We start from the raw sequence: 115,343 nt of genomic DNA, 5'->3' as shown, positions 1-115,343 counted from the left end.
TACCAACCCCAAAGGAGAAAGTAAATTACTCCCGCAATGTAGTTTACCGCTTACGGGTAAACGCTGCGTAAAAAAAATAGTAACAGAAATAGCTGTTTTAGAAGTAACTAATAATGGATTTAAATTATTAGAAAGAGCACCGGGGGTAAGTGTAGAAGAAATAGTTGGTAAAACTGCCGGAAAATTAACAGTTGAAGGCGAGATAAAAGAAATGGTATTCTAGATAGAGGTACTATTACTTGCAGATTATAAATTGAAAATGAACTTTATGATCAAAGCCGGAACTGGTGATAAAGACTTTATAATAAATTTATTGGTGGAAGGGTTTGAAGAAAATAAAAGTGTAAATTATATTATTGCGCAGGGTACCAAAAAGAAACAACAGATAAAAGCGCTGATGGACTACTCTTTTGAAATCTGTAATAGATTTGGAGAAATATTTTTAAATGAAGACAAATCTGCTTGCGCACTCATTTTATACCCCGATAAAAAGAAAACTAATTTACAATCAATAGTGCTGGATATAAAATTAATACTGCAATGTATTGGTCTTTTCAATGTTAGAAGGGCTTTACAAAGAGAAAAGAAAATAAATGCATTGCATCCTGATAAAAATATTTTTTACCTGTGGTATATAGCAGTTAATAAAAATGACCAGGGAAAGGGTACAGGCTCTGCCTTTTTAAAACAAATCTGTGATCATGCTGAATTTCTCAACAAAAATATTTACTTAGAAACTTCAACCGAACGAAATATCAGCTGGTACCAAAAAATGGGTTTTGAATTATACAAAGAATTAGACTTTACTTATACTTTAAGTTGTTTTAGAAAAAATAAAAAATAAAAATCCCCCCGAAATTAAACAGGGGGACGTGCTGGCATGCAATCCTAGTTTGTGTTGGTATTATACTCTTGGTGCTGCGGCTAAAATTTCTTCATTAGCGCCGCTGGCATATTTTTCAAAGTTTTTTACAAATTCTGCAGCAAGTTCTCTTGCTTTTTTATCAAATGCTTCTGGTGTAGGCCATGTATTTCTTGCACTTAATATTTCTGAAGGAACATTAGGACAGGTTTTTGGAATAGACAATTTAAACCATGGCGTGGTATCGTATTCCACAGTATCTAATTGTCCTTCTAATGCAGCAGTGATCATGGCTCTTGTATAACTTAATTTCATACGTTTGCCAATACCATAAGGGCCACCGCTCCAGCCGGTATTTACAAGCCATACTTTCACATTATGCTCCTTCATTTTTTTGCCCAGCATTTCGGCATATTGTGCCGGATGCAATGGTAAAAACGGTGCACCAAAACAAGCACTGAAAGTTGACTTAGGTTCTGTAACACCAGCTTCGGTACCGGCTACCTTTGCCGTATAACCGCTGATGAACTGGTACATTGCCTGCCCCGGAGATAATTTACTGATAGGTGGTAAAACTCCATACGCATCGCAGGTTAAAAAGAAAATGTTTTTTGGTATTTTTCCAACGGATGGTTCTAAAGCGTTACTGATAAAATCTAAAGGATAACTAACTCTTGTATTCTCGGTTATTTTTTTACTGCTGAAATCAATTTTATTGGTGCCATCAATAAAAGTTACATTCTCTACCAATGCACCTGGCCTGATAGCGTTATAAATTTCCGGTTCTTTCTCTTCACTCAGATCAATGGTTTTTGCATAGCAGCCGCCTTCAAAATTAAATACACCATCATTGGTCCATCCATGTTCATCATCACCAATTAATAAACGATTAGGGTCGGCACTTAACGTAGTCTTACCAGTGCCACTTAATCCAAAAAATACAGCAGTATCACCGCTTTTGCCCATATTGGCACTGCAGTGCATACTTAATACATTGGCTTTATGTGGCAATACAAAGTTCAGCATGGTAAAAATGCCTTTCTTCATTTCGCCGGTATAGCCGGTACCACCAATTAAAATAGTTTTGTGTGTAAAGCTGAGGATGGCAAAATTTTCTGCTCTTGTACCATCTACATCGGGGTTGGCTTTAAAACCAGGGGCCTGTATAATATGCCATTGTGGTGCAAAGTTTTCTAATACACTTTCTTCAGGGCGGATGAACATATTGTAGCAAAATAAGTTTGCCGAAGGTTGTTCATTGATCACCCTTAAACTTAGTTTGTATTTCTCATCGGCACAGGCATAACAATCACGTACCCATATTTCTTTATCGCCTAAGTATTGCAGCATTTTAGTTTTCAACTGCAGAAAATATTTTTCTTCTATGGCGATATTAAAATCGTTCCAATGCACAGTATTTTCTGTAATGGCATCCTTTACCGTGAATTTGTCTTTAGGACTGCGGCCGGTAAATTTGCCGGTATTGATGACTAAAGCGCCGGTATCATTTAAAACACCTTCGCCTCTTTGTATGGTTTGCTGCGTTAGTTCTTCAGGTGATAATTGGTAGTGTACGTCTCCGGATAATTTTAAACCCAAATTGACCAAAGCCTTTTTGGGTAGGGCAATCATTGTTGGTACTGACATGGCAAGAATTTTTTTTGGTTTAGTTTTATGCAATCGTTCCCGGCAAAGGTATAGCATGTGGCTTTCTGGCACCTGTGGGCGGAATGAATGAGATTGAAATCATTACACGCAAACGATTGCGTAAATTCAAATATTGTGTATTTTGTTAAAAATCCTCAAATATTGTGGCAAAATAGTTGAACGCATTGAATATTTTTTAATCCAGCCTCAAAAAAGACAATTTAACAATTACAGCTTTTGCATATGCAAAAGAGCCGTTGGCCACAGATTGCACAGATTACACAGAAAGAAGGCAATAATAAACGGGCGAACTACAGGAAAATCCATATTTGAACAAAAAATCTGTGAAATCTGTGCAATCTGGGGCCGGTCTTTCTGTGGGAATAACCAAAAATGTATATTGCACTATAAACTAAAAGCGCATGAAATATCTTCCTCTTAATGCAGAAATTTTTATTGATAACCGTAAAAGATTTGTTGGTAAAATGGAAAAGAATGCCATTGCCATTTTTAACAGCAATGACGAATTGCCTGTGAACGGCGATGCTATTTATAAATTTAAACAAAACAGCGACCTGCTTTGGCTTACAGGTATTGAGCAGGAAGATACAATGCTGGTATTGTACCCGGATAATCCTGATCCTAAATACAGGGAAGTACTGGTACTGGTGCGTCCGAATGAACTGAAAGAAAAATGGGATGGCCACCGGTTAAGAGCGAATGAAGCCACGGCTATATCGGGCATAACAACAATTATATGGCTGGACACATTAGATGGTGTATTGCAACCATGGATACATTGGGCAGATACCATTTATTTAAACAGCAACGAAAACGACCGTAAAGCAAACCTGGTTCCAGTAAGAGATTACCGCTATGCAGAAATGATGAAGCAGCGTTATCCTTTGCATAATTATAAACGCAGTGCAAAAATTTTAAAAGAGGTAAGAGGAATAAAATCTGCATTGGAAGTGGAAGTATTGCAGAAAGCAATCGATATTACTGATACTACTTTCCGCCACTTGCTGCAGTTTATTAAACCGGGTGTGATGGAATATGAAATTGAAGCAGAGATCTACCACCAGTTTATGAAACAACGCAGTGCAGGGCCGGCATACGGCAGCATTATTGCCAGTGGCGACAGGGCACGTACTTTACATTATGTAGAGAACAGCCGTGAATGTAAAGATGGTGAATTGATATTGATGGATTTTGGTGCTGAGTATGGTAATTATTGTGCAGACCTTACAAGAACTATTCCTGTAAATGGTAAGTTTGGGCGCAGGCAAAAAACGGTGTATAATGCCTGTTTGCATTTACATCACTATGCTGCCAGTATTTTAAAACCCGGCATCAGCATTATTGATTATACAGAAAAAGTTGGTGAAGAAGCTACACAACAATTTTTAAAAATTGGATTGATACGCAAGAGTGATGTAAAAAATGAAGATCCGGAAAACAGAGCTTACAGAAAATATTTATACCATGGCATCTCTCATCATTTAGGTATTGATGTGCATGATCTGGGAACGAGAACTGAACCAATTAAAGCAGGTATGGTGTTTACCATTGAACCGGGTATTTATATTGAAGAAGAACAAATGGGAGTGAGGATTGAAAATAATTTCTGGATCACCAGGAATGGTAATAAAGATTTGATGAAAAATATTCCGATAACGGTAGAAGAAATTGAAGCGTTGATGAAGAAATAAGATCTATCGCTTTGTAAAATTAAAACCCTTGCACTTTTAAAAGTGCAAGGGTTTTTTGTAATATCTTTAAACGAGTAGAAAACTCGTTGTACATCAGAGTTTATTGCCTTCAATACGTTTTAAAAATATATCTCTGTAAGTTTCTCCAATAGGTATCACTTCTGATCCGATGAAGATCCTGTTCTTTTCAATGGTATCTATTTTATTCAATGCTACTATATATGATTTGTGTACCCTCATAAATTGTGTACCTGAAAGATGCTGCTCCAGGGCTTTTAAATTCTGCAGGGTGATCAGTTTTTCTTTTGTTGTTTGAATGCTGATGTAATCTTTCAGGCCTTCTATAAAAAGAATTTCATTAAGATTAACCTTGATCATTTTACTATCCGACTTTATAAAAATAAAATCATTATCAATACCAGTGCTTTTTAATGGAGCAGCAATACCAGTTGCAAGTGCTTTGTCAACCGCCTTTAAAAATCTTTCCTGTGTAATTGGTTTCAATAAGTAATCGGTGATATTATATTCATAACCATCTAAAGCATAATCAGTATAAGCAGTAGTGAAAATTACTTTGTAATTATTGCCGATGATCTTTAATACCTGTATGCCGGATAGTTCTGGCATTTGCACATCTAAAAAAATAATATCCACTTCATTTTTCTGAATAAATTGTATGGCTGCAAAAGCATCCGTGGTAGCAAAGCTTAGGGATAAGTTTTCTGTCTCAGCCACATATTGACTTAGTAATTCCACTGCCAGTGGCTCATCATCTAAAATTACACAGTTCATTTTTTATCCAGGTTTAACTGCAAGTTACACTGATAAATATTTTCATCCTGCTGTATGGTTAAAATATGTTCAGGATATAATAGTGCCAGCCTCTTTCTTACATTGTTTAATCCAATGCCTGATGAATTGTCTTTACTATTCTTGTTGATATAGTTGGTAGTAAGTAAACTTAAATTATTATTTGATACAGTTATTTTTATCTGCAACGGTTTTTCAATATTATTTAATACACCATGCTTAAACATGTTTTCAATAAACGGTATAAGCAACAAAGGAGCAATAGTCTGATTGGTAAGATTTCCTTCAAAATTATATTGCACACTTTCTTTATTACTCAGCCTGATAATCTGCAATTCTATAAAACTGTTGATGTATTCTATCTCCCTTTGCAAGCTAACCTGTTCGGCATCGCTGTCTTTGTACATGTACCGCATCAGGTGCGAAAGTTTTTCAATGCTGGGTAATGCTTTATCTGATTTGCTGCTTACCAATGCATAAATATTATTGAGGGTATTAAAAATAAAATGAGGGTTCACCTGGTTTTTTAAAAAAGCAAGCTCTGCAGATTTTTTTTCTTCCAGTAGTAAATATTTTTCTTTTTGAGATTTTATATTGTCGTCTATTATCCAAAATAACACACTCATAACAATCAACAAGCCGCCAAAATAAATGTTATCATAAATGTAATAACCAATTGTAGTATCGTCTGAATAATTCTTTATGCCAAACCATTTTAAGAATAATACTTCCTGGAATAAATACCTGACCCCGATAAAAGCCAATAGTAATACAATCCAGGCTATCCATGCTTTAGCTATTTGATTGGTTTTATAAAATACCGGCAGAATAAAAAAGTAGTTAAAATAAAATGTGCAGGGGAATAAAATATACTGGCTTATAGATAATGGATCAAAATAGTAGCTGGCACCACGCCAACTATCGGGTGTAAAAAAGGCACCGATAACATTATGCCACGCAAAAATGTAAAACCAGAAAACTGCATGCAACAATATTTTAACCCATTTTTTCATACCATAAAAGTAACCGGAAATGCACAAATCAGGATAGTATATCTGCCAACTGCCTTTTTTATCCGACCAACTCCAAACCCCTGATTGAACGGAAATAAGGCAGGGTTGGTATAAAAGCGCCCAAAAGCGGAAAAAGATAGTGCAATTTTACGTCATCATTAAATTATAGCCATGAACAAATTATTGATCACTCTGTTATTTAGCTTTTTCAGTAGCACCGTTTTTTGCCAGCAAAAAATAATTACCGGTAAAATAACTAACACTAAAAATGCCCCTGTACCGTTTGCAAATATTGCTTTGGTTAATACTGCAGATAATAAAACGGTAAAAGGCTCTGTTACTGATAGTCTTGGGAATTTTAGTATTATCGTAAAAACAAGCGGGGTATATAAACTTCAGATCACCAACAGTGGATTTGACCAGTATACTTCTGCTGCGGTTGTCATTGATTCTGCAACAAGCACCATCAATATTCCTGTTATTACTTTGCATGAAAAATTTGAGACTAATAAAGCCGTGGTGGTACAGGCAAAGAAAAAGTTTATAGAAATACAGGCAGATAAAACTGTTTTAAATGTAGAGAACAGTATTGTTGCTGTTGGTAATTCGGCGTTTGAATTAATAAAAAAAGCGCCGGCAGTAACTGTTGATAAAGATGATAACTTAAAACTTAAAGGTAGTGTTGCTACAATTTATGTTGATGGCAAACCATTTTACTTATCCGGTGAACAATTGACACAGTATTTAAAAAACCTGCAGGCCGATGCTATCAGTAAAATTGAAATTATTGGTAACCCCAGCAGTAAATATGATGCAGCTGGCTTAACAGGTATTATAAATATTAAACTGAAAAAAAATAAACAGTATGGTACCAATGGCAGTTATACTTTAGGCTCTGGCTATGGCAGATATCCCAAGGTAAATTCTTCTGTATCACTAAATCACCGTAATAAAAACATCAATATTTTCAGTGACGGTTTTATTGGTTATAGCAACAGCTTCAACAAACTTACCTATAATAGTATTGTTGAAAATAATGGAATACTTACCTGCCAGGACAGAGATAATTACTGGCATCCAAAAACAGTGTGGAACTCATTTAAGATTGGTGCAGATTTTAACGTCAGTAAAAAAACTATTATCGGCTTTTTAATTAAAGGCAATGGCGAACATGAAAAAACGGTTACGGATAATAATACCATTTTCAGCAACCAGAACAGGCAATTACTGAACAGTATTGTTACCGTAAAGAATTATGATGAAAAGACAAACAGCATCAGTTATAATGTAAATCTCAAAACAACTATTGACAGCCTGGGTAGCGAATTGAGTTTTGATGCAGACTATGTTACTTTTAAAAGAACAGCCGAAGATTATAACTACAATAATTTTAAAGATGCTAATAACAACAGTTACCGTAATCCCTATACATTCAGAAATGCAAGCCCGGCAGATATTTTTATAAAAACCGCCAAAGCAGATTTTACAAAAGTGTACAATACTGCTTTTAAAATTGAAGCAGGCGCTAAAGCCAGTGATGTAGAAAATAAAAATTATTTGCAGGTAGATTCCTTAAACAGCAGTAATGCGTGGATTAAAGATAATAACCGTACCAATACTTTTATTTATACTGAGAGAATTTTTGCAGGCTATTTCAATTTTACTAAAGACTGGAAAAAGATCAGTCTGCAAATGGGCGTAAGGGTAGAAAATACGGATTACACCGGCAATAGCATAACGCTTAACCAGGTAAAGGATAGTAGCTACACCAATTTATTTCCCAGTGCATTTTTAACCTACAAACAAAATGAAAAAAATACCTGGAACATAAGTTATTCCCGACGTATTAACCGGCCATCTTATCAGTCACTCAATCCGTTTATTAATTTTGTTGATCCTTATACACAATTTGAAGGCAATCCCAATTTAAAACCCAGCTTTACACAATCCTTTGAAATAAAACACAGCTACAACGATTTTTTACACAGCACTTTAAGTTACAGCTATACCAAAGCGCAAAGTACCAACGTTATTTTGCAGGATAAGGCAACAGGCCGGGTAAGAAATATTACCGCTAATGTAGGTAACTCATCATACATAGGATTGAATATAAGTGCAAGTGTGCAGCCATATAAATGGTGGAACATTGATAATAATATAAGTTTCAGCGGTGGCAATTCTAAATCTACCTATCCTGAATTTGAGTTTAATCAAAACTTTTTTGGAGTAGATATCGGAACAGAAAACGCTTTTACGTTACCTGAAAAAATAAAGATTCAAACCAGTGCGTATTACAGTGCACCTTACAGGGATGGTATCACCCGGGTACGTGCCAGTTACATTGTAAGCGCAGGGGTGCAAAAATCATTATGGAATAATAAAGCTTCCATTAAAATAAATTTCAACAATATCATTGGCCCTTCTGCATACAGGGCAAGGTATTTAAGCGACAATTTAAATATTAAATGGATCAACCAATGGGAGGGCAAAAGAGTAAGCCTCAGTTTCAATTACAAATTTGGGAACACTAATGTAAAAGCAAGCCGCCAAAGAAATTCTGCTTCGCAGGACGAAAAGAACAGGGTGAATTTGTAAGTGACAGGTTTATCTTCCTTGGCCGGTGAAGACACCGGCCATTGCTTGTGATTATGAGTCTTTTCCTCTCCGCCCACAACCACACCCGTGGTCGGTGTCTTCACCGACCATAGGGCTAAATTTTGATGTTTTACTATACCATAATGTATTAAATTTGCGTCAACGCATCAACTTAACCCATTCATTACGGTGTAGTAAATTAATATGCAACGACACATTCCCAATGTTTTTACGCTGCTCAACTTATTTCTCGGCTGCATTGCCATTGTTTTTGCTTTGCAAACAGAAACCATTTCTATTTTTGTAGATAATGACCTGAGCACACATTACAATATTCCCGAAAAATTATCTATCGCTTCCTATTTCATTTTTGCTGCGGCAGTAGTAGATTTTTTAGATGGCTTTGTTGCCCGCCTTTTAGGAGCTACTTCCGAAATGGGCAAACAACTGGATTCCTTAAGTGATGTGGTAAGTTTTGGCGTAGCGCCTTCGGTAATATTATACCAGCTTTTACGCATTAGTTTTATTAAAGAAGAAAATGGGTTGGAGACTTCCATTTTATGGTTATTGCCTGCCTTTGTTGTGGCTTGCGCCGGTGCTTATCGTTTGGCAAGATTTAATATCGATAGTTCACAATCCTATGGCTTTAAAGGAGTGCCTATTCCTGCAGCGGGCCTGCTTATTGCCTCTTTTCCATTAATATTACACTATGTTAATAGCATTGTTGATGTAAGCGAATGGCTGACCAATAAATGGGTGCTGTATGCAGTAATTGTGCTGGTAAGCGGGTTAATGGTTTCTACATTACCTTTAATGGCATTGAAGTTTAAAGATTTTACCTTTAAAAATAATATTCCCAAAGTAGTTTTGCTGGTAATTGCCATTGCGGCGGCCATTCTTTTACACTGGCTTGCCGTACCTGTGGTGTTCATTGCCTACATTATTTTATCTTTGCTTTACAAACACAAATAATTATGACTTATACAGTACAGGTTAAAGTAATGCCACTGAAAGATTTATTAGATCCGCAAGGAAAGGCTGTAATGGGAGGCTTACAGAATTTGGGTATTAAAAATGTTGGCGATGTAAGAATTGGTAAGCACATTGACCTGCAGGTAGAAGCCGGTAGCAAAGAAGATGCATTGGTAGTGGCAGAAGAAGCTGCAAAAAAATTACTGGCCAACCCGGTGATGGAATATTTTGAATTAACAGCGATATAATAATTTTAGATTTGCGATTTTAGATTTCGGATTTAATACAGCTCGTAAATCTGCAATTGCAAATCTAAAATCTACAATCCCACATGCTTTACATCATCCCCACTCCCATAGGCAACCTGGCTGATTTTACTTTCAGGGCAGTGGAAGTTTTAAAATCTGTTGATCTTATTTTAGCAGAAGATACCCGAACGTCTTCAGTTTTACTGAATCATTACATGATTCAAAAACCAATATCTCCTTATCATCAGCACAACGAACATAAAATAGTTACCCATTTAGCCGAACAGATGGCAGCAGGCAAAACCATTGCCTTGCTTACTGATGCAGGTACACCCGGCATCAGCGATCCTGCATTTTTATTAGTAAGAGCATGTGTGAAAAATAATATCCGGGTAGAATGTTTGCCCGGCGCAACTGCATTTGTACCTGCATTGGTGAACAGTGGATTGCCAATGAATAGTTTTTGCTTCGAAGGTTTTCTGCCTTTAAAAAAAGGAAGGCAAACCATGATGAAAAAATTAGCCGGAGAAGAAAGAACGATGGTATTTTACGAAAGCCCGATGCGTTTGGTAAAAACATTGCATGAATTTATACAATACTTTGGTGCAGACAGGCAATGTTGCGTTAGCCGTGAACTCACTAAAAAGTTTGAAGAAAATAAAAGAGGAACCTTACAGGAAGTGCATGACCACTTTAATGAAAAAGCGGTGAAGGGAGAGATTGTAATTGTAGTGCAGGGCAAAGAATAAAAGTATTACCATGAAAATTAAATGGCTGGTCTTTTTTTGTTTTTTTTTTACTGCTGATTGCCTTGCCCAGGAAACCAGTATCTGGGGCAATACCTACCGGGTGATCAATGCAAAACCTTTTGCCGGTAAAAATTTCACTGTACAAATAGCCGCTAAAGTAATTGCGTTAAAGAAAAACGCCGGGGCCGGCATGTGGGTATCGGTTACTAAAGAAAATAAGAAGAGCGGATTTTATAAGAATATGTCGAACAACCCGATAGTGGCCAATGAATGGAAAGTATATAGTCTTTCGGGTAAAATTGATAAAACGGCCGAATCACTTACCATAGGATTCGGGTACAGCAATCCCGGTATTTTTTACTTTGATGATTTTAAATTGCTGGTAGAAAATGCTGCCGGAACAATGGAAGAAATACCATTGGCAAATGCCGGTTTTGAAGAAGACAGCATCCAGGCAAAATATTCGTGGATGTATAAGATGGGCAAAAGCCAGTACAAAATTTCCCTTGAAAAAACTGATGTTTTTTCGGGTAAGCAATCCTGCAAAGTGGATGGCAGTGCATTAATTTCATTACAACCCTATGGTGAAAATGATTCAGCCGGAAGATATGCAACTGTAAACGGCATTAAAATTTATTATGAAGAATATGGTACCGGCGAACCATTGCTTTTATTGCATGGTAATTCAATGGCAATAAATTCTTTTCGTTTGCAAATTCCCGAACTATCAAAATATTTTCATGTATATGCAATAGATACCCGTGGGCATGGCAAATCAGGCGATGATGGAAAAACATATACGTACGATTTATTTGCAGATGATATGAATGCTTTGCTGGAGCATTTACATTTAGATAGTGTGAACGTTTTAGGCTGGAGTGATGGTGGTAATACCGGTTTGATAATGGCTATGAAATATCCAAAAAAAGTAAAGAAGTTAATTACAATGGGGGCAGTAATATTTATCGATAATACGGTGGTAGATAAAGCACTATTTAAGTCATTGCATAAAGAAAGAAAAGAACTTGAAAGTGATTCTTCTTCTGATGCGCCGGGAAGAATACGCCGGATAGATCTTTTACTTACCGAACCCAAACATACCTTTGAACAACTACAGGCAATCAGTTGCCCGGTATTGGTAATTGCAGGAGAAAAAGATGTAGTTAAGGAAGCACATACCAGGGGCATTGCTGCTCATATCCCCAATGCCATATTAATGATTGTGCCAAAAGCCACTCATCAATTACCTTGGGAAGACGCACCACTTTTTAACAAAGCAGTTGTAGCGTTTTTAAAGAAATGAAGCTACCTGCCCGGGCTAAATAGTCTAAATACGCCATCTGTAAACAATATCCCATTTAACACATTTCAATTTTTTTCCTGCCTGTTTTTTCCGACATTTACCCTTTATATAATCGCATGAGGAAAATATTTTTAGTACTGTTAACTATAACAGCATCAACTGCATTTTCGCAGGACGTTTCTTTTGGAAGAAAGATGGTAGATACACTCACTTCGCCCTACTTCTGGGGCAGGGGTTATACCAATGACGGTATGAAAAAAGCCGCAGATTTTTTAGCCAATGAATTTAAAACTTACGGGCTGGAGCCGATGGCTAAAAATTATTTGCAGCCATTCAGTTATCCGGTAAATACTTTTCCCGGAAAAATGGAAGTGAATGTAAATGGCAAAGACTTAATACCCGGAAAAGATTTTATTGTAAGTCCGGAAACAAGAGGGGTGAAAGCAGAAGGCGATCTTGATGTTTTGGATACCATTCAATATATCAACCGCAAAGAAATGGTAGTGATAAAAATGCAGGATAAATTAACCTGGGATATTGCGCCGGAAGTGGCTGGTTACTCCTTAATATTAGTAGATAAAAAGGCATTGAGTAAAAAGCCTTTTTCATTCAAAGTAAATATAGATAATAAGCTGGTGAAGAATTTTAAAACAGCCAATGTTTGTGGCATGGTTAAAGGCACCCTAAAACCTGATTCTGTTATTTTCATTACAGCGCATTACGATCACTTAGGTGGCATGGGTGCCGATACTTATTTTCCCGGTGCCAATGATAATGCCAGCGGTGTTTCTTTATTGCTTAACCTGGCACATTATTATGCACAGCATCCGCAAAAATATTCTATCGCATTTATTTGTTTTGCAGGAGAAGAAGCCGGGCTTATCGGTTCTAAATATTTTACTGAAAACCCTTTGGTACCCTTAAAGAATATTCGCTTTCTGATCAATACCGATCTTGCCGGTACAGGTGAAGAAGGTATCACTGTGGTGAATGCTACTGAATTTCCAAAAGAGTTTGCGATGATGAATGCGGTAAACGATGAAAAGAAATTATTGGTAAAAATTAATTCCCGTGGCAAAGCTGCTAACAGTGATCATTATTTTTTTACAGAGAAAGGGGTACCTTCTTTTTTCTTTTATACATTAGGTGGTATCAAAGCTTATCATGATGTTTTTGATAAAGCGGTAACATTACCTTTAAATGAACATGAACATTTGTTTAAATTAATTGTTGGATTTAATGAAAAACTAATGGGCAATTAAGTACAATGAATTTTCAATTCGTTTTAACACAAAACAATTTTCTATTTAAGTTTAAATATAATTATATGCCGAGATTTTCTTTATTGTTGATTGGTTTACTTCCTGTGATCGCATTCGCCCAGCCCGACCGTTGGCAGCAACGTGTGAAATATAATATGAGCATTGATATGGATGTAAATACCAATCAATTTAAAGGCAAGCAAAAACTGGAGTACACTAACAATTCTCCTGATGTATTAAACAAGCTGTTCTATCATTTATACTTTAATGCTTTTCAGCCCAACAGCAGTATGGATGCAAGAAGCCTTGAGCTGAGTAAAAATATTATTAACGGCAGGGCAGATTGGGATGGCAGGGTAAGAGACAGAATTGGCAAATTAAAAGATAATGAGATCGGCTTTCAGAAAATAATCAGTCTTAAAATAAATGGTGTACCACAACCATTTAAATATCATGAAACTATTTTAGAAGTGAACCTGGTAAAACCTATGGCCCCAAAAAGCAAAATAGTTATTGACATGGATTTTGAAGCACAGGTGCCATTACAGGTAAGAAGAAGCGGAAGGGATAACCCGGCTACAGGCGTTCGCTACAGCATGAGCCAATGGTATCCCAAATTATGTGAGTACGATTATGAAGGCTGGCATCCTACGCCTTATGTGGCCAGGGAATTTTATGGTGTATGGGGCGATTATGATGTGACTATCAACATTGATAAAAATTATAAAATTGGTGGTACCGGTGTTTTGCTGAATGCCAATGAAATTGGCTGGGGATACGATGCTGCAAACACACCGGATTTAAAGCCAACTACCAAAGAAAAACGTACCTGGCATTTTGTGGGCAATAATGTGCATGATTTTATGTGGGCTGCCGATCCTGAATATAAACACATCGTAAGAAAAATGCCCAACGGTGGTCCAACATTGAACGTGATCTATAATTATGTAGAAAACAGTCCTAAGAATGATTCGGCATGGAACGAAGTTGCAGATGCAGCAGTAGTGGCATTACCTTATATGGACAGTAAATTTGGCAAGTATCCTTATCCGCAATATTCATTTATACAAGGTGGCGACGGAGGAATGGAATACCCGATGGCAACATTAATAAACGGTCCGGGGTTAGGTACGGTTTTTCATGAGTGGATGCACAGCTGGTACCAGATGATGCTGGGCACTAACGAAAGTATGTATGCCTGGATGGACGAAGGCTTTACCAGTTATGCCGAAGACCTGGTATCAAAATTTTATAGCGGTAAATCTTCATTAGCCGGACTTAAAGAAACGCTGCAAAGAAATCCGGGTAATAAAAATTTACAGGAGCTGATCCCTATACTTCCCGAAGATCACAGCAGTGCTTATGCCAGCTATTATTCATTGGTAAAAAGCGGATACGAAGAACCTCTTACCACACATGCTGACCATTTTAATACCAACTTTGCTTACAGTGCAGCAGCGTATTCTAAAGGTGAAGTTTTTATGGAACAGCTGGGGTATATTATTGGTGCAGCAGCAAGAGACAAAGTATTGTTAGAATATTATAATCAATGGCGTTTCAAACATCCTAACAGCAACGACTTTGTGCAGGTGGCAGAAAAAGTAAGTGGTATTAAATTAGACTGGTACAAAGAATATTTCTGCAGTACTACTAAAACCATCAACTACGCTATTGATAGTTTATGGGAAGAAGGTGGTGTGTCAAAGATACGCTTGCGCCGCATCGGGCAGATGCCGATGCCCATTGATCTGCAATTGACTTTTAAAGATGGTACAACAGAGATGCATTATATCCCACTCAATTTAATGTTTGGAGAAAAGCCTAACGAAGACCCTAAACAAAAAAGAGAAGTGCATGAAGAATGGCGCTGGACACATCCAACTTATATTGTTGAATTTAAACATCGCCTTACTGATATTACCGCGGTGGAAATAGATCCATCCAAACGAATGGCAGATGTGGAACGAAAAAATAATTTATTGGAATTAAAATGGTAACTACCGCACACGGTCAGATGTATTCACATGGTCTGACGCCCTCGTCTGACCATGTGAATATGCACTAACACAAATTACAAATGGAAATAACAATACAAAGAGTAACCATTAACGATGTGGCCACACTCTCTACGATTGCAAAGCAAACTTTTTACGATACTTTCACTGGTACTTGTACTGAAGCAGATATGCAAAGTTTTTTAGAAGAATATTTTAATGAAACACAACTGGCCAAAGAACTGAGCAACCCTGATGATTATTGTTATTTTGCTATGGCAGATGGTAAAGCCGTTGGCTACATACGTTTTATGGAAGATTACAACAGCCTGCCAGTAATGAAGCAATGGAAGGCCCTGGAATTAAAACGTATTTATGTGCTGAAAGAATATCACGGCATGGGTATTGCACAAAAGCTGATTGATTTTATGATGGATTATGTAGCGAAAGAAAATTATAAAGCTATCTGGCTGGGTGTATGGGAGCATAATCTGCGGGCACAAAAATTCTACGAAAAATATGGGTTTGTGAATTCAGGATATACGCATGATTTTCCTATTGGCAATACGCCGCAAACAGATGTGTGGCTGTGGAAGTTCCTATAACCAATAAACCCCGGAAAGTACCGGGGCTTATTGTCTGTGCTTGATTTTGATAACACTTACATGCTACCTTCCAAAAAATTTATTCACGGCTTCCACACGATTGGTAACGTGCAGTTTTTCGTAAATGTGATACACATGTTTACGCACTGTTTCGGTGCTGATAAAAACGGCATCAGAAATTTCTTTATACAATAATCCTTTCGATAACATCTCCAGGATCTCTTTTTCTCTTTTTGATAAAATGTCCAACGCAGATTCTGTTGGTGATTTATCCGATTTTTTATTTTGAAATGCTGCTACCACTTTCCTCGCTATCTGGCTGCTCATGGGTGAACCGCCTTCCATTAATTCCTGTATACCTTCTAATAATTTACCGGGAGGAGTTTTCTTTAAAATATAACCACTTGCACCTGCACTTAAAGCTTCAAAAATCTGTTCATCATCTTCGTAAATCGTACACATCATAAACAATATTTCAGGATGTGTAGCTTTCAGTTCTCTCACCACTTCAATACCGCTGATGCCACCGAGGCCAATATCCATCAATACTACTTTGGGATTTAAAAGGGGAAGGGTGATCAGTGCTTCTTCTCCACTTACGCAGGATCCTGCTAATTCGCAATAATCAGACATTTCGATGATCTGCTCCAGCGCAGACCTGATGTCGTTATTATCTTCTACTATGGCAACTGGTATCTTCATAATTGTATCACAAAGGTCATTCAATAAAAGTATATGAACAATACCACAAAGTGGTAATTCTTTTATTTTAAGCCCACATACAACATATATTTTTCTTTAAAAAACTCCCTCGGAAAAAGCTTTTCAATTTCCCATACCATTGGTTTACAGCCGCTTTCAAAAATTTCCTGGGTTAAATCGCCACCTTTCAGGCAGATAAGGCCATTGGGGGTATTTACGCCATATTGGGTATTTTTATTTTTCTGCAGTAATGGTTTACTCCAATGCCATAGGTCTTTTAAAGGTGCTACCGCACGGCTTATCACCACATCAAATTTCCTGTTTTTAATATCTTCTGCCCGGGTATGTTGTGTGGTTACATTTTGCAAACCAATAGCAGCGGCAATTTCTGCCACCACTTTTAATTTTTTATTGATGCTGTCTACCAAATGAAAATGTGTGCCAGGATAAAATATCGCTAATGGAATACCGGGAAAACCACCACCGCAACCAAGGTCCATTACCTGCATACCCTTTGTAAATTCAAATTGCGTGGCAATAGCTAAAGAATGTAACACATGGTGCTCGTAAAAATTATCCATATCCTTCCTGCTGATAACATTGATCTTTTCATTCCAGTCGGTATACAACTCTTTTAGTGCAGCAAACTGTTTGGTTTGTGCCTCACTAAAATCATCGAAATATTGTTGAATCATTTCCATAAAAGACAATTTCAAAAATTATATAGAAGATAATAGACAATTTATTTTTACAATCGTACTGAGTTAAAAAAAATGTTCAATAATCAATGCTCAATGTTCAATGTTCAATACTCAATATTAAAATCCAGTTGTATTGTAATTGAACGTTGTTTGTTGAATATTGAGCGTTGAACATTTTTTAGTTTTATTTATCGACGAGCCTGAAGCAATTACCATACTCTCTTCGGTTTCCTTATCAACGTAAACGAAAAAATAATATAATAAAAGAACATCCAGATATCAAAAAACAAGAACCATGGGTAGAGATCTTGTTCATTTAATTTTTTCATGCAGAGATAATATACAATGGCCTGCATAATAAAACGAACAGCAAAAACTATTAATGCATATTGCCACCCATAGAACAAAATACTTGCCACTAATAAAGGGTAAAATAAAAATTGTGTTAGTGAATATAAACCCAGTAAAAATTTATGCAGCGGTTTATAATACTTTGCTGTAGAGTAATGACGTGTTTTTTGTTTTGCCCATTGACCGAATGTTTTAGCCGGTTCACTTAAAGTAAAAGTATCCGCATCAATATTGATTTTGGTATTGCTGGGGGTAGCAGCGGTTTTAATAAAAAGATCATCATCGCCGCTGGCAATATTATTGTGTGCTGTAAAACCCTTGTGCCTGAAAAAAATAGTTTTTTTATAACTCAGGTTTCTGCCCACACCCATATAAGGCTTGCCTGCCAGTGCATACGAAAAGTATTGCATGGCGGTATGAAAAGTTTCCCAGCGGATGAGCTTATTTAATACGCCACTTTTTTTGTGGTAAGCGCCATAACCCAAAACAATTTCGGTATCCTCATCATATGTTTCCTGCATCTTGTCTATCCAGTATTCGCTGGCAGGCACACAATCGGCATCGGTTAATAATACCACTTCGTATTTAGCCGCTTTAATGCCCATGCTTAAAGGAAATTTTTTTCCGGGAATAAACCTGGCTTCCTGTTTTAATTCAACAACGTGCAGTTGTTTAAAGGTTTTCTGATATTCTTCCAGTAAATATTTGCTGTCGTCAAATGAATTGTCATTTACTACAATTACCTCATGTGTGGTGCGGTATTGTTGTACCAGCGAACCCGGCAGATTTTTCGCTAAATTTGCCGCTTCATCCCTGGAGCAGATGATAACAGAAACCGGTTGGGTTTGCGATGCTGTTTTAGTGTTTGGCTTATAAAAAGCCAGCCGGAAGAAGAAAAAGCAGTAATAGAAAAGCTGTATCAGGGTGATGAGGCAAAAGCCGTAAAAAAGCAATTGCCACCAATGGGTAAAATTCATGTGGCAAAAATAAGGAATTAGTAATTTGTAATAGGGGATTAGTGTACAGGCTATCCTCAAGATATAAACAGTAAACAACAGCATATAATGGCAGCATTACAATTTGAATTACAACATACCGATACGCAAACCAAAGCCAGGGCTGGTAAGATCACTACCGACCATGGCGACATTGTAACGCCGATTTTTATGCCCGTAGGCACTGTAGGCAGCGTAAAAGCAGTTACACAACAGCAATTGCATGAAGATGTAAAGGCGCAGATCATCCTGGGTAATACCTATCATTTATACTTGCGCCCGGGATTGGAAATTCTGGAAGCTGCAGGAGGACTGCATAAATTTAATGGCTGGGACAAACCTATTTTAACTGATAGTGGTGGTTACCAGGTTTTTTCTTTGGCCAACAACAGAAAATTAACTGAAGAAGGGGCTTTGTTTCAAAGCCATATTGATGGCAGCAAACATTTATTTACACCGGAGAGTGTAATGGATATTCAGCGTATTATTGGTGGTGATATCATTATGGCATTTGATGAATGTCCACCTTATCCCAGCGATTATAAATATGCCAAAGATTCGATGGACTTAACGCATCGCTGGCTGGACAGGTGTTTTAAACGTTTTAACAGCACAGCAGATAAATACGGCTACACACAAAATTTATTTCCTATTGTGCAGGGTAGCACGTACAAAGATCTGAGAACAGCCTCTGCTGAATTTATTGCTTCGCAAAATGCCACGGGCAATGCCATTGGCGGATTGAGTGTAGGCGAGCCAACAGAAATGATGTACGAATACACCGAACTCTGCTGTGATATTTTACCCAAAGACAAACCCCGTTATTTAATGGGCGTAGGTACTCCCTGGAATATTTTAGAAGGCATTGCTTTAGGTATTGATATGTTTGATTGTGTAATGCCTACCCGTAACGGGCGCAATGCCATGTTGTTTACTTCTCATGGTATCATCAACATTGATAATAAAAAATGGGAAAAAGATTTTTCCGTTATTGATGATGGCATTGATTGCCCGGTAAGTAATTTTTACAGCAAAGCTTATCTGCGTCATTTAATGAAAGCCAAAGAATTTTTAGGCTTAACCATTGCCAGCGTACATAACCTGGCTTTTTATTTATGGCTGGTTACAGAAGCCCGTAAGCATATCATTGCCGGCGATTTTAAAAGCTGGAAAGAAGAGATGGTGGTGCGATTGCAGACAAGATTGTAATTGGTACGCTGAAATTTTATTTCAGCCTGCTACTATCGAAATGAAATTTCAATATACTGTAGCGAAATATTTCGGTCGGTGAAGACACCGGCCGAGGTGTGTAGTACGCTGAAATTTTATTTCGGCTTCCTACGATCGAAATGAAATTTCAATGTACCAGCCCAACCATTGTCCCTCATGCACCGTCTTACCTAAACAACCACACAATATTGTTAAAAATATGTTTTCCCCATCGTTCCGGCAGTAAATGCCGCCAAATAAGCAGCCCCTTGGCACAATAATTGAAAACCTAAAGAAGTTATTTATCTTTAAATACCCAATCAAACTAAAACAATGATGAAACATTACATTTTTTATTTGCTTTTAACGTTTTCCATACCTTTTATGGCAGTAAGCCAGAATGGTACTGTACAAAACGCAGCTATTCCCAAAGACGCCGCCGTAAACGTTACGATGACAGATTTTAAGAACAATGTACTCAACAACGAGATCGTGGTTTTTAAAAGCAAGCTCAATAGCAAAGAATACCAGGGCTTAACAGACGACAACGGAAAATTTACCGTACGCCTGCCATCAGGCGATACTTACGAGATTTTTATTTTAGGCTTTAAAGATTCTGCCAGTTATAATTTTTTAGAAATTCCTGCATTGAAGGGTAATGCATATTACAAAGATCCTTTTGTGGTGGACATACAACATATGCCGGCAAAAAGTTTTGTACTGGAAGATTGTAATTTTGAAACCGGTAAAGCCAACCTGGAAGAAAGTTCTTATTCGGTGCTGGATGAACTGGTGGCATATTTAGTAAGAAAAGATGACGAAAAAATTGAAGTGGGAGGACATACAGATAATGTAGGCACCGCTGCAAAAAATTTAGTGTTATCGCAAGACAGGGCCAATACTGTGAGGGCTTATTTATTAACTAAAGGTATTGATCCATCAAGAGTAACAGCTAAAGGTTACGGTGCAACAAAACCAGTTGCCTCTAATGCTACTGCAGATGGCAGGGCGCAAAACAGAAGGACAGAAGTGACGATCCTGCAATAAAATATTTCAAAACAGGACTTACCCAAAGGGGAAAAGTTACAAGCTACAAGGGATAAGCAAGATGCAACGAACAGCATGCTTATCCCTTGTAGCTTTTTCTCTTGAAGTTTTTAAAATCCAATGCTGTTTCCTCCATCCACCGGTAGCACCACACCGGTAATATATTTTGCTGCATCAGTGGCTAAGAACAACGCCGCTTCGCCAATATCAGTTGCTTCACCCATAATACCCATGGGGGTTCTGCCAAATACTTTTGCTTTACGTTCCGGATCGCTGTTCAAAGCTTTATCCGTCATAGCACTGTAAATAAATCCCGGCGCAATAGCATTTACCCTGATACCCTTGGGAGAAAGTTCTACTGCCATTGCTCTTGTCATACCATCAATGGCAGTTTTACTGGCGCTGTAAGCGATTACTTTTGGTAAACCATATTGTGCCGCCATTGAACTGATATTAATGATGTTGCCGGATTTTTTTACCAGCATATGTTTTACCACTTCACGGCTCATGGCAAACACCGAACATACATTAGTAGTGATCACACTTTGAAATTCCTCATCCGTTACTTCGGTAAATTCTTTTTTCATATTGATACCAGCATTGTTTACCAGTATATCAATCTGTCCAAATTCTGCAATGATATTTTCTATCAAAGCCGGAATAGAAACCAAAGCAGTTAAATCGCAGCTTTTATAAAAACAGTTTTCTCCTAATTGTGATTGCGCTGTTTTTAATTTTTCTTCATCTCTGCCCACAATAATAGTTTGGATACCGTGTTGCGAAAATTTCTGAGCAATGGCAAATCCTAATCCGGAACCACCACCTGTTACAATAGCTACTTTTTTGTTTTGCATATTTATCTGAATTCTTATTTTATAAAAATATTTTGCGCCTCACTAAGCACACAAAGAGAGGCTTAGTGGATTTAGTGTTTTTGTGGGATAATTAATTTCCCGGTGCAAATGGAAAACGTAAACTTTGATAGTACGCCAACGTTTTATCCGGCTGCTCATAATTTGCAGGTATCGGCATTTTGCTGAATGTTTGAAAATACAACAAACAGGCATTACGCCACCACACCGCTTCTTTTACTTGTATATTCAGCAACTGTTTTACCTGTATAAATCTTTCTGCATCTACAAATTTTTCCAGGCTATTCCATTGTTGTTGTATGTTTTTTATAGCATCAACACCGGCATAATATTTATAGCACAACTCATTCCACAAAGTTCTTCCGCTATGCATGATATGATTCCAGGATACATGATGAAACCATAATAAATATTCATCAGCGCATTTATTACTATCGTTCCACAAGTTACTTACTTCGTTTTTATATTCCCCCAGGGCATTAGTACCGGTAATGGTCCTGTTAAAACCAATGCCTGCGGAATCAGCTTTGTGATAATACACCGGGTTCCAGTCGGGCCTGCCCAATGTATTGCCCCAGGGCATCGGCCCGTAGTGGTGGCCGTTATACATAATGTGTGCTAGTCCCAGTGGCGTCATGTAATTCACCAATGTTTCATGCGATTGCAGCATCATTTTTTCTGCAACAGCAACAAATGTTTTATTAGTGCTGAAACTCTGTTGCAACCATTCTGTGGCAATCTGTTCACTGCTTAAATTATAATCCCAGGCTAATCTTCCCAATGCATACCAGTTAGCTTGTGCAAAAGGATGACTGCACCAGTTAATATCACTACCAATATTGCTTACACCTGCAATGGCGCTCATTGAAAAATTATTGATGCTGCCATCAATTACTTTTGCCACCGTTGAACCTTTTCCTTTTTCATAGGTATCAGCATTCAGTGTTTCTTTAAACATCGGTGCTTCAAATACCAGGTGTGTTCCTTGTCCCAAATATTCCTGTGTTAATTGAAACTCCATGGCCAATGGTGTTTTAGGCATGGCTCCAAATAAAGGAGAGAAAGGTTCCCTGGGTTGAAAATCTATCGGGCCATTTTTCACCTGCAATATCACATTACTTTTAAACTGCCCGTCTAATGGCGTAAACTCTTCATAAGCCTGTTTAAACCTGTCGTTGCTTTGCTGACTGTACACAAATGCACGCCACATCACTATGCCCTTGTAAGGCGCCAATGCATCAGCAAACATATTGGCCCCATCAGCATGCGTACGGTTGTAATCCTGTGGCCCCGGTTGTCCTTCACTGTTAGCTTTAATTAAAAAACCACCAAAGTCGGGGATGAGAGAATAAATTTCCTTTACTTTTTGTTTCCACCATTCCTGCACAGCGGCATCTAATGGGTCTGCAGTTTTTAATCCGCCAATTTCTATCGGCGCACTAAACCTGGCGGTAAGAAAAACTTTTATGCCATAAGGACGAAATACATTGGCTAATGCCGCTACTTTATCTAAGTATTGTTTGGTAAGAATAGTAGCATTGGCATTTACATTGTTAAGAACAGTGCCGTTAATGCCGATGGAGGCATTCGCTCTTGCATAATCGATATAACGTTGGTCGATATAATCCGGTAATTTATGCCAGTCCCAGATAGATGCACCGGCATAACCTCGTTCTACGGTTCTGTTTAAATTATCCCAGTGGTTTAATAAGCGGTATTTTATTTTTGGGGTAGAAAAAATATTAAGCGTAGAGATATCTTGTTGTGTTTGTAATAAACGCAAAAAATGAAATACACCATATAGTAAACCTCTGTCGGTATTAGCAGCGATCACTATCTTATGCACCCCATGCATTGTTGTAGAAATAAGAAAACCTTCTTCACCAAGATTTTTCAGCTGAGTTTTTTCAATTACTGTAAAACCAAGGTTAAGATTACCGGCTTTACCAATAACTAAAGTAGTTTTATTATAAACAGAATCTGTGGCTGTATAGTTAACAGCAAGCAATCCACGCAATCCTTTTTCTAATTCATTTTTTACAGTCGTAATTATTGTGGAATTGCCAACAATTGCCGGAGCAATTATCTGCTGTTTATATTTATTCAGTAAAGCAATGTTGGAAATTTTATCATACCGTAACCAAAGCCTGTACCCATCATCTGCAGATACAGTAATGCTTATCAATAATAATAAGCATACAAACAGTTGTTTCTTTATAAGCATCAGCAAAATTATTTTTGAACCTTATCTTTTTTTAAAGATGATTCTCTTATAATCAATTCCGATTTAAGTACAATGGAGTTAGTATTATTAGTACCATTGGCACCTTGTAATTGTTTTATTAAATGTGTAGCGGCAACTTCTCCTATATCCATACCAGGGTAATTTACAGTAGTAAGTTTAGGTTCAATAATAATACTGATCGTATCATTATTAAAACCCACCACTGCAATATCTTCCGGTACCCGGATACCTTTTTCTTTAAATACCTGGATGCATAAAGAGGCAGTGAGATCATTGGTAGTAAAAATGCCGTCGGGTAAAGGCTGCATTGCTGCTACCTGGTTAGCAAAAGCAATGCAGGATTCTTTTTTTAGGTCATTAACAAACAAGAGGCTTTCATCAAATGGAATATGGTTGTCTTTTAAAGCGGCTAAATATCCTTTATAGCGTTGTGCGTATACATTTCTTTTGAGGCTGGAAGTGGTATGAATAATTCTTTTACAACCCTGGTCAATAAGGTGCTGTGTGGCTTCGTAACCGGCTTTAAAATTATCAATGATCACTTTAGTGCCTTTGCTGTCTTCTTCCACACGGTCAAAAAATACTACCGGAATATTTCTTTCAAAAAATGGTTCGTAATGATCCATGTTCTCTGTATCAAATGCCAGTGCCGCAATCAATCCATCTACCCTTTTGTGAAAAAAGTTATTGGCATTGGCTACTTCTTTTCCTGCTAATTCGGAGGAGTGGCCAATAATAAGATCATAATTAGCAATAGTGGTTACTTTTTCAATACCAGCTAATACGGAAGTAATAAAGTTACTGTTCAGTTCATGTACTATTACACCAATGGTATGGCTTTTTTGCCGGCGCAGGTTGCTGGCAAAATTATTGGAACGGTAGCCCAGCTCCTCAGCCTTTTCCACGATCCTTTTTTTAGTATTCTTATTAATTGCAGGATGATCCTTGAGCGCCCTGCTGATGGTGGCCGCAGAAAGGTTTAATTCCCGTGCCAGGTCGTAAATGGTAATTTCTTTGTACATACAGCAGCTAATTTCAACAATCCAATGTCTATTATTTGAAATATTTTTTTTGCAATCGATTGCAATTTAAAATAAAATATTTACATTAGCATTTTAAAAGTAAGAATTCTATTAGATTATTTCGAAAATGTTTTTTCGGATACTATTGAAAACCTTACTGAGAAAGACTTTTAGAACGATTGGCTATAATGAAGATTGCTTGGCAACGGAATTATCCATAGACGATTTTAATTTTTTTTTGAATGGCAATATTTAGAATTTGCTATTTTTTTGCAACTTTTATGCAATCGATTGCATAAAAGTTCAAATAAAGAATACCTGCTTTGTTACTAATAAAATTGTAGGCTGCTAATATGAATAAGAAATCTGCTTTGCTTAATCAAGCCATTGAAAATGCAATAGGCGCTGCACCAGCACGCCATTGCAATACTTCAGCATTTTCTGCAACGTTTTTTTTTACTCATCACTGTCTTCCCCGCTTTTATTGTTCCAATACCATTTTACCATTAAACATTGTATCACCATTTTATAATAAACCATATGATTAACATTCTTGCATAAATTAATTATTACGCCAAAACAACAATTATGAAAAAAAGGAATCTTCAAAAAAACAACATGACATTTTCTGTTGCGCCAAAACAGAAAATATTGTCATTTCTTATCCGGCCATTTATTTTACTGCTGCTGTTTGCATTACCTGCTATGGTAACTGCCCAGCAAAAACCTGTAACCGGCCATGTTAGTAACGAAAGCGGCTTGCCGCTGGCAGCTTCAGTTATCATTAAGGGCACTACCAGGGGTACCACCACTGATGCCAACGGGAACTATGCACTACAGGCAGCTCCCGGTGATAAAATAGTTATTTCTGCTGCCGAATATGTGTCGCAGGAATTTACTGTGGGTAAAGGCAACAGTGTGGATGCCGTTTTAGTAAGGGCAGATAAAGCCCTTAGCGAAGTGGTGGTGGTAGGGTATGGTACCCAAAAGAAAAAAGATGTTACAGGATCTGTGGTGTCTGTAGGTGAAAAAGCTTTACGTGAAGTACCTGTGGCAAATTTACAACAAGCTTTACAGGGCAGGGCCGCAGGTTTGGAAGTGCAGAAAACAGGAACAAGGCCGGGCGCAGGAGCGGTTATTCGTATACGTGGTGAAAGAACAATTAACGGTTCTAATGATCCACTTATTATCCTGGATGGTATTCCATACGAAGGAGGTAATCTAAATGATATTAATCCTGATGAAGTAGCTTCCGTTGACGTTTTAAAAGATGCATCTGCCACTGCTATTTATGGTTCCAGGGGCTCAAATGGTGTTATATTAATTACTACCAAAAAAGGTAAACCAGGCGAAGCTAAATTATCTTACAATGGTTATGCTGGTAGTGTTTCAGTTAGAAACAAATACAATGTGTTTAATGCGCAGGAGTATATCGCTTTAAGAGACCTTACTAACGTAAATCCTTACATGCCGGAAGAAACAGCAGCGAGGGCTAAAGGACAATCTACCAACTGGCAGGACCTGATGTATAAAAACGGTTACGTAACTGATCAGAATATTTCTGTTTCCGGAGGTTCTACCAGTGGAAGTACCTATTCTTTAGGTGGTGGATATTACAAGGAAACTACAGTTTTGCCGGGCCAGGATTTTGAACGCTTTTCTTTACGTGCCAGTATTGACACTAAAGTGGGTAAAAAATTAAAGATCGGGTTAAATACGTTGAACAGCCTTAACAATACCAATGGTTCGCAGTTTAATAACCCAATGTTTCCTATCATCACATTAAGCCCGTTAATGCCGGCTTATGATTCTTTAGGGAACCTGGTATTGTCACCAACTGGTAATACAACAGACCGTGTAAGTCAATACAATCCTCTCTTCCTTAAAAATAATGATGGGCAATGGGTAGATAAAGTTCGCCGCCTGCGTACTTTTAACAGCCTGTACGCCGAGTACCAGATCATAAAGGGATTGAAATACCGTGTTAATGTAGGTTTAGATTACCGCCTGCAGGAAAATGACCAGTTCAGAAGCTCAGACAAAGCTTTGGCTCCAAGTTATTTCAGGCCAAAACAAGGCAACACGGCAAGTGTGAATAACGCTGAAGGGTATGGCTATACGTTAGAGAACATAGTTACTTATGATAAAACAATCGGTAAACACAGGTTTACAGTAACAGGTTTATACAGTTTCCAGGAAGACCATAGCCATAATACTTCTGTAAGTAAAGATTCAATAGACGAAGATTTTATCCGCTTTTATAATTTAGGTCAGGCCAATGCATCTAATAATGTTAAACCTACAGTAAGTGGTTCAGAAGTTTCTTATGCATTGGAATCTTATATGCTCAGGGTTAACTATGCTTTTAACGACAAATATTTATTAACGCTTACTGAGCGTATTGACGGTTCATCCCGCCTTGCTCCGGGAAATAAATACCATGACTATCCGGCGGCTTCATTTGGCTGGAATATTAGTAGTGAAAAGTTTATGGAGCAATTCAAATTCCTGGATAATTTAAAATTAAGGGTTGGTGTGGGACAAACATCAAATCAGTCAGTTAGTCCTTATACTTCTTTGGGCCTGGTGTCGCCGTATAACTACAACGGATACTCGTCTCCGTCAGCACCGGGTGGAACTATCCGTTATAACTACGGACCATCAACAATTGTAACCGGTTATAATTTAGTAACCTTACCTAACCCCAATTTAGATTGGGAATATACCAAAACTGTAAACATAGGTTTGGATTTCAGTTTCCTTAAAAACCGTATCACCGGTTCATTAGAGTGGTATAAATCTAATACCAACAAAATTTTATATGGTATCTCTTTACCTGTTACTTCCGGTGTTTCTGGTAGCTATACTACCAATATTGGAGAAATGGAAAACAAAGGGCTTGAGTTTACGCTTAGCACAGTTAATGTAAGGCTTAATAATGGCTTTACCTGGTCTACAGATCTGAATCTTTTTGGTAACAGGAACAAGTTGTTGAAATTAACTGATGGATTTAAAAATAATATTGGCAGCCAGTTATTTATTGGCCAGCCTTTAAGTGCACTTTATGACTATAATAAATTAGGTGTTTGGCAGTTGAGCGAAGCAGCTGAAGCAGCAAAATTTGGTAATCAGCCAGGTGATATTAAACTGGAAGATGTTAACGGTGATGGAAAGATCGATCCGAATAATGACCGCAAAATTATCGGAAGCGGACAGGCAAAAATACAGGGTGGTATTACCAACCGTTTTGCCTATAAAAATTTCGATTTCTCATTTATTATGTATGCCCGTTTTGGCGGATTACTGGTAAGCCAGATACACCAGCCTTTTGCAGCTTATACCAATGTATCTGATGGATTAAGAAATACCATTAAAACCAATTACTGGACACCAACTAACCCTACTAATGATTTTCCAATTGCCAATTTCACTTCCCGTGCAAGGCCAATTACAACAGACTGGACAACATTGGGTTATTATGATGCCAGCTTTATTAAAGTACGTAGCATAAACCTGGGGTATACTTTTTCTTCAAAACTTGTCAGCAGAATGAAAATTCAATCTTTCAGGGCGTATGTGGCAGTACAAAACCCATTTGTGTTGTATTCACCTTACATGCGTGAAGTAGGTGGTGTAGATCCGGAAGCAACAGGTACGGGTAACCAGGGTATTCAAAATCCCGGAAATTTATCTGGAAGGGCATTAACCGTTGGTTTAAATACTCCTCCAACAATGTCAGTTAATGTAGGGTTTAATGTAACATTCTAATTAAAAAAAATTATTGATATGAAAAAAATATTTTCTCAAATAACAGTGGCTATAATTACTTGTAGCTTACTGCTTTTGGCCAGCGGTTGCCAGAAAAAGCTGATTGAAAAGCCTTATACGGTATTTACCATTGAGTACCTTAAAACCGCTGCAGGATTACAAAGCTCGGCAGTAGCTTTATATTCGGGTATGCGTTATATTTATGGCCCTAATGGCGGCCTGAATACTACCAACTCCGGCACAGATGAATGGTCACTTGGCGACCAGGGGGCAAGCAGTGGTCTTGATTGCGGTGCCTATAATTTAAACGCCAGCAATGGAGATATTTTAACACCGTGGAACAGGAGCTTTAATAATATTAACCTTGCTAACGGAATACTCGGGTTTGCTCCTGATGTATCTATGGATGCAGCAGCTAAAGCAAAAATTGTTGCCGAAGCTCATTTTTTCAGGGCACTGTATTATTTCGGGTTAGTGCAACAGTTTGGTGCTGTTCCATTAGACCTTGGCAGCGGCGATATGGTATTTAATCAATTGCCTTTCCAGGGATTCAACAGGCTGGTGCCTGATCTGTTAAAAAAGGATTACCAGTTAATTATTGATGACTTTACTTATGCCACTCAGAATCTACCTGCTAAAAGACCAGCGGGTGGCGGCTTCTATATTTATAAAGCAGCAGCCTATCACTTCCTGGCTAAAGCATATTTATTCAGAGGTTATAGTAGTGTTAAGCAACCTACCGATTTTAAAAGTTCATGGGATGCTTCTAAATATGTGATCGATAACCAGGTGGCATTAGGTACTTCGCTTTTACCAGACTATGCAGATGTACATAAAGAAGGAAATGATTACAATGCAGAAATTTTGTATTCAGTAGAAAGAATACAAGCTGATCCTTTTGATAATGAGACTAATGATGTAGCTAACGAATTTTCCGGCAAGGCTAATATGTCGTGCAACTGGTTTAATTCCAATTATCAGAATAACGTATCTATTAATGGAGCATTTCCTTGCGACAGGGTATTACAATACATGAGGCCATTGCGCCAGCTTTGCCCTAATCCATGGTTGTATGATTCTGCATTTGCAGACAAAATAAATGACAGCCGCTACGACAATTCATTCAGAACTGTGTGGTTGGCTACAAATAATAACGCTGCCTCTTCAGGGGTTAGCACAGGAGATACTGCTTATTTTTTAGCGCCTAATAAAGTATATGCCGATTCATTAAGGGCATTAGGAACTAAAAAATACCTTATCCTTGATCCAACACAATTCTATTTGGTATCACGCCCTACATACCAGTTATATCCGGCGCTTAAAAAGTATGATGATACCAAAAGAGCAGGTATCAATGATGCTTCAGGAAGGCCGTATGTAGTAGCTAAATTATCGGAAGTATACCTTGAAGCTGCAGAAGCTGCCATACTTGATGGCCGCCCTGCAGAGGCATTACCTTTGATACTGGAATTGCGTAAAAGAGCAGCGTACAGGCCATCGTTAAGTGCAAATCCAACTTTACTGGCGCAAAGGCAAGCGGTGATGATGAATAAAAATTCTGGAACACCAAACCTGCCTGTTTTAACACCTTATACTGCTGCAGACATGACGGTGGATTTTATAATGACAGAAAGATCCCGTGAATTATGTGGCGAAAGTTTACGCTGGGCTGATTTAGCCTGCAGAAATTTATTGGTGGAATATGTAAAAAACAGGAATAGAAACCTTGTAGCAGCACCAAAGGTTAAACCAACACATGTGCTAAGGCCAATACCGCAAAGCCAATTGGATGCCAGCATAATTTCAAATCCGGCTTCTTATCAAAACCCCGGGTATTAAAAATTAAAATTCTAAATTGTTAACTTTAAAATAAGTACAATGAAAAAAATAATAAGCAAAGCAATACTGCCTTCACTATTAATGATCATCACATTTAGTGCCTGTACAAAAATGAAAGATACCGGCACCTTAAATACCGGTGGCTATACTGATGGTACTGCTGCATTAAAAGATGCATCAAACGGAAATTATATTGGTGTTGCCATCGATTTTCCGGCAATGGTTACCAATTCCGCCTATTCGGATGTTGTTAAAAGAGATTTTAACCAGGTAACCTTTGGTAACCTGATGAAACACTCCTCTATAGTTAAAGACAATGGTTCTATGGATTTTACTAACACTGATGCCCTGGTAGCTGCGGTTGGTACCCTGGATATTTTTGGGCATACACTCGGTTGGCATTCTCAGCAAAATGCTACTTATCTTAAAAGCTATTCAGGATTGGTAGTACCTGCTGCAGCGGAATTAGCTACTAACCCCGGTTTTGAAGTTGGAGGCATGAGTGGTTGGTCTATTTTTAATACTAACGGTGCTACTATTGCAGCAAGTTCTGCCGCCGGTGATGCAAGAACCGGAACCACTTGTATGAAAGTAATTAATCCTACTGCTCAAACGGGTAATCAATGGAAAGTACAGGTATCAAGTTCAGCATTTGCAACAACTCCCGGTAAGCAGTATGCGATTTCTTATTGGGTAAAAGCGGCATCTCCAGGCGGATCTATCCGTTTATCAACAGGGCCAACTAATTCCCAGTACCAGGGCGACCAGACTATTGGAACAACTTACCAGAATATAATCTGGACTATTACAGCAAATATCGCTTCCACTACATTCTTATTTGATATGGGACAGGTAGCCAATACTTATTATATTGATGATATCAGTGTAAAAGAAGTAATACCCGTACCTGGTGGTGCAGCCATTGCTAATAAATTGGATACCGCATTAGGTAACTACATTACTACTATGGTTACCCGCTATAAAACAAAAGTAAAAGCCTGGGATGTGGTAAACGAATTGCTGGATGATAATGGTAACCTGCGTAACAATGCCAACAGCCCGGCACCTACCGGAGCCAATGACTGGTTGGTGTGGTCTAATTACCTGGGAAGAGATTATGCCCTGAAAGCATTTAACTATGCAAAAGCTGCTGATCCTGCTGCTTTATTATTTATCAATGATTATAACCTTGAATCAAGGCCTGCAAAATTAGATTCGTTAATTGCAATGGTAGCAGAGCTAAAAGGAAAGGGTGCTAAAATTGATGGTATCGGAACACAGATGCATATTTCACGAAATACCAGTTATGATGGCATTGATAAAATGTTTCAGAAACTGGCAGCAACAGGTTTAAAAGTACATGTATCAGAATTGGATGTGAAAATTAACCCGGCTGTAGTGCCCGGATATGTGCAAACACCTTTAGAAGAAAACTACCAGGCACAGGTTTATAATTATGTGGTGGCTTCTTATTTAAAAAATGTACCCAAAGCACAACAATATGGTATTACTGTATGGGGTGTAAGCGACAATACAAGCTGGCTATACAATAATGGCAAGGAATTTCCGCTGATGTACCGTGCTGACTTTTCGAAGAAAGTAGCTTATTCAGGAGTGTTGAATGCGTTGAATGGTAAATGATAACAATGAGATATAAAAATATCCTATCGCTGGTTTTGTTATTCTGTGCATCGGTTATTCATGCACAGAATAACAATTCGGGTGTACAACTAAAAAAAGCAGATGGCTTTCCTCAATTACTCATTAACGGAAAGCCGTTTTTGATTTTGGGGGGAGAGTTAGGTAATTCAAGCGCATCCAATACCGGTTATTTAAAACCTGGTTGGAAGTATTTGCAGCAAATGTATTTGAATACTGTGCTGGTGCCTGTGTATTGGGAATTGCTGGAGCCGGAAGAAAATAAATTTGACTTTACATTGATAGATGGTATGATTGCTGATGCAAGGCAACACAACATGAAAATTGTTTTTCTGTGGTTTGGTACCTGGAAGAACAGCATGAGTTGTTATGCACCATTATGGATGAAAAAAAATGCTAAACGTTTTCCCAGAACGCAGGATACTTCCGGAAGAAGCCAGGAAATATTTTCTGTTTTTGGCAAGGAAACATTGGAAGCCGATAAAAAAGCTTTTGCAACTTTAATGCGTCACACAAAAGAAATTGATGCCAATGAGAAAACAGTGATCATGGTGCAGGTGGAAAATGAAATTGGAATGTTACCAACCCCAAGGGAGTTTTCTAAAACTGCCGACAGTTATTTTAATGCAAAACTTCCAACAGAGTTAATATCCTATCTCCAAAAAAATAAGAATAACCTGGTTCCCGAATTAAGGGAGAAATGGGAAAAGCAAAATTTTAAAACAAACGATACCTGGACAACTACTTTTGGCGAAGGCGTATTAACGGATGAAATCTTCCAGGCATGGTATTATGCAAAATATACCAATGAGGTAACCCTGGCAGGTAAAAAAGAATACGACTTGCCGATGTATGTGAATGCAGCATTGCCAAGGCCGGGTAAATTACCGGGACAGTACCCAAGTGCCGGCCCTCTGCCACAGGTAATGGATATCTGGCAGGCTGGTGCACCTGCATTGAATATGTTATCCCCGGATTTTTATAATCCCAATACTAAATACTGGTGCGATCTGTATGTAAGAAATAACAACACTTTGTTTGTACCGGAAATGCAATTTGATAAAACCTGTGCAGCAAAAGCCTTTTTTATTATCGGTCATTATAAAGCAATTGGTTTTTCTCCTTTCTCTATAGAATCAGAGAACAGTGCATACATTCCGTTAGCAAAAACCTACGATATTATGCAACAGTTAACGCCATTTATAGCAAATAAGCAATGGCTTAACATGGATGGTTTTTTACTGGATAAACAAAACAGGAGCACTACCATAAAAATGGGACAGTACAACCTGGTGGTATCACATGAGGCCACATTGTCCTGGTCTTCAGAAGCAAAAGATTCGGTATGGAGTACAACAGGCGGAATTATTTTACAAACGGCACCCGATGAATTTTTAATTGCAGGTACTGGAGTAGTGGTGACGTTTGAAAACACTGATAAAAACATGGTGAGTAATATTGCAGCTGTGGATGAAGTGAGTTATGAAAACGGAAAAGAAATAAAAGGCAGAAGAATGAATGGCGACCAGGACCACCAGGGAAGGCATATTCGTTTTTCGGTAGGAGATTGGGGAATTCAGAAAGTGCAATTGTATAATTCACCTGCAAAAATTGACAATTAATTGCTGAAGTAAATAATTTGCTGAAACAGGTAATAAAAAATCTTTTCTCATTTTAGCAATTGGTCAGGAGGGATGTTTTGCATCCTTCCTTTTTTAATTTTTTAAAAGAAATGGATTTATTTATTACTTATATTTTTGTGTTTGATAAATTATAAAATACAATTTAAAGATCAAACCAATGACTAATAATTTAATGCATCAAACCATGCGCTGGTACGGCCCCAACGATCCGGTGAGCCTGTCAGATATTTTACAGGCCGGCTGTAAAGGCGTGGTAACTGCTTTGCACCAGGTGCCTGTTGGGGACGTATGGACAATTGATGAAATTCAAAAAAGAAAAAAACTAATTGAAGATGCCGGCATGAGCTGGACGGTAATTGAAAGCCTTCCGGTTAGTGATGATATAAAAAAACAGAGCGGTGATTATTTAAAGCATATTGAAAATTATAAGATCAGTTTAAAAAATGTAGCTGCCTGTGGTTTAAAAGTAGTCACGTATAATTTTATGCCGGTACTGGATTGGTTACGTACCGATGTAGCCTGGCAATTACCTAATGGCGCCACGGCATTGTATTTTGAACGCCTGGCATTTGTAGCATTCGACCTGTTTTTATTAAAACGGCCTGGTGCAGAAAATGATTATACTGCTGAAGAAATAGAAAGAGCAAAAGAAAAATTTGCTTCAATGACGGAAGCTGAAAAAGAAAAAGTTTTTCGTAATGGCATGCTGGGTTTGCCCGGTAGCGATGACGCTTTTACACCGGGGCAGGTTTTAGCAGCATTAAAAACTTATGCAGGTATCGATGCAAAAAAATTAAAGGAACATTTATTTTATTTTTTACGTCAGGTAATTCCTGTAGCCGAAGAAGTTGGTGTATCAATGGCTATTCATCCTGATGATCCGCCATATTCAGTTTTAGGTTTGCCAAGAATTATGAGTACTGAACAGGATGCCGCTGATTTGATTACTGCAGTGCCTTCTAAAGCAAATGGTTTTTGTTTTTGTACAGGCTCATTTGGCGCAAGGCCGGATAATGACCTGGTGAAAATGATTCAACGCTTTGGTGATCATATTCACTTTTTACATTTAAGGAATACCAAACGTGATGGCAATGGAAATTTTTACGAAGCCAATCATTTGGAAGGTGATGCAGATATGTATGCCATAATCAAAGAAGTATTGCTGCTGATGCAACGCAGAAACATTTCTTTGCCTATGCGTCCTGATCATGGCCACCAGATGCTGGACGATCTGAAAAAGAAAACTTATCCCGGTTACTCTGCAATAGGCAGGTTGAAAGGGTTAGCTGAATTGCGTGGTGTGGAATATGCCTTAAGCAGAACAATTTAAAAAGAAATCGATCAATGAAAAGATTGCAAAAACTTATTTTGATAATTGTACTGATGCTTTTAGTACATTCAACACGATCGCAATCTTTTACCAATCCCATATTATCCGGCTTTTACCCGGATCCAAGTATTTGCAGGGTGGAGAATGATTATTATATTGTCAACTCTTCATTTGCGTATTATCCCGGGCTTCCCATTTTTCACAGCACCGATTTATTAAACTGGCAACAGATCGGTTATGCACTAAACAGGCCCGAACAATTAAATCTTGATGGCGCTGGTATTTCAAGAGGATTATTTGCACCCACCATTCGTTATCACGATGGATTATTTTATATTTTATGTACACTGATTGATAAGGGCGGCAATTTTATTGTAACTGCAAAAGATCCTAAAGGCCCATGGAGTAATCCCACCTGGTTACCTGAAGTAAAAGGCATTGATCCTTCCATTGATTTTATTGGAGATAAAGCATACATCGTTTACAACAGCGACCCTCCAGAAAATAAGTCTTTGTATGATGGTCATCGCACTATCAGGATGTATGCATTTGATTATAAAAATTTAAAAGTCATTGGCGAAGAAAAATTGTTGATCAATGGCGGTACAGATATAAGTAAAAAACCAATCTGGATAGAAGGGCCACATTTATATAAAGTGGGCGACTACTATTATTTAATGTGCGCCGAAGGGGGAACAGGATATAATCACAGTGAAGTAATTTTTAGAACAAAAAGCCTTGATGAACCTTTTGTATCTTATCAAAATAATCCTATACTCACACAACGTAATTTAGATACCGCAAGAAAAAATCCCATCACTACAACCGGCCATGCCGACCTGGTACAAGCTACAGATGGAAAATGGTGGGCCGTATTTTTAGGTTGTCGCCCTTATCTTGGCGATTTTTACAATACAGGAAGAGAAACTTTTATGGCGCCGGTAGAATGGAAGGACGGCTGGCCAATTATAAATCCTGGTTTTGCCGAAGTAAAATATGCTTACCCAATTGATGCTGCTGTAAAAAGATCAGCACAAAAATTTTCCGGTAATTATTTTTTCAAAGATGATTTTAACAGCTCAGCATTAAATGACCGCTATTCTTTTTTACGAACAGTACGGGATAAATGGTATGATGTAGAAACCAGGCCTGGTGCATTGTTGCTTACTTTGCAACCGCAAACCTGTTCGGGTAAGGAAAACCCTTCAATGGTTTGTTTTCGTCAGTCGCATATTAAAGGCTATGCAGCAACAGCCATAAAATTCACCGCCGCCAATGAAAATGAAAAGGCAGGGCTGATGGTTTTTCAAAGTGAAAATTATTTTTATTTTATCTGCCAGTCGGTAGAAAATGGTAAACCCGTTGTACAATTATTAAAAGGTAATGGAAAAAATACTTCGGCGACAAAACCAGAAGTAATAGCGTCGGCTTTGTTATATAATAAGCCTGGTAAAGAAATATATTTTAAAATAGAAGCCAAAGGAGATGGCTATTCTTTTTATTATGCGTTGAAAAAAAATGACTGGCGTTTATTGAAAGAAAATGAGGATGGCAGGTTTTTAAGTACTAAATGGGCTGGTGGCTTTGTGGGTAGTATGTATGCCATGTACGCTACATCAAACGGAGCAGCAACAACCAGCAAAGTATCATATAATTGGTTTGAATGCAGGAGCGAAGATGATGTGTACAAAAAATAAATTGTAATTCTTGTAATAAATAAAAATGAAAAAGCTGCGATTGCTGATATTGCTTTTTAACGTTTTAACATGTGCACCTGTACATGCACAGCAAATTATTTCCGATAAGCAAATCAGTAATTCGTTTTCGCTTTTGAATGCTACGATCTATGTTGATGCAAATGATTTTGAACTGGTAAAAAAATCGGCACAACTGCTGCAGTCGGATATAGAAATGGTAACCGGCAATAAACCATCCATCATTAACACAGTAGATAAACCTTACACCACGTTAATTGCAATAGGCAGTATTACCAATTCAACTTTCATCAAAGCACTCATTGCAAAAAAATTACTGGATACAAAAAATGTTTCGGGCAAGTGGGAAGCTTATGCCGTTCAATCCATCAATGCAGTAAAAACGCAGCATATACTTGCCATTGCGGGCAGCGACAGAAGGGGAACTGCTTATGGTGTTTTTGAATTGTCTAAACAAATAGGCGTATCACCCTGGTATTGGTGGGCAGATGTGCCGGTAAAAAAAGTTGCAGCATTGTACGTAAAACAAAATACAATGATAACGGACGCTCCAAAAGTAAAATATCGCGGCATCTTTATTAATGATGAAGCGCCGGCATTTTCTGGTTGGGCAAAAGAAAAATTCGGCGGCGTAAATCACCAGGTGTATGAAAAAATATTTGAACTCATATTAAGGTTAAAAGGAAATTACCTGTGGCCCGCCATGTGGGGCAATGCCTTTAATGACGATGATAAACTTAACCCGGTAAAAGCAGATGAATGGGGTATAGTGATGGGCACTTCTCACCACGAACCCATGTTAAGGGCGCAACAGGAATGGAAACGCTTTGGTTCGGGCAAATGGGATTACGATAGCAATGGCGTAACACTGCGGTCATTCTGGAAAAAAGGTATTGAGAATATGGGTGCTCATGAAAGTATAGTAACAATTGGTATGCGTGGAGATGGAGATGCACCTATGACCAGGGAAACCGCTACAACTTTACTGGAAAGAATTGTAAAAGACCAGCGGCTGATTATTGAAGAAGTGACGGGGAAACCTGCAAGCGAAACACCGCAATTATGGGCACTATACAAAGAAGTGCAGGATTATTATGATAAAGGAATGCGGGTACCCGATGATGTTACTTTACTATTATGCGATGATAACTGGGGCAATATTCGTAAACTGCCTAAGCTGAACGAGCCGGAAAGAAAAGGTGGTTATGGTATTTACTACCATTTTGATTATGTGGGCGGGCCAAGAAATTATAAATGGCTCAACACAAATGCAATTCCACGTGTGTGGGAGCAAATGCACTTAGCTTACGAATACAATGTAAAAAATATCTGGATTGTAAACGTGGGTGATATCAAGCCAATGGAGTTTCCTGTTTCTTTCTTTTTGGATTATGCCTGGAATCCCGATAAAATTGGTGCCGACGATTTGCAAAAATATACAGAACAATGGAGTGCTGCACAATTTGGAAAAGTGCATGCAAAAGAAATCGCAGACATTATTGCTAAATACACCAAATATAACAGCAGGAGAAAACCGGAATTATTAAATGCAGGAACATACAGCCTGGATAGCTATAATGAATTTGAAAATGTAGTTAAGGAATATAATGCGTTATTAATTAAAGCTGAAAAAATAAATGACGCCTTACCTGCACAGTACCACGATGCTTTTTTTCAATTGGTATTACATCCTGTAAAAGCATGCGCCAACCTAAATGAAATGTATTATAACGCGGCATTGAATGCAGCTGCGTATAAAGCAAAATATGCTGTTGCCAATACCTACGCAGACAATGTGAAAAAATTATTTACCAATGACTCTTTGATCAGCTTGCAATACAATCAGCTTAATAATGGTAAATGGAACCACATGATGGATCAGACACATATCGGCTACACTTATTGGCAACAACCACCTAATAATAAAATGCCGGAAGTAAAATATGTAGCGAAAGATGACATCATACCAGAACCACCACTTTATGATACAACAAGAGTGGCTTCGGAATATATGATCCCTAAAATTCAGCAACGGAATATGTTTTTTGAAGAAGCAGCTCATGTTGCAATTGAAGCCAATCATTTTACAAAAGCTGTCAACAGTAATGGCATAACCTGGAAGGTGTTACCCGATCTTGGAAGAACCGGTTCCGCAATAACAGCCTTCCCGGTCACTGCCCAAAAACAAAATCTAACAAATAATGCGCCGCACCTGGAATATGAAATATACACTTATAGTAAAGGAAGTTTTACAATCAGCACCTATTTTTCGCCAACATTAAATTTTCTGAATACTAAGGAAGGTTTGCAGTATGCTGTATCAGTTGATAATGAAGTGCCACAAATAATCAGCATAAACGGCGAAGATAAAAATACGGGTAACGGTATCTGGAACAAATGGGTAGGTGAAAATATAATTATTAAAACAAGTAACCACACAATTAAAGCAAAGGGAAAACATGTGCTTAAATACTGGATGGTAAACCCGGGTGTGGTATTGCAAAAATTAGTACTTGATTTTGGAGGAGTAGCGCAAAGTTATCTTGGCCCTCCGGAAACAAAACAAAAATAATTTTCAAAAAAAATACAAAATATTCAACGATGATAAAGAATAAATTTAACAGGTTTGGAATTATCGCCATCTGTTTATTGAGCTTTGGTTATAGCTGTGCTCAAAAAAATATTTCAAAAAATATTTCTCTTAAAGAAGTGTATAAAAAAGATTTTCTTATCGGCACTGCATTAAATGGCCGTCAAATAGAAGAGAAAGATTCCAATGCAGTGGTGTTAATTCAGCAGCAATTCAATGCTGCTACTCCGGAAAATATCATGAAGTCTGAGGTGATACATCCTGGATGGGACACATACAATTTTGATATGGCCGATAAATTAGTGGCCCTTGGCAAAAAATACAAAATCAAAATAAATGCCCACGCTTTAATATGGCATAGCCAATTGCCCGGTTATGTGCGCCGGTTAAAAGATGCAGATTCTGTAAAACAGTTTTTTACCAATCATATAAAAACTGTGGCTGGCCGTTACGATGGCAAAGTATTTTCATGGGATGTGGTGAACGAAGCTTTGGAAGAAGATGGCACTATGCGTAAATCGATCTTCCTGGAAAAACTGGGCCCTGATTTTGTAACAGAAGCATTCAGGCTGGCGCAACAGGCAGCACCCAACACCGAACTGTATTACAACGATTATAATATTGAACAGCCAAAGAAAAGGGCAGGTGCCATTGCGCTGATAAAAAAGATACAGGCCGCCGGCGTGCGTATTGATGGCGTGGGTATACAAGGACATTGGCGGGCATCTAATATTCCTTTAAAAGATATTGAACAAAGCATCGTCGAATTTTCTGCACTTGGAATTAAGGTAATGTTTACCGAACTTGACCTTGGTGTTTTACCCAATCCATGGGATGGCGATGCGGCTGACGTAAATATGAAAGCAGAATACAGTGCAAAGATGAATCCTTATGCCAATGGATTACCGGATTCTGTGGAGGCAAAATTGACCAAAGGCTATGAAGACCTGTTTAAATTATTTTTAAAATACAAAGGCAAAGTTGGTCGTGTAACTTTTTGGGGTGTTAATGACAGCCAGTCATGGTTAAACGGATGGCCAATACCGGGAAGAACAAATTATCCATTGCTATTCGATAGAAATTTTAAACCCAAGCCTGCATTTGATGCAGTAATTAAATTAAAAAAATAATCAACCTTTAAACAAAATATCATGAGTGAGATCACACAGAAATTATCCGTAAAAGAAAAGATTGGTTATAGTTTGGGCGACCTTGCTGCTAACCTGGTATTTCAAACCCTGGTTACCTGGATATCTTATTATTACCTGAATATTTATGGTTTAAAATCTGAACATGCTTCTTTATTAACGCTTGTTGTGGGGCTGGTTGCTGCATTTGGCTTTAACCCGGTGATGGGAGCTATAGCAGACAGAACAAAAAGCAGGTGGGGGAAATTCAGGCCATGGATTTTGTGGACAGCAGTTCCTTTAGGAGTAGTTGCGCTGTTGGCTTTCAGAACACCGTCATTTGCATACCAGGGTAAAGTTATTTATGCTGTAATTACTTATGCATTACTATTAATGTTGTACGCTGCAAATAATTTACCCTACTCAGCATTAAGCGGAGTAATTACCGGCGATATGAAGGAACGCAATAGTATGTCTGCATATCGTTTTGTTGCTGTAATGTTTGCACAGTTTTTTGTGCAGGTATTCATGTATAATTTTATTATTAAAGCGGGAGGTGGAACGGATGTAGAATCAATGAAAGTTGGCATATCTAAAGTAATGACGGTATTAGCCATTATTGGAACCATCATGCTCATCATTTGTTTTTTAACTACAAAAGAAAGAGTAATACCGAAACCGGAACAAAAATCAAGTTTAAAAGAGGATTTAGCTGATTTGTTTAAAAACAGGCCATGGGTGATTATGCTTATTGTTACTACGGTGGTGTTTATCACTTTGGCACTTAAAGGTGGTTCTTATGTTTATTATTTTGAAAATTATGTTGACAAGGGAGAATTAAGTGCTTTTTTAGCGCCATTTAAAAAATTTCTACCAACTTTTGAAAACGATACATCATTGGGACTGGGTGTATTTAATGGGGGAGGTATTTTAGTTGGACTGGTAGGTATAATGCTTTCGCAGACCTTCGCCAATAAATATGGCAAACGTAATGTGTTTATGGTATCACTGTTTATTTCAACGCTCTTTATTATTTTCTTTTACTTTATTCCGCAAAAATCTATTGGTTTAATTTTTGGAGCACAGATACTTCACGGCTTTTTTTACGGGATAAGCACACCGATATTATGGACAATGATTGCTGATGTGGCTGATTTCAGTGAGTGGAAAAATAACAGGAGAGCTACGGCAATTATTTTTTCTGCTATGATGGTGGGCCTGAAAGCAGGATTAAGTATTGGCAGTTCGTTAGTGTCGTGGATATTAGGAAAATATCACTACGTAGCTAACAGTACAAACGGTCAAACGGATACAGCAATTAACGGAACAAAAATGCTTATCAGCATTTATCCTGCAATAACATTTCTTATAGCAGTTGCCTTACTTTTCTTTTATGAAATAGATAAGAAAAAGGAAATGCAGATTGAAAATGACTTAAAGCTACGACGTGCCGATTAAATCATTACTCATTATTAATTACTTTTTATGCCTGAAGAATCAATTGACCATATAGACTTCAACGAATTAAACCAACGGGCCACTTCTCAGCCATTGGTTAAACACATTTACACAGCCGATCCGTCAGCACATGTGTTCAATGGAAAAATCTATATCTACCCCTCACACGATATAGATGCCGGAGACGCATTTGATGATCTCGGGAGCCACTTTGCTATGGAAGATTACCATGTGCTGTCGATGGATACACCGCTTGGTGAAACAGTTGACAATGGCCTTGCATTGCATGTTAACGAAGTGCCATGGGCCGAAAAACAAATGTGGGCACCAGATGCAGCAGAGAAAGACGGTAAGTATTATTTGTATTTTCCTGCAAAGGGGTACGATGGCATTTTTAGAATTGGCGTAGCCGTTAGTGATAACCCTGCCGGCCCGTTTGTGCCGCAACCGGAAGCTATCAAAGAAAGTTTTTCTATAGACCCAGCGGTGTTTAAAGATGATGATAGAAATTATTACATGTACTTTGGCGGTATCTGGGGCGGACAGTTGCAACGCTGGAGATCCGGTACATTTAAAAGTGAACAAGCTGAAAGTCCTGTTGCTTTTTTGCCCGGAGATAATGAGCCGGCCTTATGTGCAAAAATAGCCAGGCTTACAGATGACCTGTTAGAATTTGCTGAACCACCAAAAGATGTAGTGATACTTGATGAACAGGGCCAACCATTATTGAATGGTGATAAAGACAGAAGATTTTTTGAAGCTTCGTGGATGCACAAATACAATGGTAAATATTATTTTTCGTATTCTACAGGCGACACACATTTTATCTGTTATGCAATTGGTGATAACCCATACGGTCCATTTACTTATGCCGGTAAAATTCTGGAACCGGTTGTGGGCTGGACATCGCATCATTCTATTTGTGCGTTCGACGGTAAATGGTATTTGTTTTATCACGATAGCAGTTTAAGCAAAGGTGTTACACATTTAAGATCGGTTAAGGTAGTGGAATTGGAGTATGATGAAAACGGAAGGATCAAAACGATTGAACCATATCGAAAATAGTAGCAGACAAAAACAAAATAATAATCCCACAAAAGTCGCTAAGAACACAAAGACTTTCTTTGTGTATTTCGTGGCTTTATGGGAAAAATAAATCAGATTTAATGAAACGGATTTTTTCAATAGCGTTACTTTTTTTTGCAGCTAAAGCAAATGCACAGGATTATAAATCTTTTCCCATGTGGAATTACAATTTGCCTTTTGAGCAAAGAGTAAATGATGTGGTAGGCCGATTGACACTGGATGAAAAAGTACACCAGATGCTTAATAGCACGCCAGCAATACCAAGGCTGGGTATCCTGGCTTACGACTGGTGGAATGAAACATTACACGGCGTTGCAAGAACACCATTTCGTGTTACCGCTTATCCACAGGCTATTGGTATGGCAGCAACATGGGATAGTAACTCACTATACCGTATGGCCGATTATTCTGCTATGGAAGGGAGAGCTATTCAGAATATGGCGATTGAACAAGGTAAAACAAAAGACAGGTATCTGGGATTAACATACTGGACACCCAATATCAATATTTTTCGTGATCCACGCTGGGGGCGTGGACAGGAAACTTATGGCGAAGATCCTTTTTTAACAGCGATGATGGCAAAGGCTTTTGTAAGAGGTTTGCAGGGCGAAGATCCTAAGTATTTAAAAGCTGCGGCATGTGCCAAACATTTTGCAGTGCACAGTGGCCCCGAACCCAGCAGGCATATAGATAATTTTAATCCATCTGCCTATGATCTGTGGGATACTTATTTACCTGCATTCAGGGAATTAATTACAAAAGCAAATGTTGCCGGAGTGATGTGTGCTTACAATGCGGTAAATACACAACCCTGTTGCGCCAATGATTTATTAATGAATGATATTCTACGCAAGCAATGGAGCTTTAATGGTTATGTTACCAGTGATTGCTGGGCCATTGATGATTTTTTCAAGTATCACAAAACGCATAAAGATTCGGTAACAGCAGCTGTGGATGGTGTGATGCACGGAACAGATATTGAATGCGGTACTTCTGTATATTATACTTTACTGAATGCAGTTAAACAAGGATTGATCAGTGAAGCACAGATCGATGTTTCGTTGCGCAGGTTATTTACTATCCGTTATCGTTTAGGAATGTTTGATCCGCCATCAATGGTAAAATATACCAATGCACCGGCATCCACATTGGAAGCTCCCGAGCATAAAGCACTGGCATTAAAGATGGCGCAACAAAGTATTGTATTGTTAAAAAATCAAAACCATACATTGCCATTACAAAAAACAATTAAGAAGATTGCTATTGTTGGTCCTAATGCAGATAACCGTGTGGCAGTTTTAGGAAACTACAATGGCATCCCTTCAGAAATTGTTACTGTACTGGATGGCATTAAAGCAAAACTGGGCAGTAATACAGAAGTGGTGTATGAAAGAGCTACCACATTTGTTAACGATACTTTGCTGGTATATGCTGACGTTAGTAAGCAATTTAACTGGGAAGGTAAGCAAGGATTTAAAGCAGAATACTTTAATAACAAGGAATTGAAAGGAGATGCTGTAGCTACAGTAACTGAAAGTACAGTTGATCATATTTGGCAGGAAGGCGAAACAGTAACAGGAAATTTAACTGCTGCTAATTTTTCTGCAAGGTATACCACAAACTATACTGCCACTACTGATGGCAGTATAACATTTGAAGTAGATGGCGACGACGCCTATAAACTGATGATCAACGGAAAAGATGCGATCAATGTATGGACACGTAACCGCATGGGTGCAAGAACCTATAAATTAAGAACGCAAAAAGATTCTGTATACAAATTAGTGCTTGAATACTGGCAGGGTGCAGGCAAAGCAAACATAAAATTAAGAGCAGGAAATTTTGAACCTACCAATTTTACCGCATTGGCAAACAGCATTAAAGATGCAGATGCTATTGTGTATGTCGGCGGCATTTCGCCACAGCTGGAAGGCGAAGAAATGCCCGTGAATGCACCAGGCTTTAATGGTGGCGACAGAACAACCATTGCTTTACCCACAGTGCAAACTCAAATGATGAAAGCATTGCAAGCTACAGGAAAGCCTGTTGTATTTGTGATGATGACAGGAAGTGCTATCGCCATTCCCTGGGAAGATGAAAACATTCCTGCTATTGTAAATGCGTGGTATGGCGGGCAGAGCGCCGGCACTGCTATTGCTGATGTCTTATTTGGCGATTATAATCCTGCAGGAAGATTACCCGTTACATTTTATAAAAGTGATAACGATCTGCCGGGCTTCAGCTATTACTCCATGAAAGGAAGAACCTATCGTTATTTTAATGGAGAAGCATTGTATCCGTTTGGATATGGATTAAGCTATACAACTTTTTCATATACTAATTTAAAATCACCGGCAGTTGTTACAAAAGGTAAAAACACAATTATTAGTGTACAGGTAACTAACACAGGAAAAATGAATGGAGAAGAAGTAGTTCAATTATATGTATCCAACCAGGATAAAAATATTCATGCTCCAATAAAAGCATTGAAAGGTTTCCAACGTATTGCATTAAAAGCAGGCGAGAGTAAAACGGTAACATTTAGTTTAACCACAGATAATTTATCATTAGTAAATGAAGAGGGAAAATTATACCTGCCTAAAGGAAAACTGATGATCAGTATAGGAGGAGGACAACCGGGTGTGAAAAATAAAACGACGAGCAATGTAGTAAGCAAAATAATTTCAATACTATAGTTATGAAAAAGAACCAACAATCACGTCGTGAGTTTTTGAGTAATACAATCAAGGCCTCGGCAGTATTAGCTTTTCCTTCTATCGTTCCTGCAAGTGTATTTGGGAAAAATGCACCCAGCAACCGCATTAATGTTGCCGCAATAGGCAATGGCCGTATCGGGCGCACACATGATATGCCAGGCGTGTGGCAATATGATTATGCACAACTGATGGCGGTTTGCGATCTGGATAGCTTACGTGCAGCAGATGGAAAAAAATTAGTGAATGAATATTACAGCAAAAGAGACGGTAAAGATTTTGATGGCGTAAAACTGTATACAGATTACCGTGAGTTGTTACAAAATAAAGATATTGATGCAGTGTTGATTAGTACGCCAGACCATACACATGCAATGATTGGTGTGGCTGCAGCAAGGACAGGTAAGCATATTTATATGCAAAAGCCTGCATCGCTTACTATTGCAGAAGGAAGAGTAATAAGTGATGTGGTGCAAAAGAGTGGTGTAAAATTTCAGATAGGAAGTCAGCAGCGAAGCAGTGAACAATTTCGCTATGCAGCAGAACTGGTGCGTAACGGAAGGATCGGTAAATTGAAAAAAGTATATGTTGGTTTACCTGGCGATCCTCCCGGTGGAAATAAAACAGAAATGCCCGTACCTGGAAATCTGAACTATGATATGTGGCTGGCATCTACACCCGAAGTGTATTATACCGAAGACAGGGTGCATCCGCAATCGGGTTATGGACGGCCGGGCTGGTTGCGTTGCGAACAGTTTGGCGCAGGCATGATCACCGGTTGGGGTGCTCATCATATTGATAGTGCACATTGGGGAATGGGAATGGAAAAAAGTGGCCCGGTAGAAATATGGAGTGATAAAGTGGAATTTGCTACAGGAGGTTTATGGGATGTACACGGAATTTTTAAATCGGAAGCATTGTATGCAAACGGTGTAAACATGATCGTTAGTAACGAGTTTCAGAATGGGATTAAGTTTGAAGGAACAGAGGGCTGGATATTTGTTTCCCGTGGCGATTACCAGGTTACAGGCAGCGACCCTACAAAGCCAGGCGAGGCAGCAAAAAAGATAGGTGCCAGCGATCCTAAAATTTTAACTTCTGTAATTGGCACCAATGAATTTCATTTTCAAGTAAGTAAAGAGCATCACGGCAACTGGCTGGAAGCGATAAGGGATAATAAAAAGCCAATAGCGCCGGTTGAAGAAGCGCACCGTGCCTGCTCTGCCTGTTTGCTGCATCATATTGCTATGAAGCTGAAACGAAAACTGTATTGGGATCCTGCAAAAGAACAATTTAAAAATGATGACGAAGCCAATAAAATGTTGTCGAGGCCGCAGCGTAAAGGGTATGAAGTAAAATAAACACAGCGATGAAAAAATTAATTACGATCTTATTTCTTTTACCATTTACGGTACTTGCACAAAAAGATACCATTGCATCTGGTGGCTACAACTGGAAGCAACCGGCCGTACAAAAGAATAAGATATCAGCTGTTGTTTTAGTCGAGGGTAAAGCACATGATTTCGAATGGATGCAGTTAAGTGCAAATACAATAAATGCCACTAAGGAAATAATGCAGCAAGTGCCTTCTGATTACGAAGAACTAATTATTGTAAAGTCAGGAAGTATTGCAATTCGTTTTAACGATTCTGTTTTTTTACTAACGCCCAATAGCACAGCAGTATTAATGCCCGGGCAAAAATTTACAGTAAAAAATACTGCGAACGAAGGTTGCGATTTTTACACCATGAAATATAGAGGCAAGGCTTCGCAGGAAAATAAAAAAATGCTGGCCACTACATCGTTTGTAAAAATATGGGAAGACCAACCGTTTAAACCTAATACTATTGGCGGAGGTAAAAGAGATTTTTTTGAATGCGGTACCGTCATGCAAAAACGTTTTGAAATACATGTAAGCACATTAAAAGAAGGCATCCGGAGTCATGATCCTCATAGGCACAAAGCTGAAGAGATCGTTTTGTTGATTGAAGGTGATACTGAAATGCAGATAGGGGAGCAATTTAAAAAAGTGGAAGCAGGTGGCTTTTATTATTTAGGCAGTAATGTGTTGCATGCCATAAAAAATACTGGCACTAAACCCTGTACTTATTTTGCTATCCAGTTTGAATAAATTAATGGAGAATTTTACAATGTAAAGTTCAAAATTCAACGGCGTGGGATTATGTAAATCTTTTAAAGAAGGGAGTGTTAAATTGCTTGTGCAATAACACTCAACAAATTAACCTTGCTAATGAAAAAAATTATTCTCACACTGCTGGTAATAAATATACTTGCAGTAAAAGCACAACCTTTTCCCCGTGTAGATATACCGGGCTCTGAAGTAAGAAAAATTACTTCGGCAATTGTTGCAGGGCAACAATATGAATTACAGATTTTATTGCCTTCCGGTTATGCTACCAGTACAAAAAAATATCCTGTTGTTTACCTGATGGATTCCCAATGGGATTTTCCTGCTGTGAAATCAATTTACGGGCAACAATATTTTGATGGCTTTATTCCTGAACTGATTGTAGTAGGTGTTACATGGGGTGGGGTAAATCCTAATCCTGATAGTTTGCGTGCAAGAGATTATACACCTACTAATGAAGCAAGGTTAATGCAAAGTGGCGGTGCTGATCATTTTCTTGATTTTATGAAAAATGAGTTGTTTCCTTTTATGGATACTAATTATAAAGTGGATAATGATAACAGAACATTGATGGGCTGTTCACTGGGCGGACTATTTACTTTGTATACCTTATTTACACATACCGACATGTTTACCGGTTATGCAGCTGCAAGTCCTGCTGTTGGCTGGGATAATGAAGTGTTGTATAAATATGAAAAAATATTTGCAGAAAAAAAACTGACTAAGGGGCTACGTGTTTATATGACTGTGGGGGATGTGGAAAGAGGAAGGCAGGTGTTTGAAAAATTTGCAGGTAAGATGTCGGGCCGTAAATATCCCAATGTTAATCTTCGTTCTAAAGTATTGGAAAACACCGGGCACTCGGGTACTAAAAGTGAAACCTACTCCAGGGGGTTGCAATATGTTTTTGAAAGGGCGCAATTAAAATTCAGCAAGCAGGACCTAAAAAAATATGTGGGTACGTATACTATGGAAGAAGGGAAAAAGATTGAGATCAGGAATGATGCTGATGGCCTGGCTTTTTATTATATAGAAGAAAATAAGTTTCCACTTTTTGCGAATACCGAAAAACATTTTTATGCCACGCATGAATTTTTTAACCTCTACTTTAAAATAACTGATGGCAGGGTAGAAGGTTTTAACCTGGCACGCTATGGCTCCACTCTTTATTTTACTAAAACCAATTAGTATGAAAAAGATAACAATACTTATATTATGTGCATTGGCTTTAGTAGTGAAAGTTGCTGCACAACAAAACAGTGTGGGCGTTTTTGAAGGGCATGGCGATGTGGGTAATCCTGTTTTACAAGGCAACACAGTTTATAATACTGCAGATCAAACTTACCTGCTATCAGCTGCAGGAAAAAATGTGTGGGCAAAACAAGACCAGTTTCAATTTGCATGGAAAAAAATAAAAGGTGATTTTATTATAAAAGCAACGGTGCATTTTATTGGCAACGGTGTGGCAGGCCATCGCAAACTGGGTGTAATGGTAAGAGATAAATTAACTACCGACTCCAGGTATATTGATGGCACTTTTCACGGAGGATTGCCATTAAATACTTCAATGCAATACCGGCAAACTGATGGTGATAGTACCGGCCAGTTGTTAGTCGCTGCTATTCATCCAACAGAAATAGAATTTGAACGCAATGGAAATATATTTACTTTTTCAGCCACTACATCCGGCGAAAATTATAAATCGGTAACTAAAGAAATAGAATTAAATGAAGAAGCTTATGTTGGTATTTATTTATGTTCTCATGTAGATTCTGTAATTGAAAAGGCAATTTTCAGTAACGTAAGAGTCATCATTCCGCCTGCAAAAAATTACAAACCTTATACCGATTATATTGGCAGCCATCTTGAAGTAATGGATGTGGCAACCGGCCTCAGAAAAATTTTATACAGTGCTCCCAATTCTTTACAGGCACCTAACTGGACACCGGATAATAAAAACCTGTTGTATAGTTCAGAAGGACTGTTATACAAATACAATTTAAAAACAGGCAGTGTTGAAAAAATAAATACCGGTGCAGCCGATGATCTTAATAACGATCATGTATTATCAATGGATGGAAAGATGCTCGGCATCAGTAATCACCTCGGTGGCAAGTCAACTATATTTATTTTACCTGCCACAGGCTCGGATAAGCCCGAACAAATTACATCCGATACATTGATACCTTCTTACTTGCATGGCTGGAGCCCTGATAAAAAACGTTTGATCTTTACAGGATTAAGAAATAAACAATGGGATATCTGGGCCATTGATATTGCAACAAAAAAAGAAACCGCTTTGACCAATGATATTACATTGGATGATGGTGCCGAATATACACCCGATGGTAAATGGATCTATTTTAATTCGGTAAGAACAGGCACCATGAAAATATGGCGGATGAAACCCGATGGCAGCAATCCTGAACAGGTAACTTTTGATGAGTCCAATGACTGGTTTCCTCATATTTCACCTGATGGCAAATGGATCGTGTATATTTCTTTTTCCAAAGACCTTGATCCGACAACGCATCCGTTCTATCAAAAAACTTATATCCGCATATTGCCGGTAAATGGAGGTGCACCAAAAAACATAGCGTATGTATATGGCGGACAAGGAACCATCAACGTACCTTCATGGTCGCCGGATAGTAAGCAGATCGCATTCATCAGTAATACACAAATAAAGTAATCAAATGAAAAAAGTATGGGTTGTTTCTTTATTGTTTGTTCAATTGTTTAATGCTGAAAAGATATTCAGCCAGGTAAAATTGCCTCAAATAGTAAGAGATAGCATGGTGCTGCAAAGGGATGCAGAAATTAGCGTGTGGGGATGGGCTTCAGCAAATGAAAAAGTTACGGTTTCTTTTAACAATAAAAAATATACTACCAAAACAACTGTTGATGGTAAATGGAAGATTGTTTTGGGCCCAACAAAAGCAGGCGGCCCTTACAACATGATCATTTCCGGAAAAAATAAAATAACCCTGAATAATATTTTAATTGGTGATGTGTGGTTTTGTTCAGGACAATCCAACATGGTGCATCAACTGAATATCCATGATGTAACCTATGCTAATGATATAGCAACAGCTAACTTTCCTGAAATAAGGCAGTTCTGGATTCCCACGGCAACAAGCCTGGAAGGTCCAAAACAAAATCTGTCTTCGGGATTTTGGAAGGCTGCTATAGGCGAAGATGTAAGACCATTTTCCGCCGTCGCTTTTTTCTTTGCCAGGAAAATTTATGAAGAGTACCATATACCCATCGGCATCATCAACGCAAGTGTGGGCGGCACACCCATTGAAGCTTGGACAAGTGAAGAAGGGTTAAAAGATTTTCCTGCATTGATCAGTACTATTAAAAAAAATAAAGATACCGCTTATGTCAATGGACTATTAAGAAACGGATTGGCTAACAATGTAAAAAGAACATCGCAGGATAAAGGGTTAACAGGTTCCAAACCATGGTATGATATTACTTATGTACCCAAAGAATGGAAAAGAATAGCCGTACCGGGCTATTGGGAAGACCAGGGAATAAAAGATCTGAACGGAGTTGTGTGGTACAGGAAAGAAATTGATGTACCTGCATCTATGATTGGTAAGCCTGCAAAAGTTTTTCTCGGTAGAATTGTTGATGCAGATGTTGTATATATTAACGGGAAGCAGGTTGGCACTACCGGTTACATGTATCCGCAAAGAAGATATACCGTTCCTGCAGATGTATTAAAAGCCGGTAAAAATATTATTGTGGTGAAAGTGATCAATAATGCCGGCAAAGGTGGATTTGTTCCCGATAAACCCTACTGTTTATTTGCAGGTAATGATACTGTTGACCTGAAAGGTTACTGGCAATATAAAGTTGGCGAAGTTTTTATTCCGGGCGAAGGACCAGGTGGAGGAGGTATTGCTGCACAAAATCAACCGGCTGCTTTATACAACGCCATGGTAGCGCCGGTTATTAATTACACTATTAAAGGTATTGTATGGTACCAGGGCGAAGCTAATTCGGGCAGGGGAAAAGAATATGCAAAATTACAACCGGCTCAAATATTTGACTGGCGCAAAAAATGGCAGCAGGGAGATATCCCTTTTCTCTATGTGCAATTGCCCAATTTTATGGATGCTAATTACCTGCCTTCCGAAAGCCAGTGGGCAGAATTGAGAGAAGCACAACTAAAATCTTTATCTGTTCCTAATACCGGGATGGCTGTTGGGATTGACCTGGGTGAATGGAATGATATTCATCCTGATAATAAGAAAGCCGTAGGAGACAGGCTTGCATTGATCGCTGATAAAATAGTGTATGGAAAAGATATTGTTTATTCAGGGCCGGTTTTTCAATCAGCGAGTATTGCTGATAAATATATAACTCTTTCTTTTACCAATATGGGAAGCGGCCTGATTAGTAATGACGGGGAAGAGCTGAGAGAATTTGCCATTGCAGGAGCTGATAAAAAATTTGTTTGGGCAAAAGCAATAATTGAAGGAGATAAAATAATTGTCAGCAGCGATGCTGTTGCTCATCCGATGTATGTACGTTATGCATGGGCAGATAACCCCGATGTGAATTTTTATAATAAGGAAGGCTTACCTGCATCACCATTCAGAACAGATGGATATACTCAATGAGTAAATCATAGTATGGAAAATATCAAACAATAAAAATGAAAAAGAATACAGTTTTTTTGTTGTTGGCAGTAGGTGTTGCAACTGTAGCAACAGCGCAGCCTTCAACAATTGATAGCAGTAAATATCCAAAGCTGGTAACTTTTACTGCACAGCAGGATCATGATAACATGATGCAGCAATTGGGCATAAAAAAATTACGGCCCGGCCCAAGCGGCGATGCAACTGCGCCTAATCATGCTAACTACGATGAAACTGTTGCAAACCCTTGTCCGCAATTACCAGATATACTCACTACAAAAAATGGAAAGAAAGTAACAACACCTGAAAGCTGGTGGAATCAACGCCGCCCCGAGCTGGCAGCAGACATTGAAAAAGAATTGTATGGTAGCATTCCTGAAAATGTACCTAAAGTTAACTGGACAGTTAAAATAACTGATCGTGAATTTATTGGCCGTACTCCGGCTATTGTAAAGCAGGTAACAGGGCATGTTGACAATAATGCGTACCCGCTGATTAATGTAGACATCAACATGATTGTGGTGCTGCCAACAAATGTAAAAGGCCCGGTGCCTGTATTAATGATGTTTGGCCTGCCATCTTTTCCTGCACCAGCGCAACCCTCGCTTGCAGAAATGGAAAAGCTGAATGCGGCATTTAAAGAGATGATGATAAAGTATGATCCTTCATTAAAAATTATCTTCGAGAAGTATCCGGTTTATAATCCAATAACAAGATTAGCAGGGCCAAATTTTTTCGCACTACCTGCAATAGAAAATCTGTCTCCCACAGAACAATTGCTGGCTGCCGGTTGGGGTTATGCCACTATTGATCCTAACAGCATACAAGCCGATAATGGGGCCGGGCTTACGAGGGGAATTATTGGTTTGGTAAATAAAGGGCAGCCACGCAAACCAAATGATTGGGGATCGTTACGGGCATGGGCATGGGGTGCAGCAAGAGGATTAGATTATTTAGAAACCGATACCATGGTGGATGCAAAAAAAGTGGGTATCGAAGGTGTATCCCGTTATGGAAAAGCGGCATTGGTAACATTGGCATTTGAACAACGTTTTGCGGTTGGATTAATTGGTTCTTCAGGAAAAGGCGGTGCAACATTGGAGCGACGTGTGTTTGGTGAAGCTGTTGAAAGTCTTACCGGTACTGGTGAATATCATTGGATGGCGGGGAATTATTTAAAGTACGGCACAGAAGAATCTTCCTTTGGAAAAAAAACAGGATGTGATCTTTCTGTAGATTCACATGAACTGATTGCATTGTGTGCACCACGATTAACATTCATCAGTTATGGTATTCCTGAAAAAGGCGATGCCAAATGGCTGGATCAGGCAGGAAGTTATATGGCAACAGTAGCAGCGGGATCAGTATTTAAATTATTAGGTGTAAAAGATATAGGTGTAAGTAATGATTACATGAAAGAAAAAATGCCACCCGTGCTTACAGATATGCTGGATGGAGAACTGGCATGGCGGCAACATGATGGCGGGCATACTGATGCACCTAATTTTAAATTTTTTATTCCATGGGCAAGTAAGTTTTTAAAATATAATAAGGCACAATAACAATCCATAAAAATTATGCAACGTTTTTTATTCGTAATATGCTGTTTTCTCTCAGTACAATCGCTGGCGCAAAAAAATAATGCAGCCTGGCAAGGAAAAAAATGTGCCGTGGTACTTACCTACGACGATGCCATTGATCAGCACCTGGATAATGCAGTACCTGTTTTGGATTCGCTGAAATTGAAAGCTACGTTTTATATCACAGCCTTCTCAACATCTATGCAAAAACGGCTGAATGATTGGAAGAAACTGGCAGCGAAAGGCTATGAACTTGGCAATCACACTTTGTATCATCCCTGCGATGCAAGTATGAGTGGAAGATCGTGGGTGCAGCCAGAAAATGATTTGAGTAAATACACCGTAAAGCGGATGGAAAATGAAATGCGTATGACCAACCTGTTCCTGCAATCGCTGGATGGAAAAACGAAAAGAACATTTGCATTTACCTGCGGCGACATGAAGATCGGCGATTCTTCTTTTATTAATGGTATGAAAAAAGATTTTGTTGCGGCACGAGCCGTACGAAATGAAATGCATACAATAAATGAAGTGGATCTGTACAACATCGATTGTTATGTGGTAAATAATAACAGTTTTGAAGAAATGAAACAATGGGTGGATAAAGCCATGCAATCAAATTCTTTGCTGGTGATTTTATTTCATGGCGTTGGTGGCGGTAATGCTTTAAATGTTTCTTTAGATGATCATCGTAAAATATTAAGCTACATCAAACAACATCAAAAAGATATTTATGTGGCGCCCATGCTGGAAATGGCAGAGCATATTGCAGCATGGCAAAAAGTATCACTGAAATGATCTTACAATTATTGTACGGGATATTTTTTTAAATAAGCTTCAGCAAATCTTTTTCCCATCATACGTTGTGCTTTTGAATTAAAATGCAGGCTATCACCTTTGTGCTGCAGGTCGCCAGTGGATATTACACTTGTGTTGGCATTTTGTAATGCATACTGATGAATAGCATTGTTTATTAAACTAAACTGTTCTTTATTCTTTGAAAAAGAACCTAATTCTCCGATTAATACAGGCAGGTTATTATCCGCAACAACAGACCTGAACTTATTAATTAAAGTGCCAAGCCTTTCTTTATACTTCCCACTGTTTTTTTCATTGGCATCACTTTCTCCCTGGTGCCATAAAATACCTTTTATAGTGCCGAATTGTTTGGCAGTATTAACCTTTGTGGTAAAATTTGAAAACAATTGTACAGAGCGAAACACAGAATCGCCTAACCACTGGCTGATAGAACTGCCTCCAACAGCCGTTGGAATTAATAGAATGGAAATATTACCGGGAATATTTTTAAGTAATTTTTTTGCAAATGATACGCCGCAATCAAGACCGGTTAAATTAGGTTCATAAAAATGAAGCGGTTCTTTAGCAACAATTAATTGGCCTTCTTTATTTATGGTCAGTATTCTTTTATCTTCAATAGTATCCTGCGGTTCTACCATTGCCCTGCCTGCCATATTGGATTGCCCGGCCATGATGAATACCCAAACATTTTGTTTATCTGGTACGTCATGCAATACATCAACCTGCTTTGGAAAAAATGCAGTTCTTTCCATAATAACTTTTTTATGACAGGAAAATAAACAGCCAGTAAATAATACTATAAAAAATACTTTCATCACTATAATTTTAAACTTACTTTCCTGCCCGATTTTACGGCTGCGTAAATGCCGTCAATAATTTTAAGATCTTTCAATGCCTCTTCACCATCTACAGGTACTATTGGTTGTTTGCCTTCTAAAATGATAGCCGCCATTTCATCCATCTGTACAGTCTGATGTGTTTTATGTTCCTGCGTCAATTCTCCTTTATTGGTTTTGCCTTTAATTGGGCCGTAACCTGTGGATGGTTGCATTTCTGCAAAACCTTTTTCCGCATTCAAATAAAAACGATCTAACCCATTCATCATATAGGTAGATAAGCAAGAAGCAACAGCGCCACTGGGAAAACCTAATTGAAACTGGATCGTTTCATCAACACCTTCTTTAAATTTTACAGGATCGGTTTTGGTTTCCTGTGCAGTTACCCAAACTGGTTCTTCACCCACCATATAACGGGAACCATTAACGGCATAAATACCAATATCCATCATCGAGCCACCGCCTGCAAGATCTTTATTCAACCGCCATTGCGTGGGGTCACCGATTCTGAAACCACATAAGCCCTGGAAGAATAATACCTTTCCCATTTCACCTGCATTTCTCATACGTATCACTTCCAATGTTTTTGGTTCAAAATGCATACGATAGCCTACCAATAATTTTACGTTGGCTTTTTTGCATGCGGCAATCATGGCTTCACCTTCCTTTGCATTTAATGCCATGGGCTTTTCGCAAATAACATGTTTGCCAGCTTTGGCCACTCTTATTGTTTGCTCTTTATGCAGTGCATTGGGGGTGATGATGTATACAGCATCAATATCAGGATTGTCTTTAATGGCATCAAAATTTTCATAGTTATAACAATTCTTTTCCGGTATAGTATACTTGCTTTGCCATGCAGTTAGTTTAGATGGTGTACCACTAATAGCACCCACAAGTTTTACCTTGGTGCAAGCCTGTATCGCATCTGCTACACGGGTGCCATAACTGCCCAGTCCCATAATAGCCACACGCAATACAGGCCCATCATAAAAAATACCGGTGATATCTTTTTCAATATTTGCATAACTCTTTGTTGACAACAATGGCAATGCAATAAATGAAGCGGTGAGCTTTTGTAAAAAATTACGGCGTGAATTTGTCATAACAAAAATTTAAAAGTAAGATGGATAATTTGTTTAACTGAAAATCCTGTCATGCGAACGTTTCTCATTCCACTGTGGTGTTGGCTCAAAATAAGTTTTATCAGATGGATATAAATGTTGTTTTACTACTTCATCATTCAACTCGATGCCTAAGCCCGGAGCAGATAACGGAAGATTAGCAAAACCTTTGGTGATCAATTTTCTGCCGTCAGTTGTCTTTACTAAACTTTCCCACCACTCCAAATCTATGGAATGATGTTCCAAAGCTAAAAAGTTTTGCGTAGCTGCAGCACAATGTACATTGGCCATAAAAGAAACCGGTGTGCCCGCCTGGTGCATGGCCATTGCAATACCGTGCTCTTCTGCATAATCACCAATTCGTTTAGTTTCTAACAAGCCGCCTGATGAAGCAAGGTCAGGGTGAATAATATCAACCGCATGGATATCGATAAGCGGTTTAAAGTTTTTTAAAAGGTAAATATCTTCTCCCGTAAGTAATGGCGTTTCCAAAGCATCCGACATCATTTTCCATTGATCCGTTAATTCCCAGGATACGATATCTTCCAGCCATGCCAACCTGTATTTTTCAACAGCTTTACCTAGGCGTATACCATTGTTCATATCAAAATGCCCGTAATGATCAGTCGATAAAGGAATATCATATCCCAACATACCTCTTACTGTATCTACCAGTTTAGCTAATTCATCAAGGCCTTTGTCAGTAATTTGTATTTGTGTAAAAGGATGTTGCGTATTGCCATAAGACATATAATTACTCTGGTCTCCCCATTGAGCTAAATCTCCTTTTGCATTCTGCCAGAATTTATCATTCACCAATGCACCGGGAATGCCTTTTAATTCACCAATACCCAGGTCCATTTTCAACCACGTGTAACCCTGCTCGTTAATACGATAGTTCATTAATTTTTTTTGCTCCTCCGGCGAACCAGCTTCTGGTGTATCTGCATACAATCTTATTTTATCCCGGTACCTTCCGCCCAATAATTGCCAGCAGGGTACGTTATAGGCTTTACCAACAATATCCCACAAAGCCATTTCCACACCACAAACGCCACCTGCCTGCCTGCTTTGTCCGCCAAACTGTTTTATCGATTTAAAGATTTGTTCCACATTGCAGGGGTTTTGTCCCAGCAATCGGCTCTTCAACATTAAGGCATAGCGTTCATCGGCGCCATCTCTTACTTCACCCAAACCATAAATGCCCTGGTTGGTATCGATTCTGATTATTGAAGTACGGCCAAGTACTGTTGTGGTAGCATAACGCAGGTCTGTTATTTTTAATTCTGAAGGACTTGAAAAACGGCTGACCTTTTGTGTGCTTTGTGCAATCAATTCTTCAATAGGTGCAAAAGCAAAAGCACCGCCGAATGCAATACCACCTAGCATTGATTTTTTTAAAAAAGAACGCCGGTGATTTTCCTGTTCAGCAGGAGCAATTGGATCTTCTGTAATATCCTGTTCTTTTAAACCTAATTTTTGTAAATATTTTTGAGATGGTGTCATAAGAGAAGTTTTAAGTTATAAGTAATAAGTTATAAAGTAATAAGTTGTTAGAGTAGTAGTTTTATTGTAAGTGTCGTTAGATTCTTAATACTTACAACTTAAAACTTACTACTTCATTTTACCAGGTTCTATCCTTCATAAACTGATCCAGCTCAGCTCTCGTCATCGGAAGTTTTCCGGGATTATCATCCAGCCATTTTAAAAAATCTTTTTTTATTTCATCTGTCCATTGCGTATCAATTTGTCCCGGTGTATATTTTTGTTCACGCAACCGTTGATGGCCGAATGCATCTTTTAAAGAAATGAATTCTGCATTCAGCACTACTTCCTCTACTAAGTAAGCAGGAATAAAAACCACCCCACCTTTTTTTGCTAATGCCACATCACCGGGTAATACGGTTGCCCTGCCCATTCTTATAGGTACATTGATGCCGCCCAACATCATTTGTTGTATATAAGAAGGATCATATCCCTTTGTCCATGCATTAAATCCTTTTATTTCATCCAGCCCTTCAATATCTCTTACCGAACCATAGAAGATAACACCTCGTAATGATTTGGCATAAATAGAATTGCCGAGATTATCACCGATCAACGTACCATCAATAATTTTTCCATAACTATCTGCAACATAGATGTCGCCATTCTTCAACACATCAATCGGCCATGAATTGGTAGCGCCGATTCTCCCTTCTGCTTTGCCTTTTTCTTTTATCACTTTATCAACATCAGGCCTTAATGGAAGGTACTGTGCAGTCACTACTCTTCCTGTCATTACAGAATCGGGATGCTCCACCATCCAATCACCTTCAAACTGATTTTGAAAACCTTTGTTGCGTAAGATCCCCCAGGCTTCTTCGAGGTGTACAGACTTCAATCGTTCTAACCACTTATCTGCTACCTTAGGCCTGCCATCGGCAAATCGTTCTCCTTTCCAGTCGGGGGTGTAAGCTTTTATCTGGTCGGGTGTAAGTGTAACCTGTTGTGCTGTTATTAATGAAGAACAGCATAACAACAAATAAAATAGAAAATTTATTTTTTTCATATTGCAAGTGTTTTGATTAGTGTGATTTTTTATTTAAACATCTTTTTGTTGCAGGTTGGCAATGGCTTCAAACTCTGCATTAAATTTTGTGCTCAGGTTTTCAAATACATCTACATACTTTTTATAAGTAGCATTGTGTTGCCGGTTGGGTTTAAAAGTGGCAGAAAATTCAACACTTCTTGCTGCGTCATCCAGGCTTTTGTAAATACCCATATCAGTAGCACTTAATAAAAATGCGCCTAAACCCACACTGCTTTTATTGTTACTGATGCCAACAGGTTTGTTAAAGATATCTGCTATCAGCTGGCTGCAAAATGGTATGGTGGCAAAGCTGCCATTTACCGAAAGGCTTTTAATGCTACGGTGTTCTTCCAGTGTTTTTCCAATGCTGTACATTTCATACAAAATACCTTCAATGGTGGCTCTTGTAAAATGTTTTTGTTCATGATTAATATTTAAACCAAAATAAACACCTCTTGCATTGGCATTCCATATTGGTGCTCTTTCTCCTAATAAATAAGGAAGAAATAATAATCCATCAGAACCTACTGCTACTTTTGATGCATCGTTGATTAATTCTTCCATGCAGTTTTCAATATCATAAGCATATTTAAAATCGCCGAACTGTTTGGCAAACCATTCAAAAATTACACCGCCGTTATTGGTAGGGCCACCACTTACATAATAATCTTCCGTTAATACGTAATTAAAAAAACGCTGCTGCTCATCTTTTAAAATTTCTTTTCCCACTACTCTCATTGCACCACTATCTTCAATTGTTACGGTAGCTTTTCCTTCGCCCCAAACGCCTGCTCCTAATGTTGCCATGCAGCCATCGCTTGAACCTGTAATTATTTTTGTGTCAGCAGAAAGCCCTAATGAAGTCTGGTATTCTTTACGCAGTTTACCAGCCGAATGAAAAACAGAAACCAGTCCGGGCAATTTATTTACTGTAATTCCTGCATAGTCCAATGCATCAGTATCCCATTTCAGCTTATGAATATTAAATAAACCGGTGGCAGAAGCCAAACTATAATCAATAATATACTCACCGGTTAATTGCTGGATGATATAGGATTTGATAGAAAGAAATTTTGATGTTTTCTTAAACCGTTCTTTGTCCTTATTTTTCATCCATGTAATTTTTACCAATGGCGACATGGGATGAATAGGTGTGCCTGTAGCTTTGTAAATTGTTTTTCCCAATGCACTGCTTTTTAATGCTTTCGCTTCATTCTTGCCACGGTTATCAGCCCAGTTAATTACATTACCCAACGGTGCCCCGTTTTTATCAATGGCTAATACGCTATGCATAGCTGCACTAAAACAAATGGTATGTACTTTATATTTTCCTGCATGAACCGTTTCATTCAGAAAATTTTTCAACACATAAAGCATTGTAATAAACAATTGTTCCGGATCCTGCTCGCTGTAATCTGGCTCGGGATGAAATGTAGGGTAGGCACCTTTTGCAGAGCCGATGATATTGCCACTTAAGTCAAATGCAAAAACCCGTACTGCGTTGGTGCCCAGTTCAATTGTGATCACACAATCTTTTTTGGCGTAATTAGTCTTGCTCATTAGAAATATTTTTTTTTCTGAAATCACTAGGCGTATAACCCGTTAATTTTTTAAAAGTGGTTGAAAAATGTTGTGATGAATAGAAGCCGGTATCTAAAGCAATATCTGTTACACTAAGGTCATTCTGCTTTAATAATTTAATGGCTTCTGATATGCGTATGGTAATTAAATAGTTTAGTGGCGAAAAACCGGAATAGCTTTTTACTTTTTCTGTAAAGGTGGTGGTACCTAATCCTACCATTGCTGCCATTTCTTCTACCGACCAGTTGTGCGATAAATTTTGCCGCAATGCATTTTCCAGGTTCATAAAAGATTGCGGAAAATCCCGGTGGGTATTATTTTGTAAAGTAAGTTTACGGGCAATTAAAATAAATAATTCATCCAGTAACTGGTTTACTCTTGTACTGTAACCTATTTGCTGATTGAAAATCTCATTGCGTATTTCAGTCAGTATTCTTCCTGCTTCTTTTACACGTGAAAGTACTGGCGTATTGCAAAGCCTTAATATTTTTCCGATGGCAAGTATCTCATTTTTAGGAAGGCTGGTCCATTTACCAAACATAATTCTGTCGGCAGGCTCAGCTTTATTTACTTCAATATAAAGAGAGCAAAGTTTACCGATATCCAATACACCTTTTTGCCCGCCGAATTTATGGCCGGGTTGTATCAACACTAAATCTCCCGGGTATAAAATATGCTGATGATCATTGATGATCCATTCAAATTTTCCTTCTAATACATAATAGATACGAATGCTGTTGGTAGAAGTTTCAGTAAAAGAATTCAGCTGAACTGTATTGTTTCGCCTGATACCAAATTCAATGATATGTGCAAACGGATGCAGTTCTTTCGAATTCCCTTGTTGTAGAAAAAACTGGTTCATGCAATCGTTATTAAGAATTCTAAAGTACGGCTATTATTCTTATCATGCATACTGTATGGTTGATAATTTTAACTTTCCATCCACATAGTTTGTTCAAAAACCAACGGCGTTTTTTATTGGAAGTTTTTTAGTTTTTTTTACCTCTATTTTGTAAGCTGTAAGAATTGCTGTTCTTCAAATTTTTAACCAAATAACTTGCTATCATGAACAAAAAATTGCACCTGGCAATCCTGCCGGCATTGCGTAAAATGTTATTTACGTTTTCTCTTCTCTTATTTTTTTCATTACTGGCTAAGGCTCAAACTGTAACAGGTAAGGTTACCGATGCAGATGGAAAGCCACTTAACGGAATTTCTGTTTTAGTCAAAGGAACTTCCACCGGTGTTTCTACAACAGCATCTGGCCAGTATAGTATTTCTGCTGCATCAAATGCTGTGCTGGTATTTAGTTCAGTAGGGTTTATTAAACAGGAAATAAAAGTTTCCGGTAAAACCGTTGTGGATGTTGTATTAGCAGCCGATAACCGCAACCTGAATGAAGTGGTGGTAACTGCATTGGGCATCAGCAAACAATCAAGAGGGCTTGGTTATGCCGCATCAAATATTAAAGCAGAAGAAATTACTATTAACCGAACTGCAAATCCATTTAATGCGTTGCAGGGCAAAATTGCCGGTGTTAATATATCAAGCCTGGGCACTGGCCCCGGTGGATCTTCTAAGATCCGCATTCGTGGACAGTCATCTATATCCGGGCAAAATAATCCTTTGATCGTAATCAATGGCGTGCCGGTAGATAATACAAACTATAACGAAAATACCAACGGCGTTAAGGGTGGTGGTGTTACTGCAGATGGTGGCGATGGCTTATCAAGTATTAACCCGGATGACATTGAAAATATGACAGTATTAAAAGGAGCAGCGGCTTCTGCTCTTTATGGTTCCAGGGCTCAAAACGGAGTAATAATGGTAACTACAAAAACAAAGGGTAAGGATAAAGGAATAGGTGTAACGTACAATCTTAATTATACCAATGAAACTCCCCTGGATTATACCGACTATCAAAAGGAATATGGACAAGGTGAAGGAGGCGTAAGGCCAACCACGGCAAATCCAACTTCTGGCCAATGGTCCTTTGGCGAAAAAATTGTACCAGGCATGACGCAAACTTTATTCAATACCACCAATATTCCTTATGTAGCGCAGGGCAGCCGCATAAAAGAATTTTACAGGCATGGTCAGAATATAACTAATACAGTTACATTAGGTACAGGTAATGATAAAGGGGGCTTTCGCCTGTCATTAACTAATACAGATAACAAAGGGATTGTACCTAACAATAAATTTAACCGTAAAGGTATCAACCTGAGTTATAGTTATAATTTAACTGACAAATTAAGTTTTTCGGGTTACATGAATTATACCAATGAAAAAAATACTAATCCTCCTAATATAGCCAATCAGGATAATTCAATACCTACTACTTTGATGGCAATGGCTAACACTATGCCATTAAGTGTACTCAACGATAATAAATATAATCCTGCTACAGGTAATGAATACATCTATTCCAGGTTTATGAATCGTACAAATCCTTACTGGGTTTTGGCAGAGCAGTTTCATAATATAAAAAGAGACCGCATCTTCGGGAATCTTTCTGTAAAGTATAACCTGCTATCATGGCTTTTTGTACAGGGACGCTTTGGCGAGGATTACTCCAGTCGTGATGAAGATGTAAATAATTTTCCAACAGGTCAGGCATCAAGGGCATTGGTTACGGGTTTTGCTAATGGCATATACACACAAGAGGCTCGTCGGTCAAGAGAAACCAATCTTGATTTCCTGATTTCTGCAAATAAAAAATTCGGCGACTTTGAAGCAGGCCTTACAGCAGGTGGTAACCAATTAAGAGTTTCATCAAATATTAATAATGTACAGGTTACTGATTTTTTTGTTAGAGGTCTTTATTCAGTTCAAAACGGCAGGGCTAAAGATCCTGTGTATACTTTAACAGAACAAGGTGTAAATTCTTTATACGGTTCTGGTGAACTATCATGGAAGAAGACTTTATACCTGAATGCTACAGTAAGAAATGATTGGTTCTCTACATTATCTGCAGCAAACAGAAGCATAACATATCCTTCAGTTTCCGGTGCATATGTTTTTTCCGAAAACCTCAGCAAACAATCCTGGTTAAACTTTGGTAAAGTAAGAGTTGGTTATGCTGAAGTAGGTAGTGATAATTCAGTTGCTCCATATTCAGGACAACTTTTTTACGCTGTAAATGCTAACTTAATTAATAATCCTTCCGGTGTATCCGTTCCCGTTGCTACAAGCGGTACATCAATACCTAACCCTAATTTAAAACCAAGCAGGGTTTCAGAAACAGAAGTAGGCCTGGAATTGAGAACGTTCAAAAGCAGGGTAAACCTGGATGTGGCGGTGTATAAAAAATTAACCAGGGACCAGATCGTACAGGTGCAGGTGTCTGATGCTTCAGGGTTTTTAAATACCCGTATCAATAGTGGTGAAAGCAGCAACAAAGGGTTTGAAGGAGCGTTAACACTTATTCCGGTTCAAAAGAAAAATTTCAGCTGGCAGTTTACAGCTAATACTGCTTATAATATTACAAAAGTGTTAAGCATTATTACCAATACTCCCGGCGAAAGAATTACTATCGGTACGCATGTATTTAATGGAGAAGTAAGGGATGTGGTGGGAGAAGAAATGGGACAGATCGCCGGCTATGGTTATGCAACAGATCCTACAAAAGGTAACCAGAGAATATTCCAGGCCAATGGATTGCCTTTACGTACCGCTAACCTTGTATTATTTGGAAGTGCCTTACCAAAATGGACGGGTGGTTTCTTAAACTCATTTAATTATAAAGGCATCACTCTTTCTGTTTTTATTGATTATAAACTCGGTAATAAAATGTTATCGGGTACCAACTTTAATGCAATACGTGAAGGCTTACATAAAATGACATTGGAAGGAAGAACAAGTGGTGTGGTTGGACAAGGTGTAAATCAAAGTGGTGGTACCAATACAGTGGTTGCTGCGGTGCAAACTTATTGGGAACATTTACGCTCACAACAAATTATAGAACCCGTTATTTATAATGGTGGTTATTGGAAATTACGCCAGGTAAGCATAGGATATGATTTCACTAAATACATTCCTAAAAAATTGCCATTCAAAGGTGTTCGGCTCGACCTTGTTGCTAATAATGTGTTGATCATTAAAAAATGGGTGGATAATATCGATCCCGAAACTTTTGGATTTGGTTCTGATAACCAGGTAGGCCTGGAGTCTGCAGGGTTACCAACAACAAGAGGCGTTGGCTTGAATTTAAATATCAAATTTTAAAACTAATCATTATGAAAAAAATATTTGTCTATAGTTTATTTATCGGGTTAACGGTGTTTGTTTTTTCCTGCGATAAAGGCCTTGAGGACCTGAATAAAAATAAAGTAAACCCAACAGCAGTAGATCCTGTTTTCCTGCTGAACAATGCGGTTATTAATTCTTCTTACCCGGTTAAAGCACTGGTGTTTGATATGGGAATTGTACAACAAATGATTTCACCCAATGGAGGAGTACTGGCCGGCGCCAATTTTAACCAGGATAGCCGTGATGTAACCACTGCGCCAATGTGGGCAGTGTATTATCAAAACGTAATAAAATATAATTACGACGTAATTGTAAATACAAAGAATGTACCTGCAAGAAGTAATTTGTATAACATGGCAAGAATCTTCCAGGCCTTTTCATTTATGGTACTGACTGATGAGTATGGAGATATTCCTTACACTGATGCCGGCACAGGGTATTCCAACCAGCTATTTTTGCCAAAATACGATGCACAACAAAGTATTTATCCAAAAATTATACAGGAACTCACAGACGCCACTGCTGCATTAAATGCCGGAGGTACAATCGAAAGTTCAGATGTATTATATAGCGGGGATATTGCCAAATGGAAAAAATTCGGCTATTCCTTGCTGTTAAGAGCTGGTATGAGACTGAGTAAAGCAGATGCAGCTAAAGCGCAAACCACCGTGGCTGCAGCTTTTGCAGGCGGGGTGATATTAACCAATGCTGATAATGCTTATATACGGCACGATGCCAATTATAACCAACCCATAGGCGGTACATTAAATGGCAGTGAAGCTGCAAATTTTTACCTGGCCAAACCGTTTGTTGACCAGTTGAAAAATACTAACGATCCCAGATTATCGGCTATTGCTATTCGTTATGTTGGAGCTACGTCGGGTAACGGGCAAACTGTTGGCGCTGGTACTACCAATGCTGCACAACAAATAGGAATGCCGATGGGCAAAGACAATGGTACCATCGTAGCCCAGGCAACTGCAGACGGGCTGGCCTCTTTTTACGATTACAGCCAGGCAGACAGGAGAAGAATAGTGAAAACAACATCGCCGGTATTTTTGGTAAGCGCTGCGCAAACCAATTTATTATTGGCCGAGGCAAGGTTCCGTGGATGGATAGCTGCCGGTACCGCTGCTCAATATTTTTCTGATGGCATAAAAGCACATATGGATCAAATGGCAACTTATGATGTAAACTCGGCTGTTGCTGCAGGTGCAAGAGATACATATGTTGCTGCAAATCCGTTGGGTGTGGGTACAGAGTTAAACCAGATCAATACACAATACTGGATTGCCTCTTTTTTAAACGGCCCTGAAGCGTTTGCTAATTTCAGAAGAAGCGGATTTCCTCTTTTAACACCCAATCCTTACGGGCAACCTAATAATCCTGATGTACCCAATGGCACATTTATCAGGAGGCTTACTTATCCTACCAGCGAATTATCTGTAAATACAACCAATGTAAATGCAGCGATTGCATCGCAGGGGCCCGACAAGCTGAGTACAAAAGTATGGTGGGACAAATAGGTAAGTTTATTTGAAAGCAGATTTCGATTTTCATATAGCAAGACCTTTTGTTTCTACATAGGGTCTTTTATTTTTTTCTTAAATGAATGTATAAATGGTCACGCTTGAAGGCTACATTGATTTATATTTACAATACAGGAAAACAACGCAATACCTCATTAACAATCAGATCATTCCCTGTTAAAACAAAAAATGGTGCAGATAGAACAACGGGATTAAATCAGTAAACATGAAACAGAAATTACGCAGCCACGATTGGTTTGGCAAAAAAGATAAAGACGGTATTATTTACAGAAGCTGGATGAAGAACCAGGGTATGCCCACGGATATGTTTGATGGCAGGCCGGTGATCGGCATCTGCAATACCTTCAGCGAACTCACGCCCTGCAATGCACATTTCAGGGATCATGCAGAAGCAGTGAAGAGAGGGGTACTGGAAGCCGGCGGCTTTCCGGTTGAATTTCCTATCATGAGCCTTGGCGAAACCTTATTGAAACCTACTGCCATGTTGTTTAGAAATTTAGCCAGCATGGATGCAGAAGAATCTATCCGTGGCAATCCTATCGATGGCGTGGTATTACTTACCGGTTGCGATAAAACAACACCATCAACAGTAATGGGTGCATCAAGTGTGGGCCTGCCCACCATCGTTGTTCCCGGCGGGCCGATGCTGAACGGAAAATATAAAGGACAGGATATTGGCAGTGGCACACATGTATGGAAGTTTGATGAAGATATGAAAACGGGAAAGATGACGCAGGAAGATTGTGAGTTTGCAGAAAGTTGTATGAGCCGCAGCATTGGGCATTGTATGACGATGGGCACCGCAAGTACCATGGCAGTAATGGTAGAATCATTGGGGTTAACATTAAGTGGTGCATCAGCAATACCTGCAGCCGATAGCAGGAAAAAAGTAATGGCACAATTAAGCGGCAGAAGAATTGTGGACATGGTAAGAGAAAACTTAACCATCGATAAAATTCTTACCAAAGAAGCATTTGAAAATGCCATTAAAGTAAATGCAGCGGTTGGGGGCTCTTCTAATTTTATCATTCACCTCAGCGCCATTGCAGGAAGAATTGGTATTGATTTAAAGCTGGAAGATTTTGATACACTCGGCAGTAAAATTCCTTTGTTATTAAACCTGATGCCGTCAGGAAAATACCTGATGGAAGATTTTTATTACGCTGGTGGTTTGCCGGTAATATTAAATGAATTAAAAGAACAGCTGCATAAAAATGTAATTACGGTTACAGGAAAAAATCACGAAGAAAATATTAAAGGCAATACCGATTGCTATAATGAAGATGTGATTGCAAAATATAACGCCCCTATACAAACAGAAGCCGGTTGTGTGGTGGTTAAAGGAAATTTAGCACTTAACGGTGCAGTGATGAAACCCTCTGCTGCTACGCCGGCATTATTAAAACATCGTGGCCGTGCAGTAGTGTTTGAAAGTATAGAAGATTATAACAAAAGAATTGACGATCCCGGTTTAGATATTGATGAAACCTGTGTGATGGTATTAAAATACGTTGGCCCTGTTGGTTATCCGGGTATGCCCGAAGTAGGCAATATGGCGCTGCCAAAAAAATTACTACAGCAGGGAGTTAAAGATATGGTGCGTATCAGTGATGGCAGAATGAGCGGCACAGCTTATGGCACTGCAGTATTGCATGTATCTCCCGAATCGGCTATTGGTGGTAATTTAGCGTTGGTGCAAAACGGTGATATGATTGAACTGGATGTGGAGCAACGTAAATTACATTTAGATGTAAGCGACGAAGAATTGGAAAAAAGAAGAGCCGCATGGATCGCTCCAAAGATGGCTGCTGAAAGAGGTTATGTAAATCTTTATATAAAACATGTGCAGGGTGCAGATAAAGGTGCCGACCTTGATTTTTTAGTAGGCAATTCAGGATCTGTAGTTACAAGAGATTCTCATTAGAAAACGATGATATGAAAAAAATAATGCTGCCTGCGTTTTGTGTACTGCTGTTTTGTTATCAGTCAACTGCACAAAATAAATTCATTGGCACTGTAGAACGTATTGATCCGTCACTCGATGCTATTATTATGCCGGGAGCTAAAGCGGAAATCATTGCCGAAGGGTTTAAATGGAGTGAAGGCCCTTTGTGGTTAGAAAAAATCAATGCACTTATTTTTTCTGATGTGCCCGAAAATAAAATTTATAAATGGACTCCGGCAAAAGGAAAAGAACTATACCTCACACCCTCCGGCTATACAGATACTATAAAACGTGGCGGCGAAATGGGCAGTAACGGATTGCTGTTAAACAATAAAGGGCAATTGGTTTTATGCCAGGATGGAAACCGGCAGATGGGAATCATGAATGCACCACTTGATCATCCTGCCCCCAGCTTTATAACTATTGCCGGCACTTATAAAGGCAAACGGTTTAGCAGCCCGAATGATGCAGTGTACAATAAAGCCGGCGAATTATTTTTTACCGATCCGCCTTACGGATTAGAAACCCAAAGTGATACTGATCCTAAAAAAGAAATTCCATTCAACGGCGTTTATAAAGTAAAGAAAAACGGCGAAGTGATTTTATTAATTGATTCATTGCCCAGGCCCAACGGTATTGCATTTTTAAAGGGAGAAAAAAAACTGGTCATTGCCTGTTCCGATTCAAAAAAACCAAACTGGTATGTATATGATGTAAAAGGCGATGCATTGATCAATGGAAAAATATTTTACAGCACTATTGGTTCACCCAAAGGAGAAAGAGGCGCACCCGACGGAATGAAAGTAGATAGCAAAGGAAATATATTTGCGTCAGGCCCCGGTGGTATCTGGATATTTAGTAAAGACGCAAAGTTATTAGGCAAACTACATTTAACCGAACAGGCATCTAACTGTGCCTTAAGTACAGATGAAAAAATTTTGTACATTACCAATAATATGCAGGTACTCAAATTTAAAATGAGAGATTAAAAAATTTATAATGAAATTGTACAACACAAAAGATGGGATCGTAATTAACAAAGACATTTTTTTTTACTTGGTAAAAGATGAAAACTGGGAGTCGTTTATTAATGATGATGATCTTTTAAAAAAAATAGAACGGCTTACTACAACTTTATCACCCGCCACTAACGAATTAATAAATGAAACACTTGCTCCCGTTGGCAGCAACCAGGAATTATGGGCCTGCGGTGTAACATATTTAAGAAGCAAAGTAGGTCGCCAGGAAGAATCAAAATCAAGCGGCGGTGCCGATTTTTATGCAAAGGTTTATGAAGCAGCAAGGCCTGAGGTATTTTTTAAATCCACACCACACCGCATCGTGGGTGATGGTGCAAAAGTGAATATCCGCAAAGATTCTACCTGGGATGTACCTGAACCTGAGTTGACTTTAGTGGTAACATCTTCCGGAAAAATTATTGGCTATACCATTGGCAACGATATGAGCAGCAGAAGTATTGAAGGAGAAAATCCTTTGTACTTACCACAGGCAAAAACCTATGATGCCTGTGCTGCAGTAGGCCCATGTGTTTTTGTAACGGAACAACCACTCGATAGTAATACTGCCATCGCTCTTGAAATTAAAAGAAATGGTGCTGTTGTTTTCAGCGATACTATTGCTATCAGTCAAATGAAAAGAACGCCACAGGAATTAGTAGGTTATGTTTTTAAAGAATGTTCTTTTCCTTACGGTTGTTTAATCATGACAGGTACAGGCATTGTGCCCGGCAGCGATTTTACTTTGCAAAGCGGGGACAAGATCAGTATATCAATTGAGGGAATTGGTATGCTGGTGAATACAGTGAAATAATCACCTTTACTTTTATTGTGTCATAAAACCATAGCCGTCATAAAATTTAAATAACCACATTGAAGTCTTTACAATACCTTTTAATTGCAGCAACAGTATTTTTTTCAGCTTGCAGCCAATCAAAAATGGCGGGTAAAAATGCTGAACCTACCGGGGTTTTAAAGGACGTATATAAAGATGCATTCCTGATCGGTACTGCCGTTACTCCTGCTATAACCTCTGGCCAGGATAAAGCAACACAGGATATTGTGATCAAACATTTCAATTCTATTACTGTTGAAAATGTAATGAAAGCGGCATTGATAAATCCGCAACCGGGCATATATAATTTTGGTCCGGCAGATGATTATGTTGCATTTGGAGAAAAAAATAAAATGTTTATCGTTGGTCATACATTGGTATGGCATAATCAATGCCCGGCATGGTTTTTTACCAATACTTCAGGTAAACCCAATACCAAAGAAGAGCAGATTGAAAGATTAAGAGATCATATTAAAACTGTTGCTGGCAGGTATGCAGGCAGGGTGCAGGCATGGGATGTGGTTAACGAAGTGATAGACAATGATGGCAGCTACCGGCCCACCACATGGGTCAATGCTTTTGGCAACGGAGATACGCTGGTGAAATATGCCTTTAAGTTTGCAGCGCAATATGCACCAAATACAGAGCTGTACTACAATGATTTTAATACCTGGCGCCCCGCAAAAAGAGATGGCATTGTGCGGATGGTAAAAATGCTGCAGCAGGAAGGATTGCGTATAGACGGCATCGGTATGCAAGGTCACTGGGGGCTTAATTATCCTAAAACGGAATATATAGAAGATGCTATTGATGCCTATGCTGCCTGTGGCGTAAAAGTAATGATTACCGAACTGGATGTGGATGTGTTGCCCATAACAAAAGAAGGCCAGGTAATAGGGCAGGGTATGGCAGATAAACAATTTCAGCTGGAAGAATTTAAAACTTTTTTAGACCCTTATCCCAATGGCCTTCCCGATAGTATGCAAACCTTACTGGCAAAAAGGTATGCCACATTTTTTTCAATATTTTATAAGAAAAGGGATAAAATTGCAAGGGTAACCCTTTGGGGAATACAGGATGGCATGAGCTGGAAAAACGATTACCCCATACCCGGAAGAACAAATTATCCTTTACTGTGGAACCGGCAACGGCAGCCTAAGCCGGCATTGAAAGCTGTGCTGGCAGTGCCCGGAAAGTAAAAATTAAATCATGGTGTACTTGTAGTTGTAACGATTACGGGTGTACTCTTTAACGATTGTTTGCATGCAACTACTAATAATTTTATTGGCTATTGTAATACAGGTATTTCTAACTGTAAAAAAAGTAAGCCCTTTTATTTCCTTATTGATCGTGTCCGTTTTATCCGGGCTTGCCCTTGGCATGAAGCCGGTAGACCTGCTTAAATCTATTGAAGCAGGTGTGGGTAGCACTATGGGTGGGCTTGCTTTAATCATTTGCCTCGGTGCCATACTGGGAAAAATTTTAGAAGAAAGCGGCGCAGCAGAAAAAATTGCAGTAACACTCATCAAAGGCTTTGGAGAAAAAAATATTCAATGGGCGGTTTTACTTACAGGATTTCTCATTGGCATTCCTTTGTATTATAATGCAGGTTTTGTTATACTGGTGCCGTTGGTTTTTATGCTGGCAAAAAAAACAGGATTGCCCTTATTATACATTGCCATACCAATGGCAGCAGCATTAAGTACCACACATTGTTTTTTACCCCCACATCCGGGCCCTGTGGTTTTAGTAAATGCGTTTAAAGCAGATCTTGGTAAAACTTTATTGTATGGCATTTGCATTGCCATCCCTGCCGTAATTATAGCAGGGCCATTGCTCGGAAGGCTTTTAAAAAAGATCAGTTCTTCAGATGTAGATCTTTATGGTGTTGCATCCACCAGCGAGGTAAAGGTTTTACCCAAAGCGTTGCCAAGTTTTATCATTGCTTTGTTACCGGTTATATTGATCACAGCGTCTGTTATTGCCGCAAATTTTTTACCTGCCGCAAGTGTGGTAAAACGCATTTTGCTATTCACCGGCGATTCTACCATTGCACTTTTATTATCGGTATTATTAGCCATTTATTATTTTGGTATAAGGATCGGCCGCAAAATGGAAGTGATGATGAAACTATTAACCGACGCAGTGTCCGGTATTGCAATGATATTGCTCATCATCACTGCAGGAGGTGTTTTTAAACAGGTATTAATTGATAGCGGCACCGGAAATTATATTGCTTCATTCAGCAGTAAATGGCAAATGCCGCCCTTGCTGTTTGGCTGGCTGGTAACAGCATTGCTACGTGTAATGATCGGCTCTGCAACAGTTGCAGGCATTACTGCGGCAGGCGTGGTAACGCCATTGGTTTTAAGTGGTGTGGTATCACCCGAGTTAATGGTGCTGGCAGTTGGATCCGGCAGTGTATTTGGTTCTCATATCAATGATTCCGGCTTCTGGATGTTCAAAGAATTTTTTAAACTTTCCCTCAAACAAACTTTTTTATCCTGGTCAGTAATGGAAACCCTTATCTCAATTATTGGGTTGATAGGAGTGTTGCTGTTGAATATGATTGTATAAATAAATGATGTTTGACCGGATATAAAATTTTTACTCACGCAGGCAAAAAGCTTTAGGCATACTGAAAAATGAAAACCACAAAACCGTTAATAATTTTGGGTCAGGCTTCAGTATCATTTCTTAAGGAATGGGATTCCGCTTTTAGTACAGGAAGTGACATAAAAAAAGCACACGTATTTTTCTGTGATTATTCAAATTGCGACATACCGGTTGGGCATGTATTTGATACAATTCAAATTGATAATATTATTGTTGCGGACTGTCAAATAATTTTAAAACGAGTCTCACAGCAGTTTTTGAAGCCTTTTGATTACATTCCGGAAGGGTGGCAGACAATATGTGAATTTGAATTTATTGGTAAAGTGCCGGAAATTATTGCTGCCAGTTTCCCAATAATTGAAAGTTGGGATAGTCCAAATCATGTAATAATAAAATTTTCTTAGTTCCCGGTAAGTAAAATTCTCTAACTATAAAGGGTACAAATAAAAATTATCTATAAATATTTTTTGCCGGCTTAGCAATAACAAACTCATCAAACGCATAAAAAATCCCCTCCGTAATCAGAGGGGATTTACATTTAAAAAGCCTTTATAAATTATTCGCCTTTTGGTTCTTCTTTAGCTTCTGCAGCTGCATTATCAGCGGCGTCGCTTTCCATTTTAGCTTTTAAGTTAGCTAAAACACCTAAGTCACCTAAAGTTGATTTTTCTACTTTGCTTTGAAGATTCTTAACTGCTTTCTTAGTTACTTCAGCATCTGCTTTTTTCTCTTTGATAACAGCTTGTTTTTCTTCTTCAATTACCTGCTCCCAGATACGGGCATGGCTCAACACGATACGTTTGTCGTTACGGTCAAATTCAATCACCATAAACTGCGCTGTTTCATCAGCACCAACGGTTTTACCATCTTCCTTAGCTAAGTGACGGGCAGGAGCAAATCCTTCCAGGCCATAAGGCAACTGTACTACAGCACCTTTATCATCTTTCTTCACAACAGTTCCTTCGTGGATGCTTCCAACAGGGAAAGTTGTTTCCAGAGTGTTCCATGGATCTTCTTCAATTTGCTTATGTCCTAATTGCAATTTGCGGCCTTCTTTATCAATGTTCATAATGATCACATCAATGGTTTCGCCCACTTTAGTGTACTCATTAGGGTTATTGAAACGTTTTAACCAGCTTAAATCGCTGATGTGGATCATGCCACCAATACCGGTAGATAATTCAACAAATACACCGTAAGGTGTAATGTTTTTAACCACACCTTTATGCCTGCTGTTTTCAGGGAAAACAGTTTCGATAGTGCTCCATGGGTCTTCTGTCATTTGTTTGATAGAAAGGCTCATTTTGCGGGTGTCTTTATCTAAGGTTACCACTTTTGCTTCGTATTCGTCACCTAATTTAAAGAACTCTTTAGCGTTGATAGGAGTGTTAGCCCATGTAATTTCACTTACGTGTACCAAACCTTCCACACCTGGCATAATTTCTAAGAAAGCACCGTAGTCTTCAATGTTTACTACTTTACCTTTTACAATTTCACCTTCTTTCAATCCTTCAGATAAAGTATCCCATGGATGAGGAGTCAATTGTTTTAAACCAAGGCTGATACGTTTTTTGTCATCATCAAAATCAAGAACAACAACGTTCAGTTTCTGATCCATTTTCAATACTTCACTTGGGTGGTTGATACGTCCCCATGAAATATCAGTGATGTATAATAAACCGTCTAAGCCACCAAGGTCAAGGAATGCACCAAAATCAGTGATGTTTTTGATAGTTCCTTCCAATACCTGGCCTTTTTCCAGTTTACCCATAATTTCGGCACGTTGTGCTTCAATATCACTTTCAATAAGTGCTTTATGAGAAACAACAGCATTCTTAATGGCTTCATTAATTTTTACCACTTTAAATTCCATTGTTTTGTTTACGAATTGATCGTAATCAGTAACAGGTTTCACATCTATCTGAGATCCTGGTAAGAAAGTTTCCATACCAAATACATCAACGATAAGTCCACCTTTAGTTTTGCTGGTAACCAAACCGGTAACAATTTCACCAGTTCTGTGTACTTCCATAATTCTTTCCCATGCCCTTGTAGTGCGTGCACTTTTACGGCTCAGGTGTAAATTACCTTCCCTGTCTTCTTTTTCCACTACCATTACTTCAATTACATCACCCACTTTCACACCACCTGGTACATCACGGAATTCGTTTAAGGAAATTAAACCATCACTTTTAAAACCAATGTTTACAACAGCATCAGTTTTGGTTAATGATTCTACAGTTGCCTGTATCATTTCACCATCATTGATTTGTTTAAACGTGTTGTCGTAAACAGTATCATACTTTGCTTTTTCAGCAGCAGAATAGCTGGTTACATTTCTTTTGTCTACGCTCCAGTCAAAATCGTCATGAGCGGTTGCAACGGTCTCGGCTACCGGTGCTTCTACAGGCACGTTTGTTATCGCAGCAGTTTCAGCAGCTTCAGCCGCTGACCCTTCCTGTGCATCTGCGTTTAATTGTTTAATAATATTGAAAGACATAAAATTACCCCGGGTTTTTAAACGGGACGGCAAAGTTAGTAAAATATAGCCGATTTCTGTAGTATAAAACCAGGCTTTTTCAGAATCATAAAACCGGCAAAACCACTAACCATGGGTATTTTCATAAACAACTGGTTGCCATACAAATACAAAAAAGCCCCCAACGAGTTGGGGGCTTTTTTATAGAAAGATATGAAGTGTATTATCTTAAGACTTCTGCTCTGCCCATGGCCAAGCGGTTGCCTACTACATCCACAACTTCAATCCAGTAAACTCCGGTTCCCTGGTTTCTCAAATCAACATCCATTCTTCCGTAAGGAGAAGAGATAGAATAGTTCTGTGTAAGAACTCTCTTGCCTCTTGCATCGTATACGTTGATACCACGTGGTAAGTTGGTGTTGTTAATGATACTCCAGTATCTAACCTGGAACAGACCGTTACTTGGGTTAGGATAAATGAATACCCTTCCGCTAACAGAATCTGTGATTGAAACCTGGTTAGACAAATTAGTACAACCGTTAACATCGGTAACTCTTAAAGTATAGTCACCTAATCCGTCAACAGTTACAAGATAAGAACTGGCAGTAGCGCCTGGTACCGCTACACCACCTCTCAACCATGTGTAAGTTGCTGCCGCAGGAGTCACCGTAGAGAACAATGTGGTGGTTTTGCCCGGGAACAATTTAGTAACAGGAGAAGCTCCGATTACAATGGTTGGTAATGGGTTAACAGTCAGTTTCACAATTCTTGAAGAAGAATCACGACAAGCTACTGTGCTTACAGAATCTTTGTAAAGATATCCGTTCATTGAAACAGGAGGAGCAGTGATAGTTAATGTACCGGTTTTTGCACCAGCATATACACCACCATTGGCAACGTCTGTCCAGGTATTACCATTAGTGGTACTTACCCTCCAGTTATGATTTACTACCGATCCGGCAGCAACAGTTGTAAAGCTGGTTACTTTATCTGTACAAACTACAGCATCAACTGGTTGAGTTGGGAACGTAAGTGGCAGGTTAACTGTAACAGGAACCTGTGTTGCATTAGATACACAACCAACAGTTGCATATTTAAAGTTGATACTGTAACCGCCGCTGATTGAACCTTGGTCACCAAATGTATCATCTACTACAAACAATTTCCATGTACCGTTAAAGTTACCGGTAAAGGTTGCTAAAGCTGGATTTGGTCCAACAAAAGCACCAGGACCCGGAGCTGGCCAGTTATCATTAGGAGCGCCATCTGTAGGTAAATAAGTACCGGTTGCGTTACCGGCAGTCAGGCTTAATGCACCCGCTGCAGCATCACTAAAGGTATATGTTACATTGTTTAAGATAGCTGCACCACCAACATCAGACATCAGGATTACATTTTGTCCGGTTGGAGATTGTAACAATACATCGATATCATCAGACCATGTGTGGCTGATACCGGATACAGTTACAGAATTTACAGACACACCGGTTGTTGGTAAACCGCTAACGGCAATACCAGCAGGGTAAGGTGTAGCTACTGAACCATCATTGATGGTGATAGCTGCTGTATTAGAGAATGTAGGCGTTGCATCAGGACCGATACTTGTAACAGTTACGTTATAAGTAGTACTGCTGCCTGGTTTAGCGTACACAGTGTTTACTGAAGTACCTGCATATGGAATGGTTGCATTAGCATCTAACCATAATCCTGCAACAGGGCTCCAAACACCAGATGCTGGCGGGCCGTACAGGTAGTTAAAGGTTAAAGACCATGATGTAAGAGTTCCCACATCACCTGCACCACCATCATACATACCTAATGTCCAGTTACCGTTAGGTATTGAATATAAGCCTGCAAAAGTACCTACTGTTGGTAACATACCTGTAGGACCAGCTGCTGGTGAAGAAGCAGGGCCTGCGGCATCTGCTTTAAATATACCATTGTATGGATTAGTACCTGAGCTAAGTGCTGCAGTACCGGTTGAGCTTACACGTGTATTGGTGAAACCAGAAGTAACACCTGCACCACCTGTACCGGTTAAATAATAATCCAGGTTTAAGATAGCGTTGTTTGGTGCTTTAAGTACCATAACAAGATCACCATCCCATGTGTGATTGATATTAAATGCTACAGACATGCTGGTAATAGCAGCAGTAGTAGGCAATGGAACATTGATTGTACTTGTTGCACCTGCAAGGTTGTTATCAGGTATTGCTACGCTGATTGTACCTGAACTATAGGTAGAAGTGAATGGAGACGGTGCAAGAGCCGAAGTAATACTTAATGGCACTGCAGGGTTTCCTAAACACATAGTTACTGCAGACGGATTAACCGTAGGAGCAGCAGGTTTGTAATTAACATCAACTTTTAATGTACCGATACAACCTGTAGTACCATTTGTACCAGTAATGGTATAAGTAGTATTTACAGTTGGAGCAGCGTATACAGTTGCAGTTGGAGTACCGGCAACATATGGTATAGTAGCAGCAGCATTGGTAAATAAACCAGCTGCAGGAGACCATACATAAGTTGAAGCACCACTTGCAGTTAACAATGTACCACTAACACCTGGAAGACCACCGCAAACAGGGCTAACCGGAGAAACAGTTACAGCCGGTAAAGGATTAACTGTTAAGATAGCCGCTGCTGAAATAGCATTCGGAGGACAAGTACCACTAACTACACAACGGTAACGGTACGTGTTAAACGTAGCCGGTGCGCCGGTGATAACTAAGGTATTTGTTGTAGCACCTGAGTAAGGAGCAGCATTGGTAATATTGGTATAGCTACCACCACCGTTAGTGCTCACCTGCCATTGGTAACTGATACCTGCACCAGATCCTACGATACTGAATGTGGCATTGCTGTTAGCACAAATGGTAAGATTGCTTGGAGGTGTTACCACCGCTGGCAATTGATTTACATTGATAGTTATTGCTCCCGTAGTCTGGCAACCGTTTGGTGCAGTACCCAATACAGTATATGTAGTGGTAGTAGCAGGAGAAGCAGCAACAGGGTTAGCTGTTACAGAGCTTAAACCATTTGGAGGAGACCATAAGAAGGTATAGCCAACAGGAGGACCTGCAGGTACACTGTAATTAAGGGTCAGGCTCCAGCTGGTAATAGTACCTAAATCGCCACCTGCATTATCTCTTGCAGCAAACAGCCAGTTACCGTTAAGTGTACCTGCTGTGTTGTATAAAGGAGCAAAAGTTGTTGCAGTAGGGGTAAATCCTGTTGGAGGAGCAGCTGCTAATGAACCATCAGGTAAGAAAGTTCCTGTAAAAGGAGCCGCACCCGCAGATACAGGCGTAACAGCAGTAGAGCTGATAGTTGTATTTACAAAGTTATCAGCAGAACCACCTCTTGCATTTACAAGGTTTAATACCTGGTTGTTTGGTGCTTTTAAGAACAAGGTAAGATCACCATCCCATGTATGGGTAATGTTGAAATTAACACTTGCACTTGTACCCACTGCTGTACCAGGAATACCAGATACAGTTAACGGAGTGCTTACACCAGTTGCGTTAGCATCAGGAATAGCAACAGCGATAGGACCAGAACTAACAGTAGCTGTACCTGCAGTAGGTGCGCCAATGATAGTTAACAATGTTGGGTCACCGGCACAAAGTGGAGTGCTTGGGCTTGCCGTAACTGTTATTGGAGCTACAGTAGTTGGAGATACGGTAATGGTAGGAGTACCACTGTTACCTGTACCTACGCAACAAGGGTTACCATGTACTATAACTGATACCAGGCTGTAAGTAGTGGTAACAGCAGGAGTAACAGGAATGTTAGCGCCGCTTGTGTAGCCGGTAACAGGGAAATCTGCACCAACTGATGGGTGTATAATAAGGTCATAAGTATATGATGGATCACCTCCTGTCATATCAACCTTTAAATTAGCTGTAGAACCTGTACATGTTGTTGGATTGATTGTAGTAAAGCTGGTATAAACAGCATTATCAATACCAATAAAATCAGAGTTAGCACCAGCAGGACCACCACCGGTTACAAAATACCTGAATGCCAAACGACCGGAAACACCGGCTGCTGGTAAACCAGACATTGTAACAGTGTATTGTGTCCAGGCAGTTGGATATCCTGTACCGGTTAAGGTAGGATTGATATCTAATAATAAAGTGGTGAAATCTCCTACACTTGTTTCGGAAGTACCAACATTTACACTTGCACCATTAGTGCTTTGTCTTAGTTGTAACCTGTCCGGGAAAGTACCTGTAGTAGTACGTGTGTAGAAAGAGAACTTGTCACCATTTTTGAAAGTAACCTGTGGAGCAAACATCCAGTCACTGATAGTACCAACGCCTGAAGTGTTGTTGAAGTTTGCAGAAGCAAAACCAGCACCACTTTGAGGAGCAAATACTAAAGAGTTAGTTTGAGACCAGTTAGTAAGACCAACAGGATTACTCAGGTTTTGAATTGGCCATCCTGCAGGAGGAATAGCACCATCAAACTGTTCGCTGAACAGGTTTACCGGAGGACCTGGGATCTGCACCTGGCTTAAAACAGAAGCAGTGATAGGTACGCATGGAGGAGGAGCAGCACAGTTAATACCTGTAACAGTCATCGTGTAATGATCGCAGGTAGTGCTTGGTACGGCTTCGTTAACTACCAGTACAATGGTTTCATTTGGAGCCATTGTAAAAGAGAAAGAAACCGGAGTACCACCGGCAAGTGAGCTTAAACCACCATCAGCTTTGTAGTTAGTACAAACGTTGGCAGAATTGTAAGAGTTACTGTACGCAGTAACAAAACAGTCACCTGAAGTACCATCAGCAATATAACTTACTGTTACGCACTGGCTGGCGCAGGTAAGGTTTTGCATAGTGTAGGTGTCGTAAAAGTACGGACCTGCACCTGAAGTACCAGGACATGCTCTGGTAAAACCGCAACTCATTAATGAACCATCTCTGAAAAGACGGGCACCGGCAATTGTAGCATCTCCCGCTGCTAAAGAACCGGTAAAAGTACAAACATCATTAATGAGGTTTGGTGTTGGTAAACTGCCGCCTTTAAAAGCAGCAGGATTGCTTTGCATCTTTGCAGCAATCATTTTGTTTGTTGCAGGAACGTCTGTTGGCTCTGCAGCACCAACAACTCCGGCAAACGTCTTCTTGGTAGAAGGACGAATGGAAGTTGTAGCGGCAGGCGTCACAGCCGGTCGCTCAGTAGGTAACCCCTTCGTAGCACTTGCAGGCTTTGTAAGAGCCTTTTGTTGCTGCGCAAAAGAAACCTGAAAAGAAATGCCCAAGATCAGAATCGACAGAAACGTCTTGAGCAAATACACCTTAAAGTCTTTTCGTGTAGTTGTTTTTTGCATAAAAAATGTTTTAGTTTGTTTGCGTACTTAAGAAAGACCTGGATAGTACATGTTTAGGAGTAAAGCAGTGCAGTTCAGGTAGTACAGCATTAAAGGTAATAACTTTAACTTTAAATTATAGAATTTTTGCCCTGTTTTTTCCACAATGTCCCACTTGTTAAAAAAAAGGTATATGAAAACCTTATTTTGAGGAGATTTTAATACACAAGCCAGTTCAGTGCTGCAATTAATGCTTAAACATCAATACAGCGATTGCAGTAATAACTCATTAAAATTCTGGAGAGAGGAAATTCTAAGGTCGGCGGCATGCCATTTAAGTTCTTTACTGATTTTAGGGTCAGGAACAACTACACATTTCATCCTGGCAGCTTTTACCGCAATCATTCCCGGAAAAGAATCTTCAAAACAAATACATTCTGCAGGTGCAGCCTTTAATTCGGCAGCACAGTTTAAGTATACTTCCGGATGCGGTTTGCCATTTGCCAGCAGTGCTGCAGAAGTAATGGTGTGCAAATGGGGCCTGATATTTAAAAGGTCCACCACCACATCTATCAGGTTACGTGGCGAGGAGGAAGCAATACCGGTCTTAAAATTCCTATCGATAAAAAAGTTGAAAATGTGCGACAAACCGGGCATAGGCTTACCTTTCTGCAGTACCAGTTCAATCACTTTATCAATCAGATCCTTTTCAATAATATCAGCCTCCTGCAGCGGTATTTTAAAATGATTGAACCAATGGGTAATAAATTCTTTGGTGCGCAGGCCGGTAGTGGTGGCATACTGTTGCGGCGTTAAATGAATACCGTAATGGCCGAAAATGTACGCAGAGGCTTCATTCCATAAGGGTTCAGAATCTATTAGCAGGCCATCCATATCAAAAATTACTGTATTCAGTTGCATAACTGCAAATATATTAACTTCATCAGCTGATTGCTGTTTCTGAAAGAATTTTATGTTATAGCAGCATATATAATTTGCATCAAAAGGGATCTTAAAATATTTTTGTGTAATGAAACAATGGCTTGCCCGCTTTAAAGAATCAAAACTGGTTAAAGGCTCAGTGTATGCTATTGTTGGTTTGTTTTCCTATCCCGGTATCAACCTGATCAATAAACTTGACATTAAGGGCATGGAACACCTGCAGAAATTGCCAAAGCAAAATGTGTTATTTGTAAGCAATCACCAAACCTATTTTGCAGATGTAATTACCTTTCTGCATATTTTTTGTGCTGTAAGCTGGCGCAAGAAAAATAAACTCGGCATTCCTTATTATTTGTTGTGGCCATTTACCCGTGTAAAATATGTGGCTGCAGAAGAAACAATGAAAAGCAACTGGATAAGTAAATTGTTCAGCCTTGCCGGTGCTATAACAGTAAAGCGTACATGGCGATCGGAAGGTACAGAAATACGGCGTGGTTTAGATGCTTCGGATACAAGAAAAATACAACAGGCTTTACAAAAAAACTGGGTCATTACTTTTCCGCAGGGTACTACTAAACCATTTGCACCCGGCCGTAAGGGAACAGCATTTATCATTAAGCAATTACAACCTGTGGTTATCCCGGTAGTGATCAGCGGCTACTGGAGGGCTTTTAATAAAAAGGGATTAAAATTTAAAAAGAAAGGCACTTTATTATCTGTAACTTTTAAAGAACCCTTACAAATAGACTACAACGACACTACAGAAAATATTTTAGCATTGGTGATGGATTCGATAGAGCAAAGTAAAAAATTTATGCTTAAAGGCAAGCACCATTTAATGGCTGTTACCGACAAATAATTTATGATAAAGCGTACCATTTTTACTTTTATTTTTATTGCCATTGTAATTTTTTCCAATGCACAAATTGTGATTAAAGGCAGGGTGGTTGATAGTAAATCTGATGCAGCTATTGCCAATGCAAGCGTTTACTTAAATAATACTTCCATTGGCGCCATTACTAATGCCAGGGGAGAATTTATCATTACTACCAGCAGCATTTACAGCGGCGAATTAATTATATCTTCTATAGGTTACCAGGCACTTTCCTATCGCCTGGCAAACCAGGATGCAGATAAACATACTTATACGTTTAAACTTGATATTAAGGAAAATGAATTGAAAGACGTATTGATTATGAATGATGTCACAAGAGAGCAATGGCTGAAAATATTTAAAGACAATTTTTTAGGCATTACAGAAGAAGGTGATAATTGCAAAATTAAAAATCTGAAAGCAGTTTATTTTACCACGGGTAAAGATAAAAATACGATCTATGCCTATGCAGACAGTCCGCTCATCATCGTTAATAAAATGCTGGGCTATAAAATATCATTCGACCTTATTGAATTCAGCTTTAACAAAAGTAATAACAGCACCTATTTTATAGGCTACAACAGGTATGAAGAATTGGGGGATAAAAAACGCTGGATCAAAAGACGGAGAGAAAATTATTTTGGCAGTACGATGCACTTTTACCGGTCGCTGATAAGTGATAGTCTTAAAGAAGAAGGTTATTCGATACTTGCTGTAACAAAAAGACAAATTACAGATACGCTTAAGCGTGAGAAGAAATGGGAGATTACTAAAAAAGATACATTTGTTACCCAGCCGGCCACAGCCCGTACAATTTTATTTTCTGATGGTACAGGAAATTATTATTTAAAAGCCGATGGAAAAATTACCGTGAACTATAATAAGGTACCCCATACCAAAGCTTACCTGGTAAATAAAGTTTTTGTAGAAGGACTGAACCACTATTATGGATTTACGGCTTACATTAATTTAATGAGTGACAAAGTTGGTCTGGATAAACTCGGAATTATTATTGATCCGCTGCAGGTGATTTACAATGGTTATTGGGTGTATGAAAAAATGGGTAACCAATTACCTTTTAATTATAAACCCGACTAAATTAATCTTTGGTAAACAACGCTCTTAATTCATCAGCATCTTCTGCTTTCATTTTTCCACCGAGTACCAAGCGTAACTGCCTTCTTCTTAAAGCACCTTCAAATAATTTTTTTTCTTCTTCAGTTTCCGGGATAAGTCCGTTTACTTTTCTAGGCTTTCCATTAGGATCCAGGGAAACAAAAGTATAATAAGCTTCATTACTTTTATACCTGTATTGTTGAATGGCATCTTCGCCCCAAACTTTCATGTGTACTTCCATACTGCTGTTAAAAGCCCTGGTTACTTTGGCTTCAATATGCACCACATTGCCGATCTTTATCGGGCTCTCAAAAGAAATATTATCTACAGAAGCGGTTACTACAGGCGCACTGCAATGCTTCATTGCCGCTAATGCAGCAGCAATGTCCATCCAATACATTAACCGTCCCCCCATCAGGTTGCCAAAATTATTGGTGTCATTAGGCAATACCAATTCCGTCATTACCACCACAGATTCACTGGCTTTCTTTTCCATAAAAAATTTTTGCAAATATAGGCCGATAAATACGTAACAATTTTATCTCCCGGAAATTTTATTATGGGTGATTGTTTTTTGCCGGCTGCATTTAAAACGGGTAACTTCATTACTCCTTAATGCAGCATGTTTTGTTATTCTGCCATTGGTTCGCTTGCGCCACATTTTAAAACTGGAAGCTTTCATTTCTCTACGCATTAGCCTGATCACTTCTTTTTCGGGCACGCCAAATTGTATAGCAATGGCTTCAAAAGTAGTACGGTCTTCCCAGGCCATTTCAATAATGCGGTCAATGTCTTTTATATTTAAAATTCCGGCATTCATTTTATCTTTTATTTTTTCTGCATTTGTCGCTGCAATACTTTACTTCACCCCAAACCTTTTCCCATTTTTTTCGCCAGCTAAAAGGCCTGTTGCAAACAATACAAATTTTAGCGGGTAAATTCATTTTCTTTCTAATCATCATAAACTGTTTAAGTATTTTTCGGCAACAGAAAGATGAGTGTTTTGTTTTTCTTCGGGCATTTTATCAAATGTTTTAATAAGCATAGCTAACCGGGGATTTTTTAAAAAGAAGCTCCTGTGTACATGCATAAAGCGCCAGAATAAAGCATCCCAGGTTTTAGTCCAATCGCCTTTATCATAATCACTCATTTTTAATAAATAATTACTGCCGCTGATATAGGGTTTAGTAGTCATTAATCCACCATCTGCAAACTGGGTCATTCCATACACATTGGGTACCATTACCCAATCATAAGCATCAACAAACATTTCCATAAACCATCTGTATACTTCATCGGGATCAAATTCGCACAGCAACATAAAATTACCCAGTACCATCAGCCTTTCTATATGATGGCAGTAACCTGTTGCCAAAACTTTTTGTATTACATTGTCTATTGGTATAATTCCTGTAGTACCGGTCCAGAAACAAGGTGGTATTTTCCTGCTAAAGCCCCAATAGTTTTTGGTACGTTGTTTACTACCTTCTCTTTCATACACAATACGGATAAATTCACGCCAGCCTAAAATCTGTCTTATAAAACCTTCCAGGGAATTAAGCGGTACATTGTTTTCCGCAGCGGCTGCAATAGAGGCAGTAATTATTTGCCCGGGTTCTAATAATCCGATATTAATAAGGGGACTTAAAACAGAATGGTGTAAAAAATTTTCTTTGGCAACAATAGCATCTTCATAAATGCCAAATTTTGAAAAGCGTTGTTGTAAAAAATCGGCCAGCCATTTTTCTGCACTTGCAAAATTAGTGGGATAAATAAATTTATTGGCCGAGCCATAATTGCCGGGAAAGTTTTTTTCAACATATCCCCTGGCTTCAGTAACAAAAGCATTCTCATTTTCAAAAGCTATTGCAGGTGCTTTTTCTTTTTTAGGAAACTTCATCCGGTTATCTGCATCGTAAGTCCATTGCCCTCCTTCGGGGCCGCCGGCAGCATCTAACAAAATATCTCTTTTCTTACGTTGCCAGGTATAAAAACCGGTTTGAAAATAAGTTTTCTTTTTATCAAAATAAGTTTTTACATCGGTAAGGTTATTTAAAAAATTGGGAGTGGTATGTTCAATGTATCCAATACCTTTTTGCTTACAAGATTCCACAATTCTTTTTTTTAGCCAGTTATCTGCTACATCTGCAAAATGAATTCCGGTTATTTTTTGTTGCTGCAAACAGGATATTAATTTCTGCACATCACTTATCTCTGTTGTTGCATCAATATATTCAACAATAATTTTTTTATTGACAAGGTAGCTGGCAAAACATTTCATTGCAGCCCTGTGCAGTAGTAGTTTTTGCTGATGAAACCTGTACTGGTTAAAAAATAAATACTCCTCCACCAGGTACACTTTCCTTGCAGGTGTAACTGCAGGATGTGCTTTAAAAAGCTGGTGTGGAAATATGAGTGTTACTTCAGTCATGAGAATTAAAGTTTTTAAACAAAATGAAAGATGATTTGTTTAAACATCACAAATACTTAATTATTATGGAAGGCTTAAAAGGGAAAAATATTTTACTGATTGGGGCTACAGGCGGTATAGGCGCTAAAACGGCAAAGCTACTGGCAGGAAGCGGTGCCGTACTTTTTCTGGCAGCAAGAAATGAAACTAAACTGAAAGAAGTAGCGAAAGACTGCAGTGTTAATGAAGAAAGAACTTTTGTGCTCGATATTTCTCAACCGGAAGCAGTAAAAGAATTAAAAGAAAAATATTTTCAGCAATTACCCACGATAGATATTTTAGTAAATGCTGCAGGTATAGGCATTATTAAATCTATGGACACATTAAGTGAAACTGATTTTCTGCGATCACTGAATTATAATTTATACGCCCCTTTTCTTTTGGTGAGGGCTTTTTTACCTGATATGAAGGAATTAAAAAAAGGATTGATCATTAATATTCCCGGTGTTTTAGGTAAAGTGCCAATGGCAGGTGCAGCCGCATATAGCGCCAGCAAATATGGCCTGGTAGGTATGATGCAAAGTATACGGGAAGAATTAAAGCGTACCAATATCCGCATTACCAATTTGTTTTTAGGCGGAGTGGATTCGCCTTTTTGGGATACTATTGATTTAAAAGTGCAACGGGAAAAAATGGTACTGTGCGAAGAAGCTGCAAAGGCAATATGGTTTTTATGTCAACAACCCGATAGTGGTGTGGTAAGCGAAATGGTATTGCAGCCCTTTAATCACCAGGCTATTTAATGCAGCGTTAATTGTTTTATTTGGTAGTTCGTTACCATTTTTCGAATTTCGAATACTGAACTGCAAATTATGAACGAACATAAAGAACCTGTTTCATTTGAGAATACCCAAACCGCATTTGCTTATAAAAGTGATGACCAGTTAAAAAAAGCACATTTTCTTTTTTCATCTATGGGAAAACCCTGGCTGGTAAACCTGGGTTTAAAAATTACTCCTTACGCAATTAACTGGCATCTGCCCTTTACAAAAACAGTTATCCGTAATACTATTTTCCAACAATTTGTTGGGGGAGAAACTCTGGCCGAAACTGCAAAAGTTGCCGACAAACTGGAAGAATATAAAGTGCAGGTAATTTTAGATTATGGAGTAGAGGGAAAAGATGGCGAAGATAATTTTGAACATGCAAGGGATGAGTTTAAAAAGGTAATTGCTTACGCTGCCACACAAGCCAACATTCCGTTTATGAGTGTGAAAGTAACCGGCTTTGCCCGTTTTGCTTTACTGGAAAAGTTAGACAGTATGATGAATGCAGCAACCGGAACTTTGATGAAACGTTACCTGCATGCCGTTGAAACATTACCTGCAGCTGAAAAGGAAGAATGGCACAGGGTACGGCTGCGTATGTTACAGGTTTGTGAAGAAGCTGCTGCAAAAAACATCGGCGTATTGATTGATGCCGAAGAAACCTGGATACAGGATCCGGTGGATGCGTTAACGATTTTAATGATGGATACTTTTAATAAAACAAAAGCGGTGGTATTTAACACGCTGCAATTGTACCGTCACGACAGGTTGCAATTTTTAAAAGATTCGTATACGGCTGCAGAAGAAAGAAATTTTATCCTGGGCGCAAAATTGGTAAGAGGGGCATATATGGAAAAAGAAAGATTACGTGCTGCGGAAATGAATTATCCTTCACCTATTCAACCCGATAAAGAATCATCCGACAGGGATTATAATGCTGCGGTAGAATTTTGTGTAGAGCACCTTGACAGGATATCGTTAATTGTTGCTTCGCATAACGATTACAGCAATTTGTTTACTACACAACTGCTTGATAAAAAAGGGCTGCCCCATAATCACCCACATGTGCACTTTTCTCAGTTATACGGTATGAGTGATAATATTACTTTCAACCTGGCAAAATCCGGTTGTTCGGTAAGCAAATATTTACCCTTTGGGCCTATAAAAGACGTAGTACCTTACCTGATGCGCCGTGCGCAGGAAAATAGTTCAGTTGCCGGGCAAACCGGGAGAGAATTAGCATTGATAAAAAAAGAGATGGAAAGGCGGAAAATATAAGCCCCTGTTTGTTAAAGCCCTGATGTATTGATTTATTTTAATGTTAATAGGTTACCTTTGCGCCGAAAACTAACTGTAACCAATTGCGCTTTATATTAACTGCTGTTTTGTGCCTGCTGCTAACGATTGCCTATTCACAGGCTAAGCATATGCCTGCTGTAAAGCTAAACCTTCCTGTAAAAATTGATGGCGACCTTAATGATGAAGCCTGGAAAAGTATTCCTGCATCCGGAGATTTTATTACCTTTTCCCCGCATTTTGGAAATATATCCAGTCATAAGACCGAGGTAAAAATAGCTTATGATGATAATGCTGTGTATGTTGCGGCATACCTGTACGAAAAGCCTGAAAATATCCGGACACAGCTTACCGCCAGGGATATATCGGACCGGCAGGATGTTGATGTATTTACAGTAGGACTTGATACTTATCTTGACCGGCAGAATGCTTTTCTTTTTAAAGTAACGGCGGCTGGTGTTCAGGCAGACGCTAAAGGTTCTCAAAACAGTTCGCCGGTATACGATATTACGTGGAATGCTGTTTGGGAAAGCAAAGTAACTATTAAAAAAGATGGCTGGACTGTTGAAATGAAAATACCGTTCAGTGCTATACGCATTTCTAAAAATGAAGTGCAGGACTGGGGATTAAATTTTGCCCGCTTTGTACGCAAGGAAAATGAAAACAGCATCTGGAGCCCCGAAAATCCAAATATCAATGGCGACATCAACCAATGGGGAACCTGGACAGGATTAAAAAATATTAAACCGCCTTTACGTTTATCATTTCAACCCTATATATCCGGCGGATTCAGAAACTCTCCCACAAACAATGGCAATGTAACGGAGGTTTTAAAAAGCGGGGGAATGGATGTTAAGTATGGTATTAATGAAAGTTTTACACTTGACATGACGCTGATACCTGATTTTGCGCAGGTACAAAGCGATAATCTATTGCTTAACCTTACTCCTTTTGAAGTAAAATTTGATGATTACCGGCCTTTTTTTACAGAAGGTACCGAACTGTTTAATAAGGCCGGCCTGTTTTACTCAAGGCGTGTTGGTGCAGCGCCGGGCGGGGCATCTGCGGTACTTAAAAAGTATGGCAGCGATCCTGGTTACAGGATAGATAAAAACCCCGGCATTACCAGGTTATATAATGCAGCCAAAATATCGGGCCGCACCAGGGATAATTTGGGCATAGGTGTTTTTAACGCTGTATCAGTGCCAATGTATGCAGACGTTACCAGGCTTTCTAATGGAACCGATTCCAGTATTTTAACCGAGGCCTTAACCAATTATAATATTATTGTTTTAGACCAGGCACTTAAAAACCGTTCGTTCATCAGTTTTACTAATACCAACGTGATGCGAAAAGGGAATAGCCGTAACGCTAATGTAGGTAGTGCTGATCTGTCTTTGTTTGATAAAAAGAACACCTACAATTTTGCACTCTCCGGAAAATTCAGCACTATATGGGGTGATAACTATACAAGAAATGGCTATCGTTCCGATATTAGTTTTAGTAAAGTGAGTAAACTGGTAAGATACTCCGCTGCCGCAAATGTTATCAGCGATAAATTTGACCCTAACGACCTGGGATACCTGCTTAGCAATAACCAGATGGTATATAGCGGAGCAATCAGCTATAACCTGCTTAAACCTAAAAACAGGTACAATACCAGGATATACAGTGCAGGGTTTAATAATTCTTTTTTATACAAACCGTTTAACTGGACGGGCTTATCAGTTAATGCCAAAGCATTTTTCCTGTTCAGAAATTTCTGGGATGTAACCTTTAGTTTTCAAAGCCAGCCTTTGTGGAGTAAAGATTATTTTGTTAGCTCTACAGTTTACAATGGTAGTTTCCTGATGCGTAAACCAACTTATTACCTGGGTATAAACGGAAGCACCGACAGCAGGAAGAAATTATATTTTAATTACAACATAGGAGGTGCAGAATCTCCTTCACCTGATGATCCGTACTGGACTTCAGAAGCTGGGTTAAGGTACAGGGTCAATGACAAATTTCAGTTTAGTGCCGATATGATCATTGAGCATGATAAAGGAAACTGGGGATGGTCGTATATCACTGATAATTTAGGAAGGCCAACAGTTCCGTTGATCATTGCAAAACGCAAGGTTAAAAGAAATACCGGTGTTGTAACGGCACAATATAATTTTACTAAAAGGATGAACTGGACAGTGAGGGTACGTCATTACTGGTCGGCGCTGGAGAATACCAGTTTTTATAATTTAAGAAATGACGGCTACCTGGATGATATTGCATTCATCCCTGGGAAAAATATTAACTATAATACATTTAATGTTGACATGTTTTATACCTGGGATTTTTTGCTGGGTAGCCGCATCACCATAGCCTGGAAAAATGCTTTAGGCGCAAACGTTAATATCGATCCGTATAGTCATACTTCGTATTTAAAAAACTTCGGGCAGATGGTAACTAATCCGCACAGCAATGAGCTTACTGTAAAGATTGTTTACTTCTTAGATTACCTTAAACTGAAAGGGAAAAGTTGATAAATACTTTATCATTGCTTTGAAATATTTTGGAAACAACTTACCTTGTTGCAAATTATTTTATATGAGCCAGGATACTGCAAATGATTTATTAAATTACGATGAGCATCAAAATGATGTGCTGCCATCAGGATTAAATATTCTTACAATCCTTACTTTTATTGGATGCGGCGTTCAAATTCTTATAACAGCAATTACTCCCTGGTTACTGAATTTCTCAAAAAATATGATGGATAAAGCGGAGTCCTCCGGGCAGGAGCTTACTGCAAAACAATTAGAAGATTTTGCAAAGGCTAAAGAAATGATTGCCATGTCTGAAAAAAATATTATCCCGGTTTTAGTTACCAGCGCCCTTGGTATAATATTATGTTTCGTTGGAGCATTATGGATGCGGAAATTTAAAAAGGATGGCTATTGGTTATATATTGCCGGGCAAATTGTACCTATTGCCAGCGGAGTTTTTTTTATGGGGAAATACCAGTTTGCCGATTGGAAAAGTTATATCGGCATAGCAATAACTGCAGTATTTATTGCATTGTATAGTTTTCAAAAGAAGTACCTGGTAAAATAAGTAGTTTGTTTACCAGGCCTTGGAAGTAGCCCCATTCAGTAATTTTATAAAATACAAATGCTTATTTTCAAAATAATCAGGAGTAGCAGTTTCTTTTTTTAATACTACCGGCCTGAAATTATAATCACAAAATACTTTTTCTGTTTTATCATTAATGTGGTTAATAAGGTCATCAGGATATTTGGTAAGCAGCTTTGTAAATAAGTAAACTGTTTCAAACCCTTTAAATGCCATATCACTTGGCTTTATCTTAAATTTCTTTGCATAAGCACTCATCAGTATTTTACTGTAAGTATCTTTTTTCTCATTATAATAAGGCGAGGTAAAATAGAAAGGAAAATCCTTAAAATCATCTTTCTTTTGTAAAGATGCAAAGCCATCCCAGTTGGGCATGCCTATTAATATCCTGTTGTACACTGCAGGTAAATCATAACAAGCTGCTCCAAGGTTGCCTGCAAAATTTTCATCAAGGCTGCCGCCTATAATAACAGATTTTCTATTGCTGTCTAATTTAGATTGGAGGTAAGATGAACTAATTGTACTATCGAAATTTAATGTTTTTATATTCAACAAAGCCCTGCCATCCTGTTCATTTAAAAATTTAAAATAGCCTGCTACTTTATCTTCCTGTGTACCATTTTTTCTGCATAAAAAAATCTGGTCGGTACCATGTTGCTGCAAAAGATAACTGTAAATAGCTTCGCAATGTGCTTTCAGTGTAGAGTTCATGATCACGGTGAAAGGATTGGCGGTTATGCCTCCATCGTTAGGGTATGTGGCGGAAATAAAGGGGATGTTTTTTGCTAAAGCAAAATCTGCCAGTTGCTTGTAATCTGCATCTTTAACCGAACCGATAATAAGATCGAGGTTGTCTAATTGTTTTGCATTAATGAGGTAACTGATATTTTTTGTGTACGATTTAGAATCGTATATAGTAGCGTCAATATTTCCATTGCCCGATTTCATGGAATCCAGCGCAATCTCCGCACCTTGTACAAACTCAACTGCAGGCACTATAAATTTAGGCAGGCCCTGTTTGTAACGAAAAGTGTTGTTGCTGAACATTGAATCTAGGTAAAGCGGGGCAAAAATCCCAACCTTATAAGTGGGCATTTTTTTTAACGAATCTGTTTGCGCTGTTACATTTAAAACTGCAACAACTGCCAGTACAAACAATGATAGCCTGAAAATCTTTTTATTCATAATAATCAATTCTAAATATCAAAACTAAACTTCTACACCTCTAAACGCTAAACTGTCTTCAACAAAACCGAAGCATTATTCCCATTCAATTGTTGCCGGCGGTTTACTGCTAATATCATATACCACACGGTTGATGCCTTTTACATTATTGATTATTTCATTGGATATATCGGCCAAAAATTCATACGGTAAGTGCGCCCAGTCTGCTGTCATCCCATCCACGGAAGTTACTGCTCTTAATGCTACAGTAAATTCATAAGTTCTTTCATCACCCATCACACCCACGCTTTTTACAGGTAACAAGATGGTGCCTGCCTGCCACACGGTTGTATATAAATTATATTTTTTTAAGCCATTAATATATATAGCATCTGCATCCTGCAATAACCGTACCTTTTCTTCAGTCACTTCTCCTAAAATTCTAATTGCCAGTCCCGGCCCCGGAAAAGGGTGGCGGTTGATCATCAATGGAGGGATACCCAATTCTGTACCTACACGCCTTACCTCATCTTTAAATAAGGATCGCAAAGGTTCTACCAGTTCCAGTTTCATCGTATCAGGTAAACCACCCACATTATGGTGGCTCTTAATAGTGGCAGATGGTCCGTGTACCGAGAGCGATTCAATCACATCAGGATAAATGGTTCCTTGTCCTAACAATTCCACACCCTCTATTTTTTTGGCTTCCTGGTCAAATATTTCAATAAAGCTGCCGCCAATTACTTTTCTTTTTTCCTCGGGGTCTGATTTGCCGGCCAGCTTTGTATAAAAATGTTCCCTGGCATCAATACCTTTCACATTCAGGCCAATTTCATTGTAGGTTTTAATTACCTGTTCAAATTCGTCTTTACGCAGTACACCGTTATCAACAAAAATGCCATAAAGATTTTTGCCAATTGCCCTGTGAATAAGTGTTGCAGCCACGGTGCTGTCAACGCCGCCGCTCAAAGCCATAATAACTTTGCGGTCGCCAATTTGTTTTTTTAGTGCTGCAACAGTGTCGGTAATAAAATGTTCCGGCGTCCAGTCGCAGGTACAGCCGCAAATATTAATTAAAAAGTTTTTAATGATCGTTTTGCCTTCTGTAGAATGATATACTTCCGGATGAAATTGCAATCCATATAAAGGGTGTGTGGTAGCACCATTGCTTTTAAATGCTGCTACAGGAATACTTTCTGTAGTGCCCAAAAGCTCAAAACCTTCCGGCAATACTTTAATGGTATCACTATGGCTCATCCAAACCTGCGAAGTGGGGGATACATTTTCAAGAAAAGCATCTTCCTTTGTTTTGGAAAAAATAGCTCTTCCGTATTCTCTTTTTTCGCTTTTATCAACCCTGCCGCCAAATAATTTTGCTGTAAGCTGTGCACCATAGCAAATACCCAGTACAGGTAATTTTTCAGTCATGGCTTTTACATCCACAATAAGTGCCTTTTCCTCATTTACCGAAAAAGGAGATCCCCCAAGGATAATTCCTTTTAACCCCGGTTCATAAACAATTTCCTTGTTATAAGGTACTATTTCGCAATAAACATTGGCTTCCCTTACCGCACGGGCAATCAATTGGGTGTATTGCGATCCAAAATCCAGAATAAGTATTTTTTCCGTCATATGGCTGCGAAGGTAAATAATTAGTTGAATGGTAGGAGGTTTAGCATTTAGCTTTTTATATTTGTCGTAAAATATTCAGCCATGAAACAAGTAATTCTCCTTTGCAGTACACTCTTACTGCTGCTAAACTCATGCGACTATACCTCTGGAAGTGGCAATATTGTTACGGAAACAAGAACAGTGGCAGGTTTTTCAGGTATTTCTGTCAGCAATGCTATTGAAGTAGAGATAAAGATAGGGCCGGTTACAGAAGTGAAGGTAGAGGCAGATGACAATATTATTAAGCATATTGTAACCGGAGTATCTGATGGGGAATTAAGTATAAAAATAAAAGGGCTGCACAATTTTGGTGACGCACACCTTAAAGTATACATCACCACACCGGATTTACAAACTATAACAGCATCTTCATCTGCAGATGTAAAGGTGCTGGATATTGTGAAAAACAACAAAAAACTGAGGTTTAAAGCCTCCTCTTCAGCAGATATAGATGCAGAAGTTGATGCACCGGATGTTGAGGCAGAAGCCAGTAGCTCAGCATCGGTAACGCTTAGGGGGCGAACTAAAAATTACACGGCTGAAGCTTCCAGCAGTGGAGATATAAAGTCGGCTGAACTATTATGTGAAAATGCTGATGTAAATGCAAACAGCAGTGGGAGTGCAGCGGTAAATGCAAGTGTAAACCTGAATGCAAAAGCCTCCAGTAGTGGTTCAATAGAATATTATGGCGAAGCGGCTGTAAAAAAAAACGTAAACAGTTCGGGCAGTGTGGAAAAAAAATAACAGCTCAGCATTGTTATTTTGAAGGCGGCTAAAATTTATGTGTTAATTAAATTCTAAAACAGATTTAATAATCATAAAACATTTCTACCTTACGGGGTATATCCAGCGCTGCAATGACCGCCTACTCCCGTCCAGGATTTTTTATTTATTTATTTATTTGTGCTGCTGTGCTTGCTTCGTGTAAGCATCAACCTAAGGTTGCAGTACAAAGAGCTTTTTATTACTGGAAAGCCGACGTTAGTAATTTTAATGCAAGCGAAATAAAAGCGATTGATACTTTACAGGTAAAAAAACTGTACGTAAAATTTTTTGAAGTAGAACAGCACCGGTTATTTGGTGCAAGGCCCATTTCCAAAACAAATATTCATTTTAATTATTCCTATGGCGAGCATAATGATTCGGTGCTGGCAAGGCTGGATATTGTACCGGTGGTGTTTATAAAAACCGAAGTGCTTGCACAGGCAAGTAATGCGGGACTGGATTCGCTGGCCGACAATATTTTATTTTTGGTGCAGAAGAAATTTAAAGAACATGTTGTTGCCGACAGGACGTATAATGAACTGCAGATTGATTGCGACTGGACCGCTGCCACAAAGGATAAATATTTTTACTTACTGAAAGCGCTGAAGCAGCAAACAAAAAAATTAATTTCCTGCACCTTAAGATTATATCCTTATAAATATCCTAACCTGATGGGTGTGCCGCCTGTTGATAAGGCTATGCTGATGTGCTATAATCTTAATAATCCTTTGGCCCAGGATGATACAAATTCTATCCTTGATATTGATGAATTAAAAAAATACCTTACTAAAAACACGTATCCCCTGCACCTGGATATTGCATTGCCTGTGAACTCGTGGATGCTTTGTTTTCAAAACGAACGGTTTGCCGGCATACTGCACGATGTGCGTGATATCAGGACCTTTGCCATTAAGGAAAACCCTTTGTGGTACAGGGTGGCCACTGATACAGTGATCAATGATATTTATTTGCGTTCGGGCGACAGGATAAAGTATGAAGCAATAACACCAGACCAGTTGGAAAAAACGCTGGCACTGTTAAAAGACCGGGTTCATTTTACAGGTACAACTACTGTAAGCTTTTTTCATTTAGATGAACAGATACTTAAAAAATACAGCAATGAAACACTGGATCGTTTGTATAATAACGCTGAATAGTTTTTGCATCAACGCAATAGCCTGTGGCCCTTATTATCCCTATGGCGATGCTATCCGTTTTTCTATACTGGATCCCAAAGCTTTTGGCTGCAGTGGTTTTTTCGGCATGAATTATACCGCCAGTATTTTTTACGACAATGACAGTGTTTACCCAAATGAAGAAGCGGGAAGAGCGGTGAATGTATTATTGTGGAAGGCCTATTGTAAGAATAAAGCAGATATCGGTAGCATTTACCAGGCTGTTTATGATGTGGATGAAAGTGAACTGGATAAAACAAGTACGGGTAATGCTATGCTCAACTATCTTTTTACTGTAAAAGATACCGCGGCCATCAACTACCTGAAATTTGCCAAGCACTGCAACCAATTGAATACCTGGCAGGACGATCCCTGGGAAAGAAGCACTGATGCTAAAAATTATTTAAGCCTGCCTTTTATTCAGCAGGGTATGAAGGTAATGGCCACCACGCCTGATAAAATGATCCGCAAACGCTATGCGTTTGTGCTGATGCGACTGGCTTTTTACAGCGGTGATGAAAAAGTGATCAACTGGCTGTACGACCGGTATTTTGTGAGTGCTAAAAATGCAGGCGATATCATTGACTATTGGGCTTTGTATTTTAAGGCCATGACCGAAACGGACCGTGCCCGGCAGAATTATTTTTTTGCACTGGTGTTTTCCAATGCGCCTGATAAAAGGCTGGGCATACTGCAGCATTATAATGTTGATATTCCATTGGCTGCCACACTTTCCTACACAAGGAACAATAAAGAAAAGGCTGCTGTCTCTTTGATGGATAATCTTAAAAATGCGGGCAAGGGTTTAAAGGGGCTGATGAATATTTACCAGCTGCAACCCAACAGCGAGGCTTTTAGTTTTTTATTGCTGCGGGAGATGAACAAACTGGAAGACTGGATCTATACACCTTACTATACTTATTTTGTTCCTGCTGTGGATGGTCAGCATGCTTTTGGTGATTATGAATGGTATGATCTTCATGATGCTTCAAAATTTGCACTGCGGCATATTGATAAGGACAGGGCCTATGCACAGCAGGTGCTGCAATTTGTAAATACCATCCACCTTAATAAAGTACAGGATCCTGTATTAGTAAAAACTGTAAAAGCTTACCTGGCTTTAATGACCGGTGACAGGGACCTGTGCCTGGCCACTATTAAAACCATTCCTGCTTCGGCACAAACTGCTCAAATGATAAAGGCCCTGTGTGTTGCAGGCATGCCCAATACCGGTGCTGCATTTACTGCTGGGATCAAAAAGGTTTTAATGGAGCAGGCGGCGCTTAAGAACAACCGCTTTGTTTTTGCTTTTGCCCGCGAACTTGAATTTAAAGGCTATACCACCCAGGCAGCCCTTTTGTATACCCAACTGAATACTAATGAAGAATACGATGATGAAAAAGCCGTGTACTGGCGCACCCGGAAAAACCACCAGAGCAGGGCACAGGATTTTTATGATAATTATTTTGATTATTTAGATGTTGTTTATACGCCATCGCAGGTGGAAGCTGTTATCAATGCTATTGAACAGCATCACTCTGCCGGTAAGGATCGTTTTGAGCAATGGTTGTACAGCGGGGTTTCCGGTGATATAGATATCCTGTACGATCTGCTGGGTACAAAATACATGCGGCTGAACAACCTGCATAAAGCCTATGCTGCTTTTGAAAATGTAAATGATACTGTCTGGAGTTCCTCGAAATACAGTTACCACGATTATCTTGATGCCAATGCTTTTTACACTAATTTTTATGCGGAGCACAAAACCACCAAGGCAGATACAGTGCGCTATACCAAAACCACGCTGGTGGCAAAACTGCTTTCTCATTTGCAAAAAGCCAATGATGTGAAAGAACGGGACAGGGACCTGCATTATTTTTTAGCTGCCAATTGTTATTTTAATATGACGGAATTCGGTAATTCGTGGATGATGCGGCGGTATGCATGGTCAAATTATGTAGGAAGAGAGCAATTGCCGGATGATGCCGAATACCACCAGGCCAATCTTGCAAAGCAATATTATTTAAAAGCGATGGCTGTTGCAGCAACGCCCCAATTTGCTGCGCTTTGCCTGCGCATGGCGGGGCGTTGCGAAAAGTACCGGCAGATAGATGTTGAGGATGGCGCCAACACAAAGACCAATAAATATTATATACAACTGAAGAAAAAATACCCCGGCGATTTTGAGGACCTGATCAGCAACTGCTATTCTTTTGAGAAGTATTTTGCGTTCAGGTAAAATATGCCTTAATTAATTCAGCTGCCGTAATTGTAATGCGCCATGTTATCAAAGATCATTATTAGCATAAATTATTAATAATCAATAATTTATGTATATACACGTTGTCAATATATTGCTCTCCAATTCTCTTCGCAGCGGTATTGATAAACTCCTTAGCAAAGAAAATCTAAAAAACTTTCCGTAATCCTTTTGCCATATCAAAAGAACCCATTACCTTTGCACTCCAAATTAAAAAAAGGAAATTTTAAAGTTCTTTACATATGTCACAGAGAATCAGAATCAAATTACAGTCTTACGACCACAACTTAGTTGATAAATCAGCCGAAAAGATTGTAAAAACTGTTCGTAGTACAGGTGCAGTAGTTACAGGTCCAATTCCTTTACCTACGCACAAGAAAATTTTTACTGTATTGCGTGCACCTCACGTTAACAAGAAGGCACGTGAACAGTTTCAACTGTGTACACACAAACGTTTATTAGACATTTACACCAGCAGCAGCCGTACGGTAGATGCTTTAAGTAAGTTAGACTTACCAAGTGGTGTTGATGTTGAGATCAAAGCTTAATGAACTTCTCCGGCAACAGAGCAGGAGAAAGCAGAAGCTAAGTTCTTAAAAAGAAAAAAAGTATGAACATCCATGTACCGGCTTAACGGCCTGCACCGCTGGATAAAAACAAGATACAATGAAAAGTATTATTGGAAAGAAAATTGGCATGACCAGTATCTTCGATACAACAGGCAAGCAAACTGCTGTTACTATTATTGAAGCTGGTCCGTGCGTTGTAACGCAAAAGAAAACCATTGAAACAGATGGTTATAATGCTCTCCAGATAGCATTCGGCGACAAAAAAGAAAAGCACTCCTTAAAGTCAGAAACAGGGCATTTCGCCAAAGCCCAGACCTCTCCTAAAAAATTCGTTCAGGAAATACGCGATAGCGAAATCGACAAAGCTGTGGGTGAAACCATCACTGTTGACATCTTTACCGAAGGTGATAAAATTGAAGTAGTTGGTACTACAAAAGGTAAAGGTTTCCAGGGTGTGGTTAAGCGTCATGGTTTTAGTGGTGTTGGTGAGCAATCTCACGGACAGCATGATCGTCAGAGAGCACCGGGTTCAATCGGTAACTCATCTGATGCCAGCCGTGTATTTAAAGGTATGCGCATGGGTGGCCGTATGGGGCAAGACAGGGTTACCATGAAAGGATTGAAAGTAGTAAAGATTTTCGCAGAGAAAAATTACATCCTGGTTAGTGGTTCTGTACCAGGCCATAACGGTTCAATCGTTTTAATTCAAAAATAATTATGTACTCGCAATTTTATTGCGAATAAATATAGCACAATGCAAGTAGACGTTTTAAATGTAGAAGGAAAGAAAACCGGCAGAACGGTTGAGTTACCAGAAGCAATTTTTGGTATCGAACCTAACGACCACGTTATTTACCTTGCGGTTAAGCAATACCAGGGTGCACAACGCCAGGGTACGCACAAGGTAAAAACCCGTATGGAAGTACATGGTTCTTCTAAGAAATTACACAAACAAAAAGGAACCGGTGGTGCCCGTAAAGGTAACCTGCGTAACCCTTTGTATAAAGGTGGTGGTACTATCTTTGGTCCAAAACCACACAAGTATGATATCAAATTGAATCAGAAAGTGAAAACCCTGGCTAAGATGAGTGCATTGGCTTATAAAGCAAAAGATAATGCTATCGTTGTTGTAGAAGATGTGCAGATGGACAAACCAAAAACACAACAGTTTACAACTATGTTGAAAAACTTAGGTGTTGCCGGAAAAAAATCTTTGTTTGTAATTCCTGAAAACAGCGATAACCTGTATTTAAGTCTTCGCAATATTGCTAATGTAAATGGCACATTGATCAGAGACATCAACACTTACGATATCATTAATGCTAACGTATTAGTGTTAACAGAAAATGCAGCTAAAGTATTTACAGCTGAAGAAGCAGAAGCATAATTTAATAACAACAAATTACTAGACAATGAACCCGTCTGACATTTTAATAAAGCCGATCTTATCTGAAAAGGCCAACAAACAAACAGAAAAACAAAACCGTTATTCTTTTGTGGTAGATAAAAAGGCAAACAAGCTTGAAATTAAAAAAGCGGTAGAACAATTTTATGGTGTACAGGTTAGCCAGGTAAATACCATTATTGTTCCATCAAAAGCTAAAGCAAAATATACAAAAGCCGGATTTATAGTAGGCCGTAAACCTTCTAAAAAGAAAGCAATTGTAACTGTTGCAGAAGGTGAAACAATTGACCTGTACGGCAGCGGCATCTAATACTAATAATAATGAATGGTGGTCAGCACCGCAAAGTTTTGACAAAATAAAAAGTAATTAAAAATGGCACTTAGAAAATACAAACCAACAACAGCCGGTACCAGATGGAGAATTGGTAATGCTTACGAAGAGATTACCACCAATGTACCAGAAAAGACTTTGTTGGAAAAACAAAAGAATACAGCCGGACGTAACGTACAGGGTAGAAGGAGTATGCGTTACATGGGTGGTGGAAACAAAACCATGTACCGTATAGTGGATTTTAAGAGAGATAAGAAAAATATTCCTGCAGTAGTTAAAACTATTGAGTATGATCCAAACCGTACTGCTTTCATCGCATTATTGAATTATGCTGATGGAGAAAAGCGTTACATCATTGCACCACAGGGGTTGCAGGTAGGCCAAACCGTTATAAGCGGCGATAATGTTGCTCCTGAATTAGGTAATGCATTATTGTTTAAGAATATGCCATTAGGTACTAACGTACACAATATCGAGATGCAGCCTGGTCAAGGTGGTATTTTAGTAAGAAGTGCAGGTACATCAGCACAATTAAGTAACAAGGAAGAAAAATATGCCATCTTAAAAATGCCAAGCGGCGAATTAAGAAAAGTATTGATCAACTGTTATGCAACTGTAGGTGTGGTAAGTAACGGAGATCATAGCCTGGAAAGTATGGGTAAGGCCGGCCGTAACAGGTGGAAAGGTATCCGTCCAAGAACAAGAGCAGTAGCAATGAACCCTGTAGATCACCCGATGGGTGGTGGTGAAGGTAGAGCAAGTGGTGGTCACCCACGTAGCCGTAAAGGTAAATATGCTAAAGGTGAGATCACTCGTACAAAAGGTAAGAGCTCTAGTAAACTGATCATAACCAGAAGAAACGGTAAGAAATTACCTAACTAAATAAGTAATAAAGTTAAAATGGTCTTGCTTTATTTAGCAAGGCAAATAAACAAGATTGAAATTTAAGATGCAAATCATAAATCTACAATCACAAATCTAAAATCAAAATGGCTCGTTCGTTAAAAAAAGGTCCTTACGTAGAAGCAAAGCTGGAAGCAAAAGTTGCTGCTATGATCGACGGAAAATCAAAGAAAGGTGTTATCAAAACCTGGAGCAGAAGAAGTACAATTACTCCTGATTTTGTAGGACAAACTTTCGCAGTACATAACGGTAACAAATTTATTCCTGTTTATGTAACTGAATTTATGGTAGGTCATAAATTAGGTGAATTTGCACCAACAAGAAACTTTAGAGGTCACTCAAGTAAAAAAATATCATAAGATACTAAGTAATAAGTACTAAGTTTTAAGTAAAACAATTGCTTATAACTTATCACTTAAAACTTACAACTTAAAATTTAATAAAGAAATGGAAGCAGTAGCAAAATTGAACAATTACCCGACATCACCACGTAAAATGCGTTTACTGGTTGACCTGATCCGTGGTATGGAAGTAGAAAAAGCACTCGCTGTTTTGGAACACAACCCAAAGCACCCGGCTGTGCCTTTACGTAAACTGGTAGTATCTGCCATCAGCAACTGGAAAGCAAAGAACGAAGGTGGTGATGAGAACGGATTGATTGTAAAAACAATCATGGTTGATGCTGCTAGAGTTATCAAACGTATGCGTCCTGCTCCGCAAGGCCGTGGTTACAGGGTTCGCAAACGCAGCAACCACGTAACAGTAATTGTAGATACTAAAGCAACTAAAAATTAATAAAAGATTTAACTAAGTAATATGGGTCAAAAAACAAATCCAATAGGTGCCAGGTTAGGAATCATTCGTGGTTGGGATAGTAACTGGTTCGCTAATAAAACGGATTATCCAAAAAAACTGATTGAAGATCATAAGATCAGAAATTACCTTAATGCCCGTATCAATAAGGGTGGTATAGCAAAGATCGTTATTGAGCGTACGCTTAATAAACTGATCATCACTATCCATACTTCCAAGCCAGGTATTATCATTGGTAAAGGTGGTGGTGAAGTTGACAGGATCAAAGAAGAGTTGAAGAAATTAGTGAGCAAAGATGATGTGCAGATCAATATTTTAGAAATACGTCGTCCTGAACTGGATGCAAACATAGTGGCTGATACTATTGCCCGTCAATTGGAAAATCGTATCAATTACAAAAGAGCGATCAAGATGTCTATTGCATCTGCTTTAAGAATGGGTGCAGAAGGTATCAAGGTAAAAGTAGGTGGCCGTTTAGGTGGTGCTGAAATTGCCCGTAGCGAAGAGATCAAACAAGGCCGTACGCCATTGCATACACTACGTATGGATATTGATTACGCTAATGTATTTGCCTTAACAGTATATGGTAAGATAGGTGTGAAAGTATGGATCTGTAAAGGTGAAGTTTTAGGTAAAAGAGATTTAAATCCGAATGTAGTAGCAGGTGGTGGTAAAGAAGGTGGACCAGGCGAAAGACAAGGTGGATTTGACAGAAGAGATGATAGAAGAGGTGGAGATGACCGCAGAGGTGGCGGTGGTGGAGATAGAAGAGGCGGCGGCGGTGGTGGAAACCGTGGCGGTGGCCAGGGTGGAAGAAGATAAAAACAATTTATGATGTAGGATGTGTGGTGTATGATTTCCTTCCTTATCAAACTATTAAAAAATTAGAAATCTGATTGTGATTAAGGATATCAAAAATCTGAGATCATAAATCAAAAATCGAAATAACATGTTATCACCGAAAAGAACAAAATACAGAAAGGCGCAAAGGGGAATGATGAAGGGCGACACCAAGCGTGGAGCAACCTTAGCCTTTGGAACATTTGGTTTGAAAGCACTGGATAGTGTTTGGTTAACTAACCGTCAAATAGAAAGTGCCCGCCAGGCATTAACACGTCACATGAAGAGAGAAGGAAATGTGTGGATCAGGGTATTTCCTGACAAAGTGATGACTGCCAAGCCAGCTGAGGTGAGGATGGGTAAAGGTAAAGGTAACCCTGAAGGATGGTGTGCTGTGGTGCAACCAGGGAGAATTATTTTTGAATGTGATGGTGTACCTGAACAAACTGCAAAAGAAGCTTTTGCATTAGCAGCTCAAAAATTACCAATCCTGACAAAATTTGTAGTGCGTCACGATTTTAAAGCATAAGCTGGTTAAACAATACTGAAAATAGAAAATTATAATACAATGGCGAAGAAAGTTGATTTTGTAAAAAGCCTTAGCGGATTAAGCGAAGCAGATTTAAAAGCGAAGATTCAGGAAGATGAATTGCGTTTAAAAAAGCTTGCATTCGCTCATGCAATTTCTCCACTGGAGAATCCGCAAAGCATCCGTTTATTAAGAAGGGATGTTGCAAGATTGAAAACCGCATTAAGAAAAACACAATTAGGGTTTTAATTGAACCATAAAAAGTAGTACAATGGCTGAAAGAAATTTAAGAAAAACAAAATTAGGAGTGGTATCCAGCAATAAAATGGATAAAACCATTACTGTTAATGTTGAAAGAAAAGTAAAGCATCCGCTTTATGGAAAGTTTGTAAAGAAAAGTACAAAGTTTCATGCTCATGATGAAAAGAATGAGTGCAGCATTGGCGATACAGTTAAGATAATGGAAAGTCGTCCATTAAGTAAAACTAAACGCTGGAGACTGGTAGAAGTAGTTGAAAAAGTAAAATAAGATACAATTTCAGATTTCGGATTTACGGTTTCGGATTTATCTAAAGTGTAGATCATTAAGAAAATAAAATATTGTTTTAGGTTGAAGGAAATCAAAAATCTACAATCTAAAATCTAAAATCGAAATAAGATGATACAACAAGAAAGCAGACTTAATGTAGCAGATAACAGCGGTGCCAAAGAAGTATTGTGTATCCGTGTGCTGGGTAACAGCGGACAGGATTATGCAAAAATTGGCGATAAAATCGTTGTGACTGTTAAGGATGCAATGCCTGCAGGCGGTATTAAAAAAGGTACAGTTAGTAAAGCTGTTATTGTAAGAACAACCAATAAATTACGTCGTAAAGATGGTTCTTACATACGCTTTGATGATAATGCAGTAGTATTATTAAATGCTTCTGACGAACCAAGAGGTACACGTATTTTTGGGCCGGTGGCTCGTGAATTGCGTGATAAAGGTTACATGAAGATTATATCATTGGCACCTGAAGTATTGTAAGAAAAAGCTTTAAGCGATCAGCTTCAAGCCTAAAGTAAAGAAAAGTAAAAACGCCGAAAGTTAAAGTTGCCCCTTGCAGCTTGTAACCTGAAGCTAAAAGCAAAATAAAATGAGCACAAGATTTAAACCAAAGTACAACATTAAAAAAGGCGATTCAGTGGTAGTGATTACTGGTGAAGACAAGGACCTGAAGAAGCCACGTAAAGTGTTGGAAATTATTTTAGAGAAAGGCCGTGTGTTGGTTGAAGGTGTAAACATCATCACCAAACATACCAAACCAACTTCTCAGAATACTAAAGGTGGTATTATTAAAAAAGAAGCGCCTATTGCTATCAGTAATGTGATGCTATGGGATGCAAAAGCCGGTGCACCAACTAAAGTAAAACGTAGCCGTGAAACTGGTAAATTAGTTAGAATTTCAAAAAAATCAGGGGAGGTAATTAAATAATGAGCACAACAACTAACACTCCAAGGTTAGCAGATAAGTACACTCAGGAAGTTGTACCTGCTTTAATGAAAAAATTCAGTTATAAAACTGTAATGCAAGCTCCAAAGCTTACCAAGATTTGTTTGAATCGTGGTGTGAATGGTGCGGTAACAGATAAAAAACTGATTGACATTGCTGTTGATGAATTAAGCAACATCACTGGTCAGAAGGCAGTAGCCACCATGTCTAAAAAAGATATTTCTAATTTTAAGTTGCGTAAGAACATGCCGATTGGTGCAAGGGTTACGCTTCGTGGAGTTAAGATGTACGAATTCTTAGACAGGTTAGTTTCTGTATCATTACCACGTGTACGTGACTTTAAAGGTATCAATGATAAATCATTTGATGGCCGCGGTAACTACACTTTAGGTGTTACTGAGCAGATCATTTTCCCTGAAATTGATATTGATAAAGTAAATAAAATTACTGGTTTGGATATCACTTTTGTAACCACTGCCCAAACAAACGAAGAAGCGTATGAGCTGTTGAAAGAATTGGGTATGCCTTTTAAAAATATTAAAAAATAATAGTAACACATGGCAAAAAAATCAATTGAAGCCAGGCAAAGAAAGCGTGAAGCATTGGTAGCCAAATTTGCTGAAAAAAGAACAGCTTTAAAAGCAGCCGGCGATTATTCAGCTTTGGATTTATTACCAAAAAATGCGTCTCCTGTTCGTTTAAGGAACCGTTGCCAGTTAACCGGCAGACCAAGAGGATACATGAGGCACTTTGGTATTTCCAGGAACCAGTTTCGTGATATGGCATTGCAGGGAAAAATCCCGGGTGTTACAAAAGCAAGCTGGTAACACACCGTTGGCCGCCAAAAGTTGATCGTTGAAAAAAGAAATTTAAACGAACAACGGCTAACAAAAAGCGAACAACCTCAACGGATATCGCATTGAAAAAATTTATTTAATCAATTAACTAAAATAACAATGGTTACTGATCCTATAGCAGATTATTTAACAAGAATACGTAATGCTCAGATGGCTAATCACCGTATTGTGGAAATACCTGCAAGCAATTTGAAAAAACGTATCACAGAAATATTGTACGATAAAGGTTACATCTTAAAGTACAAATTTGAAGAAGATAAAAAACAAGGTGTTATTAAGATTGCATTGAAATATGATGCAGCAACTAAATTACCTGTAATACAAAGTTTAGAAAGAGTTAGCCGCCCGGGTTTACGTACTTACGCAAAACCAGGAGAATTCAAACGTGTAAAGAATGGTTTAGGTGTTGCCATCGTTTCTACTTCTAAAGGTGTAATGACCGATAAAGAAGCAAAAGCGCAGAATGTAGGTGGTGAAGTACTTTGTAATATTTACTAAACTTCTAAACCCTGAACCAATAAACCGGTTTAAGGGTGATGTTCTTAAAAATTAAAAAACAGTTCCTGATACATTAAGCCGAACCTATAGCAGGCTGACCGGTCAGAAACAAAAAATAAAATACTATGTCTCGTATAGGTAAAAAACCGGTAACAGTTCCTTCAGGTGTAACTATCTCAGTTAATAACGAAAACGTTGTAACTGTAAAAGGCCCTAAAGGCGAATTGAAACAATCTGTTGACCGTGATATTAAAATTGAAATTAAAGACGGTACTGTAGATGTGGTACGTCCAACTGAACAGATTCGTCACCGTGCCATGCATGGTTTGTATCGTTCATTGATCAGCAACATGGTAACTGGTGTTACTGAAGGGTACACAAAGAAACTGGAATTAGTGGGTGTGGGTTACAAAGCATCTAACCAGGGAAATTTGTTGGACCTTGCTTTAGGGTATTCTCATAACATTGTTTTTGAAATTCCTAAAGAATTAAAAGTTACTACCTCCCAGGAAAAGGGCCAGAACCCGATGATCAGTTTTGAGAGCAGCGACAAACAATTAATAGGACAGGTTTGTGCAAAGATCAGAAGCTTACGTAAGCCAGAACCATATAAAGGTAAGGGTGTTAAATTTGCAGGCGAAGTATTGAGAAGAAAAGCAGGTAAATCAGCAGGTAAGTAAGATGGTTAATTAGTGAATTGGTTTATTAGTGAAAACAATAAGACCAATAAACTAATAAACAAGTAAACCAATAAACAAATAAGTTCCGGCAGTATCGGAGCAACTAAAATAAAAGATCATGAATTCAAAAGGTAGCGCAAGAGTAAAAATTAAATACCGCATCCGTAAAAAGATAAGCGGTGCTGCAGCAAAACCAAGGTTAAGCGTTTTCAGAAGTAATGCTGATATCTATGCCCAGTTGATTGATGATGCCAATGGTGTAACATTAGCGGCAGCTTCATCAAAGCAAAAAGATATTGCCGCTCAAAAAGCGCCTAAAACAGAAAAAAGTAAATTAGTAGGTGCTGCTATTGCAACAAAAGCAAAAGAATTAGGTATTACTACAGTAGTATTTGATCGTGGCGGATATATCTACCATGGCCGTGTAAAGGCAGTTGCTGAAGGTGCCAGGGAAGGCGGATTGCAATTTTAAGATTGCACATTGCAGATTTATGATTTATCTGCTGCATAAAAAAAATCATATATCATACATCAAAAATCGTAAATCGATATAAATGGCAAATTTAATTTTAAACAAAGTAAAGGCAGGCGATCTTGAGTTAAAAGACAAAGTGGTTGCTATCAACCGTGTTGTTAAAACAACAAAAGGTGGACGTGCATTTAGCTTTTCGGCTTTAGTGGTTGTTGGTAATGAAGCAGGCGTTGTTGGTCACGGACTAGGTAAAGCCAAAGAAGTGCAGGAAGCTATTACAAAAGGTATTGAAGATGCAAAAAAGAATTTGATAAAAGTTCCTATCATGCACGGTACTATACCTCACGAACAATTAACTAAAGAAGGTGCAGCAAAAGTTTTTATTAAACCTGCAGCTCATGGTACTGGTGTAATAGCCGGAGGTAGTATGAGAGCGGTTTTGGAAGCAGCTGGTATCACTGACGTATTAGCAAAGAACTTAGGTTCCGCTAATCCTACTAACGTGGTAAAAGCAACTTTTAAAGCATTAGCTTCTTTGCGTGAACCAATTGCATTTGCAAAAACACGTAACATTTCTTTAAAGAAAGTATTTAACGGATAAAAGCAGTAAGTACTAAGTAGTAAGTAATAAGCAATTGGTTTTATACTTACCTCTTATAACTTATCACTTACAACTTAATAAAATGAAAAAGATAAAAGTAACACAAGTAAAAAGTGTAATCGACAGATCTGAGCGCCAGAAAAGAACAATGGTAGCTTTAGGTTTAAGAAAGATGAATGCTTCTGTAGAGGTGGATGCTACTCCTCAGATATTAGGTATGGTTACTAAAGTTAGCCACCTGGTAAAAGTGGAAGAACTGGCTTAAGCAATGGATAATTGATAATGAGTTAACGGATAATTTTCTCTGACTCAACATTATTAATTAAAACATTATTAATTACAAAAGCGAGGGGTGATTCCCCGTAAGTACAAAATCAACATACAATGAAATTACATACTTTAAGACCTGCGAAAGGCGCAACACACAAAGAAAAAAGAATTGGCCGTGGTGAGGCAAGCGGTAAAGGTGGTACATCTACTAAAGGTAATAAAGGCGGACAGAGCCGTGCTGGTTACAAAAGCAAAAAGGCTCATGAAGGTGGCCAGATGCCAATTCAACGCCGTATACCAAAACGTGGTTTCAAAAACAATAATCGTATTGAATTCAAAGTATTAAATATTGGTCAGATCGATCATCTTTCTGAAAAATACGGTATCACAGAATTTAATTTACAGAATTTATATATCAATGGATTGATCAGTCAGTTTGATAGTGTAAAAGTTTTAGCTAACGGAGAGATAAAGGGTAAATTTACTTTTAAAGTAAATGCGATAAGCGAAAAAGCTAAAGTTGCTATTGAAGCTGCCGGAGGTTCTGTTGAGATAGTTAAATAATTTCACGATATTTGCAGACCCCGCCTGGCGGGGTCATTTTTAATTAGCGCAAAACATTTAAATCGGTTTAAATCTGTGAAGAAGTTTATAAAAACACTTAAGAATATCTGGAGTATTGAGGAGTTGCGTAATAAGATCACTTTTACGTTATTGCTTATCTTCATTTATATAGTAGGTACGCATATCGTGTTACCTGGTATCAATCCTAATACTTTAGTTGACCTGCAAAAGGGGAATGCAAAAACCTCGGGTGGGTTGCTGGGTTTACTTGATACTTTTGTAGGCGGTTCTTTTAACAGAGCCTCTATTTTTGCATTGGGTATCATGCCCTACATTTCTGCGTCTATCTTCATGCAATTGATGACGATCCTGGTTCCCCAGATTGCAAAAATTCAGAAAGAAGGTGAAAGCGGCAGAAAGAAAATCAACCAGTGGACACGTTACCTTACTGTAGGTGTTACTGCATTTCAGGCTGTAGCGTATATCAGCTTTTTAACTTCTACTTACGGTTCTGCAATTATTCCAGCTTATGGTGCTACTTTCTTTAAATTGTCAACTGTAGTTATTCTTACAGTAGGTACTTTATTTGTAATGTGGTTAGGTGAAAAAATTACTGATAAAGGTTTAGGTAATGGTACTTCTATAATTATCATGATTGGTATCTTAGGTAGATTACCTCAGGCTATTGTACAGGAATGGGCAGCAAGAACAACAAGAGGCGCAGGTGGTTTGTTAATCATGATGATTGAAATTGTATTCCTTATTGCAGTGATCATGGGATTGATCATGCTGATACAGGGAACAAGAAGAGTGCCTGTTAACTATGCAAAACAAATTGTGGGTAATCGCCAGTTTGGTGGTGCAAGAAACTTTTTACCATTAAAAGTAAATGCTTCCGGTGTAATGCCGATCATTTTTGCGCAAGCGATATTATTCCTGATAGCTTTTATTACAGGTTTGGGTAAAACAACACAGGCTAGTTTCTTAAACGATCATAAGAACGTTTGGTACATGCTTATTTATTCAGTAGCAGTTATTGCCTTTACGTTTTTATATACAGCGTTAATATTCAATCCTAAGCAAATGGCTGATGAATTGAAGCGTAACAATGGCTTTATTCCGGGTGTAAAACCTGGTCAGCCAACTGCAGACTATATAGGAACTATCATGGATAGAATTACTTTACCTGGTGCTGTATTATTAGCATTCGTTGGTATCCTGCCAGGTCTTTGTCAATTAGCATTTGTTGATATGACACAGGGATTCTCTACTTTCTTTGGTGGTACATCTTTGTTGATCATGGTGGGTGTTATACTGGATACACTACAGCAAATTGAAACACAATTATTAATGCGTCAGTATGATGGATTAATGAGCAGCGGAAGAGTTCAGGGAAGACAAGCTGCAACAACAATTTAATTTACGTTTTCCCCTTTTGGGGACTTAAAAAATAATTAAGCCCCGACAAAAAATGTCGGGGTTTGTTTTAAATGAAAAATAAATGATTCACTATAAATCAAAGGAAGAGATAGAACTGATGAGAGAAAGCAGTTTACTGGTTAGTAAAACATTGGCTGAAGTGGCAAAGATCATCAGGCCCGGCATTTCTACACTTGAACTGGACCAGTTTGCCGAAAAATTTATACTGGATAATAAAGCCCTTCCATCTTTTAAAGGTTACCAGGATTTTCCCTATGCTTGCTGCATATCTGTTAATGACGCTGTGGTACATGGCTTTCCTACTAAAGATGTTTTAAAAGACGGGGATATTGTTTCTGTTGACGTAGGGGTTTTTAAAAATGGCTTTCATGGTGATAGCGCTTATACGTTTGCGGTAGGCACTGTCAGCAACGAAGTGAAACAATTATTAAGGGTAACAAAAGAATCTTTATACAAAGGCATTGAAAAAGCGATACATGGTAACCGGGTAGGTGATATTGCTTATGCAGTACAACAACATACCGAAAAGGAATATGGGTATGGTGTAGTAAGAGAACTGGTAGGGCATGGTTTGGGTAGAAAATTACACGAAGATCCGCAAGTGCCCAACTATGGCAAAAGAGGTACAGGTGCTAAATTGAAAGAAGGTATGGTGATTGCAATTGAACCAATGATCAACCTGGGAACAAAAAATGTTTTTCACGATAAAGATGGCTGGACGATAAGAACAGAGGACGGTAAACCTGCAGCACATTACGAACACAATATCTGCATTCGAAGAGGCAAAGCTGATATACTATCTTCTTTTGAAGAAATAGAAGCAGCGGAAAAAGCCAATCCAAATCTTTGCTCGGATTATTAAGCGTGATACGTGAGTGGGGAGTCGTGAGTGTGACGCACCACTCACTCATAGTACTGCTGCTATTTGAAAGGTCTGTATTTACTCAGGTCTGACGATTCACGCCTCACGAATCAAAGTATCCTGTACCTCATCTCTACTCTTTCATCTGTCCATATTTTTTCGGGGCTTATATACGTGTCTTTATATTGAATGATAACGCCGGCTTTTGCAAAAATATCCCTTACCAATTCACTGCAGATATAATTACGGTTTCTTTCCCTTTTACTGATGTGAAATAAAATGCGGATCATGATACGTACAATTTCAAAATTATCGTAGGGCCTTGCTAATTCATCTAATCCAAAGCTGATACCCCGATTCAATTTTTCTTTTTCAACATCAATATTTAATTGAGCAATAGTAATCTGCCCTTTATAAGGCCGCTTTTTATCTTTATAATCATGTAAATATTTTGATAATGGAATTAACCTGATCCCAACATTAGGCTCTGCTTCTAAAACCAATACTCTTCCTAATACTTCATCTTTATAAATAACCGCCACATGGCTCCAGGTGCTTTTGGTGAGGTTTTGAATAATACCCGAAAAAGCGTAGCTGCCACTGCTGAAAAAAATATCACCGGTTTTAATATGCTCCCTTATTTTTTCATAAGGGATTACGGGAATTTCTTTTAATTGCTTTTTTGTAATGGAGTTTGCCATCTTACAGTTTGGAGTTTAGTTGTACTTTTAATGGTCAAGATACAAAATAGACTGATGAATAAAAAACACCTGGTAGTGATTGGCGGCGGAGCAGCAGGATTTTTTTGTGCTGCAAATGCTGCACGAATGAATCCCGGATTGGAAGTAACGCTTGTAGAAAAAAGCAGTAAGTTATTAAGTAAGGTAAAAGTAAGTGGTGGCGGCCGTTGTAATGTAACACATGCCTGCTTCAGTATTGCTGAGATGATAAAAAAATATCCTCGGGGCGCTTCATTCCTGAAAAAAGCATTTCATCATTTTTTTACAACAGATACTATACAATGGTTTAAAGAAAGAGGGGTGGAGCTGAAAACAGAAGCTGATGGCAGAATGTTTCCGGTTACCAATTCTTCTCAAACTATTATTGATTGCCTTATGAAAGAGGTAAATAAATACAGCGTAAATATCATAATGAATGCAGAAGTTAAAACATTATTGGTACAACAGCCACAGTTTGAAGTTGCATTAGCAGGTAATAAAATTTTGCAGGCAGATTATGTTTGCATTGCCAGTGGGGGATATCCTAAAACAATCCAGTTTGAATGGTTAAAAAACCTGCAGCATACTATAGAAGAACCGGTTCCTTCTTTATTTACATTTAATATGCCGGGTAATGCCATTACTGCATTAATGGGAGTAACAGTTGAAAATGTGGTGGTAAAAATCGCAGGTACAAAGCTGATGGAGCAGGGCCCGTTATTAATAACTCATTGGGGCATGAGTGGCCCTGCAGTTTTAAAACTTTCTGCATGGGGAGCAAGGGAATTACAAACTAAGAATTATACGTTTAAGATAATGGTGAACTGGATTCCGGAGTTTAATGAAAATACGCTGAGAGAAAAAATGCAGCAGCTTCGGTTTGATATAGCAACACAAAAAATAATTAACCGCAACCCATTTTTATTGCCCGGCAGGTTATGGGAATATTTATTACAACAATCAGGTATTGCACCGGATCTGCGCTGGGCCGATCTGCCGGCTGCCAATCAAAATAAACTGATCAAAAATTTATGCGTACAGGAATTTGAAGTAAAAGGTAAAACCACATTTAAAGAAGAATTTGTAACTGCAGGCGGCATACAATTAAGCGACATTGATTATAATACCATGCAAAGCAAAAAAATACCCGGCCTGTTCTTTGCCGGCGAAGTAATTAATGTGGATGGGGTAACCGGTGGATTTAATTTTCAAAATGCATGGACAACGGGCTGGATCGCAGCAAAAGCTATAAGTAGTGCAGGAGGTTAGAGTTTTAGGGTTTAGAAGTTTAGGATGTACCACTCAACTCTAAACGCCTCAACTCTTAAACCAGTATGAATCTTCACAAATAGTTACAAATATGCTTTTTTACACTAGCCCTTTTTGCTCTACATTTGCTGGGGCAAAAACAAACTGCCGGGGCTGATTACAATGTTTAAAAAAATCGACCGCTACATATTATTTAAATTTCTTTCTACATTTTTCTTTTGCCTTTTATTAATGACGGCAATTGTGGTAGTGGTAGATGTAAGTGAGCACACAGATGATTTTGTAAAATCCAAACTGCCGGCATCAAGAATAATTACCGATTTTTATTTTGGCTTTATTCCAAGGATTGATGCCATGCTGTTTCCTTTATTTACATTTATTGCGGTGATATTTTTTACATCCAAAATGGCTACCCGTTCAGAAGTAGTGGCTATTTTAAGCAGCGGTGTAAGCTTCAGGCGTTTTCTTGTGCCCTATTTAACGGGCGGTTTATTCCTGGCAATTATTTTATGGTTCGGTTATCAATATGTAGTGCCTAAGGCCAATAAAAAATGGGGCGATTTTGAAGCAAAATATATTGATCCGAATTTTGGAAGTACCCCTAATGGCAGCAACACTTTTAAACAACACTTGTATTTCAGGAATGATACCAATACCTATATTGGTATCAGAACCTACGATACCATTTCCAGGGTTGGCAGCGGATTTTTTGTACAACGTTTTGCCAACAATAAATTATTATACAATTTAAGAGCAGATAATTTTAACTGGGATACCAGTGCTAAAAAATGGAAACTGGATAATGTATCGGAAAGAAGCATTAATGGTATTGCAGAAGATGTAAAGCATTCACCAACTTTACTGATGAGCTATAATTTTAAACCGCTGGATCTGCGCAGGGATGAGTATATGAAAGACCAGATGCCCACCCCGGAGTTAAACCGGTTTATCAAACAGGAAAAGATAAGAGGCTCCGAAGGGCTGAGTGCGTTGTTAGTAGAGCGCTACAACAGGGATGCCATTCCCGTATCCGTTTTAATTCTTACTGTTATTGGAGCAGTATTGGCTTCCCGTAAAGTAAGAGGAGGCAGTGGATTGCACCTGGCATTAGGTGTTGTTATCAGCGTACTGTATATTTTATTCAGCCGGTTTACAATTGTGTTTGCAACCAAGGGTAGTTTTACTCCTTTTCTTGCTGCCTGGACGCCCAATATTGTCTTCGGAATACTGGCTTTTTATCTTTACAAAAAAGCTCCTAAATAACTTCTGGTTATTGTAAAAAAGTAAATGGGAACTGAATTACTCTTTTGCATTACAATCTTGAAACTTTCTTTTAAAACTTTTGTTTAACAGGGCGGCGCATCGTAATTTTAAGCATCTTTTAATGAACCATTCATTTTGTTGTTAAAAGTATCAGGTACTTTACATTTATAAATTTCAATTGCGGTAT

At 38.6% G+C, this 115,343-nt stretch carries 99 protein-coding genes (2 of these 99 only partly in view); 74 read left to right on the top strand and 25 right to left on the bottom strand.

What is annotated here, in order from left to right:
• Both ACQ334_RS07515 and ACQ334_RS07510 read left to right on the top strand, forming a co-directional pair.
• Positions 1-223, top strand: the 3' end of a protein-coding gene (locus ACQ334_RS07515; RefSeq protein ID WP_430987568.1) for a CoA transferase subunit B. It extends 434 nt beyond the left edge of the window; 223 of the gene's 657 nt are visible here — the last part of the coding sequence; its start codon lies beyond the left edge, outside the window; its stop codon occupies positions 221-223.
• Positions 224-268: 45 nt separating this feature from the next.
• Positions 269-844: a GNAT family N-acetyltransferase gene (locus tag ACQ334_RS07510; protein WP_430987567.1), complete on the top strand. Its 576-nt coding sequence runs from the start codon at positions 269-271 to the stop codon at positions 842-844.
• 60 nt (positions 845-904) lie between these two features.
• On the opposite strand, the gene pckA is transcribed toward ACQ334_RS07510, so the two are convergent.
• The gene (pckA, locus tag ACQ334_RS07505) at positions 905-2,509 is read right to left on the bottom strand and encodes a phosphoenolpyruvate carboxykinase (ATP) (protein WP_430987566.1); all 1,605 of its coding nucleotides are present in this window, start codon (positions 2,507-2,509) and stop codon (positions 905-907) included.
• Positions 2,510-2,931: 422 nt separating this feature from the next.
• On the opposite strand from pckA, the gene ACQ334_RS07500 reads away from it, so the two are divergent.
• The gene (locus ACQ334_RS07500) at positions 2,932-4,221 is read left to right on the top strand and encodes an aminopeptidase P family protein (RefSeq protein ID WP_430987565.1); all 1,290 of its coding nucleotides are present in this window, start codon (positions 2,932-2,934) and stop codon (positions 4,219-4,221) included.
• Positions 4,222-4,314: 93 nt separating this feature from the next.
• Here ACQ334_RS07500 and ACQ334_RS07495 read toward each other — a convergent pair whose 3' ends face one another.
• Together ACQ334_RS07495 and ACQ334_RS07490 are read right to left on the bottom strand one after the other, a co-directional pair.
• Complete coding sequence (locus tag ACQ334_RS07495) at positions 4,315-5,013, bottom strand: LytR/AlgR family response regulator transcription factor (RefSeq protein ID WP_430987564.1); 699 nt, start codon at positions 5,011-5,013, stop codon at positions 4,315-4,317.
• Entirely contained in the window at positions 5,010-6,044 is a 1,035-nt protein-coding gene (locus tag ACQ334_RS07490; RefSeq protein ID WP_430987563.1) for a sensor histidine kinase, read from the bottom strand. Before ACQ334_RS07490 ends, ACQ334_RS07495 begins: the two co-directional genes overlap by 4 nt.
• Positions 6,045-6,215: 171 nt before the next feature.
• Here ACQ334_RS07490 and ACQ334_RS07485 point away from each other — a divergent pair, with 171 nt between their 5' ends.
• The 8 genes from ACQ334_RS07485 to ACQ334_RS07450 all read left to right on the top strand — a co-directional run bounded on the left by ACQ334_RS07485 (position 6,216) and on the right by ACQ334_RS07450 (position 15,772).
• Entirely contained in the window at positions 6,216-8,639 is a 2,424-nt protein-coding gene (locus ACQ334_RS07485; protein WP_430987562.1) for a TonB-dependent receptor domain-containing protein, read from the top strand.
• A 204-nt stretch (positions 8,640-8,843) separates the two neighbouring features.
• Positions 8,844-9,611, top strand: a complete 768-nt coding sequence (pssA, locus tag ACQ334_RS07480; protein ID WP_430987561.1) for a CDP-diacylglycerol--serine O-phosphatidyltransferase — start codon at positions 8,844-8,846, stop codon at positions 9,609-9,611.
• 2 nt (positions 9,612-9,613) lie between these two features.
• Positions 9,614-9,859, top strand: coding sequence for a phosphoribosylformylglycinamidine synthase subunit PurS (purS, locus tag ACQ334_RS07475; RefSeq protein ID WP_430987560.1), 246 nt, complete (start codon positions 9,614-9,616; stop codon positions 9,857-9,859).
• An 83-nt stretch (positions 9,860-9,942) separates the two neighbouring features.
• Positions 9,943-10,608 carry a 16S rRNA (cytidine(1402)-2'-O)-methyltransferase gene (rsmI, locus tag ACQ334_RS07470; protein ID WP_430987559.1) on the top strand — a complete coding sequence of 222 codons (666 nt, stop codon included), beginning with the start codon at positions 9,943-9,945 and terminating at the stop codon, positions 10,606-10,608.
• A gap of 10 nt (positions 10,609-10,618) precedes the next feature.
• Positions 10,619-11,911, top strand: coding sequence for an alpha/beta fold hydrolase (locus ACQ334_RS07465; protein ID WP_430987558.1), 1,293 nt, complete (start codon positions 10,619-10,621; stop codon positions 11,909-11,911).
• A 116-nt stretch (positions 11,912-12,027) separates the two neighbouring features.
• Positions 12,028-13,173: a M28 family metallopeptidase gene (locus ACQ334_RS07460; RefSeq protein ID WP_430987557.1), complete on the top strand. Its 1,146-nt coding sequence runs from the start codon at positions 12,028-12,030 to the stop codon at positions 13,171-13,173.
• 65 nt (positions 13,174-13,238) lie between these two features.
• A complete protein-coding gene (locus ACQ334_RS07455) occupies positions 13,239-15,170 on the top strand; it encodes a M1 family metallopeptidase (protein WP_430987556.1) in 1,932 nt (643 codons plus the stop codon).
• A gap of 80 nt (positions 15,171-15,250) precedes the next feature.
• Positions 15,251-15,772 (top strand): GNAT family N-acetyltransferase, encoded by a 522-nt coding sequence (locus ACQ334_RS07450; protein WP_430987555.1) that lies wholly within the window; start codon positions 15,251-15,253, stop codon positions 15,770-15,772.
• A 63-nt stretch (positions 15,773-15,835) separates the two neighbouring features.
• Here the strand turns inward: ACQ334_RS07450 and ACQ334_RS07445 are convergent, their stop codons facing one another.
• From ACQ334_RS07445 to ACQ334_RS07435, 3 genes are all read right to left on the bottom strand, one after another.
• The gene (locus ACQ334_RS07445) at positions 15,836-16,474 is read right to left on the bottom strand and encodes a response regulator (protein WP_430987554.1); all 639 of its coding nucleotides are present in this window, start codon (positions 16,472-16,474) and stop codon (positions 15,836-15,838) included.
• A 62-nt stretch (positions 16,475-16,536) separates the two neighbouring features.
• Complete coding sequence (rsmG, locus tag ACQ334_RS07440) at positions 16,537-17,175, bottom strand: 16S rRNA (guanine(527)-N(7))-methyltransferase RsmG (protein ID WP_430987553.1); 639 nt, start codon at positions 17,173-17,175, stop codon at positions 16,537-16,539.
• A 209-nt stretch (positions 17,176-17,384) separates the two neighbouring features.
• On the bottom strand, positions 17,385-18,503 hold the full coding sequence (locus ACQ334_RS07435; RefSeq protein WP_430987552.1) for a glycosyltransferase: 1,119 nt from the start codon (positions 18,501-18,503) through the stop codon (positions 17,385-17,387).
• 87 nt (positions 18,504-18,590) lie between these two features.
• Here ACQ334_RS07435 and tgt point away from each other — a divergent pair, with 87 nt between their 5' ends.
• On the top strand, positions 18,591-19,730 hold the full coding sequence (tgt, locus tag ACQ334_RS07430) for a tRNA guanosine(34) transglycosylase Tgt (protein ID WP_430987551.1): 1,140 nt from the start codon (positions 18,591-18,593) through the stop codon (positions 19,728-19,730).
• A 333-nt stretch (positions 19,731-20,063) separates the two neighbouring features.
• Positions 20,064-20,777, top strand: a complete 714-nt coding sequence (locus ACQ334_RS07425; protein ID WP_430987550.1) for an OmpA family protein — start codon at positions 20,064-20,066, stop codon at positions 20,775-20,777.
• 110 nt (positions 20,778-20,887) lie between these two features.
• Here the strand turns inward: ACQ334_RS07425 and ACQ334_RS07420 are convergent, their stop codons facing one another.
• The 3 genes from ACQ334_RS07420 to ACQ334_RS07410 form a co-directional block, all read right to left on the bottom strand.
• Positions 20,888-21,631, bottom strand: a complete 744-nt coding sequence (locus ACQ334_RS07420) for an SDR family NAD(P)-dependent oxidoreductase (RefSeq protein WP_430987549.1) — start codon at positions 21,629-21,631, stop codon at positions 20,888-20,890.
• A gap of 91 nt (positions 21,632-21,722) precedes the next feature.
• Positions 21,723-23,873 (bottom strand): alpha-glucuronidase family glycosyl hydrolase, encoded by a 2,151-nt coding sequence (locus tag ACQ334_RS07415; protein WP_430987548.1) that lies wholly within the window; start codon positions 23,871-23,873, stop codon positions 21,723-21,725.
• A gap of 8 nt (positions 23,874-23,881) precedes the next feature.
• A complete protein-coding gene (locus tag ACQ334_RS07410) occupies positions 23,882-24,916 on the bottom strand; it encodes a LacI family DNA-binding transcriptional regulator (protein ID WP_430987547.1) in 1,035 nt (344 codons plus the stop codon).
• Positions 24,917-25,504: 588 nt separating this feature from the next.
• On the opposite strand from ACQ334_RS07410, the gene ACQ334_RS07405 reads away from it, so the two are divergent.
• The 18 genes from ACQ334_RS07405 to ACQ334_RS07320 all read left to right on the top strand — a co-directional run bounded on the left by ACQ334_RS07405 (position 25,505) and on the right by ACQ334_RS07320 (position 55,024).
• A complete protein-coding gene (locus ACQ334_RS07405) occupies positions 25,505-28,684 on the top strand; it encodes a SusC/RagA family TonB-linked outer membrane protein (protein ID WP_430987546.1) in 3,180 nt (1,059 codons plus the stop codon).
• 18 nt (positions 28,685-28,702) lie between these two features.
• Complete coding sequence (locus ACQ334_RS07400; RefSeq protein ID WP_430987545.1) at positions 28,703-30,523, top strand: RagB/SusD family nutrient uptake outer membrane protein; 1,821 nt, start codon at positions 28,703-28,705, stop codon at positions 30,521-30,523.
• A gap of 39 nt (positions 30,524-30,562) precedes the next feature.
• Entirely contained in the window at positions 30,563-32,164 is a 1,602-nt protein-coding gene (locus tag ACQ334_RS07395) for an endo-1,4-beta-xylanase (RefSeq protein ID WP_430987544.1), read from the top strand.
• A 5-nt stretch (positions 32,165-32,169) separates the two neighbouring features.
• Complete coding sequence (locus tag ACQ334_RS07390; RefSeq protein ID WP_430987543.1) at positions 32,170-33,804, top strand: DUF5597 domain-containing protein; 1,635 nt, start codon at positions 32,170-32,172, stop codon at positions 33,802-33,804.
• 178 nt (positions 33,805-33,982) lie between these two features.
• Entirely contained in the window at positions 33,983-35,155 is a 1,173-nt protein-coding gene (uxuA, locus tag ACQ334_RS07385) for a mannonate dehydratase (protein ID WP_430987542.1), read from the top strand.
• Between the two features lie 14 nt (positions 35,156-35,169).
• Positions 35,170-36,852, top strand: a complete 1,683-nt coding sequence (locus ACQ334_RS07380; RefSeq protein ID WP_430987541.1) for a glycoside hydrolase family 43 protein — start codon at positions 35,170-35,172, stop codon at positions 36,850-36,852.
• A 25-nt stretch (positions 36,853-36,877) separates the two neighbouring features.
• Positions 36,878-39,442 (top strand): glycosyl hydrolase 115 family protein, encoded by a 2,565-nt coding sequence (locus ACQ334_RS07375; protein WP_430987540.1) that lies wholly within the window; start codon positions 36,878-36,880, stop codon positions 39,440-39,442.
• 29 nt (positions 39,443-39,471) lie between these two features.
• Positions 39,472-40,590, top strand: a complete 1,119-nt coding sequence (locus tag ACQ334_RS07370; RefSeq protein ID WP_430987539.1) for an endo-1,4-beta-xylanase — start codon at positions 39,472-39,474, stop codon at positions 40,588-40,590.
• A gap of 21 nt (positions 40,591-40,611) precedes the next feature.
• Complete coding sequence (locus ACQ334_RS07365) at positions 40,612-42,045, top strand: MFS transporter (protein WP_430987538.1); 1,434 nt, start codon at positions 40,612-40,614, stop codon at positions 42,043-42,045.
• A 27-nt stretch (positions 42,046-42,072) separates the two neighbouring features.
• Complete coding sequence (locus tag ACQ334_RS07360) at positions 42,073-43,110, top strand: glycoside hydrolase family 43 protein (protein ID WP_430987537.1); 1,038 nt, start codon at positions 42,073-42,075, stop codon at positions 43,108-43,110.
• A 101-nt stretch (positions 43,111-43,211) separates the two neighbouring features.
• On the top strand, positions 43,212-45,827 hold the full coding sequence (locus ACQ334_RS07355) for a glycoside hydrolase family 3 C-terminal domain-containing protein (RefSeq protein WP_430987536.1): 2,616 nt from the start codon (positions 43,212-43,214) through the stop codon (positions 45,825-45,827).
• Positions 45,828-45,829: 2 nt separating this feature from the next.
• Positions 45,830-47,206 carry a Gfo/Idh/MocA family protein gene (locus tag ACQ334_RS07350; RefSeq protein ID WP_430987535.1) on the top strand — a complete coding sequence of 459 codons (1,377 nt, stop codon included), beginning with the start codon at positions 45,830-45,832 and terminating at the stop codon, positions 47,204-47,206.
• Between the two features lie 8 nt (positions 47,207-47,214).
• Positions 47,215-47,976, top strand: a complete 762-nt coding sequence (locus ACQ334_RS07345) for a cupin domain-containing protein (RefSeq protein WP_430987534.1) — start codon at positions 47,215-47,217, stop codon at positions 47,974-47,976.
• Between the two features lie 120 nt (positions 47,977-48,096).
• Positions 48,097-49,182, top strand: coding sequence for an alpha/beta hydrolase (locus ACQ334_RS07340; RefSeq protein WP_430987533.1), 1,086 nt, complete (start codon positions 48,097-48,099; stop codon positions 49,180-49,182).
• A 1-nt stretch (position 49,183) separates the two neighbouring features.
• Complete coding sequence (locus ACQ334_RS07335; protein ID WP_430987532.1) at positions 49,184-50,686, top strand: biopolymer transporter TolR; 1,503 nt, start codon at positions 49,184-49,186, stop codon at positions 50,684-50,686.
• 4 nt (positions 50,687-50,690) lie between these two features.
• Positions 50,691-52,628 carry a sialate O-acetylesterase gene (locus tag ACQ334_RS07330; protein ID WP_430987531.1) on the top strand — a complete coding sequence of 646 codons (1,938 nt, stop codon included), beginning with the start codon at positions 50,691-50,693 and terminating at the stop codon, positions 52,626-52,628.
• Positions 52,629-52,663: 35 nt separating this feature from the next.
• The gene (locus tag ACQ334_RS07325; protein ID WP_430987530.1) at positions 52,664-54,208 is read left to right on the top strand and encodes a hypothetical protein; all 1,545 of its coding nucleotides are present in this window, start codon (positions 52,664-52,666) and stop codon (positions 54,206-54,208) included.
• Positions 54,209-54,223: 15 nt separating this feature from the next.
• Complete coding sequence (locus ACQ334_RS07320; RefSeq protein WP_430987529.1) at positions 54,224-55,024, top strand: polysaccharide deacetylase family protein; 801 nt, start codon at positions 54,224-54,226, stop codon at positions 55,022-55,024.
• A gap of 8 nt (positions 55,025-55,032) precedes the next feature.
• Here ACQ334_RS07320 and ACQ334_RS07315 read toward each other — a convergent pair whose 3' ends face one another.
• The 6 genes from ACQ334_RS07315 to ACQ334_RS07290 form a co-directional block, all read right to left on the bottom strand.
• Positions 55,033-55,797: a sialate O-acetylesterase gene (locus tag ACQ334_RS07315; RefSeq protein ID WP_430987528.1), complete on the bottom strand. Its 765-nt coding sequence runs from the start codon at positions 55,795-55,797 to the stop codon at positions 55,033-55,035.
• A 65-nt stretch (positions 55,798-55,862) separates the two neighbouring features.
• Positions 55,863-56,987, bottom strand: a complete 1,125-nt coding sequence (locus ACQ334_RS07310; RefSeq protein ID WP_430987527.1) for a Gfo/Idh/MocA family protein — start codon at positions 56,985-56,987, stop codon at positions 55,863-55,865.
• Between the two features lie 33 nt (positions 56,988-57,020).
• Positions 57,021-58,511, bottom strand: coding sequence for a mandelate racemase/muconate lactonizing enzyme family protein (locus tag ACQ334_RS07305; protein WP_430987526.1), 1,491 nt, complete (start codon positions 58,509-58,511; stop codon positions 57,021-57,023).
• A gap of 118 nt (positions 58,512-58,629) precedes the next feature.
• Entirely contained in the window at positions 58,630-59,556 is a 927-nt protein-coding gene (locus ACQ334_RS07300) for an RraA family protein (RefSeq protein ID WP_430987525.1), read from the bottom strand.
• 33 nt (positions 59,557-59,589) lie between these two features.
• A complete protein-coding gene (locus ACQ334_RS07295) occupies positions 59,590-61,137 on the bottom strand; it encodes a gluconokinase (RefSeq protein ID WP_430987524.1) in 1,548 nt (515 codons plus the stop codon).
• Entirely contained in the window at positions 61,124-62,020 is an 897-nt protein-coding gene (locus tag ACQ334_RS07290) for an AraC family transcriptional regulator (RefSeq protein WP_430987523.1), read from the bottom strand. Before ACQ334_RS07290 ends, ACQ334_RS07295 begins: the two co-directional genes overlap by 14 nt.
• Before the next feature lie 203 nt (positions 62,021-62,223).
• Between ACQ334_RS07290 and ACQ334_RS07285 the strand changes: the two genes are divergently transcribed.
• From ACQ334_RS07285 to ACQ334_RS07250, 8 genes are all read left to right on the top strand, one after another.
• Positions 62,224-65,385: a SusC/RagA family TonB-linked outer membrane protein gene (locus ACQ334_RS07285; protein ID WP_430987522.1), complete on the top strand. Its 3,162-nt coding sequence runs from the start codon at positions 62,224-62,226 to the stop codon at positions 65,383-65,385.
• Positions 65,386-65,396: 11 nt separating this feature from the next.
• Complete coding sequence (locus tag ACQ334_RS07280) at positions 65,397-66,935, top strand: SusD/RagB family nutrient-binding outer membrane lipoprotein (RefSeq protein WP_430987521.1); 1,539 nt, start codon at positions 65,397-65,399, stop codon at positions 66,933-66,935.
• A 229-nt stretch (positions 66,936-67,164) separates the two neighbouring features.
• A complete protein-coding gene (locus ACQ334_RS07275) occupies positions 67,165-68,883 on the top strand; it encodes an IlvD/Edd family dehydratase (RefSeq protein ID WP_430987520.1) in 1,719 nt (572 codons plus the stop codon).
• 11 nt (positions 68,884-68,894) lie between these two features.
• A complete protein-coding gene (locus ACQ334_RS07270) occupies positions 68,895-69,893 on the top strand; it encodes an SMP-30/gluconolactonase/LRE family protein (protein ID WP_430987519.1) in 999 nt (332 codons plus the stop codon).
• A 10-nt stretch (positions 69,894-69,903) separates the two neighbouring features.
• Positions 69,904-70,734: a fumarylacetoacetate hydrolase family protein gene (locus ACQ334_RS07265; protein ID WP_430987518.1), complete on the top strand. Its 831-nt coding sequence runs from the start codon at positions 69,904-69,906 to the stop codon at positions 70,732-70,734.
• Positions 70,735-70,793: 59 nt separating this feature from the next.
• A complete protein-coding gene (locus ACQ334_RS07260) occupies positions 70,794-71,954 on the top strand; it encodes an endo-1,4-beta-xylanase (RefSeq protein ID WP_430987517.1) in 1,161 nt (386 codons plus the stop codon).
• Positions 71,955-72,018: 64 nt separating this feature from the next.
• Positions 72,019-73,332, top strand: coding sequence for a gluconate:H+ symporter (locus tag ACQ334_RS07255; RefSeq protein WP_430987516.1), 1,314 nt, complete (start codon positions 72,019-72,021; stop codon positions 73,330-73,332).
• 68 nt (positions 73,333-73,400) lie between these two features.
• Positions 73,401-73,775: a hypothetical protein gene (locus ACQ334_RS07250; RefSeq protein ID WP_430987515.1), complete on the top strand. Its 375-nt coding sequence runs from the start codon at positions 73,401-73,403 to the stop codon at positions 73,773-73,775.
• Between the two features lie 152 nt (positions 73,776-73,927).
• On the opposite strand, the gene rpsA is transcribed toward ACQ334_RS07250, so the two are convergent.
• The 3 genes from rpsA to hxpB all read right to left on the bottom strand — a co-directional run bounded on the left by rpsA (position 73,928) and on the right by hxpB (position 82,091).
• Entirely contained in the window at positions 73,928-75,871 is a 1,944-nt protein-coding gene (gene rpsA, locus ACQ334_RS07245; RefSeq protein WP_430987514.1) for a 30S ribosomal protein S1, read from the bottom strand.
• Positions 75,872-76,073: 202 nt separating this feature from the next.
• Positions 76,074-81,191 (bottom strand): choice-of-anchor J domain-containing protein, encoded by a 5,118-nt coding sequence (locus ACQ334_RS07240; protein WP_430987513.1) that lies wholly within the window; start codon positions 81,189-81,191, stop codon positions 76,074-76,076.
• A 240-nt stretch (positions 81,192-81,431) separates the two neighbouring features.
• On the bottom strand, positions 81,432-82,091 hold the full coding sequence (gene hxpB, locus ACQ334_RS07235) for a hexitol phosphatase HxpB (RefSeq protein WP_430987512.1): 660 nt from the start codon (positions 82,089-82,091) through the stop codon (positions 81,432-81,434).
• Positions 82,092-82,200: 109 nt separating this feature from the next.
• On the opposite strand from hxpB, the gene ACQ334_RS07230 reads away from it, so the two are divergent.
• Together ACQ334_RS07230 and ACQ334_RS07225 are read left to right on the top strand one after the other, a co-directional pair.
• Positions 82,201-82,971 carry a lysophospholipid acyltransferase family protein gene (locus ACQ334_RS07230; RefSeq protein ID WP_430987511.1) on the top strand — a complete coding sequence of 257 codons (771 nt, stop codon included), beginning with the start codon at positions 82,201-82,203 and terminating at the stop codon, positions 82,969-82,971.
• A 3-nt stretch (positions 82,972-82,974) separates the two neighbouring features.
• Positions 82,975-84,084, top strand: coding sequence for a carboxypeptidase-like regulatory domain-containing protein (locus ACQ334_RS07225; protein WP_430987510.1), 1,110 nt, complete (start codon positions 82,975-82,977; stop codon positions 84,082-84,084).
• A 1-nt stretch (position 84,085) separates the two neighbouring features.
• On the opposite strand, the gene ACQ334_RS07220 is transcribed toward ACQ334_RS07225, so the two are convergent.
• The 4 genes from ACQ334_RS07220 to ACQ334_RS07205 are packed head-to-tail and all read right to left on the bottom strand — an operon-like array spanning position 84,086 to position 86,533.
• Positions 84,086-84,598, bottom strand: coding sequence for an acyl-CoA thioesterase (locus ACQ334_RS07220; protein ID WP_430987509.1), 513 nt, complete (start codon positions 84,596-84,598; stop codon positions 84,086-84,088).
• A gap of 42 nt (positions 84,599-84,640) precedes the next feature.
• Positions 84,641-84,922, bottom strand: coding sequence for a TIGR03643 family protein (locus tag ACQ334_RS07215; protein ID WP_430987508.1), 282 nt, complete (start codon positions 84,920-84,922; stop codon positions 84,641-84,643).
• A 1-nt stretch (position 84,923) separates the two neighbouring features.
• Positions 84,924-85,046, bottom strand: coding sequence for a DUF2256 domain-containing protein (locus tag ACQ334_RS07210; protein WP_430988326.1), 123 nt, complete (start codon positions 85,044-85,046; stop codon positions 84,924-84,926).
• A 14-nt stretch (positions 85,047-85,060) separates the two neighbouring features.
• The gene (locus ACQ334_RS07205) at positions 85,061-86,533 is read right to left on the bottom strand and encodes a cryptochrome/photolyase family protein (protein ID WP_430987507.1); all 1,473 of its coding nucleotides are present in this window, start codon (positions 86,531-86,533) and stop codon (positions 85,061-85,063) included.
• Positions 86,534-86,556: 23 nt separating this feature from the next.
• Between ACQ334_RS07205 and ACQ334_RS07200 the strand changes: the two genes are divergently transcribed.
• From ACQ334_RS07200 to ACQ334_RS07185, 4 genes are all read left to right on the top strand, one after another.
• Positions 86,557-87,315, top strand: a complete 759-nt coding sequence (locus tag ACQ334_RS07200; RefSeq protein WP_430987506.1) for an SDR family oxidoreductase — start codon at positions 86,557-86,559, stop codon at positions 87,313-87,315.
• Between the two features lie 69 nt (positions 87,316-87,384).
• Entirely contained in the window at positions 87,385-88,617 is a 1,233-nt protein-coding gene (locus ACQ334_RS07195) for a proline dehydrogenase family protein (RefSeq protein ID WP_430987505.1), read from the top strand.
• A gap of 83 nt (positions 88,618-88,700) precedes the next feature.
• A complete protein-coding gene (locus tag ACQ334_RS07190; protein WP_430987504.1) occupies positions 88,701-91,154 on the top strand; it encodes a DUF5916 domain-containing protein in 2,454 nt (817 codons plus the stop codon).
• Between the two features lie 64 nt (positions 91,155-91,218).
• Positions 91,219-91,725 (top strand): hypothetical protein, encoded by a 507-nt coding sequence (locus tag ACQ334_RS07185; protein WP_430987503.1) that lies wholly within the window; start codon positions 91,219-91,221, stop codon positions 91,723-91,725.
• A 9-nt stretch (positions 91,726-91,734) separates the two neighbouring features.
• On the opposite strand, the gene ACQ334_RS07180 is transcribed toward ACQ334_RS07185, so the two are convergent.
• Both ACQ334_RS07180 and guaA read right to left on the bottom strand, forming a co-directional pair.
• Positions 91,735-92,928: an ABC transporter substrate-binding protein gene (locus ACQ334_RS07180; RefSeq protein ID WP_430987502.1), complete on the bottom strand. Its 1,194-nt coding sequence runs from the start codon at positions 92,926-92,928 to the stop codon at positions 91,735-91,737.
• A gap of 75 nt (positions 92,929-93,003) precedes the next feature.
• The gene (gene guaA, locus ACQ334_RS07175; protein ID WP_430987501.1) at positions 93,004-94,539 is read right to left on the bottom strand and encodes a glutamine-hydrolyzing GMP synthase; all 1,536 of its coding nucleotides are present in this window, start codon (positions 94,537-94,539) and stop codon (positions 93,004-93,006) included.
• An 81-nt stretch (positions 94,540-94,620) separates the two neighbouring features.
• Here guaA and ACQ334_RS07170 point away from each other — a divergent pair, with 81 nt between their 5' ends.
• The 26 genes from ACQ334_RS07170 (at position 94,621) to map (ending at position 111,905) form a co-directional block, all read left to right on the top strand.
• A complete protein-coding gene (locus ACQ334_RS07170) occupies positions 94,621-95,322 on the top strand; it encodes a head GIN domain-containing protein (RefSeq protein WP_430987500.1) in 702 nt (233 codons plus the stop codon).
• 113 nt (positions 95,323-95,435) lie between these two features.
• Positions 95,436-96,500: a hypothetical protein gene (locus ACQ334_RS07165; RefSeq protein ID WP_430987499.1), complete on the top strand. Its 1,065-nt coding sequence runs from the start codon at positions 95,436-95,438 to the stop codon at positions 96,498-96,500.
• The gene (locus ACQ334_RS07160) at positions 96,463-98,757 is read left to right on the top strand and encodes a hypothetical protein (protein WP_430987498.1); all 2,295 of its coding nucleotides are present in this window, start codon (positions 96,463-96,465) and stop codon (positions 98,755-98,757) included. The genes ACQ334_RS07165 and ACQ334_RS07160 overlap by 38 nt, the downstream gene beginning before the upstream one ends.
• Before the next feature lie 263 nt (positions 98,758-99,020).
• Positions 99,021-99,326: a 30S ribosomal protein S10 gene (gene rpsJ / locus ACQ334_RS07155; RefSeq protein ID WP_290339494.1), complete on the top strand. Its 306-nt coding sequence runs from the start codon at positions 99,021-99,023 to the stop codon at positions 99,324-99,326.
• Between the two features lie 118 nt (positions 99,327-99,444).
• Complete coding sequence (rplC, locus tag ACQ334_RS07150) at positions 99,445-100,062, top strand: 50S ribosomal protein L3 (protein WP_430987497.1); 618 nt, start codon at positions 99,445-99,447, stop codon at positions 100,060-100,062.
• Positions 100,063-100,101: 39 nt separating this feature from the next.
• Positions 100,102-100,734, top strand: a complete 633-nt coding sequence (rplD, locus tag ACQ334_RS07145) for a 50S ribosomal protein L4 (RefSeq protein ID WP_430987496.1) — start codon at positions 100,102-100,104, stop codon at positions 100,732-100,734.
• Between the two features lie 25 nt (positions 100,735-100,759).
• Positions 100,760-101,062, top strand: a complete 303-nt coding sequence (rplW, locus tag ACQ334_RS07140) for a 50S ribosomal protein L23 (protein WP_430987495.1) — start codon at positions 100,760-100,762, stop codon at positions 101,060-101,062.
• 63 nt (positions 101,063-101,125) lie between these two features.
• Positions 101,126-101,965 carry a 50S ribosomal protein L2 gene (gene rplB, locus ACQ334_RS07135; protein ID WP_430987494.1) on the top strand — a complete coding sequence of 280 codons (840 nt, stop codon included), beginning with the start codon at positions 101,126-101,128 and terminating at the stop codon, positions 101,963-101,965.
• A 107-nt stretch (positions 101,966-102,072) separates the two neighbouring features.
• Positions 102,073-102,345: a 30S ribosomal protein S19 gene (gene rpsS, locus ACQ334_RS07130; protein ID WP_430987493.1), complete on the top strand. Its 273-nt coding sequence runs from the start codon at positions 102,073-102,075 to the stop codon at positions 102,343-102,345.
• Between the two features lie 88 nt (positions 102,346-102,433).
• Positions 102,434-102,781, top strand: a complete 348-nt coding sequence (gene rplV / locus ACQ334_RS07125; protein WP_430987492.1) for a 50S ribosomal protein L22 — start codon at positions 102,434-102,436, stop codon at positions 102,779-102,781.
• A gap of 21 nt (positions 102,782-102,802) precedes the next feature.
• Positions 102,803-103,621, top strand: a complete 819-nt coding sequence (rpsC, locus tag ACQ334_RS07120; protein WP_430987491.1) for a 30S ribosomal protein S3 — start codon at positions 102,803-102,805, stop codon at positions 103,619-103,621.
• A 127-nt stretch (positions 103,622-103,748) separates the two neighbouring features.
• Positions 103,749-104,168: a 50S ribosomal protein L16 gene (rplP, locus tag ACQ334_RS07115; protein ID WP_430987490.1), complete on the top strand. Its 420-nt coding sequence runs from the start codon at positions 103,749-103,751 to the stop codon at positions 104,166-104,168.
• Positions 104,169-104,207: 39 nt separating this feature from the next.
• Positions 104,208-104,417: a 50S ribosomal protein L29 gene (gene rpmC / locus ACQ334_RS07110; RefSeq protein WP_430987489.1), complete on the top strand. Its 210-nt coding sequence runs from the start codon at positions 104,208-104,210 to the stop codon at positions 104,415-104,417.
• A 22-nt stretch (positions 104,418-104,439) separates the two neighbouring features.
• On the top strand, positions 104,440-104,697 hold the full coding sequence (rpsQ, locus tag ACQ334_RS07105) for a 30S ribosomal protein S17 (RefSeq protein WP_430987488.1): 258 nt from the start codon (positions 104,440-104,442) through the stop codon (positions 104,695-104,697).
• Positions 104,698-104,826: 129 nt separating this feature from the next.
• Positions 104,827-105,195 (top strand): 50S ribosomal protein L14, encoded by a 369-nt coding sequence (gene rplN / locus ACQ334_RS07100; protein WP_430987487.1) that lies wholly within the window; start codon positions 104,827-104,829, stop codon positions 105,193-105,195.
• 109 nt (positions 105,196-105,304) lie between these two features.
• On the top strand, positions 105,305-105,643 hold the full coding sequence (gene rplX, locus ACQ334_RS07095) for a 50S ribosomal protein L24 (protein WP_430987486.1): 339 nt from the start codon (positions 105,305-105,307) through the stop codon (positions 105,641-105,643).
• Complete coding sequence (gene rplE / locus ACQ334_RS07090) at positions 105,643-106,209, top strand: 50S ribosomal protein L5 (protein ID WP_430987485.1); 567 nt, start codon at positions 105,643-105,645, stop codon at positions 106,207-106,209. Before rplX ends, rplE begins: the two co-directional genes overlap by 1 nt.
• Positions 106,210-106,218: 9 nt before the next feature.
• The gene (gene rpsN / locus ACQ334_RS07085; RefSeq protein WP_430987484.1) at positions 106,219-106,488 is read left to right on the top strand and encodes a 30S ribosomal protein S14; all 270 of its coding nucleotides are present in this window, start codon (positions 106,219-106,221) and stop codon (positions 106,486-106,488) included.
• A gap of 129 nt (positions 106,489-106,617) precedes the next feature.
• Complete coding sequence (gene rpsH / locus ACQ334_RS07080; protein ID WP_430987483.1) at positions 106,618-107,016, top strand: 30S ribosomal protein S8; 399 nt, start codon at positions 106,618-106,620, stop codon at positions 107,014-107,016.
• A gap of 125 nt (positions 107,017-107,141) precedes the next feature.
• Positions 107,142-107,696, top strand: a complete 555-nt coding sequence (rplF, locus tag ACQ334_RS07075; RefSeq protein WP_430987482.1) for a 50S ribosomal protein L6 — start codon at positions 107,142-107,144, stop codon at positions 107,694-107,696.
• A 118-nt stretch (positions 107,697-107,814) separates the two neighbouring features.
• Positions 107,815-108,168 carry a 50S ribosomal protein L18 gene (gene rplR, locus ACQ334_RS07070; RefSeq protein WP_430987481.1) on the top strand — a complete coding sequence of 118 codons (354 nt, stop codon included), beginning with the start codon at positions 107,815-107,817 and terminating at the stop codon, positions 108,166-108,168.
• Positions 108,169-108,250: 82 nt separating this feature from the next.
• A complete protein-coding gene (rpsE, locus tag ACQ334_RS07065; RefSeq protein ID WP_430987480.1) occupies positions 108,251-108,769 on the top strand; it encodes a 30S ribosomal protein S5 in 519 nt (172 codons plus the stop codon).
• Positions 108,770-108,851: 82 nt separating this feature from the next.
• Positions 108,852-109,034: a 50S ribosomal protein L30 gene (rpmD, locus tag ACQ334_RS07060; protein WP_430987479.1), complete on the top strand. Its 183-nt coding sequence runs from the start codon at positions 108,852-108,854 to the stop codon at positions 109,032-109,034.
• Between the two features lie 119 nt (positions 109,035-109,153).
• Complete coding sequence (gene rplO, locus ACQ334_RS07055; protein WP_430987478.1) at positions 109,154-109,603, top strand: 50S ribosomal protein L15; 450 nt, start codon at positions 109,154-109,156, stop codon at positions 109,601-109,603.
• Positions 109,604-109,678: 75 nt separating this feature from the next.
• Positions 109,679-111,022, top strand: a complete 1,344-nt coding sequence (gene secY / locus ACQ334_RS07050) for a preprotein translocase subunit SecY (RefSeq protein ID WP_430987477.1) — start codon at positions 109,679-109,681, stop codon at positions 111,020-111,022.
• A gap of 82 nt (positions 111,023-111,104) precedes the next feature.
• Positions 111,105-111,905: a type I methionyl aminopeptidase gene (map, locus tag ACQ334_RS07045; RefSeq protein WP_430987476.1), complete on the top strand. Its 801-nt coding sequence runs from the start codon at positions 111,105-111,107 to the stop codon at positions 111,903-111,905.
• A gap of 110 nt (positions 111,906-112,015) precedes the next feature.
• On the opposite strand, the gene ACQ334_RS07040 is transcribed toward map, so the two are convergent.
• Positions 112,016-112,606 (bottom strand): YiiX/YebB-like N1pC/P60 family cysteine hydrolase, encoded by a 591-nt coding sequence (locus tag ACQ334_RS07040; RefSeq protein ID WP_430987475.1) that lies wholly within the window; start codon positions 112,604-112,606, stop codon positions 112,016-112,018.
• 54 nt (positions 112,607-112,660) lie between these two features.
• On the opposite strand from ACQ334_RS07040, the gene ACQ334_RS07035 reads away from it, so the two are divergent.
• The 3 genes from ACQ334_RS07035 to ACQ334_RS07025 all read left to right on the top strand — a co-directional run.
• Positions 112,661-113,893 carry an NAD(P)/FAD-dependent oxidoreductase gene (locus tag ACQ334_RS07035; RefSeq protein ID WP_430987474.1) on the top strand — a complete coding sequence of 411 codons (1,233 nt, stop codon included), beginning with the start codon at positions 112,661-112,663 and terminating at the stop codon, positions 113,891-113,893.
• 162 nt (positions 113,894-114,055) lie between these two features.
• Positions 114,056-115,156, top strand: coding sequence for an LptF/LptG family permease (locus ACQ334_RS07030; RefSeq protein ID WP_430987473.1), 1,101 nt, complete (start codon positions 114,056-114,058; stop codon positions 115,154-115,156).
• Between the two features lie 185 nt (positions 115,157-115,341).
• On the top strand, positions 115,342-115,343 hold a 2-nt sliver of the coding sequence (locus ACQ334_RS07025) for a citrate (Si)-synthase, eukaryotic (RefSeq protein ID WP_430987472.1). It continues 1,324 nt past the right edge of the window; only 2 of the gene's 1,326 nt are visible here; its start codon straddles the right edge of the window (only 2 of its three bases are visible, at positions 115,342-115,343); the stop codon falls past the right edge of the window.

Origin of the sequence: Ferruginibacter sp. SUN106, from assembly GCF_050611765.1 — a bacterium.
Lineage (GTDB): Bacteria > Bacteroidota > Bacteroidia > Chitinophagales > Chitinophagaceae > Ferruginibacter.
Note: the sequence above shows the minus strand (reverse complement) of the source record. Positions and strands in the feature narration are given on the sequence as shown.

Coding starts and splice junctions, on each gene's coding strand:
- rplO (WP_430987478.1), top strand. CDS start 109,154: ATGAAATTACATACTTTAAGACCTGCGAAAGGCGCAACACACAAAGAA.
- rplN (WP_430987487.1), top strand. CDS start 104,827: ATGATACAACAAGAAAGCAGACTTAATGTAGCAGATAACAGCGGTGCC.
- ACQ334_RS07390 (WP_430987543.1), top strand. CDS start 32,170: ATGAGATATAAAAATATCCTATCGCTGGTTTTGTTATTCTGTGCATCG.
- purS (WP_430987560.1), top strand. CDS start 9,614: ATGACTTATACAGTACAGGTTAAAGTAATGCCACTGAAAGATTTATTA.
- rplD (WP_430987496.1), top strand. CDS start 100,102: ATGCAAGTAGACGTTTTAAATGTAGAAGGAAAGAAAACCGGCAGAACG.
- ACQ334_RS07510 (WP_430987567.1), top strand. CDS start 269: ATGATCAAAGCCGGAACTGGTGATAAAGACTTTATAATAAATTTATTG.
- rsmG (WP_430987553.1), bottom strand. CDS start 17,175: ATGGAAATGATTCAACAATATTTCGATGATTTTAGTGAGGCACAAACC.
- rplP (WP_430987490.1), top strand. CDS start 103,749: ATGTTATCACCGAAAAGAACAAAATACAGAAAGGCGCAAAGGGGAATG.
- rpsA (WP_430987514.1), bottom strand. CDS start 75,871: ATGTCTTTCAATATTATTAAACAATTAAACGCAGATGCACAGGAAGGG.
- ACQ334_RS07450 (WP_430987555.1), top strand. CDS start 15,251: ATGGAAATAACAATACAAAGAGTAACCATTAACGATGTGGCCACACTC.
- ACQ334_RS07330 (WP_430987531.1), top strand. CDS start 50,691: ATGAAAAAAGTATGGGTTGTTTCTTTATTGTTTGTTCAATTGTTTAAT.
- ACQ334_RS07310 (WP_430987527.1), bottom strand. CDS start 56,987: ATGACAAATTCACGCCGTAATTTTTTACAAAAGCTCACCGCTTCATTT.
- ACQ334_RS07250 (WP_430987515.1), top strand. CDS start 73,401: ATGAAAACCACAAAACCGTTAATAATTTTGGGTCAGGCTTCAGTATCA.
- ACQ334_RS07455 (WP_430987556.1), top strand. CDS start 13,239: ATGCCGAGATTTTCTTTATTGTTGATTGGTTTACTTCCTGTGATCGCA.
- ACQ334_RS07315 (WP_430987528.1), bottom strand. CDS start 55,797: ATGGAAAGAACTGCATTTTTTCCAAAGCAGGTTGATGTATTGCATGAC.
- ACQ334_RS07340 (WP_430987533.1), top strand. CDS start 48,097: ATGAAAAAAATTATTCTCACACTGCTGGTAATAAATATACTTGCAGTA.
- rplE (WP_430987485.1), top strand. CDS start 105,643: ATGAGCACAACAACTAACACTCCAAGGTTAGCAGATAAGTACACTCAG.
- map (WP_430987476.1), top strand. CDS start 111,105: ATGATTCACTATAAATCAAAGGAAGAGATAGAACTGATGAGAGAAAGC.
- ACQ334_RS07205 (WP_430987507.1), bottom strand. CDS start 86,533: ATGACTGAAGTAACACTCATATTTCCACACCAGCTTTTTAAAGCACAT.
- ACQ334_RS07035 (WP_430987474.1), top strand. CDS start 112,661: ATGAATAAAAAACACCTGGTAGTGATTGGCGGCGGAGCAGCAGGATTT.
- rplF (WP_430987482.1), top strand. CDS start 107,142: ATGTCTCGTATAGGTAAAAAACCGGTAACAGTTCCTTCAGGTGTAACT.
- ACQ334_RS07180 (WP_430987502.1), bottom strand. CDS start 92,928: ATGAATAAAAAGATTTTCAGGCTATCATTGTTTGTACTGGCAGTTGTT.
- ACQ334_RS07305 (WP_430987526.1), bottom strand. CDS start 58,511: ATGACACCATCTCAAAAATATTTACAAAAATTAGGTTTAAAAGAACAG.
- rpsJ (WP_290339494.1), top strand. CDS start 99,021: ATGTCACAGAGAATCAGAATCAAATTACAGTCTTACGACCACAACTTA.
- ACQ334_RS07400 (WP_430987545.1), top strand. CDS start 28,703: ATGAAAAAAATATTTTCTCAAATAACAGTGGCTATAATTACTTGTAGC.
- ACQ334_RS07465 (WP_430987558.1), top strand. CDS start 10,619: ATGAAAATTAAATGGCTGGTCTTTTTTTGTTTTTTTTTTACTGCTGAT.
- ACQ334_RS07240 (WP_430987513.1), bottom strand. CDS start 81,191: ATGCAAAAAACAACTACACGAAAAGACTTTAAGGTGTATTTGCTCAAG.
- pssA (WP_430987561.1), top strand. CDS start 8,844: ATGCAACGACACATTCCCAATGTTTTTACGCTGCTCAACTTATTTCTC.
- ACQ334_RS07410 (WP_430987547.1), bottom strand. CDS start 24,916: ATGTACAAAGAAATTACCATTTACGACCTGGCACGGGAATTAAACCTT.
- rplR (WP_430987481.1), top strand. CDS start 107,815: ATGAATTCAAAAGGTAGCGCAAGAGTAAAAATTAAATACCGCATCCGT.
- ACQ334_RS07040 (WP_430987475.1), bottom strand. CDS start 112,606: ATGGCAAACTCCATTACAAAAAAGCAATTAAAAGAAATTCCCGTAATC.
- ACQ334_RS07200 (WP_430987506.1), top strand. CDS start 86,557: ATGAAAGATGATTTGTTTAAACATCACAAATACTTAATTATTATGGAA.
- ACQ334_RS07420 (WP_430987549.1), bottom strand. CDS start 21,631: ATGCAAAACAAAAAAGTAGCTATTGTAACAGGTGGTGGTTCCGGATTA.
- rpmD (WP_430987479.1), top strand. CDS start 108,852: ATGAAAAAGATAAAAGTAACACAAGTAAAAAGTGTAATCGACAGATCT.
- ACQ334_RS07435 (WP_430987552.1), bottom strand. CDS start 18,503: ATGAATTTTACCCATTGGTGGCAATTGCTTTTTTACGGCTTTTGCCTC.
- ACQ334_RS07255 (WP_430987516.1), top strand. CDS start 72,019: ATGCAACTACTAATAATTTTATTGGCTATTGTAATACAGGTATTTCTA.
- ACQ334_RS07290 (WP_430987523.1), bottom strand. CDS start 62,020: ATGAACCAGTTTTTTCTACAACAAGGGAATTCGAAAGAACTGCATCCG.
- rplV (WP_430987492.1), top strand. CDS start 102,434: ATGGAAGCAGTAGCAAAATTGAACAATTACCCGACATCACCACGTAAA.
- ACQ334_RS07445 (WP_430987554.1), bottom strand. CDS start 16,474: ATGAAGATACCAGTTGCCATAGTAGAAGATAATAACGACATCAGGTCT.
- ACQ334_RS07365 (WP_430987538.1), top strand. CDS start 40,612: ATGAGTGAGATCACACAGAAATTATCCGTAAAAGAAAAGATTGGTTAT.
- ACQ334_RS07300 (WP_430987525.1), bottom strand. CDS start 59,556: ATGAAAAAAATAAATTTTCTATTTTATTTGTTGTTATGCTGTTCTTCA.
- tgt (WP_430987551.1), top strand. CDS start 18,591: ATGGCAGCATTACAATTTGAATTACAACATACCGATACGCAAACCAAA.
- rpsS (WP_430987493.1), top strand. CDS start 102,073: ATGGCTCGTTCGTTAAAAAAAGGTCCTTACGTAGAAGCAAAGCTGGAA.
- rpsQ (WP_430987488.1), top strand. CDS start 104,440: ATGGCTGAAAGAAATTTAAGAAAAACAAAATTAGGAGTGGTATCCAGC.
- rpsC (WP_430987491.1), top strand. CDS start 102,803: ATGGGTCAAAAAACAAATCCAATAGGTGCCAGGTTAGGAATCATTCGT.
- ACQ334_RS07460 (WP_430987557.1), top strand. CDS start 12,028: ATGAGGAAAATATTTTTAGTACTGTTAACTATAACAGCATCAACTGCA.
- rpmC (WP_430987489.1), top strand. CDS start 104,208: ATGGCGAAGAAAGTTGATTTTGTAAAAAGCCTTAGCGGATTAAGCGAA.
- rplB (WP_430987494.1), top strand. CDS start 101,126: ATGGCACTTAGAAAATACAAACCAACAACAGCCGGTACCAGATGGAGA.
- ACQ334_RS07270 (WP_430987519.1), top strand. CDS start 68,895: ATGAAAAAAATAATGCTGCCTGCGTTTTGTGTACTGCTGTTTTGTTAT.
- ACQ334_RS07370 (WP_430987539.1), top strand. CDS start 39,472: ATGATAAAGAATAAATTTAACAGGTTTGGAATTATCGCCATCTGTTTA.
- ACQ334_RS07485 (WP_430987562.1), top strand. CDS start 6,216: ATGAACAAATTATTGATCACTCTGTTATTTAGCTTTTTCAGTAGCACC.
- ACQ334_RS07295 (WP_430987524.1), bottom strand. CDS start 61,137: ATGAGCAAGACTAATTACGCCAAAAAAGATTGTGTGATCACAATTGAA.
- ACQ334_RS07195 (WP_430987505.1), top strand. CDS start 87,385: ATGAACGAACATAAAGAACCTGTTTCATTTGAGAATACCCAAACCGCA.
- ACQ334_RS07360 (WP_430987537.1), top strand. CDS start 42,073: ATGCCTGAAGAATCAATTGACCATATAGACTTCAACGAATTAAACCAA.
- ACQ334_RS07165 (WP_430987499.1), top strand. CDS start 95,436: ATGACCGCCTACTCCCGTCCAGGATTTTTTATTTATTTATTTATTTGT.
- ACQ334_RS07220 (WP_430987509.1), bottom strand. CDS start 84,598: ATGGAAAAGAAAGCCAGTGAATCTGTGGTGGTAATGACGGAATTGGTA.
- rplX (WP_430987486.1), top strand. CDS start 105,305: ATGAGCACAAGATTTAAACCAAAGTACAACATTAAAAAAGGCGATTCA.
- rplW (WP_430987495.1), top strand. CDS start 100,760: ATGAACCCGTCTGACATTTTAATAAAGCCGATCTTATCTGAAAAGGCC.
- ACQ334_RS07500 (WP_430987565.1), top strand. CDS start 2,932: ATGAAATATCTTCCTCTTAATGCAGAAATTTTTATTGATAACCGTAAA.
- ACQ334_RS07285 (WP_430987522.1), top strand. CDS start 62,224: ATGAACAAAAAATTGCACCTGGCAATCCTGCCGGCATTGCGTAAAATG.
- ACQ334_RS07325 (WP_430987530.1), top strand. CDS start 52,664: ATGAAAAAGAATACAGTTTTTTTGTTGTTGGCAGTAGGTGTTGCAACT.
- ACQ334_RS07230 (WP_430987511.1), top strand. CDS start 82,201: ATGAAACAATGGCTTGCCCGCTTTAAAGAATCAAAACTGGTTAAAGGC.
- ACQ334_RS07275 (WP_430987520.1), top strand. CDS start 67,165: ATGAAACAGAAATTACGCAGCCACGATTGGTTTGGCAAAAAAGATAAA.
- rplC (WP_430987497.1), top strand. CDS start 99,445: ATGAAAAGTATTATTGGAAAGAAAATTGGCATGACCAGTATCTTCGAT.
- ACQ334_RS07495 (WP_430987564.1), bottom strand. CDS start 5,013: ATGAACTGTGTAATTTTAGATGATGAGCCACTGGCAGTGGAATTACTA.
- ACQ334_RS07350 (WP_430987535.1), top strand. CDS start 45,830: ATGAAAAAGAACCAACAATCACGTCGTGAGTTTTTGAGTAATACAATC.
- ACQ334_RS07320 (WP_430987529.1), top strand. CDS start 54,224: ATGCAACGTTTTTTATTCGTAATATGCTGTTTTCTCTCAGTACAATCG.
- ACQ334_RS07210 (WP_430988326.1), bottom strand. CDS start 85,046: ATGAATTTACCCGCTAAAATTTGTATTGTTTGCAACAGGCCTTTTAGC.
- ACQ334_RS07280 (WP_430987521.1), top strand. CDS start 65,397: ATGAAAAAAATATTTGTCTATAGTTTATTTATCGGGTTAACGGTGTTT.
- uxuA (WP_430987542.1), top strand. CDS start 33,983: ATGACTAATAATTTAATGCATCAAACCATGCGCTGGTACGGCCCCAAC.
- ACQ334_RS07380 (WP_430987541.1), top strand. CDS start 35,170: ATGAAAAGATTGCAAAAACTTATTTTGATAATTGTACTGATGCTTTTA.
- ACQ334_RS07030 (WP_430987473.1), top strand. CDS start 114,056: ATGTTTAAAAAAATCGACCGCTACATATTATTTAAATTTCTTTCTACA.
- ACQ334_RS07375 (WP_430987540.1), top strand. CDS start 36,878: ATGAAAAAGCTGCGATTGCTGATATTGCTTTTTAACGTTTTAACATGT.
- hxpB (WP_430987512.1), bottom strand. CDS start 82,091: ATGCAACTGAATACAGTAATTTTTGATATGGATGGCCTGCTAATAGAT.
- ACQ334_RS07405 (WP_430987546.1), top strand. CDS start 25,505: ATGAAAAAAAGGAATCTTCAAAAAAACAACATGACATTTTCTGTTGCG.
- ACQ334_RS07170 (WP_430987500.1), top strand. CDS start 94,621: ATGAAACAAGTAATTCTCCTTTGCAGTACACTCTTACTGCTGCTAAAC.
- ACQ334_RS07345 (WP_430987534.1), top strand. CDS start 47,215: ATGAAAAAATTAATTACGATCTTATTTCTTTTACCATTTACGGTACTT.
- ACQ334_RS07425 (WP_430987550.1), top strand. CDS start 20,064: ATGATGAAACATTACATTTTTTATTTGCTTTTAACGTTTTCCATACCT.
- ACQ334_RS07265 (WP_430987518.1), top strand. CDS start 69,904: ATGAAATTGTACAACACAAAAGATGGGATCGTAATTAACAAAGACATT.
- rpsE (WP_430987480.1), top strand. CDS start 108,251: ATGGCAAATTTAATTTTAAACAAAGTAAAGGCAGGCGATCTTGAGTTA.
- ACQ334_RS07215 (WP_430987508.1), bottom strand. CDS start 84,922: ATGAATGCCGGAATTTTAAATATAAAAGACATTGACCGCATTATTGAA.
- ACQ334_RS07225 (WP_430987510.1), top strand. CDS start 82,975: ATGATAAAGCGTACCATTTTTACTTTTATTTTTATTGCCATTGTAATT.
- ACQ334_RS07395 (WP_430987544.1), top strand. CDS start 30,563: ATGAAAAAAATAATAAGCAAAGCAATACTGCCTTCACTATTAATGATC.
- ACQ334_RS07355 (WP_430987536.1), top strand. CDS start 43,212: ATGAAACGGATTTTTTCAATAGCGTTACTTTTTTTTGCAGCTAAAGCA.
- ACQ334_RS07335 (WP_430987532.1), top strand. CDS start 49,184: ATGAAAAAGATAACAATACTTATATTATGTGCATTGGCTTTAGTAGTG.
- rpsH (WP_430987483.1), top strand. CDS start 106,618: ATGGTTACTGATCCTATAGCAGATTATTTAACAAGAATACGTAATGCT.
- pckA (WP_430987566.1), bottom strand. CDS start 2,509: ATGTCAGTACCAACAATGATTGCCCTACCCAAAAAGGCTTTGGTCAAT.
- ACQ334_RS07160 (WP_430987498.1), top strand. CDS start 96,463: ATGAAACACTGGATCGTTTGTATAATAACGCTGAATAGTTTTTGCATC.
- rpsN (WP_430987484.1), top strand. CDS start 106,219: ATGGCAAAAAAATCAATTGAAGCCAGGCAAAGAAAGCGTGAAGCATTG.
- rsmI (WP_430987559.1), top strand. CDS start 9,943: ATGCTTTACATCATCCCCACTCCCATAGGCAACCTGGCTGATTTTACT.
- guaA (WP_430987501.1), bottom strand. CDS start 94,539: ATGACGGAAAAAATACTTATTCTGGATTTTGGATCGCAATACACCCAA.
- ACQ334_RS07490 (WP_430987563.1), bottom strand. CDS start 6,044: ATGAAAAAATGGGTTAAAATATTGTTGCATGCAGTTTTCTGGTTTTAC.
- ACQ334_RS07415 (WP_430987548.1), bottom strand. CDS start 23,873: ATGCTTATAAAGAAACAACTGTTTGTATGCTTATTATTATTGATAAGC.
- ACQ334_RS07185 (WP_430987503.1), top strand. CDS start 91,219: ATGAGCCAGGATACTGCAAATGATTTATTAAATTACGATGAGCATCAA.